Origin of the sequence: Acinetobacter tibetensis, assembly GCF_023824315.1 — a bacterium.
GTDB classification, from domain to species: domain Bacteria; phylum Pseudomonadota; class Gammaproteobacteria; order Pseudomonadales; family Moraxellaceae; genus Acinetobacter; species Acinetobacter tibetensis.
Genome location: NZ_CP098732.1, coordinates 2,074,150 through 2,189,492 on the forward strand (window position 1 = coordinate 2,074,150; position 115,343 = coordinate 2,189,492).

Genomic DNA, 115,343 nt, shown 5'->3' on the forward strand with positions numbered 1-115,343 from the left:
TAAACTCAGATTAAGCGCATAGCGTGCTAAACTATTGAGTGGTTTTTGCAGGAACTCATTTATGCACTTTGTTCATCTTGGTATTCATACCGAATATTCTATTACTGAATCTATCGTTCGGATACCTGATCTAATTAAAGCTGCCGTAAATGATGAAATGCCCGCTTTGGCATTGACGGATTTGTCTAACCTGCACGCTGCTGTGAAATTCTACGGCTCTTGCCTATCCAAAGGGATCAAACCGATTTTAGGTTCAGTGATTCGCCTGAATGATGCTGAACATCGTGTGACCTTATTGGCTATGACCAATCAAGGTTGGCGTGGGCTTACTGAAATTGTTTCCCGTGGTTTTATTGAAGGTCAGCAACTCGATATTCCCTGCGTACAAAAAGACTGGGTTCTAGAACAACATCAAGACATTATTGCCTTATTGGGTATGCACAGTGATGTCGGCAAAATGCTGTGTTCGTCAAACCCACAAAAAGCAGAACCCTTACTCGAACAATGGATCGAAAAATTTGGCAATCGTGTTTATTTAGCACTCACCCGAACTGATCGCCCCTTTGAAGACGATTACATTTTAGAAGCCGTTAAACTGGCTAAAAAATATAATATTGGCGTAGTGGCACATAATGATGTGCACTTTATTACCCGTGAAGACTTTGACGCACATGAAGCCCGTGTCTGTATTGCCGATGGTTATGTCCTAGGCGACAATCGTCGCCCAAAACATTATAGCTCTGAGCAATATTTTAAAACCGAAGCTGAAATGACCGAGCTGTTTTCTGACTTGCCGACTGCAATTGAAAATAGCTTCCACATTGCTCGACGCTGTAATGTCACCCTACAATTGGGCAAGTACTTCCTACCTGATTATCCAATTCCTGAAGGTCATACCATTGACACCTTCTTTGAACATTTGTCCAAAGAAGGTTTAGAAGAACGTCTGAATCATTTGTATCCTGTAGCACAACGCGGTGATGATTGGGCTGAAATCCGTAAACCTTATGATGACCGTATTACTTACGAAATTAATATTATTAACTCAATGGGGTTTCCTGGCTACTTCCTGATTGTCATGGACTTCATTCAATGGTCAAAAAATAACGGCGTACCTGTCGGTCCTGGTCGTGGTTCGGGTGCCGGCTCTTTAGTCGCGTATAGTTTAAAAATTACCGACCTTGACCCACTCCGTTATGACCTGCTCTTTGAACGTTTCTTAAACCCAGAACGTGTTTCCATGCCCGACTTTGACGTCGACTTCTGTATTGCAGGGCGTGATAAAGTCATTGACTACGTGGCACGAAACTATGGTCGTGATGCAGTGTCTCAGATTGCGACCTTCGGAACCATGGCGGCAAAAGGTGCCATTCGTGACGTTGCGCGTGTCTTAGGTAAATCTTATGGTTTAGCGGATCGTATTTCTAAAATGATTCCAACCAAACCTTTAGGTTTGACTTTAGAAGAATCGATTGAAGCTGAACCGCAACTAAAAGATATTGTCACTAACCCTTCAAATCCAGACAATGACGATGCCTCAGAAATCTGGGAAATGGCCCTCAAATTAGAAGGGATTACGCGTAATACAGGTAAACATGCGGGCGGCGTGGTCATTGCACCGACTAAAATTACCGACTTCTCTGCGGTACTCTGTGATGCAGACGGCACAGGTCGTGTTTCACAATACGATAAAGACGACGTAGAAGCAGCGGGACTGGTCAAGTTTGACTTTTTGGGACTACGTAACTTAACCGTTATTGAAGATGCAGTGCAAAATATTAACAAGCACTATCCTTCGACCATCCCACTGGATATTGCCAATATTCCTTTAGACGACAAAGATGCTTACTTGGTCTTTGCCGATGCCAACACCACAGCGGTATTCCAGTTTGAATCCGTCGGTATGAAAAAAATGCTCAAAGAAGCTCGTCCGAGCAAATTTGAGGAAATTATTGCCTTCGTATCTTTGTACCGTCCGGGTCCTATGGATCTGATTCCTGACTTTATTCATCGTATGCACGGCGGAGAGTTTGAATACTTACATCCTTTACTTGAAGGTGTACTTGAACCGACTTACGGGATTATGGTCTATCAAGAGCAGGTGATGCAGGCTGCGCAATACTGTGCGGGCTATACCCTTGGTGGCGCGGACTTACTCCGCCGAGCCATGGGTAAAAAGAAACCCGAAGAAATGGTGAAACAGCGCCAGATCTTTATTGAAGGTGCTGCACAAAAAGACATTGATGAAGCCACAGCCAACCATATCTTCGACTACATGGAAAAGTTCGCAGGTTATGGTTTTAACAAATCCCACGCCGCTGCCTATGCTTTGGTTGCCTATCAAACAGCTTGGTTAAAAGCACATTACCCTGCCGAATTCTTGTCTGCGGTACTGTCTTCGGAAATGCAGAATACTGACAACGTCGTGTTCTTGATTGATGACTGTCGTAATAATGGTTTAGACGTTTTACCGCCCTCTGTGAATATGTCGCTGTATCATTTCCATGCTACTGATGAGCAAACCATTGTTTATGGTTTAGGTGCGATTAAAGGTGTCGGTGAACAGGCGATGCAGTCAGTCATTGACTCCCGCCTACAGAATGGTCCTTATAAAGACCTGTTTGATTTCTGCCATCGTATTGATTTAAAGAGAATCAATAAACGCACCCTTGAAGCGCTGATTCGTGCAGGTGCTTTGGACTGTCTAGGTATTGAACGTTCAAGCTTAATGGCACAATTACCTGAGGCTGTACAAGCCGCAGAACAAGCACGTAGCAACCGTGAAACAGGCATTATGGATTTATTTGGCGAAGTTGAAGAAGTTCAACGTAAGCCTGCAAAACCAGTTAAACCATGGTCAGATGAAGTCCGCTTAAAAGGTGAAAAAGACACCCTAGGTTTATATTTAACAGGGCACCCAATTGATGTCTATCGTACTGAATTAAAATCTTTTGTTCCTGCAAAAATTAATGAATTGACACCCACACGTCGTGGTGTAACCACGGTATTTGCAGGCTTAGTGGTCGATGTTGCTAACTTCCCGAACCGTGTCATGATTACCTTAGATGATGGCACATCACGCATTGAGGTTTCTGCCAATCACGAACGTTTCCAACGCTTTAAAGACATTATTGTCAATGAACGTGTGGTGGTGATTGAAGGCGAAATTTATGAACGTGAAGGATATGATCGTCCAATGGGACGTTTAACCAAAGCCTTTAGCCTGAATGAAATCCGTCAAAAGCGTGCCAATAGCATTCAAGTTAAGTTACACGCTGATCATCTAAGTAAAACTTTAACTCAAGATTTACAAAAAATCTTGTTGCCCTATTGCAATGTCGATTTGTGCAATCATATTCCTATGTTATTGCAACTCGATTATGCCTATGCTTCTGCGGAATTACATTTGGGCATGCAATGGAAAGTTGCTCCTTTAGATGAACTTTTAAGTAAATTGCGCGATTATTTTGGTAAAGAAGCCATCTATGTTGAATATCAGGTGAAATCTAAAGCTGCCAAAGCCGTCAATTACGAGCAAGCCAAACCAGTACAAGTCCCTCCTCCACCCGCCGATTTAAGCATGGATGAGGCAATGGATTTATATCAAGCTGATGTTAATCAATATTCATAACGATTAACCGAATTCAGCAAGTAAACAAGATTGGAAATGCAATGAATCAATTTGACAATACTGCGGTTGCAGCACATCTTTCCCATGTCCGTATTGTCATGGTGAATACGACCTTGCCTGCCAATATTGGCAGCGCACTGCGAGCCATGAAAACGATGGGGCTTAGCCAATTGGTCTTGGTTGCTCCAAAAACCTATCCTCATCCAGACATTGAAGCACTGGCTGCTGGTGCGGTAGATCTGATTCCGCAAATTAAAATTGTAGACACCCTAGAACAAGCCATTCAAGACTGTCACATTGTCTTTGGGACCAGTGCACGTAGCCGTACTATTCCTTGGCCATTGCTAGATGCGCGCCCTGCGGCAGAAATATCACTTCAAGCCGTGGTCACACAACAGCAAAATGTTGCCGTAGTCTTTGGACGTGAAGACCGAGGCTTAACCAATGAAGAACTGGCATTGGCTAACTATCATGTCACTATTCCAGTCAATATCGATTATGGCGTATTGAATGTGGCTCAAGCCATTCAAATCATTTGTTATGAAATGCGGATGGCGGCATTGGCACGGATTGAACAAACCGAAGACCCAGAAGCCACCATGCCCGTCACAGAGACTACGCAAATGCATTGGGATGAACCGTTAGTAACGCATGACCAAATGCAGCAGTTCTACCCACATTTAGAGAAAATGCTTGAAGATATTGAGTTTTTAGATCCAAATAATCCAAGATTACTGCCTTTACGCTTGCGTCGACTATTTGGGCGTATACAATTAGATAAAATGGAATATCATTTACTTCGCGGTATTTTTAGTCGCGTACAAGCCTTAAATAAAGGAACTTGGAAACCATCTACACCTAAGACCAAAGACAAAGAGGATCCGTCTAATGCTTAAACAGCTAAAAGAGGATATACAAGCTGTCTTCGCGCGCGATCCAGCAGCGCGAAACACTTTAGAAGTTTTAACCACTTATCCTGGCATTCATGCCTTAATCATGCACCGTATGGCACATGAATTGTGGAAAAAAGACTGTAAAGGCTCAGCTCGACTACTGTCTTCATTTAGCCGTTTTACGACAGGTATTGAAATTCACCCAGGTGCAAAAATTGGCCGCCGTTTTTTTATCGATCATGGCATGGGTGTGGTTATTGGTGAAACTGCCGAGATTGGCGATGACGTTACGCTCTATCATGGTGTCACATTGGGTGGTACTACTTGGAATAAAGGCAAACGCCACCCTACGCTTGAAGATGGGGTAATTATTGGCGCGGGTGCCAAAATCTTAGGGCCGTTTACCGTAGGTAAAGGTGCCAAAGTTGGGTCAAATGCGGTGGTCACCAAAGCCGTACCTGCTGGTACAACTGCTGTCGGAAATCCTGCACGCTACATCAGTAAATATCTTCCAAAAGATCAAGATGAAGCACGTCGCCGTGATTATGCCGAAAGTATTGGATTCCAAGCCTATGCTGCAACGCAAGACCAATCAGACCCAATGCTTGAAGGTATGCGTATTTTATTAGACCGTATTCAAAATAATGAAAAACGTATGAACACGCTTTGCCAACGTTTATCTCTGCTTGATCCAACGTTTAAAAAGCAGCAATTGAATGAACAACCCTACAGTGAAGAAGAGTTAAAAATTATTGAAGATGTGCGCCGCGAATGTGAAGCACAAAGTAGTCAATCTAAGCCATAACCACATAATTAAAAACCAACTGTAACACGCCCTATATTGCATGTTCGCCAGAGTTTTCTTAGACTGACGAACATGCAAATTTTTTATTACTTTTAAAAGAAAGAATGGATGAATACTATGACGTTAAAGCCTCTGGCAATCGCATTAATTGCCGCATCATTTCTAACGGCGTGTAGCATAACCCCAACCAAAGATAAGAACTCTAAAGAACCGATTATTTTCACAGAACCTGATACAACTCCCCCATTTTATGCCCTGAACCCATTTGACTATGCCGCACCGCCTCCATTTGAATTGGCATTGAAGCAAGCTGCTGCCCAGCCAGTAACAAAAATGGTGGTAACAAATTCAGCCAATCCAAATGAAAAAATTACGCTAGAAACAAATCGTTTGATCATTCCTACGATTAATAACAATCAACGCACGATGAAATATGCCGTTTTGGCAGGTGAAAATGAAATTGATATCACGGATATTGATGACTTTTTACAGTTAGTGGAAGGCAAAGCACGCCACTACCCACCACGTTTTACAGAACGCAAAGAACGTAAAGGTTTCGAAGCAAAATTAAAACAAGTCACGCAAGAATTGGATACGCTTGCTGTCCGCGATGATGCCTCTTTCGACATTTTAGTGCGTGCATTCAAAGCCAGTGTTATGGCACGTAATCTTGACTTAGGCTCTGTGTATACCACTAAATCTTTAACTTATGCACAGCGCATCTTAAAGATTAATCAAGATGATGCTGAAGCCAACTTTTGGTTTGGATTTGGTTTATCTGAAGGCGGTGGTCAACGCGAAGCTATTCCATATTTAGACAAAGCCATGAAAGCAGGTGTTCAGGAAGCTTATTTGTCCGCTGCCAATAACTACATTGCACTGGAACAAAAGAAAAGTGCCATCCAAATTCTAAAAAACTACAAACTCAAATATCCGCAAGAAGCCGCTGTTGCTGATCGTTTAATTAGCGAAATTGAAACACAAGGGCGTTGGAATGTTTGGCAAGTATTAAATACTCCCCCGAAAGCATCTTAATCTCATTCACTGCATCAAATAGACCGTCCAGTACGGTCTATTTTTTTTCTGTGCATTGAAAAAGCTGACAATTATCGTATGATTTAAAAAAATAAACAAAATGAAAGTTAAGATCTGCCTATGCCAAAGAACTTTAGCCATATTGCCCTGCTTTCTGTACTGGTCGCCACTCTACTTTCGGGTTGCCAAGTTGTTACTGTCAAAAATCAAGCTGTAAAAGTCACCATCACCAATGAACGTGAAAGTATTCTGACACGTGATAAGCTGAGTGAAGCGAGTCTAAATGTTTTATCCATGACAGGGCGTGAGGCTAAAGTCTGTACAGCACATCCCACTCAATGCGTTCAGGAATTACAGCAAATTCCACAAATTCCGGATGAACAATTATATTCCGCAGCCAGTGAACTGTATCTGGCACGGGCACTGGCGTTAGAAGGTTCTTCAGACTGTAAAATTGGATTACTGACCAGCCATAAATCTGAAGAAAAACAGAAAATCCAGCAAGAAATTTATAATCAGTGCTTAGACCAAGAATTAGGCATGTTGGATAAAAGTATTCGCTATAGCTATGCCTACATGTTCAAAACCCAACGTGGCCCTGAAGATCGAATTTTTGATAACCGACAAGTACAAATACGAGATTTCTATAACTTAGCAATTGCAAAACTTTCTAATGCTTATAGTCTTCGTTACCCTGAAAAAGAAGTTCCGCGTCAAATTAAAGTTGGTCAGAGTATTTATGATATTGATTTTAGTAATTATCCCTTACTGAAAGATCAGAAAATTGAACAACTCATGTCGAGTTATAATCTAAATTTTTCAGGTCTGCGCTCGATTAACCGTCGTGATGGTTTTGGTTCTGAATTTGTGGTTGTACTCCCAAATGCCAATCAACAGCAAAAAGAGTCCAATCAATACATTCTTGACCCTTTACATTTTTCTTATGAAAGTGGAATCAATCCAAATATTCATAAAGCGCGCTACTTGGCAGCAACATTTACCGCCGAACCTAAAGCAGCCACCTCAGTCAATGATATTTTAACCAAACCTGAATTTGTGATTCGTGCCTATGACCCGTATCAATATGAATCTATTCAGCTTGCAGGACGTAAATATCCTTTAGCCGCTAACTTCTCGACCCCATACGGTTTATGGTTAGCCCAAAATAACTTGGGTAAAGCGGCTTATCTAACCCTAATTGATCGTGAAAACCGTTTAACCATGCCACATTTATATATGTTGGAACCTTACAATCCAAATAAAAAAGTGATTGTCTTGGTTCATGGTTTAGCCAGCAGTCCAGAAGCTTGGATTCGTCTAACCAATGACATTATGGGAGATAAGGTTTTAAGAGAAAATTACCAAGTCTGGCAAGTGTTCTATTCGACTAATATGCCGATTATAGAAAGTCGCTTTCAGATTTACGCACTCCTTAAACAGAGTTTTGCACAAGTCAATGCAAATGCTTCCGCAAAAAATGATGCCGTACTCATTGGACATAGTATGGGAGGAATTATTACCCGTCTGTTGGTCAGTGATGCTGATGTCACCCAAAAAGCACTGTCGATGATGAGCAACCGACAACTCAGTAAATATAAAAAAGTCCCGATTGTTGCACAGCGCATGCAAATACAAGATATTCCTAATTTTGGCCGTGCTATCTTTATTTCTGCGCCACACCACGGCACAGCTTATGCCGACCTGTGGTTTACTCGCGCTGCACGTAAAATTATTAAACTTCCAGGTGCATTTTTAACTGCGGTGGGTGACACCTTACAAAGCCAAGATTTAGATTTCTCAGATTTAGCCAAACAAATTGACCAAGGGCTCATTCAGAATGGTCCAAGTGACTTAAGTCATAAATCCAAGTTTATGAGCATCACTTCGGATATTCGACCGCGTAAAGGATTGTTATTTCATTCAATTATGGGGAATGACACCAAAAGTGATGATCCAAACCTCATTACTGATGGCATCGTGCCTTATAAAAGTGCTCACCTAGAGGGCGCTGTCTCTGAAAAAATTATTCGAGGTGGTCATTCAATTCAAGAAACGCCTGAAGCCGTGTTAGAGTTAAGACGTATTCTTCGGTTGCATCTCGTCCAACTTGGACTCTATAAACCATAACGACATACAAGCTAGAATCCATGCTTTTTCACCACTCATGGATTCTAGATACAAATTAAAAATGGATGCATAGTCATTTTTTTAAATGGTTTTCAGTGTATTTTTTTATTATACCAATCAATAATGTGGCCTAATACTCGCTTATATGAATCATTTAAATATGAACAACATTTTCTATAAGCGATTCAAAAACCACATGATTATGTGAGCCTAAGGTCCACTGTTGACTTCATTCAAAAATAAGTTCATAAGAATCTTTAGCACCTGCTAAGGGTTCTTATTATTAATTAAAAATAGTAAACAAGGATGAAAAAAAAATGTTTGGAAAAATGATGCATCAATCTTTACTGATTAGTAACCTCATTGAACATGCAGCAAAATATCATGCAGATACTTCTATTATTTCACGTGAAGTAAATGGTCAAATTACAACAACAAACTGGTTACAAGTTCAAAAAAATACAAAACGATTAGCAAATGCTTTAACAACTTTTGGTCTTGAAATGGGAGACCGTCTTGCAACTATCGCGTGGAATAACCATCGTCACTTAGAATCTTGGTATGCCATTTCAGGGAGTGGTTATGTTTGCCATACCATTAACCCGCGTTTGTTTCCAGAGCAATTGGTTTTCATTATAAATGATGCTCAAGATAAAGCGATTTTCTTTGATTCGACATTTTTACCTTTAATTGCAGCAATCCAAGATAAAGTGCCAACGGTTGAACATTTTATCTGCTACGGCTCGCGCGATGAAAAAGTTTTAACTGCTCTTCCAAATGTCCTTTTCTATGACGAACTGATTCAACATCAATCTGTCGAATTTAACTGGCCACAATTTAGCGAAGAAACTCCAAGTTCTTTATGCTACACCTCAGGTACAACGGGCAACCCTAAAGGCGTATTGTATAGCCATCGTTCTACGCTATTGCACACTATGTCTATTAGCTTACCAGACTCACTTAACTTGTCTGCAAAAGATATTGTGATGCCTGTAGTCCCTATGTTCCATGTCAATGCATGGGGCGTACCTTATGCAGCTGCAATGGTTGGCTGTACAATTGTACTTCCGGGGCCGAATCTAGATGGTGATAGCCTTGTTAGCTTAATTGATGATTATAAAGTCACCGTGGCTTTAGGTGTACCTACCATCTGGCAAGGTCTACTTGCTGCTGCGAAAAAACGCGGCACCAAGTTAGAAAGCATGGCGCGTAATGTCGTGGGGGGTGCAGCATGCCCTCCTTCAATTATCCGTGATTTCAAAAACGACTATGCTTGTGACACTATTCATGCTTGGGGAATGTCAGAAACGAGCCCATTGGGTACAGCGAACCAACCAAAAGCAAAGCATTTAGCCTTAAGTGAAGAAGAATTCGAAAAATTACGTTTAACTCAAGGTCGCCCACCATTCGGTGTCGAATTACGTATAGTTGATGGTGACAACCTAACGGCTTTGCCAAATGATGGTCGCACACAAGGTAATTTACAAATTCGTGGTCCATGGATTGTTGAAAACTACTTTAACCAAGAGAAAAGTGCGACAACGGCTGATGGCTGGTTCGATACGGGTGACATTGCAACGATTAATGCGGATGGTTATATGAGTATTTGTGACCGTGCAAAAGATTTAATCAAATCAGGTGGCGAATGGATTTCTTCAGTTGAAATTGAAAATATTGCGGTTGGTCATCCTGAAATTCGTATGGCGGCAGCGATTGCAGCCCGTCATCCAAAATGGGATGAACGTCCAATCCTGATTGCAGTGAAACAAGAAAACTCGAACCTAACTGAAGAAGAAGCACTTGCTTACTTTGAAAACAAGATTGCTCATTGGCAAATTCCTGATGCTGTAATTTTTGTTGATGCACTTCCAATAAATGGTACAGGTAAAATTGTAAAAGCTACATTACGTACACAATTTGGTGATGTTCTACTTAAAGATGAAGTGGTTTAACACTTCACACTTTTAAGGTGTCCAAATCAGGATATTGAGATGAGAAATACATGGATATGCCAGTAGATAAAGCCTGTAAAGAGATCTATGAAGGTATTTTGTCTTCTTAATTTATGATTATTCTAGGTGCGCAAGCACATATTCTTGCAAAACTTTCATGTGTTTTACCTGATGTATATCGCGGTCAAAATGATAAGACGTTAGATAAAATTATCGAAAGATTCGCATCTTAATTGAACTTAGAAGGTTTAGTCTCTAACTCAACCTTCTCTTCTAAACTAAAAAACCGGACTTTATATGTTCGGTTTTTTAGTTGATTCACCTTGAGATTACATTTCAGCCATCACACCAATAACGCCGTTAATAATCATATCCACCGCAATGGTTCCAATCAGTAATGCTGACAACCGCCCAACAATATCGACATAACGGTCTATATATTTGGCATGCTTATAGCGCAAATGATCATGGGCAAATTTCATTAAGATCATCAACACACAGGTCAGCGTTAAAGTTAAGAAAATAATCATGGCTGCGCCTCCAATTGGCAGCGACATGCCCGTCACCACAGCAGCACTAATGGTTCCTGGCCCAATCATAAAAGGCATGGCAATGGTTCCTGCCAAATGCTCAGGTGCACCACGCATTTCACCAATGGTATCCGCTCCCTGAAACACGTAGCGATAGCCAATCACCAAGAAGATCAGACCACCAAAAATTTGAAAGGCTTCAAAGCGCACATTTAAATATTTACTAAAAATAGCTTCTCCACCCCATGCAAACAGCATAAATACTACAAAGGCAATCAGACACCCCTGAATCAAAGCCTTATTAAACACTTTCGCTTCGGAGTTCCGAATCATGCCAATCATGTAAATACTCATTAAAAATGGATTCAGCAATGAGAAAAACAAAGCAAATGCATGTAAATATGAGGTCAACATGGTTTCTCCTAATTACTCTTGAGGGTCTGGAAATAAAGGACAATCTCCCAGACTGATTCGATTGATCTGTAAGAAGGTCATGGGGACAGAACAATCCAGCACAAAATTAATCTTTTGGTATAGCCAACAAAGACGTTGCACAAATAAATTTCAAAACGGTCATAGAACCGCTTACCCAGTTGCCGCACTCACAATATGTTGGGACGGATACCATCCATTCTGTCATTGTAAAATGACTAAAGCTGCAATGTCTGTGTTAGATCGGCAAGGACACATAGATGAGAAGTTAAGCTTACGAAGGGTCATTGCTGCGATTATGCCGTTCATTATCACAGGTAACATTAATGCCACCTCCAATGATGACTGAAAAAATTGCGGCTCAAATTCGTAGTTGGCAGGCTTTAGTACGATCCATTGCACCCGATTCCCAAGCACTTGGAACTGCATCGTCTAATTCACTGAATATCAACCAAACCTCATTATTGAGAACCATTAATGTGGTCTTATTATTCCCTTATATTTATTAGGTATTATAATTAGATATATTTTGAATATGTTTTCATTATTTCACTTGTTCACTACTTCTGCATTATCTTATGACGGGTATTATGCTGTACTGATAGTAAAAAATCGGGGTAAATCAACAAAAAAACTCTAGTCTATTGATTTATAGAAGAAATAAATTTTACCTAAATCACTGAAATTCATAAAAAATAAATCAACCATCACTCAAATTTATACATATTATATCGACATTTATAATAAAAATTACTGAGTCAATACTTATTTCGTCTAAAATGGCAACCGATTGGAAATGTGTGGTTGAACTAAAAGGTACATTTTTTCTTAGTTATAAGGATTCATGTATTTCACTCCCTCTCTTCTGAACTTTTAGTTTGCCACCATTTCCGTCAACCTCTTTTTTATTTTTTCGTTTTTACTCTCTATTCGCTCTAAAGCGATGCCAACACCTGCTCCCAAGGTCTAAATCGCATGAAAACTTTTTTAAAATACCTCGCGGTATTTGTCGTACTACTTTTGCTTGCAGTATTGATTTTTTTATTCCGACCAACTGTGTCTAAAAAAATTCAAACCTCAAATAATGAACCTGTGGTTGATGCTGTTTTGGTTGGTGGCGGAATTATGAGCACCACCTTAGGTACTTATCTGACCGAACTTGAACCAAACTGGCAAATTCGCATGTACGAACGACTTGATCAAGTTGCCCAAGAAAGCTCGAATGGCTTTAATAATGCGGGGACTGGTCACTCTGGCTTTATGGAAATGAACTATACGTCAGAAAAAGACGGCAAGATGGACATTACCAAAGCTGTAAAAGTTGCTGAACAGTTTGAAGTCGCAAAACAATTCTGGTCATATCAAGTCAAGCAAGGTGTTTTAGGCAAACCAACTAGCTTTATTAATCCTGTTCCTCATATTGCATTTGTATGGGGTGACAACGTCAATTTCCTAGAAAAACGTTATGCTGCTATGGTTAAAAACCCAATGTTCTACGGCATGAAGTTCTCTGAGAACCCTGCCGAAATTAAACAATGGGCACCTTTGGTGATGAATGGTCGTGATGCAACACAAAAAGTAGCTGCAACACGCATGGATGTGGGTTCGGATGTGAACTATGGTTCAATCACCACACAATTGGTCGATCACCTTAAAAAGCAACCTAACTTCCAACTACAAACATCTACTGAAGTGACTGGCATTAGCCAAAATGATGACAAAACTTGGACTGTATCTTTCAAGAATTTGAAAACAGGTGCAACCAATCATGTCAAAACTCGTTTTGTGTTTATTGGCGCAGGTGGTGCAGCAGTTAAACTCTTGCAAATGACAGGGCTTCCTGAAGCAAAACAATACGCTGGCTTCCCTGTAGGTGGCGTGTTCTTAATGACAGACAATCCTAAAGTCACCGCAGGTCATACCGCCAAGGTCTATGGTCGTGCCGAATTAGGTGCTCCACCGATGTCTGTTCCACATATTGATACCCGTTATATTGATGGTAAAAAATATGTGCTCTTTGGGCCATTTGCGACCTATTCGAATAAATTCTTAAAGCAAGGTTCTCAGCTTGATTTATTAAAATCGACCACGAAAAACAATGTATTACCAATGACTGCTGTAGGCATGGAAAACCTTGATTTGGTCAAATACTTAGTCAGTCAGGTCATGATGTCTGATGAAGATCGTTTTAATGAGTTGAAAAAATACTATCCTGATGCAAAACCAGAAGACTGGCATTTGAATCAAGGTGGTCAACGTGTTCAAATCATTAAGAAAGAATCAGGGAAACCTGCAAGTCTGCAATTTGGTACAGAAATTTTTGCGTCGAAAGATGGTGCTGTAACCGCATTGCTGGGTGCCTCACCAGGTGCATCAACTTCACCTTATATTATGTTGAGTTTGCTTGAAAAAGCGTTCCCACAACAAGTGCAAGGCGAATGGAACCCGAAATTACATGAGATTGTAAAATCGTACCAACAAGAACTCAGTACCAATCCTGTCCTTCTTGACCAAGTTCGCCAGTACACCAGCACGACCCTAGGTTTGAAATACACACCTATGGCAAAAGCTGCGAATGACGAAACCGCTGCTGTAGCAAAAGCACAATAAGCCTTTCTAAAATACAAAAGGATGGACTTCGGTTCATCCTTTTGGCCTTATCATCATTACAAATTTGATTTATGCCTTTTTTACGCTCCGATGCATTTGCTGCATTTCGTTCGCGCGATTTTTCCTTGCTCAGTATCAATCAATTCTGTCTGGTTCTTGCCATTGTCATGCAAGAAATTGCCATCAGTTATGCACTCTATCAAATTACACAAGACCCTCTAAGTTTAGGTTTAATCGCTGTTGTAGAACTAATTCCATTTATTGGTTTTTCTTTTATTGGTGGTCATTGGGCAGACCGCTATAACCGTCAGAAAATTTTACAATCCAGTTTTTGTTGGAGTTGTACGATCCCACTACTGTTTAGTGTTCTTTTTAATGGTTATGAAAAGCAACAAATTACGCAAGATTTTCTTTTGTGGAGCATCTATTTGTTAATTTTTTGCTTAGGGGTTATACGTGGAATTTACAGCCCCGCCTTTAATTCATTACGGCCTTTTTTAATTTCAACTGATGCACAGGCAAACGCTGCTACTTGGACAAGCAGTATATGGCAGTTCGGGGCAATCATAGCACCACTGTGTGCGGGACTTTTACTGAGTCAGTTTGGACTAAAGCTCACACTTATGGTCGTGTTTGTCTTTTGCTGTTTAGGAAGTGTAAGCCTTTTACAACTGTCAAAACGTACCTTCCCAACGACATTTGAAACAAAAATTCATCGTAGTTTAAAAGAAGCATTTCACTTTATGCTGCAACAACGCGTGTTATTTTGGAGTATATTGCTTGATCTCATTACGGCATTATTTTGCAGCATTGTTGTGTTACTGCCAATTATTACTCAAGACATCCTACAGCTTGGTGCTGAGGGTTTAAGCTTATTAAGAGCGGCACCTGCTCTAGGCATCTGCATCATGATGTTCGTCCTGCTGCATTTTTCTCCCACACAAAATGCTTTACGCAATATGTTGCTCATCTGTACAGGGATAGCAATGTTGACACTGTTATTTGCTCTCTCAAAATTACTCTGGCTTTCCTTCATTTTATTGGTGCTGATTGGTGCTTTAGACAGTATTGGTATGGTTATACGCCAACATTTATTACAATTGCTTCCACCGAAACAACTCTTTGGACGCGTTGCCGCCCTAAATGGCATATTGGTGACCTCTGGAAATCAATTGGGAGCATTACAAAGTAGCCTTACAACTCGATATTTATCGGTTACTCCTACCCTATTTATTGGTGGAAGTATTTGTTTAAGCTTCTGTTTAATCAGCTTCTTTTTCACCAGACATTTACTAAAAACACCATTAAGTCATGAGAAACATACAATACTTACAACAGAAAAATAGAAGCTTACAGAGAATATGCCTATGCTTATTTTATGCGTAATGAGTTAAGATAAGGATTGATTTTTATGGCAAAAACAACCGAATTGACCCATCGACTTTATACGCTCATTTACTTTTTAATCATCTTTCTTATATTGGCGTATTGCGTACTCAATGCAATTTATACGGTCATCATTGGCGGAACTACTTTTTATTTATTTGCCAGTTTTATTTTAACGCTTCAATGTATTTTTGCTTTACGCACTTCTCTCGACAGCCGTATCTATGCCAGTTTAGGGCTTGTACTACTGATTATTGGGCTATTGTATACACATGGGCTGGACTTTCTGAACCATTTAAAAGCGATTGTGCTGATTCCTGCTTTAATTTTAACTGCCTTTGGACTAGATAATTTATATAGAAATTCGAACAGACTTGCATGTCTTAAAATCGGACTGATCATCAGTTTACTGCTCGTAGCTTATAGCCAATATTATGATTTAGTAGAACTGCAAAATTATTATGACTCTTTACATAACGGTGAGACTTGGCAACAATTTGGTGCGTTATAACCCCAAAAAAGATTCACAATTTTAAGATTTTACTGCTGCTAATTCATATCACGCTTTATAGTCCCAATAAAAAACCGCCTGAAAGGCGGTTTTTACTAGTCTAACATTGCAGACCAGAGTGAATAGAATGCCTGAATATCGGATTCAAGAAATTCATCATTTTCAGCATCATAAACAAAAGATTTTTCTTCTAATAAGTATTCGCCATCTTGTTCACTAAGATATTTTTTTAAGAAAGTTTTAAAGTTATTTGCTTGATCAGGGAAAACTTGTTCTCCTTCAAAAAAGATCATAACAACCTCGAACTGCCTAAATCAGCTCAAATTTTAACACATATGTTGATTTTTATCAACATATGATAATTTAAAGATAAATACATCACTGTTTTATAAAGAAAAACGAACTGAAAAATAAAGTTTATTAATTATAACTTTACCCTCAAAAATGTGTCTCATTTAAACTTAAACCATATTAATAAGATTAATGTATCATTATATTAATTTAATGTGATTTACTTTGCATTTATTTCATATGCTTCTAAAATAAAGAAAGGAATAAGAAAAAGAGGCTCAAAGCTCATGAATTTCGATGTGTTCTTTTCTGACAAAGATCGCCATGAAGCGATAGATACTGCAAAGCAAATGGTATTTTTGCCAGAGAACTGTTATTTCCTAGAAAACCTAAGCCCAACAATAAACTTTTATCAAAATAATGATCATGAAATTTTTGCGAAAGTTGTTGTTTCATATCAAAATTGTGTAACCGAACTGGTCACCGATAAACCCTTTACCCTCAAATTTCACGATAATGGAGTGCATCAATTTTGGGAATATGTAGATAATGGCCCTAAAGACAAGTGGCTGATGTGATGCAATATTTTCAGTACCGAACCCCACAATCAGTGGAATGAAAAGGAAACGCTCATGTAGGGTTTCCTTTTTTAATGTCATTTCTGACGTTATTAAACACTGTACTGCCTGATGGTATTCTTCTGAAAGATGACACACCAACCCAAGCATATGATTTATATCAAACTCACCATAAATACTGGGTGTAAGGCTTAAATCAACAACAGTATCTATCTTCCCTCATCTTGAGAAGAGACTATATAGCTAATACAGACTATTGAGATAATTATAGGATAAAACGGGATAACTTAGGATTTGGTGGGATAGCTTTTGCAATGATGTTGCAACAGATGAAACTACAAGGCGGGCATAAAATCCGCCTTTTTTTATTTTAGTTTGAAAACAAATCATCGTTTCTATCTTCATTGTTTTTAAGCTTTTCTTCAGTGCTTAAAATCATGCGGATTGATCTTAGCGTTAATACGTAAAGCTTAAGTTGATGTATAGGTAGGATCAAGAGCATCCACGACACGTAAATATGGTCTGCTAGACAGCAATATATTGTTAGAGTGATAGTGCTTACCGCAAATTTCACCCCATCCATTCCTTGATTAAAGCCTGCGGTATTGGCTAATAAGTTCAAGTTAAAATCTAAACTGCCAGCCATTTACATTACTCCAGTTAATAAAAAACCGCAGTTAGAAGGCGTTATCCTGAACACAGGTTTTCAAAAAGTTTTGCTACACCTAGGGCATCATGGCATAAATTTTATGCTAAGTTTAAATACTGTAAATTACCATTCCAACAAGAATGACTGTATCCATAAAAATGTTATTTAAATCAGTTAAAAATCGTAGGGAGTATAAAAATGTCTACTTCTGGTAGTCTTGTTCTTGTTATTGGTGCATTGTTGAGTGCTTTTGCAGCGATTGCCCATCTAGTATGTATATTTATAGGAGCTCCAGCATATCGCTTTCTAGGTGCTGGTGAGCGTATGGCACGTGGGGCTGAGGCAGGAAAGCTTAAACCGACAATAATTACAGCCATGATTGCAATCATACTTTTGATTTGGTCAATTTACGCCCTTTCGGGAGCTGGAATTATTGAGTCCCTTCCCTTTACAAAATGGGTTCTGGTTGCAATATCTGCTGTGTTTTTAGGACGTGCGCTTGCATTTCCTATACTCAAACCAATTTTCCCTGAAAATACTATGACTTTTTGGTTGGTTTCCTCAGGAATCTGTTTATTTGTAGGTTCACTATATCTGTATGGTGTCATCCTACAGTGGTATATGTTATGAAAATATGAACCAAGTAAAAAACCTCCTTATAGGGGGTTTTATTATTTAAGCAGCTTGGTCTCAAATACTTTTATATTTATAGGAATTATTTCAAGTGCTTACATGAATTCTAAAAATAAAAAACCACTCACAATTAGTACATGTAAGTGGCTATCTTATTTGGTGGGCCCACCCAGACTCGAACTGGGGACCAACGGATTATGAGTCCGCTGCTCTAACCGACTGAGCTATAGGCCCTATACTATTGCAAAACTATTATATTCAACAGTTTGGCTGTGCAGCAATACTATCTAACATTTCCTTATTGAGCAAGTATTTTTTGCTTGTAGACGCATAGTAGACGCTAGAAAATATTGTGCTATATTGCTAAATATTGCAATTGATAGCGATTCTAGCGATGTCATCTCAAAGAGTAAAGCTAACAAAGACATTTATTGATCAACTCGAAATGACGCCTGCTATCTATAGAGACAGTGACTTGATCGGCTTTGCTATTCGGGTCAATACTACTTGTAAAACCTATATCGTTGAGAAAAAAGTCCTTGGCAAGACTGTGCGGTCTACAATTGGTCTACATGGAAACTTAACCCTCTCCCAAGCACGCGATATTGCCAGTGACAAACTTGCACAGATGTCTCAAGGCATCAATCCAAATGACGTTAAAAGAAACGCGATTGCTAAAGAAAAAGTAAAATCAGATTTATCTAAGACTAAGCCAACATTAAAACAGGCATTTGATCATTACCTATTCCATAAAAGCCTTAAGCCTAGAACAATTAAAGACTACACGCTGGTGGTTGATGACTACCTAAAAGATTGGAATAACATAACACTGGATAAAATTTCCAGATCAATGATTCAAGCCAAGCATTCTGAGTTGTCACAACGAAGTATGGCTCAAGCAAATATGGCGATGCGTGTTTTCCGAGCCATCTATAATTATTCGGTTGAGCATTATCTGGATGAAAATGGTAGATCTATTCTGGATACTCATAATCCAACCAAAACTCTCGATGCTAAAAAAGCATGGAATAAAATGAGCAGACGCAAAAGCTATATTAATGAGGAGCAACTACCTCACTGGATTAAAGCAGTATTTGAATATAAAGACCGTGGTCAACAGCGAGAAACCAATCGAGATTTTCTACTTACCTTGATTCTTACAGGATTTAGACGTGAAGAATGTGAATCTTTGCCTTGGACCCGTATTGACTTAAAGCATGGTCGAATTACCTCAATAGATTCACAGAATGGTGCGCCACACAGCCTGCCTATGGGTGACTTTCTATTTACCCTCATGAAAAAACGTTATGCTCAAGCAACAAATGAGTGGGTATTCCCTTCTGCCAAATCTACTTCTGGTCATATTGTGAATATTTCCAAAGTACGCCAAAAAATCAATAAATCCTGTGGCATTGAGTTTAGCTTCCATGATCTGCGTAGAACCTTTGGCACTATTGCAGAAAACCTTGATTACGGGCAGTACACAATTAAGTGCCTACTGAATCCAAAAGATGATGATCGAGACGTAACTGTAGGTGATCAGGTCCGCGAAAGGAAATTGAGAGAAGTAATGAATGCTATTGAAGACATTGTTTTAGGGGCTTATAAAACAAGCTTAGAAGAAGCTATTGATTAGAATTTGATACTTGATTTGATATTTCCAATATTTTTTCAAAGTCATCGTAACAAGATATCCAATTTTTCTTTTTTAAATAAAAACATATAAATCTGATTAAATTTTTTTACTTTTACTTTGTTACACAAAGCTGTCTGTAATGCTTTGTTCAGTCATATATTCCTCAGATAAACTAACCTACACCTACAATCTATCGCTCAACCAATTGATCTTCTTATCATCAAACTTTGATGAATCGAGTAAATATCTTGCTCTGGGTTGATCCCAATACTCAATGGTATGCGCAAACAAGAACGAAATCCAACTTACTCAGACAGCTATTCAGTACTGTTTAATGATGAATACTTGTGCAACTAAGCTGAAGTTCAATTAAAAGATGGGCGTCGTAGAATGGAGAAATTTATAGGGATTATTGATAATGTTCTACATGTTTTAGCAATTAATGGTTGTGGGCGAATTCTTATTGCTCTGGAGGATATAGAAAGACTCTTTTCCTGTGCTCAAAATAGTTCCATCTTGCAGACATCATCACAATATACATCTCATGGATTAATGCTCGTTCACACGAATATCCATGTAAAAAAAACCATCAAATGATGGTTTTTTTAGAAATCAACAAAAGTGGTTTACGACAGCCACATTCGGAGAGTTATTTATAATTTCTTCCAAGTCATGATTGTCGTGGTGTTATCAGACTTTGACTTACCAAAAACCTTCATTTGCTCACCAGTATTACTTAGATCTGCATTAATAATATAAACAAGGCCATTTTGTGGGTTAACCCATACCCCATTATTAAACTTATTTTTTGATGTTGCCTGCATATTCGTGAGGATTTCTAAACCAAACAAATATTTATTTTTTAATGCCCCTGTACACTTCGTACAGACATCTGCCGCTAGTGTACCCGGTAATGCATACGACTTAGTGATAGCTGCACTATATTGTTGAGTCTTAGAATTCTTACGAATTGCAATTTCTGTAATGTAATTTCCAGATTTATCATCAATTACCTTCCATGAGCCTAATAGTTGATCAACAGGCATTGCTGCTAAAAATTGAGTTGAACCTAACAATAAAGTCGAAGCAAATAAAATTTTAAATTTCATAAAATTGTCATATATTAAAAAGCCTCGGGATTATAGCAAAGCACATCTCCGATAGAATTATTAATTTAAATCATATGCATAGTTTGCTGAAATCGTATCCAGCTTCCTTTTTTAAATCCTTATAGTTTACTTGAGCTTGGCATAGCGTGTATTCATCTAGTCATTTCTAAGCTGCCTACATGGCAGTGAACATATTATAGTGATGTTTATTGTTTAAAATTAAATTTCTAAGCTGCCTACATGGCAGTGAACATGCCATAGATAAAAAGATCGAACTGGAGACATTTCTAAGCTGCCTACATGGCAGTGAACTTGGTATGTTGGATGTTCATTAATAGCAAGTATTTCTAAGCTGCCTGCATGGCAGTGAACGGGGTTATCCGCTTGGCTGGGGTCCATTGATTTTTCTAAGCTGCCTGCATGGCAGTGAACAAATTAATAGTAAAACACTCACTTTACAGTCTTTTCTAAGCTGCCTGCATGGCAGTGAACTCCAAATTCAAATTGGTATTTTCTATGTGACTTTTCTAAGCTGCCTGCATGGCAGTGAACAAGAAATGATTCGATATTTTTTAAGTCTGGATTTTCTAAGCTGCCTGCATGGCAGTGAACGTACATCAAATCAATGGCTTCTTTGTTATGGATTTCTAAGCTGCCTGCATGGCAGTGAACTATCAGATAGATACTGATGTACTGCTGTTTGATTTCTAAGCTGCCTACATGGCAGTGAACTGGGATTGGAGAATAATTATGCGGTTTTGAGTTTTCTAAGCTGCCTACATGGCAGTGAACGTACGTTTAAACCAGGAATTACCAATGATCGTTTTCTAAGCTGCCTACATGGCAGTGAACGCGCTGATTATCGAAGATGATTTAATTAAGTGTTTCTAAGCTGCCTACATGGCAGTGAACCGAAAGCGGTCTTCACCGCCACAAAATGGGCATTTTCTAAGCTGCCTACATGGCAGTGAACAGATTGATATTGCTCGAGGTGTGACGATTAATTTTCTAAGCTGCCTACATGGCAGTGAACCGCTCGATGACGAACACTCGTGCTCAGCAGATTTTCTAAGCTGCCTACATGGCAGTGAACTACAACTTAATAAAGAACCTACCAAAGCAATATTTCTAAGCTGCCTACATGGCAGTGAACTTGCTTTAACAACACACCATCGTTTTCTGTCATTTCTAAGCTGCCTACATGGCAGTGAACAAAAAGTAGGCATGAAAGCCGAACAGCGTGATTTTCTAAGCTGCCTACATGGCAGTGAACCTTGAAATATAAATTAATCTGCTGAAGTGTAATTTCTAAGCTGCCTACATGGCAGTGAACTGATAGTAAGCCAAATAGCCTTTACTATTCATTTTCTAAGCTGCCTACATGGCAGTGAACATGAGGCTATAACGAGATCTGAAGCTGTTTTATTTCTAAGCTGCCTACATGGCAGTGAACTTTAATCCAGACCATGCAACAATCTCCCCATCTTTCTAAGCTGCCTACATGGCAGTGAACGTGCAATTAAAGACTTATCACCATAACCTTTATTTCTAAGCTGCCTACATGGCAGTGAACAATAACGTAGACCGACCATTTAAATATCTAGTTTTCTAAGCTGCCTACATGGCAGTGAACTTGTTGATGTGTTCTTTAGTTCGGATTTAAAATTTCTAAGCTGCCTACATGGCAGTGAACAAAAACACCCTCCGCATATTCAGAATAGCTTTTTTCTAAGCTGCCTACATGGCAGTGAACAAAAACACCCTCCGCATATTCAGAATAGCTTTTTTCTAAGCTGCCTACATGGCAGTGAACTCTGTTGCTGCGGGCTCAACAAACTCATTCACTTTCTAAGCTGCCTACATGGCAGTGAACATCGACCTTATAATTATTTTGCGAATGATAATTTTCTAAGCTGCCTACATGGCAGTGAACTATTATACATTATACGAAATATCGTATATTAATTTCTAAGCTGCCTACATGGCAGTGAACGAAATAAGTTTGATATGTTCGGTACTTCTACTTTTCTAAGCTGCCTACATGGCAGTGAACCGTTGAGAATAGATTGCTGACATTCTGGTTTTTTTCTAAGCTGCCTACATGGCAGTGAACGTGTGATTTCGCTTGAGCAATTACATCAGCAATTTCTAAGCTGCCTACATGGCAGTGAACGTGTGTATGTACATTGGCTGAGTGATAGAGATTTTCTAAGCTGCCTACATGGCAGTGAACAGTGAGTAAAATTTGAAAGCGTTATTTGCCTTTTTCTAAGCTGCCTACATGGCAGTGAACGGTGCGCTAAAAAACTAATCCGCTTCTTTGGATTTCTAAGCTGCCTACATGGCAGTGAACCAGTTGAGCCGACTTGTCCGTATTCTTCCAACTTTCTAAGCTGCCTACATGGCAGTGAACCACCAACTCGCTATTGTTTGGTCAGCGTGGTATTTCTAAGCTGCCTACATGGCAGTGAACTTATTCATTGTCCTTAAAGCCTATCCGCAATTTTTCTAAGCTGCCTACATGGCAGTGAACCAGCACTTCAAGTATCTGCATAAGCAGAATATTTTCTAAGCTGCCTACATGGCAGTGAACGTAATAACATTAGAGAGTAAACCCGTGAGGTACTTTCTAAGCTGCCTACATGGCAGTGAACAAACCCCATCCTAAAGCTACAGAAGCGGAAAATTTCTAAGCTGCCTACATGGCAGTGAACGTCGTTCTAACGCAGAGATTGTAAAGCTTTATTTTCTAAGCTGCCTACATGGCAGTGAACTTGAGAAATGATTGCTAAGTGGTTGTCTGTTGTTTCTAAGCTGCCTACATGGCAGTGAACCACCTACATAAATCTGGTAATCTTGTACCCAATTTCTAAGCTGCCTACATGGCAGTGAACTTGGCGAGCATGGAACAAGTTGCAGTTTAGTCTTTCTAAGCTGCCTACATGGCAGTGAACTGATTGCTGTTCAGTCTATGTTTTTCCTAAATTTTCTAAGCTGCCTACATGGCAGTGAACGGACACATAACAAAGCTTTTAACTCTTATTAATTTCTAAGCTGCCTACATGGCAGTGAACAAAACCTACTGTTACGTAGCGTGAGCAGTCTTTTTCTAAGCTGCCTACATGGCAGTGAACAAATCAATCAAATATGTGAGTATTGTGATGATTTTCTAAGCTGCCTACATGGCAGTGAACTTAAATATCGGGCTTCGTCTAGATGAAGCTTTTTTCTAAGCTGCCTACATGGCAGTGAACAATACCGACAAAGTAGAGGAAGCTTAAATATCTTTCTAAGCTGCCTACATGGCAGTGAACATTAAAAGCCACCATTTCGGTGGTTTTTTTATTTTCTAAGCTGCCTACATGGCAGTGAACAGTAATTTTATAGCAAAAAATAAAGTTATAACAGTGAGTTAATACTAAAAATCCATAAAAGACCCAAGTTTTAACTCACGTTTATAACCTATTGATTTTATTAAGCTGTTAAAGAATGAAAAAATATTGGGTTAAAATTCAGGTACGGAACTCTGTGAACTTAAACCATAGGTACTAAAAACCTGACTTTCAGATTGTTCAGCATTTTTCTTTTCTATAAAAAGTTTAAACATTTGATCTGAAGTTAAACTTTTCATTTGGACAAATGGCAGATCCGTTGTTGTAACAACATTGCTATAACGAGCCAAAGCTTCATCAAAACCAATATCACCGCGTTTTACGCGATGGCGCGCCAAACGTTCGGCATTGGTTTTCACTTGCTTACGTTTATAGATGGCATAACTTTTTATATTCTCTGGGACTTCTCGAATAGAAGTGATGTGAACATAATCAGTGAATCGATCTAACCATTTTTTAAGATCAAGTTTTTTCAAATCAGCTTCATTTTGAGCAAAAAGTCGAAGCTTTGTACCTAAAAACCCAATACTTTTTTCCTGATTAAAACGATATTGGGGAAAAGATACGCCAATATTTACCTTATCATTTATGTCTTTTACTTCAGCAAAAGCAATGTGCAATTGTGTATAAAGTTTCGACCATAATTGATAAGTCACCAATTCAGGATTTTCGATTAAGGTCACCTCAATATAATATTTCATCGATCACCTCATCGAATATCTATAACATAAGCAAGACCTTTTTTACCTAAGTAAAAAGATGATACGCCTGCATTCTCAATTTTTTCTTCCAAATCTTTAGCCTGATCTTTAGAAAGATGAAGCGTAATTTCCAAACGACCACTCGCTTTTGTTAAGAAGTTTTTAACTTTACCTTCACCTGCTAAAAAATCATTCTTGATATATGGATTTCCCCAAATGATTTTTTTATTTCCAGTTGTATAACGATCCATAAAGTCTTTCTTCGTAAATCCTCTTTTTGAAATACCACTTAACCCACCAGATTTTGTCAAAATTTCTGAAAGATCATAATGCTGAGCAAGCCTAGAGATTTGTATATATAAAGCCGAAGTATAAAAACTAACTGGTGTGAACAAACCTTTTGCTGTCAATTTGAAATCAACATCAGGAAAGTTTTGTACAATATACTCATATGCTTTTTGTAATTCATCTACAAGTTCAATTGGCTTTAAGGCATTCAGTTCCTCTAACTGGTTAATGACAATCAAAGGATCTAATACCTCATCAAATGATGGGAATCGATAGTTTTCATCTAATATAAATTGGACAACAGTATCAATATCCTGAAAAAGTATTCCCCAAAGCCTAGATGAAAATTCAGACGTAAAAGCTTTATCCTGAGCTTTGATCATTCCTGTAAATGCATTTTGATCTGTACTTCCCGATATATTTCGCAAAAATATTATTTCCTGATCAAGTACAGCAATATCTTTAATATCGCTCTCATTCAAGGTTTCTTCAATTTCTTTAAAATAATAATCTTTACGACTTCTTGCATCATATAATTTTCGCTGATCACCAATCAAACGATTTAATATCCCCATTACAGTATTTTTAGTAATAGCCCTTGCCTTATAATTATTCGCTTTTTTATCACCCAAAGCAGTCATTGAACCGATAAAATTTCTTTTAACGGTATTATCTTCACCATCCAAAAATGAATTTCGCCATGAAGACTCATATTCAATAATGATTTGCATAAATCACCCCATTATTGTGCTTCGAAGTAAACGGCATAATCCATTTGCGGTTCTAAATTTGCTTGTTCAGGCGAACGCTTAATACGCATCATTTTATTACTGTCATTATAATCAACTTCTACTGATTCAACGTACATATAGCCTTTTGCCTGCTTAATACTCAATTCACGTAATAAATTTAATGTTTCATTTACCAGAATATCTATTGCAGTGTTATCTAATAAAATTCCCACTTCCCCTTCTTCAAAAATTGTACCTTTACGGACATAATTCGGATGGAAAACTGCTTTAGGTTGACGACTTGCGTCCAATTGTTGAATAAATTCTTGTACGGTTTCGGCAATTTTTTCACCTTCACCTTCTTTAATAATCATGGATGCACGATCAAATTTTTTATCCAGTGAAATAAATTCTAATTGTTCAATACTAATTGAACCATAAGCCACATATTCAGTATCGCCAAAGGTAGTTTTTGAATAGAAAGAGTTGCTTGCAACATCTTTCCCTTTATCATCTTTACCTTTTTCTTTAGAACCTGAACGCCCCATTTGTTCAAAGTTACCATTACCCAACTGATCAATAAAATCTGTAATCAACAATGGGCTTGTACGTTTACATTGACTTGATGGCACAACATAACCACGAATTAAACCTGTGATTGATGCTAGTACATCAATCAAGTTTTTATCTTTGGCATAATGTAAATCATATGCTTGGTCACGGAACAAATGATGACGAATACAGTTTTGACTGATATATAAAGGCGTTTTCGAAAAGTCGATATCTGATGCTTCTTTCTTATATTTATAACCTGTTTCTTTAATTCTACCTGTTAAATTAGAATAACCACGTAATTTAGGTAAACTATGATTATCTACAGTCGTACCATCATCACCTGTTAATGTCGTTGGACCATTCCAATTCACAACGCCATAACCATATGCTGTAATTTTAAAATCTACGCTTTTAATTCCTGTAACTTTTGACATTTTTTCACCCTCTTTTTAGTTTGTAGTTAAAACTTGAATTTTATTTAATGAAATTGCACCAATTGGTTGTTTATCGCAAACTGCATAATAAATTGCCTCTGTATGTCTTACCCCCGTCCCTCCAACCTTATTTAAATCATCTTCGATGTAACTTAAATAAAGTGGATATTCTGCATCTCGTGCATAATTTTCTAAAACTATACATCTTGTAGTTTGTTTCTTTTCGGGAATACCTTGCACAGGATGTGTAACATCGATATTTCCATGCTTTTGTGCAATAAAAGTGATTAACCCTAAATCTCGAATTATGCTTAGTGATTCTGTCAAATTATCAAACTCAGTTGTATCATCCAAAGGTGGTTGATAAGCGTAAGAGTTCTCAAAAATTGGATTTTTATAATCATTTACATTCAGCACAGCCAATTGTACAAAACGACTATCACCCCGTAATGAGTTTTTACTGATTTTAGACTTACGCTCTGTTATTGATTTTTTGACTACTTTTACAGGTTCAGTCACTTTATTATTCAATTGCAGAATACTGCTCTTTATTGCTTTGTCTAGATCTTGCAAAAGTAATTGCTGACTTTTTTCATTCTCAGGAGATAAATAAAAATCTTTATAGAGTTTATACAACTTGGGTAAAGTAAAAGTTTGATCTGCAAGCTGATGGTGTAAAAACTCATACCAAACTTTAGCAGATTGCAAACCATGCAATGAGTTTAAAAATTTTGCAGATGAACCTTTAGATTTTCCTTGTTTAATATCATCGGTAATTGCAATAGTTAGAATATTTACAGCATTATTTTCCCCAAAACGATCTAAACGTCCTAGACGTTGCAAAATATTTTCAGCATGCGTCATTTCACTTAACATTGCATTACAACTAATATTTAAAGATGCCTGAACAATAGGGCCACTTCTCAAAACATCATATTGTGCTGTTCCATTTTTTTTGAATGATTCATACACTTCCCCAAACCATTTTTTCTTATCACTACGCTTAAATTTTGAATGGAATAGAATGCTATTTTCGTGTTGCTGATGATAAATAAAACTTTGTTGTGCTGTTAATGCAGTATTACTAATAACAAAAGTTTTTGTATCATATTTTTTAAAAAATGGACTGTTGAGCTTATCGGCATCGTCATAATCAATAAAATTAACTTGGTAATGACTCTGATTAAATGATGGCATTTCAATAACATCATCGCTTCCAATACCAAGAATTTCTTTTAAATATAAATAATGTGGTGTTGCTGAAACCAATAACGTATTTTTTTCATACGCTTTACGCATATTTTTATTGGCAATTAATTCTGCAAACAATAAATTGAAAATTTCCATACCAATATATTCATGGTATTCATCAAAGACCACATGAGCATTCATAAAGGGTAATAAGCTGTTTACTTTGGAATGGGTTGTAATTGATCCTAAAATCTGGTCAATCGTTGTAACCACCACATCACCCGAAAAATATTCATTTTCAGGTGTTAGGTTTTCCCATGAATTGGTATATTTAAACTCACCTGTAAATATTTCAATTTTTGCATCGGGTAAATAATCAGTTGTCAGTTCCTCAAAAATACCTTGGCAAACTTGTATACGTGGGCAAACCCAAATTATTTTTTGTGCATTTTTTAACTTCGCCCACTCTAGTGCAATTTTGGTTTTACCACATCCTGCTGCACCTGAAAGCACAGAAATATCTCGAACATCCGCAAGTTTTTGTGCAATTTCGTTTTGTTTTTGACTTCGCTCACTATTTGGAAATTTCTGTGCTACCCCCTCTAAAGAAGACATTAATGTTGAAATTTCTTCTTGAGTATCTTCAATAAAATCATCCAAGCACTGTTGTGCTAAATTTTCAATTAACTCATCTGCTGACCATGAAGATACTAAACGATCTGCACTAATAACACAGGCACGCAGTAAATTATGCTGTGCATTATATGAAATTTTCTGTCTTGTCTTTGCTAAAGTATCTGTGATCAAGTAGCGTTTAAATTCAGGGAATTCAGCACTTTTAAAATCATATTGAAAACTTTCAATCAGATCATTAAAAGACTCAACAGACCAAAGTAAGTGTTTTTCAATCTGTGTAAATTCACTTGAATAATGGCTTGCAGATTGTTGTATTTTTTTGAGCATTAAAACTGCATTTTTAACCAAATTTTCAAATGCATCATCATTCAGATTTTTTGTTAAGTACTCATATACCTTAATAACACCTGTAAAATCATCTTTCTGACGGTAGGGCTTGGCATGATGCCAATAAATGACATGTTGCAAGCTTTCTTTTTGAGGATTATTTAAACCTACGCATTGCTTCTCTAATAAGTTAAACAGTAAGAGAGAAATTTCATTATGTCTCGGATGTTTATCAAATGTGAATTTAACATCAATATGCTGCCCATCCTCATCAGGATCTTTCTGTTTTTGCTTTTTCACCCAATCTTGAAAATGTGGATCTAGCTTCCCCAAATCATGTAAACACCCTGCCAAATAAGCAACTTTCGATAAATTTTGATGTTCCTCATTATCTAATATACGTTCAAAAAGTTTCTGTGCAATATATCCAATTGCAAAAGAATGTTCTGCTAAAGGCTGTAATTTTGTATTCGCATAAAATTGATCTTGTTTAGCTTTCATTGTTGTCACATCCATAAATACTTCTTTTTGAGTGCTATTCACAGGCACAATGCCCTGCGCATTAAATTTATTCCGATTCCCCACAATCCACAGCAATTCACTTCGACGTCTGCCCCGAATCCAGTGACAGCTTACCGCAGTGCTTTTCGTGACAGCTTTACGTAATAATTTTTTAACGGCAATTAGACCATCTTCGGTAATGACCGTTTGCCATGTGTTATCGCCAATACGGTCAGCAAAAGCATCCAATACACGGCGCGTCCGAACTAAAGCTTTCTTTTCACACTGGCTAACGAAAGTCACGATCATGCTTCATCTCCACTTTTAGAAGACAAAGCCGCTTCCTTCACTTGATCAAACATCCAATCCAAACATTTATGCTCCGTAAATTTCTGAAGTATCTGTTGACGAAACTCTTGCTCAGTCATTTTTTCTTTTGCACAAATAAAGGCATAAGGAAGTACTACAGCATCCTTAATTAAATCCGCCACATCAAAGACCAAAGCCCCGCGGCGGGTTTTGCCATGCATCACAGCAAAACCATGTGGAATGCCTAAAACCCAAAGTGTCGTCGCTGCCAATCCATAGGCTAAATAATTGCCGTGGTTGAGAAAATCATTGGCTAAATCACCCTGTTCACGATTGCGCTCAAAACTCATTTTGTTGCGTGTGGCTGCAACTTTATAAAGTTGTTTGGTCATGGCCGCTTCATGCAAAAGCAAATCACCGACTTTTGTGGTGTTAGGAATCTTCTTTTCAAAACCATCCAGTGCAGTTTGAATATCCCGATCATCCAAATAAAAACTCTGTTCTTTTAAATCCCGGTCTTTATCCCAAACTTTCCGTATAAAATCGATACGCGCATGTTGAAATTGTTTTGCCACAGCTAGACGCTTTTCATCTTCGAACCAAAATTGCATCCAGCCCTGCATATATTCTGTTGGTCGGTATTCACTTTGCGGTGTCATCCACTCAATTTCACTACCCATAAAAAGTGGCGTTCCACCTCCCCCACAAAAACCAACCAATACCCCTGCACTGGCGAGCATTCGCATCGCTGCCTGAGTGATCGACGTACCTGTACCGAGTAAAATCACTGTGGTATTGGCAATTGGGATATTCCAGTATTGGTTTTCATTTTTGGCTTCGGTGAGGTAAAGCACTCGACCATCTTTTTGCATGACACGAGCATGTTCAAGGTAATAGACATTTGCACGTTTTGAATGAAGAATTGCTTTTAAGTCAGATGGATTCAGTTGTTCCATTTTTATAAAACTATAAATGTAATAATTAAAATGAGTATAAAAAAATTATTAGAAAAATATATAAAGCTTGAATTTAAAACGACATACTTTGACGTTTATTTCACCCTTAAGTTTAAACAGAATTCTTATTTTTCAACTTAAAGCATTGGTCGTAAAGCTCATGCTTTGTATATAAAAATTAAACTCAATAGATCAACAAAAAATACAGTAAATTGTCTCATTCATTATGATTTAACTGATTTATTTTTTCGAAAATCTAAATAGAATTCGATTAAAGACCAAATCACGACCAATAAAAAAAACAAAAAGACCAACAGAAAAGCGGAAAAATACATCATATTGTTCAATCCTAAACTTGCTTTAGTAAAACGACAGATATCCAATGAAGTTCCATTTCATCTAAGACAAAAGTCTAATATGGTTTAAGTGCAATGAATAGTGATTTTTCCAATAAATTAAGACTTTTTTTCAATGAGTTGATCAATAAAACGAATAAATATGACAATTTGTTGGTATAACCGAGACGCTACAACAAAACAAAAAACCAAATATACACTTGTATTTTATATATGCAATTACATCATTCCAGCTATTGACCTTATTTTGAAATAAGCAGACATTAGCAAGCTTGATTAACCCCATAACATTAAGATCCGCTATGTTAAAAAAAATGATTGGCGAATCCGCATTTAAACTTGCGGGCTGGCAATATCACGTAGAACCCAATACCCTCGAAAACAAACAAGTAATTGTGGGTTTTGAGCACACCTCAATGATGGATGCTGTTTTATCTCTCGCCTTGTTCCAAATTTACGATATTAAAATTCATACCCTCATCAAAAAAGAATTGTTTAAGGGCCCGTTGAAACCATTGCTAGAAGCTATTGGCGGAATTCCAGTTGACCGTAAATCTAATCAAGATATTGTGGGACAAATGGTCGACCTTTTTGCCTCTCACGAAAAATTTAATTTGGTCATTGCACCTGAGGCAACTCGTGCAAAAGATGGTGAAGTCCGCAAACCTATCCGTACAGGATTTTGGCATATTGCCAAAGCTGCCAATGTGCCTATTGTTTTGATGTATGCCAACTCACAAACCAAGCAAGGTGGTATTTTTGGCAAAATTTATCCCACTGAACTTCATCACGACCTAGCACTTATGCAAAAGTTGTATAAAGAAAATGTGGGATTGGACATTATTATTCCTGAACCCAAATAGCACCGTTCAATTGTTTAAAAACTCAAACTTAAGCCCTTTCTCTAAAAAAAGGGCTTATGGTAGAATCTGCTCAATTTGATTTGGCATAAGGCCAATCTACAAGGAGCATATTTCGCATGGCGGGTCATTCCAAGTGGGCTAATACTAAGCATCGTAAAGCAAAACAAGATGCGAGCCGCGCTAAAGTATTCACAAAATTCATTCGTGAAATCGTTACAGCCGCACGTTTAGGCGGTGGTGATGTTGCATCTAACCCACGTTTACGTGCTGTCGTTGAGAAAGCATTAGTCGCAAATATGACACGTGATACGATCAACCGTGCAATCCAGCGCGGTGTTGGCGGTGAAGAAAATGCTGATTTAAAAGAGGTCACTTACGAAGGTTATGGCGTGGGTGGTGTTGCGGTAATCGTAGAAACAATGACTGACAACTTAAACCGTACTGTGCCAGATGTTCGTCACTGTTTTTCTAAAACCGATGGTAACCTAGGTACCAATGGTTCAGTGGCATTCTTGTTTACTAAGCGTGGCGAAATTACTTTTGAAGATGTTTCTTTAGAAGACAAAATTATGGACGTCGCTTTAGAAGCAGGTGCGGAAGATATTGAAGTGACTGAAGACGAAATTCTGGTCATTACTACACCAGAATCGTTTGGTGATGTACAGGATGCGTTGACTGCTGCGGGCTTAAAATCTGACAATGCTGAAGTCGTGATGAACCCTTCAACGAAAGCATTGATTTCTGATATCGATCAAGCGAAAAAAATCGTGAAAATGATTGATATGTTTGAAGATTTAGATGATGTGCAAAACGTTTATACCAACGTTGAATTTACAGAAGAAGTTTTAGCTCAGCTAGATGAGTAATCTTTCAAAAAATAAAAAAACGCGCCTATGAGCGCGTTTTTTTATTGATGAATACATACGGTATTGCTTATATCAGCGATTAAACTGATATTAAAAGTTTTGAATGTTTAAACCTTATTCAATAAACCGCGACAGTTAAATACATTATATTCCTTAATGACGAAACTGGAATGTAATGCAACCACATGCTCAATCTTACCAATCCGATTCAGGAGAATCTGACTGTAATTTTCCATATCACGTGCAATCACTTCCACAATAAAATCTGCCGACTGCCCTGTGACCAAAAAAGCATTAATGACTTCTGGAATACTTTCTAATTCTTCTAAAAATTTGGAAAAAGTATCGCTATCATGCTTACTTAAAGAAACTTGCAGTAATACATGTAAGCTAAAGCCGAGTTTTTGATAATTAATGTCGCGGCGTACATTGGTCATGACATTGGTATCAATTAAATGTTTAATACGACGATGAACCGAGCTGACCGAAAGATTAATTCGCTCTGACAGTTCATTCAGATTCACATCTTCATGGGTTAATATTTCCAGAATTTGTTTGTCAAAGCGGTCTAATTCCATCACTGGCTCCAAAAATGAAATAATAAGGTGTAAATAAAAACCACGTATGAGTTATTTGAATTATGCAAGATACGTGCTCAACATCCGAGAACGATTATTTCGTTTATTCCACTAAAAATAAAGTCGCGTATGCTACTTATTTTTACCAATTCATAGATTTACAGAAATTCAATGCAATAAATACCCTTGAATATAAATTAAATGTCATTCTTAGGTAATATTTAACTATCTTTTTACTTGAGTGGTTCTTAAAAGATTACATGCCGCGCCAGTCTACACGTGCATTGCGTTCGGTATAATAAATACGCTGTACATATTGTCCCAAAGGTAAATCTAAAAGTTGATGCTTAAATGCATAAAACTCTTCAGAACTGCCCGAAATGTAGTCTTCTTCACGCTCCCAAGGGGTTCCAGCTATTTCTAATAAAGGTGCAAGCATGGAACAGACTGAAATATCGGCAAGTCCCAAACGCTCACCCACAAAATAACGCCCATCATTTTCTAATAATTTCTGATTCAATACAGTAATCAGTTGTTCCATCTGATGCTTAGAATATTCAACTTTTTCAGTATCAAGCTGATAACTCTTAGACACCAGTGTTTTTAATATCGGTTTAGAAAATTTCTCAAATTGGCGTAGATAGCCTTTTTCACCAATCATAATGTCTAAAGTTTCATCACTTTCCGATAAACTTTGCGCTAAACCCCAACGGCGTACATGTAAGCCAAGCTCTGATGCCAAAGCATTAATTTCTAATGCAACTTCTCTTAAATGTGAATCTGCACGTAATAAAGCATGTTCTGGATAAGTCTGATCTAAATACAATGCAATTTGGGTTGAATCTGCAACCCAATACTCATTGTCTCGTAAAATTGGCAGTTTATTCTGCCCTGTTTTGAGTTGTGCAAAAGCACGATGTACACCTGGTATTAAATTCTGTGCAACAAAATCGAGTTGTTTATAATCGAGTAACCAGCGAGCTTTCTCACAATAATGAGATAAAGGAAACTGGTATAAAATTCGCATAAACACTCCAAAAGATGAGAGGAACATTGATTTATTCAGAAAACCAACGCTTTCAGTCTGTTACTTTAGTCAGTCAAAGCCAGAAACACAATGTCCTTTTTATCCCAAAATAAATACGTCTTAACCTTATATGGTTATACAATTTTCTGTCTTGAATATCTTTAAACAAGATAACCTTCCATTTTTGGAACAACCTAAAAACCTTAAAATTATAATTATTAATTAAAATCAATCATTTAACTTATCTAAATTTATTCAAACTTTACCACTTTAAGTTTTAAACATTGTTTTTCATAAGTACATAGAAATCAGTCAGTTAATTTTTTATAACAGACAGACTAACGTTTTGACATTGTTTCAAAGGTGTCATCATGGCTTATATCAATTCCAAAAACATACAGATCATCGAAAATGATCAGGATGCAATAAATGCCGCTTACCAAGTTGCGGACTTTGCCCTTGAAGGTCGCAATGCTCGCGATCAAAACCGAGCATTACCTTTTGCAGAAGTTGAACAATTTAGCCAAAAAGGCTTAGGCGGTTTAAGAATTCCCAAACAATATGGCGGTGCTTATGTGTCCAATAAAACACTGGCACGTGTATTCCGTATTTTAAATAAAGCCGATTCTAGTGTAGGACAAATCCCACAGAATCAAATTAGCTTGCTCTATCTCATTGACTTGATGGGCACTGAAGCGCAAAAACAGTTCATTTTTCAAGAAATTCTAGCAGGTAAACGCCTTGCCAATGGTGGACCAGAACGCCATACCAAAGATGCGAAAACACTCAATACCACATTAAGTTTGGAGAATAGTCACTACTATCTTCAAGGTGAAAAATTCTATTCAACAGGCAGCAGCTTCGCGCATTGGTTAGCCATTAAGGCCATTCACCCAGAAGGTCATGTAGTACTCGTCATCGTAAATCGTGAAGCGCAAGGCATTGAAGTCATTGATGATTGGGATGGTTTTGGACAACGTACAACATCGAGTGGCTCAGTCCGTCTGAACCATGTGGAAATTGATCCTTTCCTGATCTTTGATGAACGTCTCTTAACAGCAGCACCAACCTATCGCGGGGCTTATTCGCAACTTTTACAAGTTGCCATTGATGTGGGCATTGCAGAAGCCGCTTTTGAAGATACGCTGGCAACCGTCAAAAAAGCGCGTCCCATTGTCGATGCCCAAGTGGAAAAAGCCAGCTTTGAGCATTACACCTTACAAGAAGTAGGCAAACTGCAAATTCAACTTGAAGCCGCTATTTTACTGCTCGATGAAGCCGCAGAGTATTTAGATGAGTTAGATCAGCTTGAGGGTGTAACCGATGAGCAAGCAGCACGTGCCTCTATTCTCGTCGCTGAAGCCAAAATTTATGCCAATGATGCGGCACTGAATATTTCCGAAAAGCTGCTCGAACTCGGGGGCAGTCGTGCGAGTTTAAGTCAATTCAATTTAGATCAGCACTGGCGTAATGCACGTGTGCACACCCTACATGACCCAGTGCGCTGGAAACTGCATGCGCTTGGCGATTATTACCTGAATCATCAATTACCTGCCCGCCATGCATGGATTTAAGGAGAGCAACATGACGTCATATCAAAGTATTTCCCCTGCACAGGCAGCGCAACTTGCACCTGCACATATTATTCAATCCGATGCCGAAGCCTTAGAAATTGCGCATACCTTGGCAGAACAATTCAAGCACAATGCAATTCTGCGCGATGCTGAACGTATTTTGCCGTTTGAAGAAATTGAAGCTTATAGCCAGTCTGGACTTTGGGCCATTACGGTGCCTAAACAATATGGTGGTGCTGACGTTTCAAGCTATACCGTGGCACAGATTATTGCCCTCATGAGTGGTGTGGATGGTTCAATCGGTCAGATTCCGCAAAACCATTTCTATGCCTTGGAAGTTTTACGTAATACAGGGTCAGAACAACAAAAACAAAAGCTTTATCGGGAAGTATTGCAAGGTGCACGCTTTGGTAATGCCCTTGCAGAGTTTAAAACCAAGAATGCCGCACAAAAACAAACCGCAATTTCTCCGACAGCGAATGGTTTTATCGTCAATGGTGAAAAATTCTATTGCACGGGTAGTTTATTTGCACATCGTATTCCAACTTTAGTCAAAGATGCCCATGACCGTGAGTTTTTGGCCTTTATTCCGCGTAACAGTGAAGGCTTAGAGCTGATTGATGATTGGTCGGGATTTGGACAACGCACCACAGGCAGTGGAACGGTCAAATTCCATCAAGTCTTTGTCGCAACGGAAGATGTGATTCCTTTCGATCAAGCCTTTCAACAGCCTACTTTGGTTGGACCTTTTGCCCAAATTATGCATGCGGCAATTGAAACCGGCATCGCCCGTGCTGCCTTTGAAGAAACGTTGATTCGCGTTCGTCAAGCCCGTCCTTGGATTGATTCAGGTGTAGATGCTGCAACCCAAGACCCACTCACCTTATTAGAATTAGGTCGTGTCGTGGCAGATGTTCGCGCTAGCGAAGTGTTATTAAAACAAGCCGCTCGCTCTATCGATGCCGCCAAACCGCAACCCACTGAAGACAACATTACTCAAGCGTCTTTAGACGTTGCCAAAGTACGTGCCCATAGCAGTGAAATCGCACTTAAAGCATCGTCCAAACTGATTGAATTGGCAGGTAGCCGTGGTAGCCAGCGTGTAGATGGTTTAGACCGATTCTGGCGTAATGCCCGCGTACATACCTTACATGATGCGGCACGCTGGAAGTATTACTTCATTGCCAATTTCACCCTCAATGGCATTCGCCCTCCTCGTCGGGGGACTTTGTAATGACACAACAAACGCCGAAAAAGATTATTTTAAATGCTTTTGATATGAATTCGGTTGGACATATCAATCATGGTTTATGGACACATCCGCGAGATCAATCGCACCGTTTTAATGAACTCAGTTATTGGACTGAATTGGCACAAACACTAGAAAAAGGCTTATTTGACGGTCTATTTATTGCCGACATTACGGGTGTTTATGATGTCTATCAGAATGGTATTGATTTAACCCTGAAAGAATCGATTCAATTACCGAGTCATGATCCAAGTACCTTGGTTTCAGCTATGGCTGCTGCAACGCAACATTTGGGCTTTGGTGTTACGGTTAATTTAAGCTATGAAAATCCCTATCAATTTGCCCGTCGTTTTGCCAGTTTAGATCATTTAACCCAAGGTCGTGTCGGTTGGAATATTGTGACGGGTTATTTAGATAGCGCAGAACGATTGGTGGGACAAAAAGGCCTAAAAGAACACGACCTGCGTTATGCCCAAGCCGAAGAATTTCTTGAGCTTTGCTATAAGTTTTGGGAAGGCTCTTGGGAAAATGACGCGGTACTGAAAAATAAAGCACAGCGTATTTTTACCGATCCCGCTAAAGTACATGCCATTCAGCATCAGGGACAGTTTTATCAAAGTCAGGGGGTGTTTCAAGTCTCTCCCTCACCACAACGCACCCCTGTTTTATATCAGGCTGGGGCTTCTCCGCGTGGTTTAGCATTTGCGACTCAACATGCAGAAGGTATTTTTATTGGTGGAGATCGACCAGAGAAGATTAAGCAACAGGTCGATAAAATTCGTGCCCTCGCAGTTGCTCAAGGTCGAGATGCCAATACGGTAAAAATCTTTGTCGGGATTACGGTTGTGACCGCCGAAACGGATGCACTGGCACAGGAAAAATTAGCAGAATATATCCGCTACGCCAGTCCAGAAGCAGGTTTGGCACATTACTCCAGTTCAGTGGGCATCGATTTATCCAAATTTGCAGATGATGAGGCCATTCCCTATCAAAAAACCAATAGCATAGCCTCGGTCAATCAAAAGTTTAAAGAGCAAACCATTACACGCAATGACTTAAAAGCACAGCATGTCTTGGGTGGACGTTACCCTCTCATTATTGGAAGTGGCGCGGCTGTGGCGGAACAACTGATTCAGTGGATCGATGAAACAGGCATTGATGGTTTTAATCTGACCCGCACGGTTGCCCCAGAATCACATCAAGACTTTATTCGTTATGTCATTCCTGAATTACAACAACGTGGGCGCTACAAAACAAGCTACAGCGAAGGCAGTTTAAGACACAAACTGTTTCAACAAGGCGACCATCTTGCCGACCATCATCCTGTACAGCAGTTCCGATGTTTAAGCTCAAATTCGACTCCAGACTTAACCACACATTCAGAAAAACAGACAGCTTAACTGCTGTAAATTTAAAAATACGAGAGATAACATGGCTTTAACTGCAAAAAATAAATTCACCTTTTTAGGGGTACTTGTCGCTGCACTGGTGATCGGACTTGTGGCATGGAGTTACCATAAAAAGAGCAGCAATACCGAGTTAGTGATTGGTATTAGCCCACCCTTTGCTAACCCATTAAAGGTTGCCGTCGAAGAGGCGAAACAACAAGGGATCAATGTCAAACTGGTGGAATTTTCCGACTGGAATACCCCGAATATTACTTTGAATCATGGCGATATTGATGCCAATTATTTCCAGCATCAACCCTTCTTGGACAATGCCATCAAAGAAACTCAATTCAAACTGAAAGCATTGGATAAAGGCGTCACAACGCATGTCGGCCTATACTCCAAGAAATACCATTCACTGGATGAACTACCAGATCAAGCCCGTGTGGTCATTCCAAATGATCCTGTGAATCAAGGTCGTGCATTGTTGCTTTTACAACAAGCCAAACTGATTACTTTAAAAAATCCAGAGAATCATTTATCTAACTTACAAGACATTGCTGCCAATCCTAAAAAGCTGCAATTTATTGAAGTTGAAGGTCCGCAAACGCCACGTGCAGTGGATGATGCTGACTTAGTTTTCAGCTACCCACATTATTTACGTCTTGCCAAAACCATTGACCCGAATGATGCGCTGATTTTAGATGACAATACCAATACCCGTTATTCCATTTTATTTGTGGTGCGTGATGACTACCAACAGCAACACCCAGAGAAAGCAGCACAATTAGAAAAATTTATCAAAATTTATCAAACTTCTGCCAAGGTTAAACAAACGTTGAATGATGAAATTGGCTCAAAACTTTGGTTCCCAGGCTGGAAGTGAGATTGAGCAATGACAAATTCAGTTTTTACCCGCAAAAATCGTAAGGCCTGGCTGATTGGACTGGCAGTCGTGATTTTGATTTCTGCTGTAGCGGTTTACCGTTACGGCAAAAGCCAAGCCGAACAAGACGTTTTAACCATTGGCATTAGCCCACCCTATGCCGAACTGCTACAAAGTGTTGCAGATGAAGTGAAAAAACAAGGTATTCAGGTCAAACTGGTCGAATTTTCTGACTGGCATGCACCAAATGTCGCAGTACAAAACGGCGATATTGATGCCAACTTTTTCCAGCAAAGCGTCTTTTTACGCAATGCAATTCGTGAAACTCAATATGACTTACATGCCTTTGCCACGGGTACAGGTAGCCATGTTGGACTATATTCAAAGAAATATAAGTCTTTACAGCAACTTCCAAACAAAGCCCGTGTGGTCATTCCGAATGATCCTGTGAACTCTGCCCGCGCGCTGATTCTGCTGCACCGCGCAGGTTTAATTCAATTGAAAGATATCAATAACGAACTTTCGACTGTGCAGGACATCGTTCAAAATCCAAAACAACTGCAATTTATTGAAGTTGAAGGACCACAAACTGCACATGCATATAACGATGCCGACCTCATCTTTGGTTTTCCGCATTACTTAAAAATGGCGAAAGTAACCGATCCGCATAGCGCTCTGTTTCTCGATCCTATCGATAAAAAATATGCAATTTTGTTCGTCACGCGTAAAGACTATAGCGATCACAATCAAAAATTAGCCACGTTCGTTAAAGCTTTCCAAAACTCTAAAAAAGTTCAAGAGATTTTAGACCGAGATTTTGGCAGCAAAATGTGGTTTGAAGGCTGGAAATAAGGAGAAAGACAATGGTGAGTTTTGGTTCTCATGTGGATTTTTCCCTTCCACACATCAAAATCCGTAATTTGAACAAATATTATGCAGTACAAAATCAGCAAGTCCATGCACTAAAAAATATCGATTTGGATATTCCTGAAGGTAAGATTTTCGGCATTATTGGTAAAAGTGGTGCGGGAAAATCATCCCTATTGCGTACACTCAATGGCCTAGAAAAAATCAGTGAAGGTAGCATTCACATCCACCAACAGAATTTGGCGGAACTCGATCATGCAGAACTCATCCAATTACGTCAACGCATTGGTATGATCTTTCAGCACTTCAATTTAATGTCTGCCAAAACCGTCTGGGACAATGTCGCGCTACCGCTTAAAATTGCCCATTACAGCGCTGCTGAAATTGAGCAACGCGTCAGCGAAGTGCTAGAACTGGTTGGCTTAAGCAATAAAGCGCAACACTATCCTGCCCAACTCTCAGGTGGGCAAAAACAACGGGTCGGCATTGCCCGGGCGTTGGTACATCATCCTGAAATATTGTTATGTGATGAAGCGACCTCTGCACTTGATCCAGAAAGTACCTCAGTGGTGTTGTCACTGCTCAAGGAAATCAATCAAACCCTCGGTATTACCATTGTCTTGATTACTCATGAAATGCAAGTGATCCGTGAAATTTGCGATCAAGTGGTGGTGATTGAACACGGTCAAATCGTGGAGTCTGGACAAGTCTGGTCGGTATTTTCCAATCCTCAGCAGCAAATTACCCAAGAGTTGCTCAATTTAGAACAATTGGATTTGCCATTTCAGTTACACGAGCAACCTATAGCAGAATCAAGTCATGTGATTTTGCGATTAAGCTATGCCTCGCCTCTACAACATTCACCCGATCTAAATTCGATATTCTCGGCAATCAATCGCCCTGTTCATCTGTATCAAAGTCATATTGATTCGATTCAGGAACATTTGATTGGAAAATTTGTGGTGACTGTGCCACACCATGATCTGGATATCCATCAGCTTAAACAACAACTGCAACACCAGTTTGCCAAAATTGAGGTATTGGGCTATGCACGACCAACTCATTGAACTTTTGCTCACAGGAACTGTTGATACGCTGATTATGGTCGGTGTATCCGCGATTTTAGCTTTCCTGATTGGCTTACCTATGGCAGTCATACTGGTGAATACCAGTGAACACGGCATTTATCCCTCAAAACCGATTAACCAAGCTTTGGGTTGGGTGGTGAATATTACCCGTTCGGTGCCTTTCCTCATTTTAATGGTAGCCTTGATTCCTTTAACGCGCTTGATTGTCGGCACCAGTTATGGCGTTTGGGCTGCCGTTGTGCCTCTGACCTTAGCTGCAACACCGTTTTTTGCACGCATTGCAGAAGTGAGCTTACGTGAGGTCGATCAGGGCTTAATTGAAGCCGCGCAAGCAATTGGTTGTAACCGTAAACAAATCATTTGGCATGTATTACTGCCTGAAGCTTTACCTGGAATTGTGGCAGGCTTTACCGTAACAATTGTCACCATGATTAATTCTTCAGCGATTGCAGGTGCCATTGGCGCAGGTGGATTAGGTGATATTGCCTATCGTTATGGTTATCAACGCTTTGATATGCAGATGATGCTTGCGGTCATTGTAGTTTTAGTGGTTCTGGTTATGTTGGTACAAGCAACAGGAGATGCTCTTGCACAACAACTAGACAAGCGAAAAGTTTAACAATCATGCACTTGAAGGTGCCGAAAAGAAAGATACGAGCCATGACCTGACTTTGTCATGGCTTTCATGTAAAATCAGCGCCAATTTTTAAATAATACGTTGTGAGTCATTTCATGGGTTTTAATTGCGGTATTGTCGGCTTGCCGAACGTTGGTAAATCTACCCTTTTCAATGCGTTAACTAAAGCAGCAATTGCGGCAGAAAACTTTCCGTTCTGTACCATTGAACCAAACACAGGGATTGTTCCTGTTCCAGATTTACGTTTAGACAAATTAACTGCAATCGTAAAACCACAACGTGTGATTCCAACCACAATGGAATTTGTAGATATCGCAGGTTTGGTTGCAGGCGCATCTAAAGGTGAAGGTCTTGGTAACCAATTCCTTGCCAACATTCGTGAAACTGATGCCATTGCACACGTTGTTCGTTGTTTTGAAGATGAAAACGTCATTCACGTGAATGGTAAAATTGACCCCTTAGATGATATTGCTACCATCAATACTGAACTTGCACTTGCTGACTTAGAAACTGTAACCAAAGCCGTTACACGTTTAGCAAAATCAGCGAAAAGTGGCGACAAAGAAGCCATTGCAACGAAAGCAGTTCTAGACAAAATTCTACCTTTATTAGATGAAGGTAAACCAGCTCGTGCTGCTACGCTTGATGACGATGAGCGCAAATTGGTGCGTGGTTTTGGTTTAATGACTTTAAAACCAACCATGTACATTGCCAACGTGGCTGAAGATGGTTTCGAAAACAACCCACATTTAGAAGCAGTGCAAAAACTTGCTGCTGAAGAAAATGCAATTGTGGTTCCACTGTGCAACCAAATCGAAGCTGAAATTTCATTACTTGAAGATGAAGACCGTGCTGAATTCCTTGAAGCGATGGGTATGGAAGAACCTGGTCTTAACGTGGTGATCCGCGCAGGTTATGCATTACTTGGCTTACAAACTTACTTCACAGCAGGCGTACAAGAAGTTCGTGCTTGGACTGTAAAAGTTGGTGCAACTGCACCACAAGCTGCGGGTGTGATTCACACTGACTTTGAAAAAGGCTTTATCCGTGCTGAATGTATTGCTTATGATGACTTCATTCAATACAACGGCGAAGCGGGTGCCAAAGAAGCAGGCAAATGGCGTTTAGAAGGTAAAACTTACGTGGTACAAGACGGCGACGTTTTACACTTCCGTTTCAACGTCTAATTAACTTAGATGTTTTAAAAAGCCAGTGATTACACTGGCTTTTTTATTGCTGATATTCAACAAGAACGCCTTCATTAGTGTATTTTTTGCACCATCTACATAAGGGCATTATGTTCTTTTAATCTTATGCTTTTACCCACCTCTTGATCCATCCTCCATTAGAACAGAATCAAACTGGACATAGATAATGCGGCCACTACATGATAAATATAATGATAATTATTATCATTATATTTACATTAAATCCAACATCACCTACACTCCTATTCATAACTAAAAACTTAGATTGAAAGGATGATGCTATGGCTTATACCCTTCCCCATTTACCTTATGCCTATGATGCACTCGAACCGCATATTGATGCGAAAACCATGCAGATTCATCATCGTAAACATCATCAAACCTACATCAACAATATTAATGCAGGCATTGAAGGGACACCGTGGGAAAACTTAACTGTGGAGCAATTAGTCACTCAGGTAAATGATGTTCCAACACAACTCAAAAACAATGTCATCAACAACGCAGGTGGACATGCCAACCACAGCTTATTCTGGACTGTTATGAGTCCTCAAGGCGGTGGACAACCTATAGGTAAAATTGCAGTAGCGATAGAGGCTGAGCTGGGTGGATTTGACAGCTTTAAAGAGGCTTTTACCAAAGCGGCACTCACCCGCTTTGGTAGTGGATGGGCATGGCTAACAGTTACCCCAAATCAAAAATTATTGGTAGAGAGCAGCGCCAATCAGGACTCGCCACTCATGCAGGGTCACACGCCCGTTTTAGCACTCGATGTGTGGGAACATGCTTATTATCTTCAATATCAAAACCGTCGTCCTGAGTACATTGCCGCATTTTTTAATGTCGTCGATTGGCAGGAAGTCAACCGTCGTTATGAACAGGCCATTCAGTAATATGTACGCAGCCACTGACCTACCTATGTCATCATTTCATCAACTACGCTTTATATTGGGCGTTCTTATTTTGCTAAGTGGTGCATTACTTTGCATTTATAAAGTGGCTACATCCCTATATGTATTTTAACTTTTGAGAAACTGTATCCAATGCTCCATATCGCAGAGCATTGGATTAAAATATATAAAGATTTAAATAATATTAAGATGTCGTAGCATTCACAGTTTTTGCATCCATTGCAGCTCTTTGTTTTCTGGCTTGTTCAAGAATGTGTTGTTGCAATTCTTTTCTAAAGCCCATCATAAATATCGCTTCGGCTAACACAAATAAAGGGCCAATGATCAAACCGACTAAATCATCGACAAAGGCAGGTTTTTTCTTTTCATAAAAATGCCCAACAAACTGAAATACCCAGCCCACCACAAAAATACCAATGCTCAGCATTAACCACACCGCAAAACCTAAACCAGCAATCTTTAATGCCAAAGGATAGACCGCAGAAAATAGCAATAACATAATACAGCCAAACCAGAGATCTAATTTCAAATAATACCCACAACACACTATAATCAAGACCAATGCTAAGGTGATTTCAAATCCTGAAAAGTGAAACCCTGCCCGTGCAGTCAAACACATAATGGAGAACACAATCAGCGGAATCCCCACAAAATGCGTTAAAATATTTTTATGATCAAGATGATAAGCCGCGTACTGGCTTAAAAGTTGTTCTAATTTACTCATCGGAATCGTCCTTGTAAGATGCATCAACTCACTATATAAAAAAATCATTTTTATAGTTGTCATCTAGCCGACAATTCAAAATATAAGGATGTCTATGACACTGCAAATGGATGATCTTCAACATCTTGCCAATAATCGTTGGTATTCTGAGCTACCAGTTCCTTTTCAGCAGTTTATTCAGGAACATGCGCTTATACAGCACTATCAGAAAGAACAAGCTATTTTTTATTCTGGAGATGCTTTTGATGGAATCTATGCGGTGCTCGATGGTGCAGTACGCTTAGGTTATGTCGATATTGAAGGTACAGAATCTATTGCTGCAATTGCAGAACCCATCATGTGGTTCGGTGAAATCTCTTTAATTGATCAGCAACCGCGCTCCCACGATGCCATTGCGATTCAAAAAACACGAATCCTGCATATTCCTAGTGCGGCTATCCACACTTTACTTACTACACAGCCTCAGTTCTGGTTTCATATTGCTCAACTCACCAGCCAGAAATTACGTATTGCCTTTTTAGAGCTGATTTCAATTCAAACTCAGACCATCAGACAACGGCTTGCTCTACGATTAATGCTGATTTTACAAGGCTATGGCAATCATGTCCTGATTGAAAAAAATGTCATTCAACTCAGTCAAGAGCAACTTGCACAGATGCTAACTTGCTCACGGCAAACGGTGAATCAGGAATTGCAGGCTTTAGAAAAACTTGGTGTGTTAAATCTGGCATTTAAAAAAATTGAAATTTTAGATCAGGAACAGTTACATCGCTTGGCACATACTCGACAGAGTTGAATTCATCAACATCAACGGTCATTTTATGGTGCAAAAGTTTTCACCATAAATGTGCATTAAATATTAAAGGCACCAAAAAGCAACATTAATTTAAGAGGTTAATTGACAGACATTGACCTCATCAAAGCCATTGGTGCAAGGTGCAACTTCTTGTGCAACAGAAAAATGTAAAGCAGCGTGTACTTTCGGCTGTTCAATCTGAGCATTCACAGTTGAACTGAATACCCAGAAAAGACTTAAAGCAAGCATAGATGTTTTCAACATAGAACGATAACCTCACGACAATAAATGTGACTTTTCACGTAAATTATACACTTTTTATCACATCAGGATAATGCATTAAATTAATCAAGACAGTGTTATTTTCTATTATCGTCGTGGCTGTTTTCGCATCTGCATTGTAATTTTATAAACCACAATGCAGCTTTAAACATGCAAATTTTATGAACTAAATGCCTTTTTCTTCGGGTCTGTATTGCCTAATTCTGGATGCTCTAGTGCATCTTTACATTGTGCTTTGTCTCGTTCGTAATCCGCTTTTTTCTGCGATACTGTCGCTGAGTTTTCCATGGTTTCACGCGCCCAAACATCTAAACTGGTCAATGCTTTTCGACACAACGCATATTTGCCTTCAGTGACCGAGTCCGTCATTTTGACGTTTATACGCCATTCTGTACTCAGTTTACGCGCAGGTTTACGTACCTTTTCTTCAATTAAATTCCGTTGCTTACGATATACATAAGGATCTGCCTCGTTCATGAATCGCCATGCTTCATGTGCATAAGTGGTCGCATCATTGGTCAATTTAGGCGCAGCTTTAATTTCTGCTTTCTTTTCAGCATGATCTGAAGATTGACCACAACCTTGTAAAAACAAAGCACTACTTATTACAGAAACAACAAGCACAGGCGCTCTAAGTATTCGCATTTAGGGAATCACCGCAACAATCGAGTAAGCACTATGCTAGTAAATTCGGCTACAATACACAATCTTATTTGACCTATCGTTTAACTCTAACAAGGTGTGTCGTGTCACAACACAAATTAACACCCACGCAAACAGCGGGCTTTTGGCAAGGTGCCAAAGATAGCCAAGCAATTATCTTTACTTATTTACCTGTATCTTTTGCATTTGGGGTTTCAGCAACACAGTTTGGCTTTAGTGCTTGGGAAGCCTTATTTCTCTCTTGTACCATGTACGCGGGTGCCAGCCAATTTCTGGTGGTTGCACTTTTAGGCAGTGGGACGTCTATTTGGATGACTGCACTGACGGTCATTGCCTTGGATATTCGTCATTTACTGTATGGTCCAGCCTTACAAAATCTAATTCAAGACCGATTAAACCTAAAAAAAACCGCGATTTGGGCGTGGGGACTGACTGATGAAGTCTTTGCTTCAGGCATGATCAAACTCTCTCAAAGACGCCAAGAATGGTCTGAATCATGGATGTTAGGACTCAGTTTATTTAGCTGGTTGTCTTGGGCGACAGGCTCCTTTTTGGGTGGGCTATTTGCCGATCAGGTAACTCATTTACCCCAGTTTTTACAGGCGGCACTGGATTTCTTGTTACCTGCGTTATTCCTCAGTTTCTTGCTGGCTGCCTTTGAGAAGAAACATATTTTTGTGGTGAGCGTGACCATTTTAGTGTCTGCGATTGCCTGTTATTTCATTGATCTCTCTGCGGCAATTTTCATTGGTATTTCATCAGGTATATTTGCAGGTTTATTTAAGCACTACATCCTCAAACAACATGATGCCGAGCACACAGGAGCATCACATGAATCTTGAAATCATATTGGTCGGTATTGTGGTCGGTATTGCCAATTTTGTCTCACGTTTTGGTCCATTTTTTGTCATTCAGAAATTTCAGCAAAATTCACAAAAGCGTGGTGCATTGTGGTTAAAAATCGCCTTGGGCTCGATTGGGATTTCTGCTATTAGCTCCATGTTGGTCGTTGCGACTCTTCCTCCACTGTTAGAAACACCCAATAAAAGTTTGGCAATGCTCATTGGGTTCTTGGTACTTACAGGTTTATATTTTAAGTTTAAGAAAATTGTACCCGCAACGTTAACTGCTGCTTTGACCTATGGTCTGGTTTATACCTACATCCCTTTTCATTTTTAATTTATTTTGAACGAATGATTCACAACACAATTAATCACTTGAGAGCAATTTTCAGGTGATTAACTAAAAATAGGAAATAAACTTACTTTACGAAAGTTAATGCGTTTTCATTAAAACCATAAATGATCCTGTCAGAATAAATTGCTCAAAAAATTGTTCGACAATCTTATTATTTTATGTGAAAGCGACCTGAACACGGCCCTGAGTTCTGCTATGCTAAAACCCCATTTACGCAAGGATGAATCACATGAGCGTGACTATTGGTACTCCCCTTCAATCTTCTGCATTTAAAGTTCTACTATTAGGGTCTGGTGAACTCGGAAAAGAAGTGGTGATTTCACTGCAACGTTTAGGTGTCGAAGTACACGCTGCTGACCGATACGACCATGCTCCTGCCATGCAAGTTGCGCATTATCAATACACCTTGAATATGGCAAATCCTGAAGAATTAAAACAACTGATTGCCCAAGTAAAGCCTCATCTTATTGTTCCTGAAATTGAAGCGATTGCTACTGAAGTTCTGGTTGAAATTGAAGAAAGCCAAACCGCAACCATCATTCCTTCTGCAAAAGCCGTGAACCTCACCATGAACCGTGAAGGTATCCGTCGTTTGGCCGCAGAAGAACTCGGCTTACCCACCTCTGCTTACCGTTTTGCCGATTCTCTTGAATCTTTCCGTGCTGCTTGCGATGACATTGGTTATCCAAACTTTGTGAAACCTGTAATGTCCTCTTCGGGCAAAGGTCAATCACGCGTAAAAAGCTTTGCTGAAGTGGATGCTGCTTGGGAATATGCGCAAACAGGTGGTCGCGTCAATCAAGGTAAAGTGATTGTTGAATCTCAAATTGATTTTGATTTTGAAATTACCTTACTCACTGTTCGTGCCAAAAATGCTGAAACAGGTGAAATTGAAACCCAATACTGCGACCCAATTGGTCATCGTCAAGATTCTGGTGATTATGTAGAAAGCTGGCAGCCACAACCCATGACAGCCGTGGCTTTGGAAGAAGCTAAACGAATTTCTCACAAAGTCACTACAGCCTTAGGAGGTTGCGGTATTTTTGGTGTGGAATTGTTTGTCAAAGGTGACAAAGTGTGGTTTAGTGAGGTTTCACCTCGTCCACACGATACAGGCCTTGTGACTTTAGCTTCCCAGTATCAAAGCGAATTCGAATTGCATGCGCGCGCCATTTTAGGCTTGCCTGTCAATACCACTCGCCACAGTGTTGCTGCAAGTGCTGTCATTTATGCAGGTGTAGATGATACCAATCTTTCCTTCTCTGGCTTAAATCTTGCTTTGGCAAATCCAAATACTGATTTACGTCTGTTCGGAAAACCTGAAGGTTTTAAACGCCGCCGTATGGGTGTTGCTACTGCACGCGCGGAAACCACCGATCAAGCACGTGAACTGGCACAACACGCTGCGGATCAAGTCATTGTGAATCAGAACTAACTTATACATATTACGGACCACTGTTCATGATCAATACTTCACCATTGTTGAATTACGTCAAAAGTAACCATGATATTCAAGCGATTAACCAATGGCGTACCGATGTAGAAAAGCAATTACAGGAAAGTTTTGAACATGGACAGCCCATTCGTGAAATCATTTTAGCGCGCTCTAATCTGATTGATGAAGCACTGCAATTTCTCTGGCAACATGCTGAATTAGATCAAACCAATCTCGGTCTGTTTGCGGTCGGGGGCTACGGTCGCCATGAAATGCTGCCATATTCAGATGTCGACATTATGATTTTGTCGGAAGATGAAATTACCGCAGATCAAGAGAAACTGATTTCCACTTTTATTTCTTCACTTTGGGATGTAGGGAATTTTAAACCTGGCATCAGTGTGCGCAGCATTCGCCAATGTGTCGAAGAAGCCACCAATGATCTCACAGTTGCCACCACCCTAATTGAAGCGCGTCTAATTATCGGCTATGAACATCTCGCACGTTGGCCTCGTCGTATCGTTTCACAAACTTGGACCGATAAAACTTTCTATGATGCGAAAATGGAAGAGCAACACCGCCGTTACGCACAGCACAACAATACTGAAAGTAATTTAGAACCCGACATTAAAAACGCTCCGGGCGGTATCCGGGATATTAACCAAATTGGCTGGATTGCTAAACGCCATTTCCGAGTCAACCGTATTTATGACTTGGTCCATTTGGGCTTTATTTCTGAGTTTGAACTCGGTGTCTTGGAAGAAGCCGAAAGTTTCTTATGGGAAATTCGCCATCATTTACACCGCCTAACCAAACGTGACGAGAACCGTTTATTATTTGACTATCAGCGTGACATTGCTGGTATGTTTGGTTATGTACGTGAAGAAGATAAGTCACCCAACTACCCAATTGAACAATTCATGAAACGGTACTACCGTACTGCGCAACAGGTGTCTACCCTGAATGAAATGTTGTTGGCGTATTTTAGTGAATCCGTCATTACCCCTCGACTGCCACAATATGAACGTCAAATTGTAGAAATTAATGATAATTTTAAACTGGTCGATGGTAAGTTAGCAGTTCAACACCATAAAATTTTTGCTGAAAAGCCTAGCGCAATTTTAGAATTATTCTATTTACTCGCGAACCGTCCAGAAATTGAAGGTATTCGTGCGCGTACATTACGTCTACTCATACTAGCAGCGAAACGCATTGATCAGGCTTATCGGGATAATCCTGAACACCAAGCCTTGTTCATGGCAATTATTCGTTCGCCTTACCGCTTATATGACACCATGGTCGCGATGAAACGTTATGGCGTTTTAGGCAATTATATTCCTGCTTTCGGACAAATTATGGGACTCATGCAATATGATTTGTTCCATATTTATACGGTCGATGCACACACTCTCTTGTTATTGCGTAACTTAAATCGCTTTAAAGAACCTGAATTTGCCAAAGATTTCCCTGTCGTCAGTTCAGTATTCCAACGTTTAGCGCGACGTGACATCGTATTCTTAGCTGCCCTATTCCATGACATAGCCAAAGGACGTGGCGGTGACCACAGTGAACTCGGTGCAGAAGATGCGATTGAATTCTGTCGGGTACACGGATTTACTGAGCGCGAATGCAAACTGGTGGCGTGGCTAATTCACAATCATCTGCTCATGTCACTGACGGCACAGAAAAAAGATATTTCTGACCCAGATGTGGTGAAAGATTTCGCAGAAAAACTGGGGGATATGGAGCATTTAGACTATCTCTATACCCTCACTGTTGCCGATATTAATGCCACCAATCCTAAATTATGGAACTCATGGCGCGCATCACTCATGCGTCAATTGTATACCCATGCTCGCGACATTATTCGTACCGGTCTTGGTCGTCCTGTCGACTATCAAATGCTGATTGAAGACACCAAATTTGCAGCCAGTGAAATGTTAGTGAATGATTTCTCTTTGACTGATGTAGAAAAAGTCTGGCAAGAACTCGGCGATGAATATTTCATTAAAGAATCGGCTGATGAAATTGCTTGGCATACCCGTGCAATATTGGAACATGGTGAAAATCCAGCACCTCTGGTATTAATGCGAGCACATCGTAAATCAGCACAAGATGCGGTGCAGATCTTTATTTATACACGCGATCAACCCAACTTATTCGCAACCACTGTGGCCATTTTAGATCGAATGAATCTGGATGTTCAGGATGCGCGAATTATTACTGCGACTACAGCATTTAGTTTGGATACCTATTTGGTTCTAGACCGTTTCGGCACCTTATTAACCGATCCTGAACGTGAGGCTACGGTTATTCACTCGCTCACCTCAGCACTCAGCCAATCCGATAAATATCCGGGATTAATGCAACGCCGTATTCCACGCCAACTTCGCCATTTTGATATTGAAAATACTGTAGATGTAACCTTGAATGAAGCGTTACAGCAAAATATGGTTGAAATTTCTACACTTGACCATCCAGGATTACTTGCGAAAATTGGTGGTCTGTTTATGATGCAAGGTTTAGACATTCATTCTGCTAAAATTGCCACTTTAGGCGAACGCGCCGAAGATATCTTCTTTGTGACCAAAAAAGATGGCTCACCAATGACGGAAGAAGAAACGGTATTATTTGCCAATCAACTGAAGCTCGCATTGGATGAAGCCTCTAATCAGGTCTGTGGTCAACATTAATTTTTAACGTTCGGGTATCCGTTTCATGAACTCTAGTTTATCCCTATTACATCCTTATCCATTTGAAAAGTTAAATAAGCTTTTTAAGGATGTACAACCCGCAGATTTACCTTTGATTCCCCTGTCAATTGGAGAACCAAAGCATCCTGCACCAGAGTTTGTGAAACAGGCGATTATTGATAATTTCCAACATCTATCGACCTACCCAAACAGTAAAGGTTTACCTGAATTACGCCTCAGCATTGCCAACTGGTTAACGCGACGTTTTCATCTCAATCAAATTAATCCTGAACAGGAAATTTTGCCTGTTTCAGGTACACGTGAAGCGATTTTTTCATTCGTACAAGCGCTGATTAATCGTGACGAAAAACCCTATGTAGTTATGCCAAACCCCTTCTATCAAATTTATGAAGGGGCAACTTTATTGGCAGGTGCAGAGCCTTACTTCATCAATTGTACTGAAGAAAATGGCTATTTAGGTGATTTTGATGCTGTACCTACTGAAGTCTGGGAAAAAACGGCTCTCTTGTTTGTTTGTACACCGGGCAACCCAACAGGCGCGGTACTGTCTAAAGAACAATTTAAAAAGCTAATTGCGCTATCCGATCAATACGGTTTTGTGATTGCATCAGATGAATGCTATTCAGAGCTTTGGTTTGATCAAGCCCCAACAGGACTTTTAGAAGTTTGTGCTGAAATTGGACGCGATGACTACAAAAACTGTGTCGTGTTCCATTCACTGTCAAAACGTTCAAACTTACCGGGTATGCGTTCTGGTTTTGTTGCGGGTGATGCAGCCTTATTAAAACCATATTTGCAATATCGTACTTATCACGGTGCAGCAATGCCTGTTCAACATCAGTTGGCCTCTATTGCAGCATGGGATGATGAAGCACACGTTGAAGAAAATCGCGTGCAGTACCGTACCAAGTTTGATTTATTTCAAAATGAATTGGGACATCTTTTACCCCTTCAGAAACCTGATGCGGGCTTTTATTATTGGCTTAAAGTGGATAATGACGAATCATTTGCCAAAATGTTAATGGAAAAAGCCCATGTAAAAGTCCTCCCAGGTCGCTATTTATCGCGTGATACCGCGACGGGTAACCCTGGTGAAAACCATGTCCGTCTCGCTCTAGTTGCGGACCTTGCACAATGTGAGCAAGTAATCGCGCGGTTAAAAGCCATTTTATAATTAATCTAAAAAAACCAAAGGGCATTCTCAAATGCCCCTTGGCTTAATCACTAAAAATATTTCAAATGAGCATTTATAGCTTACACATAAATCTACGGCTCTTTCTGTACCTGAGTAACAATAGAAAGAACAAGTACTTAAATGTTTTTCATTGGTTAAATTAGTCATATTGACTTGAATATCTAATTGCCCATTTAACAATGAACTCGCAATAGCATCCATCAAAGTATATGAACCAACTTTATGCTCTGGATAATACTGTTCCTCATTGGTGCTATCCACATAACGCCCCCAACACGCAAATGTAGCTCGTTTAACAGGTTTTCATTGCTGAATTGACAACATACTGAAACCTGATTATTCAACGTTGCAGGTATCCGAATCATATTTTTCACACTTAACTCTTGTTCAAAATCATTATGCGTATTGATCTGTAAGACTCAGATTTTCTTGTAATTCCGCTCCTTTATATGTCCGTTTGCACTTGTATATTTGAACTGTCTGTAACTATGCATTTTTTCAGTCAAATCAAAGGATGCCTGCGTGATTAAAGCATTCAGATTCATATTTCATCCCAATCTTGTATTGTTCACCTGCAAAAAGGTTTAGATGCACACTGGTATCCAAAGCAGTTCATTTGATGACTCCACCTTTTCACAAAAGTCTGCCATGTAAAATAATTATTCATCACAAAATAAAATAGATCTGTAGAGGCATTGATTAAAGCATTATCAAAACCATAGCAAATCCTAAAAAACAACAACCTGTAAGCCTATACAATATCTTCGTATTCCTTTTTAAAAACTGATTCCAACTCCTAAAATTAAACAATTTGAGCAGAAATAAATTCCAAAATAGAACGACACTTACCATCCAAAAGCAAATCAAAGAGAGTTGTTTAACACTAAATTGACTGTAGACCAATAAAATCAGACTGCTATAAAACATCAGATTTTTCGGATTAAGCACACTAGATTGCAAACCTTGAGCGAAACACATAGCGCTTGATGTCTTTATTTGGATTTCATCATGATTTGTTAAATGCTTATTTTCATCATCACGATAACGAAAACATTGCAACGCCAAATAAAGTAAATAAGCCACCCCTAAACAGCGTAGGAGTTGTAATAGAATGGGATGAATTTGACCTAAACCCCACAACAATATAAAGATCAACAACAAAATCAGTGCATTTCCAATCGCAATTCCCAATACGGTATAACGTGCTAATTTTGAACCATATTTCATTGAATGCATTAAGATAAGGAAAAAATCAGGTCCCGGAGAAAGTAAAGCAATAAAATGTGTAACTGCAATAAAAAAGAATAATTCCATAACTCAGCTCAGCTAAAAACTGAGATAAGCCTAGAACTTACTTAAATTGAATTCTTGTATAAAATTGCGCGGCGGTGCTGCTTTTGATAGAACTTCGGCGTAGTCCCTGTCAACTGCTTAAACACACGTTGAAAATGACTTTGATCACTAAACCCCAACTGATAACTCATCTCGGCAATATCTTTACCCTGCTTTAAGAGCTTTCTCGCTTGATTAATTTTTAAATTGAGCTGATAGGCATGTGGAGTTAAACCTAAATTCGACTTAAATAAACGAATGATGGCGTAACGACTTAACCCACTTTGCTCAGATAAATCTTGTAAGGAGAGTAATTCTTCACTTGTGCTTATTTCCCAAAGGAGTTGTTGAAACTCCTGTTGTGCATAACTATTTATTGCTAGTAATTCTAGGTGCAAATTCGGAAATAATAACTCAGTCAGCGTTTGAATCAGTAATTGCTCTTTTTGCAAATACGACATTGAGTGCTCGAATAAGTTTCTATTTAAGTGAGAAAAATTTCGGTAAAGTTGCTCAGATTGATAGAGTTTAGGCTGATATTGCGGAACTGCATTACAATGAAAATCCTGTTTAGTTTCATGCAGCAACTGTTGTAACCAGAGCATATCCAGATGCATCATTTGATAACTCCACGCCTGATCGGGTTCAGGATTACAGGAATGCTCAACATGCGCTGGAATAAGAACAAGGGTTCCCGATTCTATGGGCTGTGTCCCCACAAAATGACTATTAAAAATACTTCGACCAACATCTACTGCACCAATAGAAAAGGTCGGATGGCTATGTGCTTTATAACAAGCACGACTGTCACATGCCCTACGTGTTTCCACATAAGGCATATTGGGATTACTCCAAAATTCAACCTGAATTTCAGAAGAACTTTGCTGCGGCATTAATCCATTTAACATTACAATTATTGTTGTAATGCCTTTTCAATCTCTTCTTCTAAGGCTTCAGGTTTAGTTGTTGGGGCAAAACGGTTTAAAACCGTTCCATCTTTACCAATTAAGAATTTAGTAAAATTCCATTTAATACCACTGCCTAAAATACCTTTGCTGTTATTGGTTAAATAACGAAAAATGGCATGGGCTTCTGGTCCTTTTACATCGACCTTGGCAAACATTGGAAAAGTGACCCCGTAATTTTTCTGACAAAAAGCTCCAATTTGGTCGTTTGAACCTGGGTCTTGTCCACCAAATTGATTACATGGAAAGCCAAGCACCTCTAACCCCTGCGGCTTATATTTTTCATATAATTTTTCTAAACCAGCAAACTGCGGTGTGAAACCACACTTACTTGCTGTATTTACAATTAATAAAACTTTACCCTCATAATCGGCAAAAGCTTTATTTTTTCCATCTAGCAACTCAGCTTCAAACTGATAAATGTTGGTCATGGATAGGTTTCCTCGTCATTTTTTTCTTGTGATTGTAGTTCTAATGAAGCCGAATTTACGCAATAGCGCAATCCTGTCGGCTGCGGGCCATCCTCAAAAACATGCCCTAAATGAGCGTCACAATGATGACAAACTATTTCAGTTCTTTCCATACCATGTGAGCTATCTTGTAATTCATCAATTGCTCCTCCAACAATTGGCTTAAAAAAACTTGGCCAGCCACAACCACTGTCATATTTCGTCGTAGACGAAAACAACGGTGTACCACAGCAACGACACACATAAGTTCCTTCTTGCTTGGTATTCCAATATTTCCCCGTAAAAGCAGGTTCTGTTCCTTTTTGTCGAGTTATACGGAATTCTTCTGGTGATAACTCTCTTTGCCATTCTCGGTCTGTTTTACTGAGTTTTCCCATGATTATTTCCCTTTCTATCTTGCTGTTTCAAATAAGATAATCTTATATTTACGTGATTCATCTTAAAATTTCTAGTCTTTACTTAACAATTTACAAAAGACTTATACATCCAGCAAAAGCAAAAAGTAAGCAAATACTCAAAATATAGTAAGCATTTTTATTAATCCAATGCTTTTTTGTGAGCAAAATTGGTGCTATTCTTATGATCATGCTTATTCAGGATTAAAAAATGTCGCAGAAAAAGAGCGTTATTTTTAAACATCTACTGCCTGTGATTAAAGAATATCAACAGGCTGGATTTACGCATGAAAAAATTGTTGCTTTACTCCGAGATGAACATGATCTCGATTTGGTAACAACTGAAACATTTAAAAGTTATTTATATCGTTATGCAAAAGTGACCTCCACTCTTTCCGAGAACATCAAAATGCCGAACACTACCCAAACCCCACGCGAAATAAAAAAATCGTCTAAGCTCGAGCATGTATGCTACGACATTCGTGGACCAGTGTTACGAGCGGCCATCGAGATGGAAGAAGCCGGCCATAAAATTATTAAACTGAATATTGGCAACCCCGCTCCCTTTGGCTTTGAAGCCCCACAAGAAATTATTAATGATGTCGCATTAAACTTACCCAATGCTGTAGGTTATACCGACTCAAAAGGAATTTTCCCTGCACGTAAAGCCATTTGCCAGTATTACCAGCAAAAAGGCATTTTCGATATGCATGTGAATGACGTGTATATCGGCAATGGCGTATCTGAACTCATTGTTATGGCGATGCAAGGTTTATTGGATGATGGCGATGAAATGCTGGTGCCAATGCCAGATTATCCGCTGTGGACTGCAGCAGTAAACTTATCGGGTGGTACTGCAATTCACTATAAATGCGATGAAGAAAATTTCTGGTACCCAGACATCGCGGATATGGAAAGTAAAATCACGCCAAATACCCGTGGTATCGTGATTATTAACCCAAACAACCCGACCGGTGCTGTTTATCCACGCCATGTATTAGAACAAATTGTCGCTTTAGCCAAAAAATATGACCTGATTTTATTTGCAGATGAAATCTACGACAAAATTATTTATGACGGTATCGAACATGTTTCCGTTGCTGCGTTAGCAGGTGATCAACTGTGTATCTCATTCAACGGTTTATCAAAAGCTTATCGTATTGCGGGTTATCGTTCAGGTTGGATGGCCATTACTGGTGATAAATCACGCGCAATGGATTACATTGAAGGGCTAGACATGCTTGCGTCTATGCGTCTGTGTGCCAATCATCAAGCACAATATGCGATTCAAACTGCATTAGGTGGCTACCAGTCAATTAATGATTTAATTCGTCCAGGTGGTCGCTTGTATGAGCAACGTAATATCGCATGGCAAATGCTGAATGAGATTCCGGGTGTGTCGTGTGTCAAACCTGAAGGTGCAATGTATTGCTTCCCTAAACTTGATCCAAACGTGTATCCAATTCAGGATGATGAGAAACTCATGCTCGATTTACTCCGCGCAGAGAAAGTCTTATTGGTTCAAGGTACTGGTTTTAACTGGCCGACACCAGACCATTTCCGTGTCGTGTTCTTGCCTGCAGAAAATGAACTGCGTGAAGCCATTACCCGAGTGGGTCGTTTCTTGGCAAAATTACGTTAATTCTAATATTTGAAAATGCCGCATTTTGATGCGGCATTTTTGTATTTATCTCATACCCATGACTTTTTAATTACAACGTTGAAATAGTGAGCCTAAGGCATTCAATGCTAAACTTGATAACAAGAGATAACGAGCGAATAACATGACTTATCAAGTACATATCATTGATGTAAAAAATCAATTACAAAACTATATTTGGTTACTTGAACATACCGAAACCCATGAAGTAATTGCCGTAGACCCAACCGAAGCACAATTGGTTGAAGATTATTGTCAAGAACATCAATTGCACCTTAATCAAATTTGGCTTACGCATTGGCATAAAGACCATATTGGCGGAGTAGCAGCGCTATTAGTCAATCGCAATATTCCAGTTTATGGCCCTCGTGATGAACTGAGCAAAATTCCGTTTATTACCCATCCACTCACGGATGGTGAGCATTTTAATTTTCATGATATTCGTATAGATGTGATTGCCGTTCCTGGACACACCTTAGGCCATATTGTCTATTTTAGTGATGCGCTTGATCTGGTTTTTTGTGGGGATACTTTATTTGCAATGGGCTGTGGTCGAGTATTTGAAGGGACTTTTGAACAGATGTACCATTCCTTGAATCGCTTAGCGGCATTACCCCCAAGAACCCAAGTATATTGCACCCATGAATACACCCTTTCGAATGCCAAATTTGCGCTACATGTAGAACCTGATAATCTTAAAATTCAGCAACGCTTTGAACAAGTTGAGGCTTTGCGAATGCTGGGTCAACCCACACTCCCTAGCAATATTGCCATTGAACTAGAGACCAATCCTTTTTTAAGGGCACAGAGTGTCGAAGAGTTTCAAAAATTACGTGAATTAAAAGATAACTTTTAATTTTTGCATTTAACAAAAATCCCTAGTTCTGGGGATAGAGCAAGTACCCAAATCACGGTTTAATAAAGACACAAAAGCAATAAAATACAACGATAAAACTGAAAGATTTCGTTTATTTTCAATAATTATAATAACAACTGAAAATAAACATGACTCTCTAATTTTTTGCACCAACCACATGGGCAATGTGGGCAAAAAATTAGGGAGTCTTTCAATTCATCATCCCAATTTTTTTAATTATAGGTATTTGTTTATTTACATCTCAAATAAAAAAAGCCCAGAGAAAGGTCACTCTAGGCATTGGAAACTTGCTGTATCTTGAGTAAACACAAGATCATCTAAAATTCTGAAACTTATACTACATCAGAAGGATTGAACATCCTAGCCATTTTCATGAATATATTTGAAGATTACACTTTATTGCACAATTAAAAATCATGTATAACAAATACATATATAAGCGTTATGACCCAATATTACTAGACAAATGTACTTTAATTTGGATAAAAGTTAACTTGGAATTTTATCCAATGAACGGCATTTTAAACTCAGGTTACCGCGGACAATATCAGACAACATACGCCAATCCGAAATAAAGCTGTAGAGGGGCTGTTTAAAAGATGCTGGCTTATTCTTTTCATACAGAAAATGTCCGGCCCATGCGCATGCATAACCCGGAATTAAACCATACAACACATATTTAGGTTTACGATGGCGAATGGCTTTCGCTATCCAATATGCACCAATAGTAGTGCCTAAAACATGTAGACGCCGACTCGTAATATTACGGTGCTCGGTCAAATAAAAACGATAAAATTCATTATAATTTCGAATGGGTAATTGTGGCGCTTGAACATGCTCCAAATTTTCAGTGGTTTGAACAGTTGCATTCATATTTAAATCATCCTGATTGTTTTAAAGTATAACTTTTGATTTTGCACCCATATCATTGTGCTTTGTTTTAAATGGGTCAATTACATTTTTGCTTACGTTCAAGCTTTTAAATTGGCAAAAGTAATGTTTATCCTTACAATTCAATAATCAATCTGAAACTTCAGATTAGGTCTCGCATTGCAAAAGAAACCACCTATGAGTTTGCTAGAAGCATTTCATCAGCACTCAAAATTTAGAATGCATTAACTGCCGATAATTTCACTCATCAGCGCGTACAGCATAGAATTTTTCAGCTAGAATTTAATATTAAAGCGTCACATCAGTTTTTAGCACAAGCTGAACAAAACCTCCCCTTTTTTGAACCATAATCTAAGGCAAATTTATGATTGAAGTTGAATTAAAATTTCAAATTCCTACAGCAAAAAGAACAACGCTCCTTAAAGCCTTAGACCCAAAAAAATCAAATCTGATTCAACTGCAAGCAAAATACTTCGACACGCCAGATAAACGACTTTCACAACATGGCGTTGCCCTACGCTTGCGCCTTGAGGGTGAGCATTGGGTTCAAACCTTAAAAGCGGCTGGAAAAAGCCATTTGCACCGTTTCGAGCATAATCATGATTTTGGTATTTCTGAACATGCTCCTGCTTTAGATTTAACGATTTATGAACATGAACCTGAAGCAAGAGCCATTTTGCAACACGCTTTGGGTGATGAGCTTGCTTCATTAAAATTACAGTTTGAATCTGATATTCAGCGTACTTATCGTGTGATTCACTTCGAAGATGCTGAAATTGAAGTCAGCCTCGATATTGGTCGCTTAGCCACTGAAACTGAAGAAAGAGAAGTCCATGAAGTTGAATTTGAACTCAAACAAGGTTCTATTCAGTCTTTACTTGCCTTTAGTTTTGAATGGGTAAAAAAATATCAACTTTGGTTAGATGTACGCAGTAAAGCCGAAATGGGACATCTACTCTCTATTCAGCAACACGTTAGCCCTGCCCAACAGAGCAAAACTTTTCAATTAGTCAAAAAAGACAGTGCTGACAGTAATGTCCGCTCGCTCATCGCGCAACAGTTACAGCACCTACTTCCAAATATTGCAGCCATCTCCGCAGGCGTTGCCGAAAAAGAGCATCTTGAACAAGCTTATTTGGCTTTGGATCATCTCTATTTAACTTCTGCCTTATTTAAAACGTGGAGCAAGGACGTTTCGGATAAGTGGGCATATCAGTTGGCAGCGTTTAAACATCATTTTGAAAATTTACAACAGCTTGAGCACATGCAAAGTACTTTGGGTGCATTACTTCAAAACCCAACAACTGTCGCAAGCCTAACCCAAGATATTTTATATGCACAAGAAAAGCTGAATAATTTGGTGCGCTCAACACTCAATGTCCATCACTTTTTAGAGCTTTTAATGTTTAGCTTACAAAGCAGCACTACTACGCAAGAGCTGGACTTAAAAGCTTATGCACAAAACACCTTACAACAGCAATATAAACAGATCCACGAGCAGCTTTTAGAAACTGAAGTCACAAAATTTGAAAGCCTTGAGCAACTTTCACAACGTATTCGCGAACTCAAGTTTAGCTTCCCCATACTCACCTCAATTTACGATGTGAAAAATCTGCAAAAATATAGCAAGGCATTAAATGAAGCGCATCAAGCTGCCGAAGAATACTTAACGCTCAGTTCATCTGCCGCCTATATTCAGCAAACTGAATTAGAAGCAAGTGACTGGTTTGTTTTGGGTTGGTTGACTGCAAAACAAGAAGTGTATGCTCAAGCACTTTTAGATGCGACTGAACAATTTATGGTGAGTCGTAAGTTCCTTAAATTCTAAACTGCTTGATACCTCAATACACCTACATCCACAAATTCAGTTTGTGGATGTACTTGATTGCTACATCTAGAAATAGACAAATTACATTTTTACTGGACTTCTTCAGTCACTTTAGCCAAGATATAAATTTAGCGCGATTAAAATAATTTTAAAAACTCCAGTGCGAGGGCTAGAACATGTCAGAAATTGAACTCAAATTTCAAATTCCAGAAGCTTTTCAGGACATGATTTATCAAGATTTCTGCGCCTCCAAAGTCTATAAGCAGCGTTTGCTCGCCCATTATTACGACACCGAAGATTTTCAATTGGCACAGCAATCTATTGCTCTCCGATTACGTTTAGAGCAAAGTCACTGGATTCAGACCCTAAAATATAAAACTGCACGCCAGATTGAACGTTTTGAGTTTGAATCTGACTTGGGCAAAAAAAAGCAGCCCAAACTTAATTTAGACGTGTATCAAGACCACTTAGATGAACTTCCCACCTTATTAACCACTCCTGATGCTGCTCAAAAATTTCAAATTAAATTTTCTACCGATGTAAAGCGCATCTCCAAAATACTATTGTTTAATCAATCTGAAATTGAAGTTTGTCTGGACATCGGTCATTTGGTTTTCCAAAATGAAAAATTAAGAATATTTGAAATTGAATTTGAACTGGTACAAGGCTCCATTCATGACTTAATTCGCTGCATAGAACCATGGATGAATAAATACCAGCTTTGGTTAGATACTCGCAGTAAATCTCAGCGGGGCGATTTGCATCTACAACAACAGGATATGTTATTACCACAGTATGCTGAACCGATTCTTTTAGATCAGGAAATGACAACCAATAGTGCTGTACAGATCATTTTAGATAACACCTTTAAACATTTTTTGCCCAATGCCACTGCCCTCGCTAGCGGCTCATATAATAGCGAACATGTACATCAAGCACGTGTCGCAATACGGCGTATGCGGAGTGCTTTAAAAAGTTATGCCCACTTGGTGCATAATATCCCGCCACACTGGGCAGCTCAGCTCCGTATTATCTTTCAATCTTTAGGTCATGCACGAGATACCGATGCCATTCGTGAAACCCTATTACCGCAATTGCAACAAGCAGGTTGCTCACATTTAGATATTCCAAATGCTGAGAATTATCACAATCAAATCATGTGGATTTTTCAATCCGTAGAAACCAATCAATTAATATTAGAATTGATGGACTACATGACTTCTGAACCGAACCTTAAAAATAAAAAGGAAAAACCATTTATAAAATATGCTGAGAAAATCTTAAAGAAAACCCATCAGCAGATTGCGCATGATATTGGTCATTTTTCTCAGCTAGAAGATGAAGAAAAACACATGCTGCGTAAACGCTTTAAACATTTACGTTACAACATTGAATTTGTGCGTAGCTTATACCGTAAAAAAGCCGTGAAACACTATTTAACAGCCATTAAACCCATTCAAGAGCTTTTAGGGCAATATAATGACCTCTTGGTTGCCGAGCAATTTTTTCATGAATTACCCGAAAATGAAGAGGTAACATGTGCCATACACTGGCTTAAACAACAGGAAAAACAACAACTCAAACACGTCGATAAACAACTGAAAGCATTTAGGAAAATTAAACCGTTTTGGGCATAAAACTGACTTAGCGATATTTCCCAAAAACCTTCCACACCTCATTGTCTGCCAGCGGGTCGCTATAACTATCGCTGCGTTGCTTACGTGGCTTATCCCGTGCATCGACCAGTTTAAAGTGTTCTTCGGTGCTTAACACAATACCATTCACATAAAATCGGGTTCGGGTATATTCACTTTGCCCATGCTGAAACACATAGGTTCTAAGATCAATAAACTCACGGTGTGCGACCAATGCTGCCTGTTCATCGCTATTCAGCCAAGCTTGCATTACAGCTACTTGCTCGGCAGAAAATTCACCGCATTTATCTAATAAACTAGCAATTCCCCTAAAAGTTTTGGATTCTTTAGCCCGAGTTTTATTAATTCGAATTCGATCTACATGGAAATAAAACAACGGTAAATTAAGATGACTGGGTAAATGAATGGCATCGACCACTTCATCGCTTAAAAAAGGTTGGCTCAACAGTTGCGCCCGCTCAATTAAGTCTTGCCATTGTTGATAATAGTGTGCGACATCCTCTGCCGAACCATAATAAATGGGTAATCCTTCTACATTTGCCAAAGTTTGTGGCGGCCAAATTTGTTGGCGCAACAGTGAAATATCATGTTTAAGATTTTGAATTGCAATAGCATCTGACATAACGCGTTCCATTTTTATAATGCTTAGGCTATTTTTAGATTAAGTCAAAGGTTTTGTTTCTGCAAGGCTTTGCCTATAATGCAGAATGAAATTTTAGCTAGGAACAGTCATGGTTCAAAAGATTGACGCTACCGATGTCACCGAAGAAGAAGCTTTGAATGCTGCTTTTTTTGAACGTGCAGATGAATTTATTAAACATGCCAATGAATTTTGTCGCCCAGCCAAAGGACAGCAAGTCAAACCCAATGAAATTCGTGGTCAAGTGAGTGCTTCTATGCTGTTTGCAACAGCACGTTTCAATACTTGGGTCGCAGCGAATAATTTTAAAGATGGCAATGAAATGCGTGACGCCAAAGAACAAGTGATGTCTTATGTCATGCAACAATTCCAAATGATGTTAGAAGATAACTATGACGAATACTGTGAACAGTTCGAGAACTATTTACGTTTCCGCCATAACGAGGAATTCCATGCCAACAAGCATGATCATGACCATTAATTAATGGCAAAATAAAAAAGCCCTCAGCTTAGACTCAGGGCTTTTTTATTGCTTAAACTTTACGATCCCAAACGATCTTTTTTATTACGTTATCGACAATGGTGACGGTGTAATAGGTATTCCCCACCAAATACACATAGTCTGATGCAGTAAGCTGCTTCCTGTCTTCTTTCCACTCGTAATTCCGCACCGAGATTGGCGATTGCTGCATATTTTGCACCAACTGAATATAGCTATCGCCAAGCGATACCAATTGCCCATTTTCAGCACGAATGACACGCGTTTCAGTCGCTGCTGTAGCGTAAGAAGTACCGATTGCAAATACAAAAAGCAGATAACCAGAAATTTTTAGAATTTTCTTCATATAGATAGACTCAATCAAAATGATGTTTTCGTTATTAAGAAGTAATATAAAATTTTGTTTATTTTTTACCATCCGTTTAATTTAACTGCAAGTTATAAAATAAAAAGCCACAAAATTGTGACTTTTTATTAAAACATTCAAGATGCTTAGAACTCAGAAAAACTAAGGCTTAGCCTGCCCATATTGGTCTGCCATGACTTCAACCAATTGATCGAGATGAATGTATTTTTTGATGGCTTGGTCCACATCTGCTTTGGTCAAGTTGGCAATCGCTTGATCACGTTTTTTACGGAACAATAAATCGCGGTTTCGTTCTAATTGCGAAGTCAGCATTTGATGAATATTGCGCTCATCTTCCAAAGCTGTCACTCGGTTTTTTAGAATATCGGCTTTAGCCGCTTCTAACTCTTGTTCTGTGACACCATGATCTAGCAATTCTTGTAAAACTTTATGTACTGATTGAGACACTTGCTCAGCTTTACCTGCGGTGTAATTGGCACTAATACTCAGCGCACCAGAGTTCACCCAATCATCTAACTGAATTTCACTGCCAAAGCCATACACCAAAGCATTTTTCTCACGCAATTCCTGAGCTAAACGTGAAGACAGTTGAGAATCTCCAAGAATGTAACTAAACACCAACATGGCTGGTGCATCTGGATGATCCTCACCTAGTGGGAAAGTCAGTAAGCTTTGATAACTGCCAAATTCACGTTGCTCGGACAGCACATGCTGCTTCTGTGCTTTATACGGCGTATATTCAGATGTCAGTTGCGCATAAGCTTGAGTACCGTTCCAGTTCCCAAACTGTTGTTTTACCGTACGTAACATTTTCTTGGCATCAAACTCCCCTGTAATGGCGATTTGTGCATGATTCATGGCAAAGAACTGCTGATACAGTTGCTTCACCTGCGCATTACTAGAGGCTTGAAATTGTTTTTTGGCATATTCAGGTTCGAAGTGATAACGCAAATCTCCTTGCGGATAAACTTCAATTAAACGTGCAATGGTTAGAGCTGCAACGGTTTCAGGCTCCGTGTAGGGACGGTTTAAACTAGAGAGCGTTTGAGATTTAATTAAATCAAACTGTGACTGTTCGAACTTCGGATTTTTCATGACTTCGACAATGTAATTAAAGAAGTCTTCAAATTTTTCTTTTTTCGCCACAATTTGAATGGTCATACCGTTGCCATTAGACGATGCTGTTGCAGAACCACCAGCATCAATCGATTTATCGGCAATATCTTGTAAGCTATATTTATCCGAAGCACGGAGCAATAAATAAGAGGTGAAATCAATAATTTCACTTTTGTTCATTAAAGCTTGGGCTGTACCAAACTCAACATTAATGGTGGCATAGGTTTTATTGTCACGGGTCGTAACAGGATAAAGCGCGTATTTCATCCCATTTTTGAATTCACCACGTTGAATATTCCTCTCGTTCTTTTCCAAATATTGCTGAGAGCTTGCAACATATTGCGCCACTTCTTGTTGATACACACTCACATCTTTTAGCGGCTCTGGTGCTTGAACCTGTTGGTCTAAAGTTTTACTTGGTGCTTTTGCCTGCTGCTGTTGCATGGCTTTTTTCTGATCTTCTGGAGTAGGCTCAATATCCCCAGAAATACGGTGCTCTTTGACTAAAAATTGTTTTAAGGTCTGATTCACCTCATTCAGACTCAAGTTTTGAATATTATTTAAATCCAAATAATATTGATCCCAACGTCCCTGACTCGCTACAAAATAATCCGCCAGACGTGAACCCAATGCCGCAGAGTTACTTTGAATACTGTCGGCCTGATTTTGAATGAGACTTTTCACGCGCTTTAATTCAGTTTCATTAAAAGCTTGGTTTTTTTCAACTCCTTGATCGAGCGCTTGATCGACTTGTTCGGCATTATGATTCGGTGCATACATTGCCCCCATAAAGACCAAATTAAAATCACGATCTAACCATGTGGTTGCCTGCACCATAGTACTGGTACCTGTTTCCACCATACTTTGATATAAATGCCCGCTCGGCTGCATGGTATACAACAGTGGAGACAAAGCTAAAGCGGGTTTGATCTGTTCATTTTTACCGTTTAAGTAAATATTGAACTTGGCTAAATCACTGCCCTTCGCTACTTTAAATTCACGCTGTTTAATTTTACTTGCATCAAGCTGTGGCACTTGAACCTGAGCAGGAATCTGACGTGCAGGAATTGAACTAAACTGTTGATCAATTTGCTTAAGGACTTGCGCCTTATCAAATTTACCTGCAATCACCATGGCAGCATTATTGGGTGCATACCACGTGCGATAGAACTGGTTCAGTTCATTCATTTTGATGGACTGCAATTCTTTTAAATCGCCAATTGGTAAACGTCCTAAATACTGGTTTCCATAAGCCGATTTCCACATCTGATCCATCAACACTGCAAAAGGTTGATCCAGACGTACTTCTCGCTCACGTTTCACAATAGAGATTTCTGAAGGGACAAATTTCTCTTGCAGCACCAATTTATCCATACGCTCTGCTTCTAAATGCAAGATTTCATTCAAAGCGGTTTGTTCTGGGCGGACAACATTTATATAGCGGGTCGAATAATAGTCGGTACTGGCATTGGTCATTAAAGTGTATTGATCCAATCTGCGCTGGAATTCTTCACCTTTGACATTTTGCGTCCCTTTAAAGGCAAGGTGTTCTAACAAATGTGCTAGCCCCCCTTTACCTTGCGGGTCATTCAATGAGCCTGTCAGATATATGGTACTCATATAGACTTTATTTTCTTTATCGTTCGGTGCCAAAATCACCCGAAAACCGTTATCTAATTTATATTCTTCAATTTGATGATCTGATTTGACCAAAACTGGCTGTGCCCAAGCAGCCGAACTTAAACCAACAAAAAACAGAGAGAAAGTAAGTTTTTTCAACCGCATTAACATGTTAATTCCAATATATTCAGTCATATAAATATTTTATAGGCTGACTATCTTACGGAATCGAAAATGGTATTTATAGTGAAGTTTTGCAAAGCAACCCTCAGTTTTGAGTGTTGCTTTGTTCAAATATGATTAATCTAAGAACAACTCTGCCTGCATATAGAGTTTGCCATAACCTGAAATTTCAATGCGTTCCTGATCAACAATTTTGCAATACAATTCGCCACCTCGCGCAGAGGCTTGATATGCAATCAACTCTGTTTTGTTTAATCGTTCTGCCCACAATGGCGCTATGGCAGTGTGAATAGAACCTGTGACAGGGTCTTCATTGATGCCTATTGCAGGGGCAAAATAACGTGACACACAATCATACTCTGCATTTGAAGCAGTAATCGCAACATCTACACTTGAACCATGTGCGGTAATAGCGGTACGTAAAGAACCCAATTGCTTTAACAATTCTAAGTTGGGTTGCTCATCCAAAACATCTTGTACGTTTTCATACTCTACAATGTAAGCTTGTTGATTCAGATAAACATTTTTAAATGGCTTGCTAAGTGCCTGTGTTAAAAGTTCAGGATAATCTTCTACTTTTTCTGCACGGCGGATTGGAAAATTCATACAAATTTTGCCATCTTCCGCCTGACTCACAACAAAAACACCCAATTTTTTCACATGAAAATGAATGGTTTTGGCTGGAGTAAAATCTTTAAATAGTACAAAGCTACTGGCTAAAGTTGCATGCCCACAAAAATCAACTTCTGCTGTAGGTGTAAACCAACGAATTTCAAAATGCTCGGCATCAATCTTTTTTACAAATGCAGTTTCAGACAGGTTATTTTCCAAAGCAATATTTTGCATCAGTGCTTCATCTAACCATTGTTCAGTCACAATTACTGCCGCAGGATTCCCCTTAAATAATGCATTGCTAAAAGCATCGACTTGATACATTTTCATGATTTATCTCCATTGTTTCATTATGATTATGCCGTTACAGTCAAACAATAACAGATACAAATTTATTTGATTTATGGATACAGTTGTTGCATGACACAAAAAAAGAAAGCCAATATCCAAAATACTGACTTTCCTGTTTATGATGTAACAGCGAAATTAATTCTCGGTTAAATCAACATTTTCTTGTTTAAAAATAGTTTGATCGGTTTGCCCCAAGACTTGACTGGTGACCATTCCAGCAGTCATTGAACCATTCACATTCAATGCCGTACGTCCCATATCAATCAAAGGTTCAATCGAAATCAGTAGCGCCACTAAAGTCACGGGTAAGCCCAACATCGGCAACACAATTAAGGCAGCAAAAGTCGCACCACCACCCACACCTGCAACACCAACAGAACTCAAGGTCACGACACAGACTAAAGTTAGAATCCAGATTGGATCTAATGGGTTAATCCCAACGGTTGGTGCCACCATCACCGCCAACATGGCAGGATATAAACCCGCACAACCATTTTGACCAATAGTTGTCCCAAAAGAGGCTGAGAAACTGGCAATCGACTCAGGCACACCCAGACGGCGCGTTTGTGCCTCAATATTTAGTGGAATACTGGCTGCACTAGAACGACTGGTAAATGCAAAAGTTAGTACAGGCCAAACCTTTTTAAAGAATTGAACGGGATTGACACCTGTAAACAACAAAATGAGTGCATGCACAGCAAACATAATGCCCAGACCTATATAAGATGCGACAAGGAATCCACCCAAATTTAGAATGTCTGCCAATTTTGAATTCGCCACAATATTGGTCATTAAGGCAAATACACCATAAGGCGTAAGGGTCATAATTAAGCGGACTAATTTCATCACCCATGCTTGCATAATTTCAATCGCAGCAAGCAGTTTTTGCCCTTTCTCTGCATCTGACTTAATTAAGTTTAAGCCAGCCATACCAAGGAATACGGCAAAAATCACCACACTAATAATTGAAGTCGGGTGAGCGCCAGTGAGTTCAGCAAAAGGATTGGTCGGAATAAAAGATAGAAACAGATCTGGAACTTGTAAACCTGTCACTTGCCCCACATAGTCAGTCTGAATGGCATTCAGACGTTCAGTTTCTTGTGCCCCCTGAACCAAACCTGCCGCGGTGAGTCCAAAAGCACTGGTCACCACCACACCGACAAAAGCGGCAATCGCTGTTGTGACCAATAAGGTACCGATACTAATAAAACTGATTTTGCCAAGTGACCCTGCATCATGCAGCTTAATCACCGCACCTAAAATGGAAACGAAGACCAGAGGCATGACCACCATTTGCAGCAGTTTGACGTAGCCTTTACCGACCAAGTTAAACCATTGCACCGACTCTTGCAGCACCGTTGAACCTGTGCCATACACCACATGCAAGAGCAAACCGAACACCACCCCCAAGCAGAGACCAGCAAGCACCTTTTTGGCAAGGCTCCAATTGGTATGACGTGTCCGACTTAATAAGAACAGCAATGCCACAAAGAGGATGACATTGATGATTAAGGGCATATTCATGTTTTTTCCCTAAATAATGTAACCCCTATTATAAATCAAAATTCAATTCGACTTTTGGCTTTACCTGTACAGACTCACCAAGTGTTCAAATTTAGACTACTCCTGCAACAATCAGAGTTATGATATGTCCGAGAAAATAATCTTATTGAATCTAAATATGGCTGAGCTGTTAAATCCACACATTCAATCCGTCGAACTGGCAAAGGCGTATCGTTTACTCAATCATGGCCCAACCGTATTGGTGTCTGCACAACATGAGCAAGAAGCAAATGTCATGACTGCTGCTTGGGCATGTGCTCTAGAGTTGGTTCCAGCCAAAGTCTCTGTAGTACTGGATAAAAGCACCAAAACCCGAAAATTAATTGAAGGTTCAGGTTATTTTGCACTACAAGTTCCCACCTTAAAGCAAATTGAGTTGGTACAAGCCTTAGGTTCAATCAGCCAGTTTGATGATCCAGCTAAACTTGAGCATTGTCATACTCCACTCTTTCACTTTGACGGTTTTGACTTACCTGTGGTGGAAGGCTGTGCTGCTTGGCTCATTTGTGAGTTAATTCCTGAACCACACAATCAGCAAGCACATGATTTATTTATTGGTAAAGTCATTGCAGCCTATGCAGATGATCGCGTGTTCCGCGATGGACATTGGTATTACCATGAAACTGACCCATCTTGGAAAAGCGTACATCATGTTGCGGGTGGTCATTACTACACCATTGGGGATGCTGTTGATGCCAACAAAAGTGAAGGCTTTAATCTTCCCGAACCTTGAATGATGCTCGACTAAAGGTGAAACGTCAGCGATTGTTTTTCTAGATTTTTCACCTTATAGTTCAAGTATATTTTTTAAACAATTAGTCAAATTATATGAACAGGACGTTCTCAAATACCATCAAACTCAGCGCATTTCTTTGTTTGAGTATGTGCTTGGGCATCGGCATTTTGCGCTTTTCCTATACCGCTTTACTGCCTTCAACACGCGAAGCCTATGAATGGAGTCATAACTTTGCCAGTATTTTAGGCAGTGCCAACCTTTTGGGCTATTTAGTCGGTGCCTACTGGGCAATGAAAATCCCACAAAACCCCAAAATGCCCATCTATATCATTAGCGCTGCTGTTGTGGGTTCAATCAGTCTGTTTGCTTGCGCCTTTTCCAGTTTTTCAGAAATTTGGTATTTAATATGGCGCTTTATTTCAGGCATCAGTGGCGGCTTACTGATGATTCTGTCTCCAAGTGTGGTCGCACAATGTAGCGATTTACAGCATCGCTTTAAAATCAACTTTATTGGTTTTAGTGGTATCGGTTTAGGCGTTTTATGTGCCACGTTATTTATGCCTTATCTCGACCGAATTGCCATTTCAAGTGCGTGGCTAATCTTGTGTGCTTTCGCTTTTAGCATGAGTGCGTTGCTCTGGTTTCTGGTACGTCCATTTCAAGCTCAACTACAAACTATTCCAGCAACACAGGCCCAATCAGATCAAGTCGGTTTCATTTACTACAGCTTGTTGATTGCATATGCCTGTAGTGCGTTTGCCTATATTCCCCATTCTTTATTCTGGATTGACTACTTGAGCCATGTATTGGTTTTGAATTTGTTCTGGATGAATTTCAATTGGATTCTATATGGTCTGGGTAGTGCTTTAGGGGCGTATAGTGCATACGCCTTGGCGCGTAGACTTGGGAATTTTGCCGCACTGAAAGTGTTATATAGCATCTACATCTTTGCTGTTTTAATTGCAGTACTGAGTTTTTCGCCTATTTTTACCTTTATATCTTCATTCCTCACAGGTTTACTTAACCCTGCCGTGGTTTTCCTAACCTCCTATACCATTTTGCAATTGTACGGTCTGGCATATAAAAAATTGTGGAGTATGGCAACGCTCAGTTTTGCCACCATTCAACTGCTCGGTGGGATTAGTTTTAGCACTTTGCAGCATTTTGGTGTGTCTTATCATCAACAATTTAGCATTGCCTCTGCGGTACTATTGCTCGGCACTTTGCAACTGTTTTGGTTTACTCGCCCGCATGCAAAAACCAGCCAAAACAGTAAACAAATAACAGATTAGGTGGGCAGATATTTTATTCTAGACCTTCAAAATTGGTCGTATTGAGAAGAATTGGATATTCTCAAGAAATTGGATAATCATCAAAAATAGGGCAATGTTGTTTTTTTCAACATGCCCTAAAACCTGTTCTTGTCTTTCATGTAATCCGATCTGAACAATCATCTTGCTGACCTGACACACGAAGAATATGCCTTTATAAACCCTGCTTATGGCTTAAAAATGGATAAGGATTCACCGCCCCTTGCCCAGTAAAATAAATACCATAATGTAAATGTGGTGGTGTGTTTTTCGCATTGCCCGTATTTCCCACATAACCCAGTACTGAGCCTTGCTCCACCCAATCACCCTCTTCTAAATGTGGAACATAAGACTCTAAATGCGCATAATAATGTCGACTTAAATCCGGACCAATCACCCACACAACTTTGCCACCTAAGCTATCTAAACCCACCTTAGCAACGATTCCTTGCGTTGTACTCAGTACTTCAGTGCCTCGTTTCGCAAAGATATCGATGCCTTCATGTTTACGATTCTGACCTCTTGCAGCACCCCATGTATCATTTATTTGCTTCGAGGTAATGTCTTTAACAGGCATAGGTAATTGTGTCGAGAGATTTTGACGAGCCAATTGAAACTGCAAGACAGGATATTTCCAACCTGTAGACTCACCTGAAACAGGCGGTTGACATGCCAGCAACATGCAACTAAGAGGTAATAATACAGCTATAATTTTAATGCTTCGGTATTGAGGTTTCATTCTAATAATGTGAGCTTTTTAAATTGACTCAATTCTAACGATGAGCCCTACAATTCCCAATAGTGTTTTGGTATCTTGCAAAATCCCCCACCACTTCAAAACAGAAAACAAAGCAATTTCTTCATTAGATGAAACTGCAACCTCAATTTATGCAATATAATTTTTAAGCAAAAAAAAGCCTACAAATGAGTCATGTAGGCTTTTAAAAATTTAAAACAAGTCAGGGAACTATCAGCTTTAAATCTTGTGCTAATACTGCCAAAACTGAGAACTATTTACAATACTTTGGTTAAAGATATATTTAAAATATTTGTTAAAAGATCCTTTTTTTTAAACAATTTTCATGTAGAGCCAATTTATATACATCCACTCCCACATCAACTGGTTAGACTATCTTTTTCCTTGCTCAGATATTTATTATATTCTTTCAAATACTGCTCAGCCAATTGAGTTTTTTGCTGTTCAGCTAAAATTTTTCCTGCTTGTTGAAAAAAGCCATGTTCCTCTTCTTTTAAATGATGGTGGACTTTTTCAGATAATTTTTTTGCAATTACCAACCAACTTGGATGGCTAAACTCAGTTTCGCTCAATTGCTCTAACAACTCATCCATCTCGTGATGTTCTGCTAATGCATGACGGGTGATATTAAGACCTGAATCGGTCATCATCAGTGGAATATAAAGATATCTATCTTCTGCGACTGAATGTGCAAATAATTCATTTTTTAATTCATTGAATAATTCATGTCTTTCTTCAGTGTCTCCCGAAGTCTGAATTAATTGTTCAGATAACATTCTTTGCTTGTCGTGACTTTGTCTTAATGCTTCAAAAATTGTTGTATTTGTCATTGGGGTTAATCCTCAAAACTCATTTTATGGATATGCACCTACTATGAACATTTCACAAAATATGCTCTGTTCACAAACTGTTTTATTTTTAAGCGTAATGCATTACCATTTTTTTCAAATTGTGTTTTTACTGCCATTCATTGTTAATGGAAAAGAATCCAATAATCCTAGCTGCAACCACAGCTCAATCTGCTAAATGTTAAGACTTTGTTGCAGACAAAAAATTTAAAAAGAATAAGCCACTCACCCTGTATTTAAAGCGATTGCATAAGAAGATTTCGCACCCTTCTCAAAGAAGAGCTGCATGATCAATCTCTAAAACTACAGCGTATAAAATGCTAGTTGTACAAACTAAATCAAAAAACTTCCCCATAACTTTAGAGCTACAGCCTTAGCTGAATAAAATAATCTTCACTACCCAATAGAATAGATATTATCCAATTTTAAAGCGCATAACATTCAGATTTTTTTAATAAAAAAATGACAATTGACTCAGTAATTTACTTTTTTCTGATTAGCTCACACATTTATCATCGCTACATATTCAGGTACGTAATGTCATCACCGAACACTTTCAAATCTTCATCATTTTTTTAAAAACCATCATTAAGTTTTCTAAAAAAGAAGCGATAAATAAAAACCACAGATATTTTTATTATCCTATATATTGAATAAATCTAGATCATTTTCCATCATCTGGCTAAAAATCTAAGAATTAAAAATAACAACTTTAAGCAAGGAGGCAATCAATGCATAACTTCAAAAGACCTATGCGCTTAGGTCTAATTTTTCACATCATATTGCTCACAGGCGTTACTACTGCCCTTCATGCGAATACTTCACCTGTTGGGCTGAATACCCCTAAAGAACTTATTTACCCCAATATAGATCCCAGTTTAAGTGAAAGTCTTTATCCAAATGAGGCAGCCACGGCCAAGCAAATTGCAGACATCATTGAACTGTCAATCCGAAAACAATATGCCGCAGATATCGCACTACGTGATGCACACCCTAAAGCGCATGGTTGCGTACGTGCAGAATTCAAAATAAATGAAACATTGCCTCAAAACCTGATTCAAGGTGCTTTTATTCCAGGCAAAACCTATCAAGCATGGATTCGTTTTTCCAATGGATCGAGTAATGCTAAACAAGCAGATATTAAAAAAGATGCACGTGGCATGGCAATCAAACTTTTAGCAGTGTCAGGGAAAAATCTTTCAGATGAGGCCACTTCCACACAAGATTTCATCATGATCAATCACCCTGTCTTTTTTGCCAATGATCCCGCTCGTTATCTGTCATTCATGCAAGATATCAATAGTGATAAATTTCTAAAAAAACTGCATATCCCTTTTGCATTAGGGGCTAAAGGGACTTGGATTGCCTTAAACACTAGAAATAAAATTTCAAATCCATTGCAAACTAGATACTGGTCTATGGTGCCCTATCAATTGGGATTAGGTACCAATCGTCAAGCGGTAAAATATTCTGCACGAGCGTGTTCGACCGTTGTCAGCCCTATTCCAGCTAAACCTCAGCAGAACTTCTTAAGAGATGCGCTCCGTACGAGTTTGCAAGAAATTGATGCATGCATGGAGTTTTTAGTCCAACCTCGAACATCCAGCTCAATGTCCGTTGAAGACTCTATGACTGAATGGAAAGAAGACCAAGCCCCTTTTTACAAGGTGGCAACGATTCGTATTCCTCAGCAAGTATTTGATACCCCAGAGCAAAATAAATTTTGTGAAAACCTCTCCTTTACGCCATGGCATGCTTTAGCCGAACACAAACCACTTGGCGCTATAAACCGAATGCGCAAAGTCATCTATGACCAGATTAGTCGCGTCCGACATGAAATGAATTCGACTGAAAGATTCGAACCCTGATAGTAATGAAAATAAATGAAGGAGCCCTATGCTTTAACTCAATGGTCAGTGAATATCTGTGTCTAAAGAAGATGTCCGTATGGGCACGGAACTTCTTCCACAACATATTCAGTTACCGCATCAGAAACTGTATTAAGGATGTATGCAACTAAGCATCCACCGCATGTTGATCAGTGCAACGCAATCACCTACCCAGCACACATTGCCATTGCAATGATGGAAGAAATCATCAACCCGGTCTTTGATGTGTATTGCACTGTGTTTTCCGCGATTACTGGCTGTATAGGTAGCAAGTGGTTTGACTTTTGCAGATGTCTGTCTCCCTATCCGTTCATATTTGAAAGGAGATAAATCTCACTCATTGAATACTCTTGAGAGCGATATTTCAGCATGCGATGAGTTTATTCAAGCTCAGACATAAACATCGTGCTGAATTAGATCCATACCTTAATCTACTGAAGAGCGCATGAAATCAGATATTCAATGAATACTTGCAGGGTTTAAAGCAAAGAGAGTTACACATCATATGTAAAGAATAAAATTGAGGAGCACAAGCCGAAATCTGATATAGTAGCCCCAATATCGTGGGCTTTTTCTTTACCCTTCCCGACCTACTCCCACTTATACGGGTAACCAAACGGGTAATTCAAACAAGTCCACACAAATTTTTTAAATTTTCTAGTAGGTTAAAGTGAAAATAGTCATTCTTAACAAGCCTTATGATGTGCTCTCGCAGTTTCGTAAAGACGAAGCACACATGACGATGTCCGATTTTATAGACGATTCGACTTTGCGTTTAGCTGGTCGTCTTGATATGGACTCTGAAGGCTTAGTTTTTTTAACTGACCACGGTGGTTTAAATCAATACATTACCAACCCTGCAAACAAAAAGTACAAAACTTATTTAGTACAGCTTGATGGCGATGTAACCGAAGAAGCATTAGAGCAACTTCGCAAAGGTGTTGAATTAAAAGATGGCATGACCTTACCTGCCAAAGCATCTAAGGTTGAACAACCTGAGTGGTTATGGGATCGTGATCCTCCTGTACGTTTCCGTGCATCTGTTCCTACATCTTGGGCCGAAATTTCAATTTGCGAAGGTCGTAACCGTCAAGTCCGTCGTATGACTGCTGCTGTAGGTTTTCCAACTTTACGTTTAATTCGTACTAAAATTGGTGCAATTGATTTGGTTCAAATGGGTTTACAACCAGGTGAAACTAAAGAAATTGAGCCACTTTTATACCCTGACTTTCAAAATATTCCTGCTGAAGAACCTTACCGTTCACGCTCTTATGTGAAAAAACCGGGCGGTACTGGTGGTAAACCTATGGTTCGTAAGAACAAAGATGGTTCAGTGAAAAAGACTTCAGGTACTAAACGTATCTGGCAAATGGATGAAAGTGAGAAACCAAAGCGTAAAACCAATGGTACAACACGCCCAAATACCAAAGCACCACGTGGTCGTGGACGTAGCGGTCGTTAAAAATTGATTGTTTTAAAGCCCACATCAGTGGGCTTTATTTAATAAATTAGTCTCGCTTATAAACGAGACATACTTCTTCACGATCTAATTCTTCTAATTCAGTTTGCATATATATTTCATAGTTATATTTTTCATATACTGCATATAAATTCTCAAAATTAATCGCAATTTCAGCAAGCATAGTTTGTTGCGTATTATTAATATCTAAATCAAGTTCATATAGATTTAATTTGACTTCCACAGTTTCTTTTTCAGCAATTTGATCTACATAAAATATGGCTTTTTTCATATTGTTTCGAATATAAAGTGCATTAGCTACTCCACCTAAATTTGTCAGATTAAACTTCACTTCAACTAGGAAATCACTGCCATCAGAATGAGAAAAATATGTGAATCCACTATCTCTAATCACAAATATTGGCTTAACCGCTTTGTTGAGGGCATCAAACTGCTGCTTTTGAATAGTGGCTAATTCTTTTTGCTGCTTTACGCTTTCCTGCATCTCATTAATTTGGAGCTGAAGCGCACGCTCTTGTTGTTCTAAGGCTTTCGTATTTTGATCTAACTGCTTACCTTGCTGTATATAACCTAAAATCAACCAAAAGAAAGCAATGGGTGCAAATATTCCTGCAAGAAAATCACCCAATTCATTTAATGATGTAGGCAAAGTATAGCCGTTGCTTCGGCTAAATAGATAAATTCCCAATAACCAAATAAAGCTAACCAAAACTCCGAAGATCAAACTTTTCTTATTCATTTTTCTTAAATCTCACAAAATATTCTGATACACGACAATGTCGTCTACTGCTGTTCGAGGCAGGAAGCATACAATATTTATTGTTTCAGCGAAGTTTCGATCAAAAATGTCATTTGACGAGTTCAGTAGATGACGATGGTTTTGGCTACTTTTGCCTAAACAAAAGTAGCTCGTACCGAAGGTTAAGCACAAAATGTAATATCTAATGATTAGCTACAATCTGCTAAATAATAAAGCAAAGGTTAAATTTCTAAGGTTTAAAATATAAACAAAAAAAAGCCGATGCATTTGCATCGGCTTTTTTCACATCATCGGCTAAAAACCGATTTTGCTAAACTTAAACAGTTTCAAGCGCAGCATTCAACGTTGCACTTGGACGCATTACAGCAGTTACTTTCGCTGTATCTACAGCATAGTAACCACCGATGTCCGCAGCTTTACCTTGAACAGCAGAAAGCTCCGCAATGATTTTGTCTTCATTTTCAGCAAGTACTTTTGCCAGTGGCGCAAACTTCGCTTTCAACTCAGCATCTTCATCCTGAGCAGCCAAAGCTTCAGCCCAGAACTTCGCTAAATAGAAATGGCTACCACGGTTGTCCAACTCACCTGTACGGCGTGATGGAGACTTATCATTGTCCAATAACTGACCAGTTGCTTGATCTAAAGTCTTCGCAAGAAGTTTAGCCTGAGCGTTATTTTCTTTAATGCCCAACTCTTCAAGCGAGACTGCAAGCGCCAAGAACTCACCTAAAGAATCCCAACGTAAGTGGTTTTCTTCTACGAGTTGTTGTACGTGTTTAGGCGCTGAACCACCCGCACCAGTTTCGTACATACCACCGCCCGCCATTAACGGAACGATAGACAACATTTTCGCTGAAGTACCCAATTCCATAATTGGAAACAAGTCAGTCAAGTAGTCACGTAAGATATTACCTGTTACAGAAATCGTATCTAGGCCACGCGCTACACGTTCAAGTGTATAACGCATTGCACGTACTTGAGACATGATCTGAATGTCTAAACCAGCAGTGTCATAATCTTTCAAGTACTTTTGTACTTTCTTGATGAGTTCATTTTCATGTGGACGGTACGGGTCAAGCCAGAAAATTGCAGGCATGCCTGAGTTACGTGCACGATTTACTGCAAGTTTTACCCAGTCACGAATCGGTGCGTCTTTCACCTGACACATACGCCAGATATCGCCTTCTTCCACGTTCTGTGACATCAACACTTCGCCAGTTTCTAGGTCAGTGATGTTTGCAACACCCGCTTCAGAAATTTCGAAAGTTTTGTCATGTGAACCGTATTCTTCAGCTTTTTGCGCCATTAAGCCTACGTTTGGCACAGTACCCATAGTTTTCGGGTCAAAGTTACCATTCCACTTACAGAAATTAATCATTTCTTGGTAGATACGCGCAAAAGTTGACTCAGGCATTACTGCTTTACAGTCATAAGGTTTGCCGTCAGCGCCCCACATTTTACCGCCACCACGGATCATTGCAGGCATTGAAGCATCTACAATTACGTCGTTTGGAGAGTGGAAGTTTGTAATGCCTTTCGCAGAATCAACCATTGCAAGCGCAGGACGGTGTTCTTGACAAGCATGTAAGTCTTCGATGATTTCTTCACGTAAAGACGTCGGTAAAGTTGCGATCTTCTCGTAAAGACCAGCCATACCATTGTTTACGTTAATACCGAGCTCATCGAACAATTTGCCATGCTTTTCGAATGCATCTTTATAATAAATCTTAACGCAGTGACCAAATACGATTGGGTGCGATACTTTCATCATGGTTGCTTTAACATGCAATGAGAACAAAATACCTGCTTCACGACAGTCTTCGAGTTGTTTCTCGTAGAAGTCACACAGTGCTTTTTTGCTCATGAACATTGAGTCAATGATTTCGCCATCTAAAAGCGCAACTTTTGGCTTAAGTACAATGGTTTCACCAGACTTAGTGATCAATTCCATTTTCACGTTACGCGCGCGATCAAGCGTCATCGATTTTTCACCATGGTAGAAGTCGCCTTCTTCCATGTGCGAAACGTGAGTTTGTGACCATTGCTTCCACTCGCTCATAGAGTGCGGGTGTTTTTTAGCATAATTCTTTACTGCAGCAGGTGCACGGCGGTCAGAGTTACCTTCACGTAAGACAGGGTTTACAGCTGAACCTAAGCACTTACCATAACGTGCTTTAATCGCTTTCTCTTCTTCTGTTGTTGGGTTCTCAGGATAGTCAGGAATCGCATAGCCTTTTGATTGAAGCTCTTTGATACATGCTATTAACTGAGCAACAGATGCACTGATATTTGGAAGTTTGATGATGTTTGTGTCAGGATCTTGTGTAAGACGACCTAGTTCTGCAAGATTGTCTGGCACTTTTTGCTCTTCTTTTAGGCATTCAGAGAATTCTGCAAGAACACGTGCGGCAACAGAGATATCCGTTTTAACGATCTCTACACCAGCAGATTTAGTAAAGGTCTCAATGATCGGCAGTAGCGAATAAGTCGCCAACAATGGCGCCTCATCAGTCAGTGTGTAAATGATGTTTGACTTTCCACCAGCCATATATAGCCCCTTGTGTTAAATTGAGTATTGAGAACTAGACTTTTGACCCAGTCCTACGAACCGATTGCTTGATTAAACCCTGAGAGTATCGGCCTTCAACGCTTATCAGTCAACGATATATCTTGTGATAACGACATTTCGTCAGAAAATACCCAACAGTTTATGTGGTTTTTTTAAACGTTTTTTAAAGTCAATCATTTACATATAGAACAAAATATCCCCTGCACTATTTATTTTTATCGTTATTCTTTCAAATCGCTAATGTTCATATGTAATCCAATATATGGCGATGCGATAACCAATTCATCTTAAATTACGATCTATTTCCTCCTGAGTCTTGAATATTTGTTGAACTTTCAAATTTCTCATTTTTATGAAAACCACTTGATCAGGCTCTATGATAATGCTAATTATGATTCAAATTTAATAAAAAATTAAGCAATAACGTATCAAAAAAGGATGAAACATGGACACTGTAAAAGGACATACATTATTTAACAATGATCAGGTGATGCAAGACATTGGTGCCCGCTTGGTCGACTATAAAGACTGTTATGCCAAAGTGCAGCTCTTGGTTGAAAAACGGCATACTCAAGGGCATGGTACTTGTCATGGCGGAATTATCTTCACTTTAGCAGATGGTGCTTTTGCCGTAGCTTGCAATACAGGTGATTACCCTGCCGTGGGACAGCACTGTAATATCAGCTACATTAAACCTGGACAGATAGGCGATGTACTCACTGCAACTGCGGAGTTACGCTCCCAAGCAGGTCGTTCCGAATTTTACGACATTCAGGTGGTGAACCAAAAGCAAGAAACAATTGCAGAGTTTAGAGGTGTATCACGGATGTTGGTTCCAACTAAAAGAGAACAACCATAACGCTGAGTTGGCTCTGCGTATCCATTGTTCATTAATGTTCTGTCGCTTCTGGTGAAGGTTACATAATGAAATGTTGATCTCTGATTGATTGTTTAAAATCAATCTTTTTTAAGCTTTAGGAACAATCAGATGGTTAAATATTTCTTGCCACTTGTTGGACTTGGCCTCTCTTCTTTCTGCTTTGCACAAAATCCCTTAAGTGTTCATGTACTCAATTTGGACAATGGTTTACCGTCCGCAAATGTAAAAGTTATGCTAGAAACGCAACAAAACAATCAATGGGTCGAGATCAATTCAGGTACAACCAATGAACAAGGTCGAATCACTGAGCTTTATCCCAAAGACACAGCTTTACAGAAAGGCATCTATAAAGTTACCTTCAAAACAGGTGACTGGTTCCGTCAAAAGAATCAACGTTCATTCTTTCTAGAGGTTCCAGTGGTATTTGTGATTGATGGCTCACTTGAGCATTACCATATTCCACTGCTGATTAGCCCTTATGGTTATTCTACTTACCGTGGGAATTGATGCTTCAAAACTGGTTTTGAATTCAATATAAAAAAACGATGCTGTAAAGCATCGTTTTTTTAACTCTATTTAAGCCCGACAGCTTAAGCTTTTAACCAAGCATCTGCCTTCGCCTGATCTTCCACTTTTAATTCCACAGTGGTTAAGCCAATTTCACCAGCTTGAACTTCAAATTGCATCAGCTCATCACGACGGAAGGCAAAGATAGTGAACGTCTCTTTACATTTTGCATATTGCGCCAAAAGCTTTTCACTGGCTTTTAAGCCATCAATCGCAAGGATCACGTCGTTAGCTGAAAGACCTGCTTGCGCAGCAGCACCATCACGGCGAATTTGCTGAATCAGCACACCTTCTGGCTTGTCTACAACTTTCATGCCGAACGGCAATGATTTGTCATTTTTTAAACTATAGCTTAAGCCAAATTCTGGGAATAATTGATCAAGCGGTAATTCATCGACTGTATTGATTAAATGGTTAATTTGTTCAATCCAATTGTCACCTGTCAACTCATTACACAGTTCAACAATCGTGCGTTCGTGTACCTGTATACCCTTTTGCGCATTTTCATACAATTTGCGCATTAAAGCATCTAAGCTTGAACCTCGTAAACGCAGACCTAAATCTAGACACAATGCGACTAAACAACCTTTATTGTAATAGCTGGTGCCTGCATTGTTCGAGTTTTCATCTTGGCGATAGAACTTGACCCACGCATCAAAACTGGATTCAGCTACGCTTTGCACGTTACGACCAGGGTTCTGTAAATAACGATCAATCTGGGTTTTGAGCAGTTTTAAATAAGATTCTTGTGATACCACGCCACTGCGTAGCAAAATCAAATCATCATAATATGAAGTAAAGCCTTCAAACACCCAAAGCAAGGTGGTGTAACTTTCTTTATTTAAATCGTAATTGACCAAATTTTCAGGACGAATAAACTTCACCAACCACGAATGGAAATATTCATGACTGCACAAGCCTAAAAAGCGCTGATAATCTTCCGACGGTTCTACAGGTTCATCAACTTTCGGCAAATCACTACGCGGTGTAATTAAACTGGTGCTGTTTGGATGTTCTAATCCACCATAGCTATTGCCTGTTGCCATGGTCATAAAGGTATAGTTGGCAAACGGTGCCGAACCAAACATTTTAATTTCAGTCGCACAGATTTTTTCGATGTCTTGCTGCATACGCTCGGCATTCATGGCATGTTGCCCTGAAACCACAAATTCATGCGCGATGCCTTCAGCATTGAAACTAAAACGAGTTTGCTCTGCCAACTCAAACGGTGCATCAATCAGTTCTGCATAGTTTTTGGCTTTTAAGGTATAACGACCTTTGACCAAACTTTTAGATACCAAGCCTGTTGCCAATTGGAAATGTTTTAATTCATCAGGCAAGAACAGTTCAACTTCAATTTCTTTTTCTTCCTGACCATCCAAACCTAAACAAGCACATGCAGGATTGACATATAAACGGTTCTGATCGACATAAGCACCACGTACGGACAAATCATAGGCATAGACATCATATTCAACCGTAATAAATTCATGATCCGTGTTGAACAAACGCCATTTATTCTTTTCAAATTTCTGAATTTTTAGAATGCGCCCCGATTCATCATACGCGCGCACAGATTCAATGTGTTTAGAAAACTCACGAATCAAGTAACTACCAGGAATCCATGTTGGGAGAGAAAGGACTTGAGTTGGGTTTGCCAAAAAACGCAGTGTGACATGTACAAGATGCTGACGATAATCGTCAAATTCGATTTGATAATGCAACATAATAGGCAGTTCAAAATAAAATAATTAATCTTAGCAGCTAGCTTAGCATTTTTTTCTAAACCGATGCAGAACTGTGTTATTTGTCTGCAACTCGGACTAGCTATCAAGTTAAAAAAGGCATAGCATTCCACTAGTTTTGTCAGTTTCTTGCTGATGGATTAGCTTGATAGGAATACCTTTGAAACGTTTCACTTACCTCCTCGCTTTATTTGCTTTGCTCTGCACTTCTTTTGCAAACGCAACACTCCTTAACTTAGTTCCCGAAAGTGTTCAAGCCGAATCATGGACGATTTTAGACACCCAATCTGGACAAGTGATTGCTGAACATAATAGCCATGCGCAGCGTGCACCTGCTTCATTAACAAAAATGATGGTCGGTTATATTGTGCTGAAAGAAATTCAAGCAGGACATTTGCGTAAAGATGAGGTACTCACAGCCACACCTGTAGTGAAAACAGTCATGTGGGATGAATCTCAAATGTACCTAAAGGAAGGCGAAAAAATTTCGGTAGATCAACTTCTGGCAGGCTTAGTTGTGATGTCGGCAAATGATGCGGCCGTGACACTTGCCGAGCGTATTTCAGGCAGTATCCCAAAGTTTGTCGAACGTATGAATCAGGAAGCAAAAGCGCTCGGTATGAAAGACACGCACTTTCAAAACCCAGCAGGCATTACCATGCCAGAGCACTATTCATCTGCAAATGATTTAGCGCAATTAGGACAAGCGATCAGTAAGCAAACGCCAGACTATTTTTATTATTCCAAGCAACAAAGTTTTAGCTATAACCAACGCTTCCACCACGCCACCAATTTAGTCCTGAAAATGGACCCTACCGTTGATGGTTTAAAAACAGGCTATACCAAAGCAGCGGGTTATAACCTTGCCCTCACGGCAAATCGTCCAACCATGAACCCTGATGCACCAAATCGTCGTTTAGTCGTTGTGGTCATGGGAACCAAGAGTGCTGCAAAACGTGCAGAAGTTGCTTATGACTTGATGAATTTGGCTTACACCTACACACGCAACGAAGTTGCAATTAAGGACAAGCAACTGATTGCTGAGCTACCTGTGGTGAAATCCACACTGAAAATGTTTAAAGTTCAAACGCAAGCACCTGAACTGATTACAACGTCGTTGTATGATCAACCTTATGCGATTGACTTAAGCACCTACGATAAGGCCAATCAGCGTATTATGCTCAATACAGGTGATGGCAGCTTACATCCAATTAACCCTTTGGCAGAAACAAAAACACATTTAAATATTGAAATGAATGAGCATGCTTTGACTGCTCCGTTGGCGAAAGTCATGCAGTTGGCAACCGTACATGTTTATCAGAACAACCAACTGATTCGTACGATTGCAATTGAAGATGATGTTCAAATTGAAGAGGCCAATGTATTTGAGCGCTTCTTTATCTGGTTAAAAAATATCCTCCCATTTTTTGGTTCAGATGATTTTAAAGTGAAAATTTATCCACTCCATTAAAATTAAATGCTTTAGTTTGGTTTATGTAAGTTGTTGTAACTTGTAAAACAATTCCAACACACCGAATAAAAGAAGATGGCATGTTAAGCCATCTTCTTTTTTTAATAATAAAATAGGTCGGTCAAAATGAACGAACTACATAAAATTGTGATTGTCGGTGGTGGCGCTGGAGGGTTAGAGCTGGCTACTTTATTGGGAGAACATTTTGGTAAACAGGCTAAAGCCAAAATTATTTTGGTTGACCAAAACCTAACGCATATTTGGAAACCGTTATTACATGAGATTGCAGTCGGTACACTGAATGCCCACAGCGAAGAACTGAATTATTATGCTCATGCAGCGCAACATGATTACGAATTTGTCTTAGGTCGCTTTACTGAATTAGATCGAGCCAATAAAAGTCTTTTATTAGAACATCCACTTTCTGGTGCGAACGAAGATCAGCATCACTATTCCCTTCACTATGACACGCTTATTTTTGCTATTGGCTCTACATCGAACGACTTCAACACAGAAGGCGTACGTGAACATTGCCATTTTCTAGACAGTCGTGCACAAGCCGAGCAATTTCAGCAACAACTTTTGCACTTATATGTGGCCGCACAAACCCAGTCTTCGCCCACGGATTTGAATATTGCCATTATTGGCGCGGGTGCAACTGGAGTAGAATTGGCGGCAGAACTGGTACAGAGCACACAAAGCTTTCATCAATATGGGCTCAATAAAATCGATCCTAAACGAGTAAAAATCTCACTCATTGAAGCTGCTGACCGAATTTTACCCGCACTGTCAGAGAAAATATCGCAACATACTTTACGTGAACTTCATCATGCCAATATTCAAGTTTTGACCCATAAGCGGGTCAGCAAAATTGATAAAAAACACATTTATTTCGCTCATGGTGCCAGTATTCCCGCAGATCTAAAAGTTTGGTGTGCAGGGATTCAAGCCCCTAAAGTATTTCAACAATTGACGGAATTTGAAAAAGATCATTTAAATCGTTTAAAAGTCTACGCGACCCTACAAACCCAAACAGACCCGAATATTTTTGCTTTTGGTGATTGTGCACATTGTCAGCCCATTGCCGATGAACCTGTACTTGGACCCCGCGCACAAGTCGCGAGTCAACAAGCGCATTTCTTGGTGAGTGCAATGTCTGCACGAATTAAAAACAAAGCACAGCCGATGTTTAAATTTGCAGATAAGGGCTCCCTAGTGTCATTAAGTCATCATAAAGCTGTAGGAGAATTACTCGGGCAAGTGAATGTGCAAGGTTGGGTGGCGAAATCACTCTACATCTCGTTATATCGTATGCATCAAGCAACCTTACATGGATATACCCGCACAGCTTATTTTATGGCAAAAGATGCAATGAACAAAAAACTGGCACCTAATATTAAATTGCATTGAATTTTTTCAAACTGCCCTTATTAACTTTAAAATGTCGTAAAAAAGTACAAATTGCAGAATTTTTGATGAAATACAGTCAACAAATTCTGCTTTTCACTTTATGATGTACCCTTAAAAATTGAATGGATCAATAACATGACTGCTATTGCAAATAACCACGTGGTTTCTTTCCACTACACATTGACTAACGCAGAGGGTGAAACTCTCGACCAATCTCAAGGTGAACCACTTGCATATTTGCACGGTGCGGGCAACATTATCCCTGGTTTAGAAAAAGCGCTTGAAGGCAAAACAGTAGGCGAAAAATTTACTGTTAACGTTCCTGCTGCTGAAGGCTATGGCGAATACAACCCAGACCTAGTACAAGAAGTTCCAGCGCAAATGTTCCAAGGCGTTGACAACATTCAAGCGGGCATGCAATTCCAAGCGCAAACTGATGACGGCGTTCAAATCGTTACTGTTAAAGCAGTTGAAGGCGACAACGTAATCGTTGATGCAAACTTCCCACTTGCTGGTCAAGACTTAACTTTCGCAGTTGAAATCGTAGAAATCCGTGAAGCTTCTCAAGAAGAATTAGATCACGGTCACGTACACGGTGCGGGTGGTCATCACCACTAAGATCGACCGATCAAAAAAGGGCAAATTTAACTTTGCCCTTTTTTACACCTAGTGTTTTATTTTTATACATCTCATCCTACTGAATTTTAGCAAATCGTTTTAGAATCAAGTGAAGTAGTTTATTCAAGCACTAAGCTCATGCAATTGATTTGGTTCCGACAAGACTTACGTATACAAGACCACGCTGCACTTTGGTATGCCACACAAGCCGATTCCTGTTTGGCTGTGGTTATCTTATCTCCTGAACAATGGGCGATTCACCATGATGCACCTGTTAAAATAGATTTTTACTTACGTCAATTACATTCCTTAAAAGAACAACTCCATCAACTCAATATTCCTCTTATCATTCACCAAGTGCCTTTGTGGAAAGATATTCCTCAAGCACTACTGGATTTGAGTACTACATATGCAGTAGAAACAATTCATGCCAATATTGAGTTTGGTGTGAATGAGTTAAAGCGTGATAGTGAAGTTCAGAATTTACTTCAACAACATAAAAAATCATTAGAGCTTTATCAAGATCGTACGCTTTTCCCGATTGGCTCAATTCGAAATAAATCCCAACACCCCTATCAAGTCTTTGGTGCATTTAAAAAATATTGTTATGAACAATTCAGTTTGAGTCTGCCGCAATGTTACCCGACACCCATCGCTCAAGCACCTGTTAATCTCATGGTAGATAACAAGGTTCCTAAACTCGCTGAATTATGGAGCAATACACTTGATGCTGATTTTGAAACTCAATGGCCTGTCGGTGAAAACTATGCCTTACAACGCTTAGATGATTTCATTAAAAACAAAGTTAGCTACTATCATAATGAAAGGGACTTTCCTCATTCACAGGGTACTAGTCAAATATCGGCTTATTTAAACATTGGTATGCTTTCCATTCGCCAATGTATTCAAGCCCTATTCAGAGCGCAACAAGGACACTTCCTCCCTGAAAATTTAGGACAGCAAACTTGGTTAGATGAACTGCTTTGGCGTGAGTTTTATCAACACATCTTGTATGACTTTCCGCAGGTATCTAAGCACCTACCTTTCAAAGCAAGTACCCAATATATTCAATGGCGTGATGCACCTGAAGACTTAGCGGCATGGCAACAAGGACGGACTGGCATCCCGATTGTTGATGCAGGAATGCGACAACTGCTTGCCACGGGCTGGATGCACAATCGTGTCCGTATGATCACTGCAATGTTCTTATGTAAAAACTTACTGATTGACTGGCGGCTTGGCGAACAATGGTTTATGCAACATTTAATTGATGGTGACTTAGCTGCAAATAATGGCGGTTGGCAATGGTGCGCATCCACAGGTACAGATGCTGTACCCTATTTTCGGATCTTCAACCCAATTAGCCAATCACAAAAATTTGATGCCAATGGCGACTATATTCGCAAATGGCTACCCGAGTTAGCCCATCTCGATGCCAAGAGTATTCATGAACCATTTGCCAAAAATGCAAACTTAAAACTAAACTATCCCCACCCGATTGTAGATTTAAAATCCAGTCGTCAGCGGGCAATTGATGCCTTTAAAGGTATCTAATCCATTTAGCTGATAAAGTACACTAAAGTTTCTTTATCAGCATTTTCAAACTGTTGCTCATTGTAGGCAGAAGAATATGGAAGTGCTCTAATAATAAACAATTTATACGTGATTTTTCATGTTATACTTCACTTAATAATCTACCCAGCTAAATTCTTTTCGAATCGGGTCTTTCTATAACCAGATTCTTGCTGACTTAATTCCTAGATTAAATAACTTGATATCTCCTCGGACTAAAACGTTGTCCTGATCAAGTTTGCTTTACTTACATTGAGCAAATCTATCTCACAAGTATGATCTTGCCCAAAGATTTTGATTGGCGATATTTCGCCACTCCAAAAAGTCAGATCTTCACATGAAGAATGCTGTTTTGTTGACTTGCGCTATGCTTACATACAACAACATGAAGTGTGGTTAGCTTTGATGAATTTGAGTCAGTTATGAGCCATTCATCAGATCTTATTTGACTGAATCATAAGTCTAATATGCACTTAACTATGCATATACAACTTCGTCAATCGGTACATCTGTATATAAAGTATCTAGCGAACAAGGCAATAAAGGGTAGATGAATCTCTTTTTTTTCCTTCAATGAGGTGCTTATGCGTACATTTCTAGTGGTTTTACTCACATCATATTACTTGGTTGGCTGCCAAGGAGCTGTGACACCTCCTCCACCGTCTACACAACCACTTATTCAAGATACGCCAAGTGGCTGGGTTGGCTAAATTAAAAAGCCCCTTTGTTTTAAGGGGCTTATTTTTAAGTAGTGCTTGATAAAACATTCATAAAGAACCACTCAAGCGTGATCTTCAGATTTTTAAGCTGCTTGTTCATCACGCTTAAAGACCAACTCACCTTGCATTGAACTGACTGCATCAAAATAATAACCATCGGTATTGAAAGATTTTAAATCTTCTACGCAATTCAATTGATTCTGAATGATATAACGCGCCATTAAGCCACGTGCTTTCTTCGCATAAAAACTAATGACTTTGTATTTGCCATTTTTCTGATCTAAGAATACAGGCTTGATAATTTCAGCCTTCACTTTACTTTCTTTCACAGATTTATAGTATTCATCCGAAGCCAAATTCACCAACAAATCTGAATTTGCCTCTTCTAAATCTGCATTCACCAATTGCGTAATCTTGTCACCCCAAAACTCATATAAATTATGACCACGCGCATTGGCTAATTTGGTGCCCATTTCTAATCGATACGGCATCATCAAGTCCAAAGGACGCAATAAACCATAAAGACCAGACAACATACGTAAATGTGTTTGTGCAAATTCCAAGTCTTGCAAAGTTAAATCGTAAGCATCTAAACCCGTATAAACATCGCCTTTAAAAGCAAAAATGGCCTGACGAGCATTGGAAAAATTAAACTCAGGTTGCCAGTCACGGAACCGAGCTACATTTAATTGGGCAATTTTTTCACTGACACTCATTAAACTGGCGATTTCTGAAGCAGATAGTTTACGACTTACGTCTATAAGTTGTTGTGAATGCTCTAACAGTCTTGGTAAAGTGTATTGGTCAGTTGGAAGTGCAGATTCATAATCTAAAGTCTTAGCAGGAGAAATTAAGGCAAGCATATACAATTTGATTAAAAAATAATTAAACAAACTATAACAGTAGACTTATTTTTTTTCCAATCTGTGTTTTTACTGATCATAATCGGTAAAATAGCGGATTCTCCTGCTATTAATCCATTTATCTTATGTCCGAGCAAATTTTCATTCCCGGTCCAGTGGGTCAAATTGAAGTTTTCGTTGATTATCCACAAGGCGAAGTGAAAGGATTCGCGGTAATTTGCCACCCTCATCCATTGCAAGGCGGCACGCCACAACATAAAGTTCCAGCACTTTTGGCTCAAATTTTAGCTGAAAATGGCTGTGTGGTTTATCGTCCAAGCTTCCGTGGCTCAGGTCAGAGTGAAGGTGTTCATGATGAAGGGCATGGTGAAACTGACGATGTATTAAAAGTTATTCATCATGCGCGTTTACAGCATATTGGCTTGCCTTTTTATGCGGGCGGCTTTAGCTTTGGTGCACATGTCATGGCAAAATGCTACGATGCTTTACCAAGTGAACTCAGATCTATTCAAACTATTTTGTGTGGTTTGCCGACTGCGACTGTTGCAGGTGTTCGTCACTATCAAACGCCTGATCTTAAAGGTGATATTCTATTTATTCACGGTGAAGCCGATGATGTAACTTTACTCTCAGACATGATTGCTTGGGCAAAGCCACAGCGTCATTTGGTCACAGTTTTACCAGGTGCGAATCACTTCTTTACTGGGTATTTAAAACAGTTACGTATTGCAATTTCACGTTTCCTGCTGGTTTAATCTGCAAATATCAAGAAAGAAATCATGATCATTCAAGATGGTTTCTTTCTTGAACCTATACTCTCGCTGAATATTACTCGTTATATTTGATCTACTAGCTTAAAATCTTGAATCGGTCTAGCGGATGCTATTTCGTCTTTTCACAATTCATTCCTATCCTTATTGCAACACTTTTATTTGGCTAAGATACCAATTTATCTGCCTGAATTTCTTGATTAATGCATAATTAAACACTCTTGGATTATCGACATTCATGCAACATGGAGTATTGCTTTACAAGTTTATTTTCTGATATATTTTTGGCATTTTATGCACATCATTATTTAAATAATTAATTGTACAATCAATACTTTAGCTCGCCATAGCTTTCCACTTTTAAATTTCAAAACTGCGGTCAACAATTCTATGAAAACATTTTTTGGGGCAATTTTACTTGCTTTAGCCACTACATCAAGCTTTGCACAGGATATTACTGGTACGTGGCACTTTATTGATGACAAAACAGGTGAGCCTAAAGCTCTGGTAAAAATTGAAAAACAATCAAATAACACGTACGCAGGTACTGTTCTCAAACTGACCCCACGTCCTGGTTATACGCCAAAAGAATTTTGTACTCATTGCCCTGCACCGTATACCAACAAACCAATTATCGGCATGAAAGTCATTACAGGCTTAAAGACGAATGATCATATAAATTATAGTAATGGTAAAATTATTGACCCTGTTTCTGGAAAGATCTATAGCTTAAAAGGTAAGGTTAGTGCGAATAGTAAAAAGCTCTTTTTACGTGGCTATTTCGGTGTTTCTGCTGTAGGTCGTAGTCAGACTTGGTTACGTGTGGAATAAGATCTGTTTTGCATACTATCGCATTTGGTATTCTTTAAATCAAAGGTACCATAAATGATCTGAGTGCTAAGTCATACGTAATTTAGCACTTTAAAGTCATTTGAATACAACGTGCTGCTAAAATTTTTCGATCCAATTATAATCTTTATCCACATGCCCATCACTTAGCCGTAATTCAACATAAGGGCATTTAGCATGTTCTAACTTATCTGATAATATTGTTACGTCTACTACTTCTAATTCTCTTTTATAAAATGCATCTGTCTGTGGCTTAGTCAAGCCATAACGAAGTAGCCCGCAAGAAATTGGCTGTAAATCATCTCGTTTAAACATTTCAACTTGTAATGTATTTTCTATATCACCAACATGATATTCAGTTAACGATGCAACTGCAACATAATGTTCAGAACATAAAATTTGAGGGCTAAATACTTTTTTATTCAGAAAATTAATTTTTTTATTTTCAAATATAAAAATATTATAAGATTCATTTATCCATTCACATTTTTCAATTAATTTTTCTGGTGCTTCAAATTTTTCAAGAGATACGAAACTGCCAAATTTTCTATTTAAAGAAGATGAATCCAATTCAAACACTGAATTCAGTTCTTGCTCATACTGCTTAGGTTCATATGTACATCCATCATAGCCACCATTTGCCAAAAGAGTTTGCTGATATAAAATATGTTGATCTGCTTTACGAATAAGTTGAATAACCGTATGCAACGAATCAATATTCTTAGAGCGATAGATTACCGTTCCTTCCTGTTGAGTCGGATATCCTACAGCGATATTTCCTGAATTTAAATATCGTGTCCAAGAATATCCATTATCAATATAACGTGGAGGAAAATACAAAGCATGTTGGTTATTCTGTTTTAACTTACATTCAGCCTTTTTATTATTAGATTCTGGAACATCAATCGTTTTGTTAAAATCTAATTCAATCGTCTCATTGATTAAACTTGATAAATCCACAGTATCATTAGCTACTTTCTGCCCATTCAACCATCTGTATGAATTGTTTTGCTGTACCTGAGTTAAAGTTGGTATTACATATCCACTATTCTTAGGGCGAAATAAATAATGTTTTAGACCTTCTTCTTTAAAGCCTGTTTGATATTTAGACACGTAGGATTCATTTTGATAAAGTTTAAAACTTAAAAACACAATAAACCCAATTCCCAGAACTAAGCCTATTTTATCCCAGAAAGGAGATATTTTAGTTAATGCTAGCGCCAAGATTAAAAAGAATCCTGAATATAACCATATCACAGCACCTATATTAACTTTAGTAATTGCTGTAGAAAATCCAATACACATAAGAACACATGTAACAATACCATACATCCATGCTTTGGATTCAAATGTTTCCAGCATCTCACTTTCTTTAAAATAGCATCTCACTGCTAATAAAAAAGTTAAATTTGCCCATACAGGAAACACTTTAGGAATAGGGACAATCAAAAAATGATATAAAATTGATGTCACCATGACGCCAAAACCAACCATACCATCAACAGCAGGCACGCACCACGATAAAAAAAATAAAAATATCGCAATAAATATAGCTATTTTAGAAGACATTTTTTTATTTTTGTGGAAATAATGGTTTTAAATATTAACCATTCCTCCACTCAAATTCACTAAAACTTTGATCTTTTTTTAATGTATTTTCAACTGTTTGTGCTAATTGATTCAATAAGCTTTGTTCTGTAATCCGATCTAGCCAATCCTGATCCTCGGTTGGATATGAAGTAATTTCACAAACAAGATGCCCTTCTTGATCTGAACTTTGACAGGTAATGGATAAAGGTAAAGCATGATTATCGACACTTACAGCAACATGATCACCACTTTGTGGCAAGGTATGAAATCCATATTGATTCAGCTTACCTACCAACAAATCTGCCACATATTCTTGGGTAATATGACATTGGTTCCCTGATTCCACCATATGTTGATGCTGCTCGCAATTGGCAGTGAATTGTAATTTTCGCATAGCTCTACCTAAAGGCTTTTTTGTTTTATGGGTTTAGCATAAGCAATAAAAACAAAACAGCCAAGCTTTTGCTTGGCTGTTAAATCATAAATAACGGACTTGTTGAGTCAAAATGCTTATTCAGTGACCTGAATTGCTAAACCGGCTTGATTGCTAAGTTCAGTAAATGTCGGGAAACTGGTTGCAACTGTTTCTGTACCCAGAATTTTAATCTCACCTGAACTACGTAAGCCAGCCATACTAAAGCTCATCGCAATACGGTGGTCATGATGGGATTCAATCTCACCGCCAGTGAAAATTGCAGACCAATCTCCAGATTGACCTTTACCTTCAATGATGATGCCATCTTCTGTCGGTGTACAGTCAATGCCCATAGTTTTTAAACCATCTGCCATGACTTGAATACGATCAGACTCTTTAACACGTAATTCTGCTGCACCTGTAAGTACAGTTTGCCCTTCGGCACAAGCCGCAGCAATAAACAACGCTGGGAACTCGTCAATCGCTAGTGGTACTTGGTCTTCAGGCATATGAATACCTTTTAAAGTACGACTGCCACGAATACGAATATCTGCAATGGGTTCGCCACCTGCAATACGTTCATTTTCGACAGTAAGGTCAGCACCCATTTGTTTCAAAATTTCAATCACGCCTGTACGCGTTGGGTTAATGCCTACAGCTTCTAGTGTCACATCTGAACCTTCAGTAATTGCAGCACCGACCATAAAGAATGCAGCAGAAGAAATATCTGAAGGTACCTGAATGTCCGTACCGACCAACTTACCGCCACCTTGCAGTGAAATATGATTACCTTCCGTTTTTACTTCATAACCAAAAGCACGCAACATACGCTCAGTATGGTCACGTGTTGGCTCTGGCTCAGTCACAGAAGTTTCACCTACTGCCCACAAACCTGCCAATAGAATACCTGATTTCACCTGAGCAGAAGCCATTGGTAAGTCATAGTGAATGCCTTTTAATGGCTGGCTACCTGTAATCGAAACTGGCGGTGTACCACGTTCACCTGTCGTTTGAATTTGTGCACCCATTTCACGTAACGGTTTCGCAATACGTTCCATTGGACGTTTTGACAACGAAGCATCGCCCGTCATCACAGAGTCAAATTTTTGTGCAGACAGCATTCCCGACAAAAGACGCATCGAAGTACCAGAGTTGCCCATATACAATGCGCCCGCAGGTGCTTTTAGACCATGCATGCCAACGCCATGAATGGTCACTTCACCATTTTTAGGACCTTCAATACTCACGCCCATATCACGGAAGGCTTGTAACGTTGCTAAAGCATCTTCACCTTCAAGAAAACCTGTTACATGGGTCGTGCCTTCTGCAATCGCACCAAACATGATAGAGCGGTGAGACACAGACTTGTCTCCAGGCACGGTAAATTTACCTTGGAACGTCTTAGGGCCTGGCAAAATGGTAAATTGTTGTGTCACCTTATTTTTCTCCATCAGGGGTTTCTTGGCTAACATGTGATTGAAATGTTGTCGTGCAGCTTGAGCATTGCCAAGCAAGCCCATTAAGGCTGGCGAATCTTCATCTTCAATCAGGTTTCTGAGTACAGCAAGTTGTTGTTCAAATCCATCTACAGCATTTAAAATGGCTTTTTTATTGGCAAAGAAAATGTCATGCCACATTTGCGGATCACTGGCCGCAATACGTGAGAAATCACGAAAACCGCCCGCAGCATAACGGAAAATATCCAAATTATCTGCGCGATTGGCCAATTGTTCGACCAAGTTAAATGCCATCAAATGCGGTAAATGACTGGTATGCGCCAACACTTCATCGTGTTTTTCCACATCCATGCAAATGACTTCAGCTTTTGCCGCTTGCCAAAGGGTAATCAGTTTTTCAACCGCCCAAGGTGCACTGCTTGGAAGTGGTGTCAGAATGACTTTATGATGCGCAAATAAATCGACTTTACCTGCATGAACACCTGTATGTTCCGCACCCGCAATGGGATGGCCTGGTACAAAACCAGCAGGCAGCGTTTCACCATAAACGGCTTTGGCTGCATCAACAACATTCCCTTTGGTGCTGCCCACATCGGTAATGATGCAGTTTTCAGACAAATAAGGCTTGATGGTGGCTAAAACTTTTTCTGTCGCTCGTACAGGCAAGGCAAGTACCACCAAATCGGCACCTTGAACAGCATCAACTGGATTAGTAAAACCTTCTGCAATTAAGCCCAAAGCTTTTGCATCGTCCAAGGTCTTACTTGAACGTGTTGATGCGACAATTTGTTTCGCCAGTTTTTCAGCAACTATTACACGAGCCAGACTTGAACCAATCAGGCCAAGTCCAATAAATGCAACTTTTTCAAATAATGGCTGTGTCATCTTTTATGCTTTCGCCTCTAAACCCCACACTTTGGCAAGTGCATTTCAACGATATCTATATGCTTAAGTTTGTTTAACTTAAAGGTTTTTGTAAGCAGTCTCGACATTATTGATCTAATCAAAATTAAGCTTCAATCATGCGAGACAGCAAACCATCTTTTATAGCGAATTTTAGAGCACAGCAATTGGATAAGAACCCAATACACGCACTTCTTTGACTAAAGGACGAATTTCTTCAATTGCTGCTTTCACATTTTCTTGTTCAATATGACCTTCAAGATCAATAAAGAACACATAAGCCCATTTTTCTGGTAAAGCTGGACGCGTTTCAATACTGGTCAAACTAATTTGGTGTTTTGCAAAAGGTGCTAAGATTTCAAGTAATGCACCCGCGCGGTCATGTGCTGAAATCAACAAAGAGGTTTTGTCATTACCACTTTGTGGCACTTTTTCACGACCAATGACCAAGAAACGTGTGGTGTTTTCTGGATTATCTTCAATATTACTGTGCAGAATTTCTAGCTCATAAATACTTGCAGCAACATCCGATGCAATCGCAGCCGAATGCCATTCATTACGAATACGGCGCGCCGCTTCTGCATTTGAATTGAGCGCAACACGTTCTACACCAGGGTAATGTGCATCCAACCATTTACGGCATTGTGCCAAGGTTTGTTGATGCGCATAAATCTGTTTAATACTGTCTTTACGCGTATTTTCGGAAATTAAGAATTGATGATGAATACGCAATTCCACTTCACCAATCACATTTAATGTCGATGATTTAAAACAGTCTAAAGTATGGTTCACGACCCCTTCAGATGAGTTTTCGACTGGTACTAAACCGTAGTGTGCACTGCCCGCTTCAACTTCACGGAATACTTCATCAATCGTTGGTAAAGGACGAACCACCGCATCCTGACCAAAATGCTTAAGCACAGCCGAATGCGTAAAGGTACCGACTGGACCTAAAAACGCAATACTTTGTGGAGCTTCTAATGCTAAGCATGCTGACATAATTTCACGGAATAAACGTGCCATTGTTACATCGGACAAAGGACCTTCATTACGCTCCATGACATTACGCAGAACTTGTGCTTCACGTTCAGGACGGTAAAACATTGGATTCTCTTCAGATGCAAACTTTGCTTTTGCTACTGCTTCGGCCAAGCGCGCGCGACGATTAATCAGTTGTTGAATCTGTTGATCGACAGAATCAATATCTTCGCGAATCTTGGTCAAGTCCAGAGAAGTCGTAGTGTTTTGATCGTCGTTGATCATTGTTATTTCGCCCTTCGAAAACGTGAATGCCGACAGTATATCAAGACTTCAATTAAATGGTAGGCAATAAAATCTGGATTCATCCTGATTTCAACACTATAGCCAGTAATATTTGCCAAAATCCAACTAAAGTTTTGAATTATCGAGTAGATATAACGTCTGGCTTAGCAATCTTGGGAATAAGATGATTTGAATACATAGACTGAATGATTGAAACCCTCCATGAAATGTCCTGATAAATACAACTCAACCTTAAAAATTGCTGAATCACGTTATTTTTATTATTTTTTATTTAAAACATAGCACTAGAAAATTTCTTTAAGAATATGACATGATCAAGGCATATTACTTTAGATCACAATTTAACCACAATTTAATATGACGTATTTCACAATTTGTCTGTTATTTTAGATTTAAAAATGCTATTCGGAGAATAAAAATGCCAAAAAGAATTGCAGTTTTAGTCACGCATGACTTCGAAGACATGGAATATGTCGAACCCGTTGAAGCCTTTCGTGCTGCGAGCCATAGTGTAATTAATATTGAAAACAAAGCTGGCAATATTGTTTATGGGAAAAAACGTCGATATTCCGTCACTATTGATTTAAGCATTGATGATGTTACAGTCCATGAATTTGATGCCTTGCTTATTCCTGGTGGTTATTCACCAGATCACTTAAGAGCAGATGAGCGCTATGTCGATTTTGTCCGTCGCTTTGCGAATGCACAAAAACCGATTATGAGTATCTGTCATGGTCCACAATTACTGATTAATGCAGGCGTTGTAAAAGGTCGGCGTATGACCACCATGAAATCTGTTGTTGTCGATTTGCTTAATGCGGGCGCAGTGTTTTATGACGAAGCCGTGGTGAATGACAATAATTTGTATATTTCTTCGCGCTCTCCAGAAGATCTACCCGCATTTATTCGCGAAAGTTTGACTGTGCTCAAGCTTTAAGTCAAAAAAAGAGCCTTTCGGCTCTTTTTTATTATTAGCGTCCTATCATTCCACGCGCGACAATTTCTTTCATAATTTCGTTGGTTCCACCATAAATCCGCTGAATTCGAGCATCGACAAAGAAACGGGAAATTGGATATTCCGTCATATAACCATAGCCACCAAACAATTGTAGTAATTGATCTGCAACTTTCATTTGCATGTCGGTTGAAAAACTTTTTAGTGCTGCGGCTGTTTCTACATCAAGTTTACCTTGCATATAGAGCTCTACATTTTGATTATAAAAAGCTGTTGTCGCCAGCTCATCAATTTTTGCCTGTGCCAGTACAAACCGCGTGTTTTGAAATTGACCAATCTTTTGTCCAAAAGCCTGACGTTCTTGTACATATTGTGTGGTCACATCGAGTGCCCCACGAATCGCCCCTAAAGCTGTCGCGGCAATCGCTGTTCTTTCACGTGGCAACTCTTGCATCAGATAGTTAAATCCATGCCCTGCTTGGCCCAATAACTGATCCTTAGGCACTTGCACATTATCAAAAAATAATTCTGAAGTATCCTGAGAATGTAAACCGATCTTGTCTAAATTGGTTCCTTTCTTAAATCCATCTAAATGAGTATCTAATAAAAGTAAAGACACCCCTTTAGCTCGTGCTTGCGGATCGGTTTTCACTGCAAGGACCACGAGGTCAGCATGTTGTCCATTTGAAATAAAGGTTTTAGAACCATTTAGCACATAATGATTGTCTTGCAAAATTGCAGTGCTACGAATTGCCTGCAAATCTGATCCAGCGCCTGGCTCAGTCATCCCAATCGCACCCACGACTTCGCCGGCAACCATTTTCGGCAACCAATATTGTTTCTGTTGTTCTGTTCCAATATGCAAAACATAAGGCGCAGCAATTTCAGAATGACATGAAATCGCGGTAGAAAGTGCGCCATATCCTGCACGAGCAGACTCTTCCACCAACATTAAAGAATAATGGGTAGGCACACCATAGCCACCATATTGCTCAGGCACATCTACACATAAAAAACCATTTTCACCCAATTTATTCCATACCGAACGCGGCATAATGCCTTCGCGCTCCCATTGGTCATAATCTGGGGCAATATGCTCTTGCATAAAGCGCTTAAAATTATCTTTAAATAGTTCTAAATCTGCATCGTAGGCTAACATTATTCTTCCTGAGTTATTTTTAATCTTCATGAGACATGCTAGGCAATTTTACTGCATCTGTCATGTGCAGCTTTTGTCTTATTTATGGCTACTTTAGGTCAATGCAAAAACAAAAAAGGAAGCCGCAGCTTCCTTTTTTAAACAAATCGCATTAAGCGTGAGATGGATTACTTTCTTCTAGCATAAGCTTATCCACTTCCTCAGGATTCGCTAAAGCATAATCTAGTTTTTTCTTGTCGAGCTGACCGACCCATTTCGCAACCACGATAGTTGCCAACGAGTTACCCACCAAGTTAGTTAAAGCACGAGCTTCTGACATGAAACGGTCAATACCTAAAATCAGTGCTAAACCAGCAACTGGAATATGACCTACCGCAGACAACGTTGCTGCCATTACAATAAAGCCTGAACCCGTTACACCTGCAGCGCCTTTAGAAGAAATCAACAACACCAATAACAAAGTAATTTGATGTGAAATATCTAATTGAGTATTGGTCGCTTGAGCAATAAATACCGCAGCCATCGTCAAGTAAATTGAAGTACCGTCCAAGTTAAATGAATAACCTGTTGGAATCACGAGACCCACTACAGATTTTTCACAACCTGCAATTTCAAGTTTCTTCAACATACGTGGCAAAACAGATTCTGAAGATGATGTTCCTAAAACAATCAATAATTCTTCGCGAATCATACGAATCATTTTTAAGATACTGAAACCACAAAAACGGCTGATGGAACCCAGTACAATAAAAATGAACAATAAACAGGTAAGGTAGAAGCAGATAATTAACTGAGCCAATTGCGCTAAGCTGCCAATACCATATTTACCAATGGTAAATGCCATTGCACCAAAAGCACCAATAGGCGCAAGCTTCATAATCATATTTACAATATTGAAGAAGACATGCGAAATTTGGTCAATTAGCTTAAGAACTGGCTTACCAGAATCACCTAATTTATGTAGTGCGAATCCAAATAAAATAGCAAATAACAATACTTGAAGAATTTCACCTTCAGCAAAGGCACCTACCACAGTATGTGGGATGATATTCATTAAGAAATCGACAGTGCTTTGTGACTGACCTGATTCTACATATTTAGAAATACCCGATACATCTAAAGATGCAGGGTCAATGTTCATGCCTACACCAGGTTTGGCAATGTTAATCACCAACAAACCAATCAATAAGGCAATTGTAGAAACGATTTCAAAATAAAGGAGAGCAATACCACCCGTTTTACCCACCGATTTCATGCTTTCCATGCCAGCAATACCGCTAACAACTGTACAGAAAATCACTGGGGCGATGATCATTTTAATCAATCGGATAAATGCATCACCTAAAGGTTTCAGCTGTTCGCCTAAACCTGGGACATATTGTTCAGCACCATTTACAATCTGGGTTCCACTTGGAGAGAAATGACCAACCAGAATACCTGCAATGATGGCAACAATCACTTGAAAATACAGTGATTTATAGATGGGTTTTTTAGCCATAGCGTTACTTCTAAACATATTTCTAGAACTAGAAACATCCAATATTTGTCTATTCCTAAGAATACACAGCCCTTAAAAATTCCTTTTATAATCACTACAAAAGGCTATAGGTATTAAGTTAGTCTTAATACCTTCTCATTAAACTAAATAATAATATCCGCGATTCCATCGCAGTTAGACTATTGAAAATGAGTATTTTCAATATGATAGAATAAACAACTAATAAGAAAAACTTAACAGTCATCCTTATTCGATGGAATTCTACCGAACTTTTGAACAGTAAATCTACATATATTTTTAAATTCGATTAAATTGTGTTCGTTTTTTATTAGACATTGGTCGTATACCTAACCCGTCATTTTTCTTTCTTTTACATCAAAATCTTTCTATTATCCATTTAAGCATTCTCCCTCGAAACACGAAATTACACAGTGATCTAAGCAAATGACAACCAAAAGAAATTTATACAAAGATTTTGAGCATCCATTTGCCCAATTTGTCCGTATTGTCGGTAAAGGCAAGAATGGTGCACGATCACTCACTTATGATGAAGCCTATCAAGCATTCAAAATGATTTTGAACGATGAAGTCTTGGATGTGCAATTGGGTGCTTTTTTAATGCTGTTGCGTGTTAAAGAAGAATCTGTAGATGAATTGGCTGGTTTTGTACAAGCAACACGTGACTCACTAAATTTTAAAGCCCTTGACGTAGATTTAGATTGGTCTTCGTATGCAGGGAAACGTAAACATTATCCTTGGTTCTTATTGGCAGCATTAACATTAGCTCATCACGGCTATAAAATTGTCATGCATGGTGCTGCGGGACATACCTTAAATCGTGTTTATACCGAACAAGTGCTTGAATATTTAGATTTCCCTATCTGCCAAAATCAAGATGAGGTTGAGCAGCAACTACAACAACGTAATTTTGCCTATTTACCCTTGGAGGTTATTTCACCCATCCTGAGTGAACTGATTGCATTACGCAATGTCATGGGATTACGCTCACCAATTCATACCCTAGCAAGACTGATTAATCCGTTTAACGCTAAAGCCACTTTACAAGCCATCTTTCATCCTGCCTATCGTAGCTCTCATCAACAGGCTGCCTTTAAACTCGGTTATCAAAACAGTGCTGTCATTAAAGGTGAAGGTGGTGAGTTCGAACGTAATCCTGATGCCAAAACCTTAATTTGTGGCATTAAAAATGGGGAACTCTATGAACACGAGCTTCCTAAACTGACAGACAACCGAAGTCCTGTCGAAGAAGAACTCGATTTGGCTATATTTAAATCTGTTTGGCAAGGTCAGCAACAGCATGAATATGGTGAAACTGCGGTCATAGAAACTATGGGCATTGCTTTGTATACCATGGAAGTATGCGAAAGTTACCCTGACGCGATGCTGAAAGCGAAACAACTTTGGTTAAATCGTTTTTAATTCTGCCATTCCAATGTAATGACAAAAATATGACAATTAACAAAAAGGACTCCAATTGAGAGTCCTTTTTCACATCTTGGCTATTTGCAAAACTGTTTTGACTTAAACAAAACGAATTGGCTTAAATTCAGGTTCATTCTTGTGATGATCATCATCGCACTCTTCACCTTCTTCTTTCGTACCACGATCAATATAACCACTGCGCTCTGTTTCTGGTAAATGCTTCATTTCCCACGTATACACGGCTTGCATACAAATTTCACGTTGCTCTTTGGTTAATGCAACACCATTTGGCCATTTACCAATTTCAATTGCAGTCTTTAAACGACCAACAATATCAGGATCGAGTACAGCCAGCATTTGTTCAATATTCATATTTAATCCTGTTGTTGCAATGAATCAAAATCACGATTCCAACCTAGTTTGGTACGACAAGCCATATAAAAGTCATACCCAGGCGGATGCAAGAGGTTTAATTTAAATGGATGTTTGCGGATATGCAAACTATCTCCCACATTGAGTGAAACACTATGTTGCCCGTCGGCACTGACCATTGGCAATACACGATTTTCACGAATGAGTATTTTAATTTCACTATGTCCGCCCACAACAATCGGACGTGATGACAAGGTATGTGGGTGCATTGGGACTAAGGAAATCGCATCCATACTTGGATGCACAATAGGTCCGCCACCCGATAATGCATAGGCGGTTGAACCCGTTGGTGTAGAAACAATCAGCCCATCACTGTGCTGACGGTACACATATTGCCCATCGATGTTTAATTCAAAGTCAATCATGTGTACAGATTTACCCGAATGCAGCACAACATCATTTAGGGCAATTGCATCATGAATCGTTTCACCCTTGGAGCGAACTTCCATTTCCAACAAAAAACGACGGTCTTGCTGAAACTCACCTTGTAAGACTCGATCTAACTTATAGATAACTTCAGTTGGTTTAATGTCGGTAAGAAAACCCAAACGTCCACGGTTTACCCCCATAACAGGCGTATTATATTTCACCAAAGAACGTGCAGCATGTAACAAGGAACCATCACCCCCAACCACAATAACCAAATCTACAACCTCACCTAATAAGGCTCGACTGACCGTTTGTGTATTTTTATAAGGGACAAGCTCGGCGGTTTCTGCATCAAAAACAGGATGTAAACCCAAGCTCATAAGATGATCGTGAATGAGGCTTAAAGTTTCAACAACAGAAGATTTGTCTGGTCGACCAATTAATCCAATATTCCGAAAAGACTTGTGTGAAAGTTGCACCTATGTGATCGCTCCGTTAGGATTCTGGCTTATCATATCATTAAACCCGAATGAAATAAAAAACCTTATAAATAGCCTGATTAGCTCAAACATTTATATGGCTTTTCGCATCTGTGACAGATTTATTATTGCAAATTGGGAAAAAGCTTCGCATGATTAGCAAAATTTATCAGGATCTTATCACCTTTTATGAAGTTTGAACGTGGCATAGGATTATTCGCACTTATTTTCTCCATATTGGTCATTGGTATTTTTCTAGCATTTAGTTTTTACCTGATTCGTCTAGATAATATTGTGAGAGAAAAGTTTGAAGGTAAGCGTTGGGATATTCCTGCGAAGGTTTTTGCTCGTCCGCTAGAAATTTACACCAATGCCCCTATTAGCCAAAAAGATTTCGATCAAGAATTGAAACTATTGGGCTATAAAAATGCGGATAGTTATGCCAAATCGGGCAATTATGTCAGCACTGGGGATACTTTATATGTGCACACCCGCGGCTTTGACTTCGGTGATAGCATTGAACCTGAACAAGTCTTAAAAGTCAGCTTTGCAAATGACCAGATTAGTGAAGTGAGTGCAACCAAACCATCTTCTACAGGGATTGCGCGTTTAGAGCCTTTATTAATTGGCGGTATTTATCCACAGCACAATGAAGATCGCGTCCTGATTAAATTATCCAATGTGCCAAAACCTTTAATTGAAGCCTTAATTGCGACTGAAGACCGTAACTTCTATAAGCATCATGGTATTTCTGTTCGAGGGACTGCACGTGCTTTGGTCAGTAATGTGACTGGAGGAAAACGCCAAGGTGGTTCGACGCTCACACAACAGTTGGTTAAAAACTTTTATTTAAGCCCAGAACGTACCTTAAAGCGTAAAGTCAACGAAGCCTTAATGGCGCTCTTGGTTGAACTACATTACAACAAAGATGAAATCCTTGAGGCATATTTAAATGAAGTGAATTTGGGACAAAATGGTAACTATTCTATTAATGGTTATGGTTTGGCATCACAGTTCTATTTCGGTTTACCCTTACGTGAACTCAATATCTCGCAACAAGCCTATTTGGTTGGTTTAGTCCAAGGTCCTTCTTTATTCAATCCTTGGCGTAACCCTGAAGGTGCTAAAAAGCGTCGGGATATCGTGTTAAATAATATGTTGGTGATGGGATATTTATCACAAGAACAATATGAACGTGAAATTGCTCGCCCATTAAATGTTTTAGCAAAACCAACGTTAGGACCTGCCCGCTTCCCAGATTTTCTAGATATTGTGCGTCGTCAATTACGGACTGAATATCAAGAGTCTGATTTAACCAACCAAGGTTTAAAAATCTTCACTACACTTGATCCGATTGCACAAACCAATATCCAAACTGCATTTAAGAATTCTGTTGCACGTTTAAGCAATAATAATCCAAAACGCTTAAAAGACTTACAAGGTGCAGTATTAGTTTCTCATCCTGAAAATGGTGAACTGGTTGCTGCGGTAGGTTCAACCCAAGATTTTACTGGTTTTAACCGCGCACTTGATGCAAAACGCCAAGTCGGTTCATTACTCAAACCTGTGATTTATCTCAATGCAATTGAGTCTGGACGTTACAACTGGGCCAGTCCAATTGAAGATAGCTACATTAGCATTCCAAGTGAAGGTAAATCATGGACACCTAAAAACTATAGTGGTGGTGAACATGGTGTAGTCCCAATGGTACAAGCCTTGTCCAATTCTTATAACTTATCTGCAGTTCGTCTTGGACAAGAATTTGGGATTGCGAGCTTTACTAATCATTTGAAAAAATTTGGTGTGACTTCTAACATTCCAACCTACCCTTCTATCTTTTTGGGTGCGGTAGATATGTCTCCGATGGAAGTCATGAGCATCTATGGAAACTTTGCTACAGGCGGTTTCAAATACCCGATTAAATCAATCCGCTCAGTGGTCGATTCTAATGGTCGTGTTTTAGAGCGTTATAGTTTAACTGTGCAACAAACCATAGATCCTGCGGCAGCCTATATTGTGAATTATGGCCTACAACAGGTGATGAATTCAGGTACAGGTCGTTCTGCTTACAGCAGCTTGCCAAGCTCATTAAAGCTTGCTGGTAAATCTGGCACCACCAATGATACCCGTGACTCATGGTTTGCAGGCTATTCAGGCAATTATCTCAGTGTGGTTTGGCTTGGTTTAGATGACAATAAAGTCACAGGACTGACTGGTTCTTCAGGTGCTTTACCTGTTTGGACCAATGTCATGAGTCAATTACGTCAAAAACCAGTCAATTTACGTCAAACCGACGATGTGCAATGGCAATGGATCGATAGTGGCTCAGGCAACTTATCGGCTCAGGGTTGTGAAGGTGCATTGTATATACCGTTATTAAGGAGTGCTGTACCACGTCGTGCTACAGCATGCGGCTTTCCTCATTACCAAGTGGAACCAGTTTACACACCTGATACGGAAATGAACCAGAACCAACCAGCACAACCCGATAGTATGGACAACTATATCCGCGAGAGTGAAAGTGACATGCAAAATGACTTGGATCAAAATTCAGGTCGTGTCATTTCGAGCGGAACTTATGCCAACTAAGGAATTTTAATTGCATATGCTGAGATCCATTCTCCTTTCTGCTGCTGTTGTGGCTTTAGTAGGCTGCCAAAGCCTACCAAAGCCAGAAAGTGCTAAACCTGCTGTTACCACCGAAAAGCCCAAAGCTGCTCAACCAAAATCTTCTGGTGTGGTCATTACACCGTATGATCAACCCGAGATTAAACGGCAAAAAGTGCAAGTCGTGGTGCCTGAACAAAAATCTCAGCAGAAATTTGAAGATGGACGCTCACTTCCAGCCTTTAAACAATTAATGCAACAAACACAGCAAGCTTATAAACAAGGGCGTTGGAATGATGCTGAAGCGGCTGCCTTACGTGCACAACGTCTAGCACCGCAGTCAGCGGAAACTTTCTTGTTTCTGGCTTTAGTTGCCAATCAAAAAAATCAGCCTGCCAACGCAGAAGCTTTAGCTCGTCGTGGTTTAAGCTATGCGCAAACCCAAGCCATGAAAAAGCAACTTTGGGGAGCCGTAGCCAAAGCGGGGCAAAAGCAAAATAACAGTAAAACCGTACAGCAAGCACAACAGGCATTAAAGACACTTTAATGCCTGCTTGTTCTACATTTTATGAATAAGTTACCAACGTTTTTTAAAGATATCGAATCCCTGCAATACCGTAAGCATGATGTGACTGTGCTTGTTGTAACAGTTCAGCATGCATCCCCCCTAAAGCAAACACGGGAATATCCACTTGCTGAGCATATTCTTGAAACTGTTGCCATCCTAATGGTTCTACATCAGGATGGGTCGCTGTTGCCAAAACTGGACTCAAAATGATGGCATCACAACCAATATTTTGTGCATGTTGCATGGCCACAACATCATGACATGCCGCAATAAAACGGAAACCGACAGGTAATTCTCCACGCTTAAATGCCATCAACTGATGTTGTTTAAGATGAATTGCAGCTACTTTTCTCTGCATTGGCAGCGTCAATTGTTGCCATGCGTGCAGATTGACAATTAAATGTTCGGCTTGTTGTTCAGATAATTGTTCTAAATCTTCCAAATCTGCTGCTGTATGTTCAACACGCCAATACAATAATTGCTGTGGTTTAAGTTGTTCCAAATCAGTCAAATGTTCAGAAATTTTAATTTGGTTTGGCCAGTATAATCGCTGCAAAATACTAAAATTGGCTTTCGGAAAATTTAAACTCAGCAATTCTGTACGGCTATACCATGTCCATGGCTGTTGGATTTCATTTAATAATGCTTCGGGCACCATGGCATGAAATAAATGCAAATTCACCACCACATCATCATATTCATGGCAAATCACATCAAATGCATGCCAGTCATTCAGTCCAACCCCAACTTCCTCAAAGACTTCACGGCGACAAGCGTCTAATGGCGTTTCATTCGCTTCGACTTTCCCTCCAGGAAATTCATGCTTATTTCCTTGATGTTGTTCAGCACTGCGCCATCCAACCAAGACTTTATTTTGATGCAGTAATAAGGCAATTGCGACATGAATATTCGGCTTGGACATAACAAGTTCCATCACAGTAAAGTAGCTTCAGTGTAAGTAAATTTAGTTTTTTTATAAATTGCTAAAATTCTCGTTGACAGATCTATTCGATAATGATTATCATTTAAATCACTCAAGAATACACCACGGAGCAAACAAAAATGAACGCACCTTTTAGCTTATTTACACGTCACACTGAATCTGCACATGCACTACCAATGCTACATTCCAACAACCTTTTTGCCCTTGGACGTGAAATTCGCATCATGCATGCAGGTGAAGAATATCGTCTACGTTTAACTCGGAATAATCGTCTTATTCTCACGAAATAAAAACAAAATAAATTGATAATAATAAACGTGGGAACTAGCAGTATGTCAGCGCGTACTGCTTTTTTATTTACAGGCTAAATAGAACAATATCTCAAATTTCAGGTGTTTCAAATTTTCTAAAATACAACTCTACTTTTAAACCGCCATAAGATGAGACCGAAAAATCTATGCTCGCATGATGCAGTTGCACAATTTTTTTACAGATCGAGAGTCCTAGCCCCGAACCTGTCGTTTTACTGCCCAAAGCCCGATAAAAACGCTCACCTAGACGCGAGATCGTATCGCTGTCCACGCCTTCACCTTCATTTTCAATACAGAGACACACCTGTTGTTGCTTGACCATGACTTGAATATAAACACATTTATGGGGTTGGCTATAACGTATGGCATTATCCAAAAGATTACGTAAGCAAACCGTCATTAACTCAGGATTTACCTCAATCCAACAGGGCTCCAAATTAGACACCACTTGGATCTGCTTCTGCTGCCTAAATATTTCCAAACTGTTCCAGACGTCCATCACCAGTTGGCTTAAATTAAGCGATGATAGCGGAAAATCTGCCGTTTCTGTCGGATCTAAACGCGCGAGAAGCAAGAGGTTTTCTAGGACTTGGGTACCACGACTGACATCTTGCTGAATTTGTTGTAATTCCTGCATAAATTGAGGCTGATCTTGATATTTTCGTTGGAGTACTTGTAAGCGTAACTGAATTGCAGAAAGCGGTGAACGTAATTCATGCGAAGCATCTGCGGTAAAGCGCTGCTCTGCTTGTAATGATTGATCTAAACGTTGTAATAACTGATTCAATTGCAAAATAATCGGCTGAAGCTCATCAATGATGGGGGCATTCTGCGTAATTGGCGTTAAGTCCTGCGCACTTTTATCCGCTATTTTTTTAGATAACATTTGCATGACTTTAAACTGACGTGCAATCGCGAAATGTGCAAACAACCATTGCAACAACCACAAGACCATTAACAAAACCGCATATACAGCAAAACTACTCAAGACATTTTCAAAACGAACTTGCATGGGTTGATAAATCACCACCTGCATCTGGGTATCCCGATCAAAGGATTGGTAGCTTCGCCACAGCGCATGTTGAAACCAAACGTAATCAAAATGCTCATGCTGCATATTTGAAAAATTCACCATAGATGCCAATTCAAATGAATCCGATTGAAGCACGACCGTTTGCTGATGGATCAACTGATATTGCAGATCAAATTCATCACTCAACTGTGCGATATGCGGTCCTTCATTTTGATTGGGCTGAACAAGAAGCAAAGCATCGGCAATTTCATCCATAATTTCGTCTTGCATACTCATGCTTTGATACATTGAGATACTCACCAACAAAGCAAAAGCGACTACACCTGCTGCGACTGAACTCAGCACAGAGGTCTTTACCAGTCTCTTTTGCAGCGAAATATGTTGGGCAGCCATTTAACCATCCTGATTCATTCGATAGCCTAGTCCTCGAACTGTTTTTATCAAACTAGAGCCAATTTTCTTACGTAATTGATAAATAAATACTTCTATGGCATTACTTTCAATTTCTTCGCCCCACGCATATAGCGACTCTTCGAGTTGTTCTCGGGTCACAATATGTTCAGGTTTTTGCATTAATTTATATAAAATCTGAAATTCTTTCGCGGTAAGATGAATCACCTGCCCATTTTGCTGAACAACCTTGGCTTGTGGATCAAGTTGTAAATTGGCAAAAGATAAATACTGACCTGTAGATGATTGCTGCAAACGTAATTGTGCACGGACTCGCGCTGATAATTCTTCCAAACTAAACGGTTTGACCAAATAGTCATTGGCCCCTAAATCTAAGCCTTCAACACGGTCATGAATGCTGTCTCTTGCCGTAATAAAAATGACTGGAATATCTTGCTGGCGTTTTCTGATGGTTTTAAGAATGTCATCTCCCGTGGCTTGCGGTAAACCTCGATCCAACAAAACACAGTCATATTGATGCTGTTGTATGGCATGAATAGCGTAGTCTCCACGGTCAACCCAATCCACACTATAACCATCCATTTCTAACCAAGTTTTAATACTCTCGGCTTGGGAATGATCATCTTCAGCTAATAATATACGCATCATGTACTCACATTAGGTACTCAATCTCAGCATGCCTTGATCTGGTTTAAAATGCAAAAGCCACATGTTTTGCATGTGGCTTCAGTTCAATGGATGTCTGATTAAAAAGTTAAAGTATCAACATCAATTTCAACACGTTTGGTTGGGAGATAATCAATATCCACTTCACCTGTTAGTGTAACTGGTGTTTTTGCCGATACGGGCTGACCACGCCATAATTCATCATCAATATCGACCGTAATACTGCCCGTCTGGTCTTGGAACTGATATTTCTCATCACCCAAAGCCTTGATAACATAGCCTTTCAGTTTTACGGGCGTGTCATCTTTTAATGTTAATGCCTGCTTGACGGTAATTTGTGTTGGAGCAATCGCCTGCTGATTCACTACTGCTGGATTGGCAAGCGCAAAACTACTCACTGTAACTACCAAAGCTGCACTTACTGCTATTTTAGAAATTACATTCATTACTTCACCCTCACATATTCATGTCTTGATTTGGTTAATGCAATTAAAACAAAATAACATGAGTTGAATCTTAAGATGGGCTCAATGCAGCATATTTCAACACAATGAGCAAAACCTAGACCGAACAATCAAGTACGGTGATTCATTTGAATCAAATGAATCACCAACAAGTCCTAATTCAATGGCACGACTCTTAACACTTCTTCTAAAGTGGTCATGCCCGCAATCACTTTACGTGCACCCGCAATACGTAAAGGTTCAATGCCTTCTTTTTTCGCCTGTTGACGCAACTCATTTAAATTTGCATTTGCACCAATCAATTGCTTGGTGGTTAAACTAAGCGGCATAAATTCGTAAATACCGACACGACCTTTATATCCTGTATGACGACATGCTTCACAACCGACAGCGCTATAAACTTTTTCGGGCATTTCCATAATGTAATCAAACGTTAAATGTTCCCATTCATTTTCATTGATATGACTTTCTTTTTTACAATGTGGACAAAGTTGACGTACCAAGCGCTGTGCTAACACACCAAGAATTGTTGCAGCAGTCAAAAACGGTTGCACACCTAAATCATGTAAACGGGTCAAGCTCGATGGCGCATCATTGGTATGTAGTGTTGAAAGCACCAAGTGACCCGTTAATGCCGCCTGAATTGCCATATTGGCTGTATCGTGGTCACGGATTTCCCCCACCATAATAATATCGGGGTCTTGACGCATGAGTGCGCGCACGCCATCAGCAAAACCCAGCTCAATGGCAGTGTTCACCTGCATTTGGTTAAAACTCGGTTCCAGCATTTCAATCGGATCTTCAATGGTACATACATTCACTTGATCCGTTGCTAACTTCTTCATGGAAGAATATAAAGTCGTGGTTTTGCCCGAACCTGTTGGTCCTGTCACCAAAATAATGCCATGACTATGTGAGGTTAAACTTTGCCAATCGCTTAACAAGCCGCCTTCAAAACCTAATTGCTCAAAACTACGCACCAAAACTTCAGGATCAAAAATACGCATCACCAACTTTTCACCAAACGCTGTAGGTAAAGTGGATAAACGTAATTCAGTTTCTTGTCCTTTAGGTGTACGGGTTTTTAAACGTCCATCTTGTGGTTTACGCTTTTCCGCGACATTCATTCGACCCAAAATCTTAATTCGAGAAATCACCGCCGTCAGGGTATTGGCAGGCATGTTGTAAATGGTATGTAACACTCCATCAATACGAAAACGGACTTTACCCGTATCTTTACGCGGTTCCATGTGAATATCACTGGCACTTTGTTCAAATGCAAACTGCAAAATCCAATCGACCAATTTCACAATATGCTGATCATTCGCATCTGGATTTTGCGTGTCGCCTAATTGTAATAAAGCTTCCACACCCTTATTTTCACGATCATGAGTACCAGACTTCTGCGAGTTCGATACCGCACGACTCACTTGATAATATTCAACCAAATAACGCTGTAACTGATCTGGACTGAGCAACACCCGTCGAATCTTTTTAGGCAATAAACTGCGCTCTAGATTACCAACCCATTCCGTTTTATACGGCTGATCCGTCGCAATTAAAATTTCATCCGCTTTCACTTCTACTGCAAGAATTCTGTTACGAACAGCAAACTCTTGCGACATTACATTGGTCAGCGCACCCACATCTGCTTTGAGTGGATCAATCACATATAAAGGGAGATTAGACTTATCTGCCAACCATTGCATTAAACGATTCAAGGATAAAGTCGCTTGAGGGTGAAGCTGATCTCTTAAATTAAAATTTGCAATCCATTGTAAAGGATGCCATTTAAGTTGCTCACGCTGACGGTGTGTAGTTTGTACTAATATTTTTTCACGCTCATCAATGCGGCCATCTTTAAATAATTGCTCTAAACACCAAGTCGTATCAATTTCAAAATTAAAATTCATTATTCTAAGCCTCAATTTCTAGCGACACTATAACAGACTTTATTTCTAGGATGTTTATCGACTTAAATCATTAAAACTACTGATTAATATATTGATATCTCCAGATTGATTTTTTTTAATCTCGGTGAGTTAGTTCATAATTTCTGTCTGAATTATGGTATAAAGAATAAAATATCCTCAGTTAGGGGAAAAGTATAAAAAATCCATTATTCACATAAATATAGATCAACAATAACAAGGTTTAAATTACTCATGTCTAATCTCCTCTTCAATCTGGCCTTAGAACAGGCATCCTTTCAAGAACTGTTAACAATGATGGCAGTTGCTTTGGGCTGCGGCTTAGTTATTGGATTAGAGCGAGAAAGAAGCAAACAACGTGAAAACCCAAACAGTTTTGCAGGTGTACGTTCTTTTGCCATCTGTGCCTTGATGGGCGCACTGTGTTTTTCCTTGGGCCCGATCATTGGTATTGTGGGTGCCATGATTATTGGGGCAATAACGGTATTTTCACTTCGCAACCAAATAGATGACCCAGGTGTAACAACTGAATTAGCCTTTGTGATGACTTATTTTATCGGGGCACTTTGTATATGGCATGCACCTTTCGCAGCAGGATTATCGGTCATACTCACCATCATTTTAATGCTAAAACACCCAATTCATGGCTTTGCTAGTCAATGGATAACAGAGCGCGAATTTCGAGATGGTCTATTCTTACTGGCTCTGATTTTGGTTGCATTGCCGCTAACGCCCAACACGCCACTTTGGGGTCCAGTATTAAACCCTCACATTATTCTTAAACTACTGGCTTTAATTCTTGCTGTTCAAGCACTTGCTCATATTGCAAAACGCTTACTCTCTGCCCAGAATGCACTCATTTTGTCTGCATTAGCCTCTGGTTTTGTATCAAGTACAGCCACTATTGCCAGCTTAGGTATGGAAGTGCGTGCAGGACGTGCGGAAGCAGTGCCCAATGCAGGTGCTGCATTACTATCTTGCGTAGCTACCCTTTTACAACTCCTCCTCATCGTCGCAGGGATTAATTTAAGTTGGTTCAAGCTCATTATTCTGCCGGCATTCGTAGCCATGAGTATTCTGATACTGTGGGGACTGTGGCTCATGCGTAAAACTAAACCCACTACTCCAACAGAACATCCGGATGGGCGCATGTTTAGCCTGAAAGAAGCTGCAATTATTGCAGCAACACTCACAATTATTCAGGCAGTCGTTTATGGGTTAAGTTTACTTTTAGGCGATGCAGGCTTAATTATAGGGACGCTTTTAGCATCTTTATTTGAAATCCATGCAGCAATGGCTGCAATTGTTGTACAAGGGGATCCCTCCAATCATACGCTTGTCTATGCCCTCATTTTAGGAATGGTAGCCCATGCAATCGCCAAATCTATTAATGCAAGCCTCACAGGAGGACGTAAATATGCCCTAGCCTTTGCACCTGCTCAAATTTTACATATGCTGGTTTTTATTTTGATTTTATGGTGGATGATTTCTTAAATAATTCTATGTATATTATTCACCCTATTCCATTAAAAGCAGGATTTAAACTCACATTTGGCAAAATCCTTTATTTTATAAAAATATTAATAATCAATATGTTACACATTAATTATTTTAAATGAGACTTAAATCGCATTTTAAATCGATTCATTTTTGTATTATGGTGTGATACAACCAATTATTAATTAAGAATCACTTAAAATAATAGCTGAACTTATTTCCTTATTTTCTGTTGTCAAAGGTTCGTGCAATGAACGACATTGGTTTTAAAAGCTTTCATGATGCAGGACAGGCTGTTCTTAATTTTTTATATCAACGCTTTGGTTTTGGTCTTTGGATGATTACCCGTGTTGAAGGTGACGACTGGATTATCTTACAAACAGAAGATCATGCTTATGATATACATGCAGGGCAAGTCTTTAATTGGGCCGATTCATTTTGTTCTCAGATGGTCTTGAGCAATGGTCCTAAAATTGCCCCGCTATCCGATGATATCCCCGCTTATCACCAAGCACCCATTGCACAGCAACTCAAAATTAAAGCCTATATCGGTCAACCCCTAACCAAAGAAGATGGCAGCCTATTTGGAACTTTATGCGCGATTGATCCAGAACCAAAATCTGAGAGCCTTAAAGAAGAACAAAATTTAATTGAGTTACTGGGAGATTTACTCAGTCAAATCTTACAAACTGAACTGAGAGAAATTGAGCAGACGCGTAAAAATGAACGTTTACAAGCCGAAGCACTCCGTGATCCAC

General features: G+C 39.2%; 100 protein-coding genes, 1 tRNA gene, 1 pseudogene and 1 CRISPR repeat array (1 of these 103 running past the window's edge). Of the genes and pseudogenes, 56 read left to right on the forward strand and 46 right to left on the reverse strand.

The genetic code is table 11. The annotated features are described in order from the left end of the window. Positions 1-61: 61 nt before the first annotated feature. The 6 genes from dnaE (at position 62) to M5E07_RS10260 (ending at position 10,443) form a co-directional block, all read left to right on the forward strand. Positions 62-3,631, forward strand: a complete 3,570-nt coding sequence (gene dnaE, locus M5E07_RS10235; RefSeq protein WP_252218984.1) for a DNA polymerase III subunit alpha — start codon at positions 62-64, stop codon at positions 3,629-3,631. A 41-nt stretch (positions 3,632-3,672) separates the two neighbouring features. After that, complete coding sequence (locus M5E07_RS10240; protein WP_252218987.1) at positions 3,673-4,527, forward strand: RNA methyltransferase; 855 nt, start codon at positions 3,673-3,675, stop codon at positions 4,525-4,527. After that, the gene (gene cysE / locus M5E07_RS10245; RefSeq protein WP_252218990.1) at positions 4,520-5,329 is read left to right on the forward strand and encodes a serine O-acetyltransferase; all 810 of its coding nucleotides are present in this window, start codon (positions 4,520-4,522) and stop codon (positions 5,327-5,329) included. Before M5E07_RS10240 ends, cysE begins: the two co-directional genes overlap by 8 nt. Before the next feature lie 117 nt (positions 5,330-5,446). Continuing rightward, on the forward strand, positions 5,447-6,364 hold the full coding sequence (locus tag M5E07_RS10250) for an ABUW_2363 family tetratricopeptide repeat lipoprotein (protein ID WP_116758858.1): 918 nt from the start codon (positions 5,447-5,449) through the stop codon (positions 6,362-6,364). A 120-nt stretch (positions 6,365-6,484) separates the two neighbouring features. Next, a complete protein-coding gene (locus M5E07_RS10255; protein WP_252218994.1) occupies positions 6,485-8,491 on the forward strand; it encodes an esterase/lipase family protein in 2,007 nt (668 codons plus the stop codon). Between the two features lie 317 nt (positions 8,492-8,808). After that, the gene (locus M5E07_RS10260) at positions 8,809-10,443 is read left to right on the forward strand and encodes a long-chain fatty acid--CoA ligase (protein ID WP_252218997.1); all 1,635 of its coding nucleotides are present in this window, start codon (positions 8,809-8,811) and stop codon (positions 10,441-10,443) included. A 329-nt stretch (positions 10,444-10,772) separates the two neighbouring features. On the opposite strand, the gene M5E07_RS10265 is transcribed toward M5E07_RS10260, so the two are convergent. Both M5E07_RS10265 and M5E07_RS16405 read right to left on the reverse strand, forming a co-directional pair. Next, positions 10,773-11,387, reverse strand: coding sequence for a MarC family protein (locus M5E07_RS10265; RefSeq protein ID WP_252219000.1), 615 nt, complete (start codon positions 11,385-11,387; stop codon positions 10,773-10,775). Positions 11,388-11,399: 12 nt separating this feature from the next. Continuing rightward, positions 11,400-11,563, reverse strand: a pseudogene (locus M5E07_RS16405) (hypothetical protein); the annotation flags it as partial. Between the two features lie 71 nt (positions 11,564-11,634). Here M5E07_RS16405 and M5E07_RS16365 point away from each other — a divergent pair. The 5 genes from M5E07_RS16365 to M5E07_RS10285 all read left to right on the forward strand — a co-directional run bounded on the left by M5E07_RS16365 (position 11,635) and on the right by M5E07_RS10285 (position 15,912). Next, positions 11,635-11,754 carry a hypothetical protein gene (locus tag M5E07_RS16365; protein WP_350464062.1) on the forward strand — a complete coding sequence of 40 codons (120 nt, stop codon included), beginning with the start codon at positions 11,635-11,637 and terminating at the stop codon, positions 11,752-11,754. Beyond that, positions 11,732-11,914 carry a hypothetical protein gene (locus M5E07_RS10270; protein WP_252219003.1) on the forward strand — a complete coding sequence of 61 codons (183 nt, stop codon included), beginning with the start codon at positions 11,732-11,734 and terminating at the stop codon, positions 11,912-11,914. Before M5E07_RS16365 ends, M5E07_RS10270 begins: the two co-directional genes overlap by 23 nt. Before the next feature lie 466 nt (positions 11,915-12,380). Then, positions 12,381-14,015: a malate dehydrogenase (quinone) gene (gene mqo, locus M5E07_RS10275; protein WP_252219006.1), complete on the forward strand. Its 1,635-nt coding sequence runs from the start codon at positions 12,381-12,383 to the stop codon at positions 14,013-14,015. Positions 14,016-14,086: 71 nt separating this feature from the next. After that, a complete protein-coding gene (locus M5E07_RS10280; protein WP_252219009.1) occupies positions 14,087-15,361 on the forward strand; it encodes an MFS transporter in 1,275 nt (424 codons plus the stop codon). A 65-nt stretch (positions 15,362-15,426) separates the two neighbouring features. Continuing rightward, entirely contained in the window at positions 15,427-15,912 is a 486-nt protein-coding gene (locus M5E07_RS10285; protein ID WP_252219012.1) for a hypothetical protein, read from the forward strand. A gap of 95 nt (positions 15,913-16,007) precedes the next feature. Here the strand turns inward: M5E07_RS10285 and M5E07_RS10290 are convergent, their stop codons facing one another. After that, the gene (locus M5E07_RS10290; protein ID WP_116758850.1) at positions 16,008-16,205 is read right to left on the reverse strand and encodes a hypothetical protein; all 198 of its coding nucleotides are present in this window, start codon (positions 16,203-16,205) and stop codon (positions 16,008-16,010) included. A gap of 285 nt (positions 16,206-16,490) precedes the next feature. On the opposite strand from M5E07_RS10290, the gene M5E07_RS10295 reads away from it, so the two are divergent. Further along, complete coding sequence (locus tag M5E07_RS10295; RefSeq protein ID WP_252219014.1) at positions 16,491-16,781, forward strand: hypothetical protein; 291 nt, start codon at positions 16,491-16,493, stop codon at positions 16,779-16,781. Positions 16,782-17,151: 370 nt separating this feature from the next. Here the strand turns inward: M5E07_RS10295 and M5E07_RS10300 are convergent, their stop codons facing one another. After that, entirely contained in the window at positions 17,152-17,427 is a 276-nt protein-coding gene (locus M5E07_RS10300; RefSeq protein WP_252219016.1) for a hypothetical protein, read from the reverse strand. A 201-nt stretch (positions 17,428-17,628) separates the two neighbouring features. On the opposite strand from M5E07_RS10300, the gene M5E07_RS10305 reads away from it, so the two are divergent. Next, entirely contained in the window at positions 17,629-18,060 is a 432-nt protein-coding gene (locus M5E07_RS10305; RefSeq protein ID WP_252219018.1) for a hypothetical protein, read from the forward strand. 160 nt (positions 18,061-18,220) lie between these two features. Here M5E07_RS10305 and M5E07_RS10310 read toward each other — a convergent pair. Further along, positions 18,221-18,297 (reverse strand) — tRNA-Ile (locus tag M5E07_RS10310). Positions 18,298-18,457: 160 nt separating this feature from the next. Here M5E07_RS10310 and M5E07_RS10315 point away from each other — a divergent pair. Further along, on the forward strand, positions 18,458-19,699 hold the full coding sequence (locus M5E07_RS10315; protein ID WP_252219020.1) for a tyrosine-type recombinase/integrase: 1,242 nt from the start codon (positions 18,458-18,460) through the stop codon (positions 19,697-19,699). 653 nt (positions 19,700-20,352) lie between these two features. Here M5E07_RS10315 and M5E07_RS10325 read toward each other — a convergent pair. From M5E07_RS10325 to cas1f, 6 genes are all read right to left on the reverse strand, one after another. Continuing rightward, positions 20,353-20,808: a DUF2147 domain-containing protein gene (locus M5E07_RS10325; RefSeq protein WP_252219023.1), complete on the reverse strand. Its 456-nt coding sequence runs from the start codon at positions 20,806-20,808 to the stop codon at positions 20,353-20,355. Between the two features lie 163 nt (positions 20,809-20,971). Beyond that, positions 20,972-24,182: direct repeats of the CRISPR family, unit length 28 nt; unit sequence TTTCTAAGCTGCCTACATGGCAGTGAAC. 131 nt (positions 24,183-24,313) lie between these two features. Beyond that, entirely contained in the window at positions 24,314-24,901 is a 588-nt protein-coding gene (cas6f, locus tag M5E07_RS10330) for a type I-F CRISPR-associated endoribonuclease Cas6/Csy4 (RefSeq protein WP_252219026.1), read from the reverse strand. A gap of 8 nt (positions 24,902-24,909) precedes the next feature. Further along, positions 24,910-25,920 (reverse strand): type I-Fv CRISPR-associated protein Cas5fv, encoded by a 1,011-nt coding sequence (cas5fv, locus tag M5E07_RS10335; protein ID WP_252219028.1) that lies wholly within the window; start codon positions 25,918-25,920, stop codon positions 24,910-24,912. 11 nt (positions 25,921-25,931) lie between these two features. Next, a complete protein-coding gene (cas7fv, locus tag M5E07_RS10340; RefSeq protein WP_252219030.1) occupies positions 25,932-26,909 on the reverse strand; it encodes a type I-Fv CRISPR-associated protein Cas7fv in 978 nt (325 codons plus the stop codon). 15 nt (positions 26,910-26,924) lie between these two features. Next, positions 26,925-29,873 carry a CRISPR-associated endonuclease Cas3'' gene (locus M5E07_RS10345; RefSeq protein ID WP_252219032.1) on the reverse strand — a complete coding sequence of 983 codons (2,949 nt, stop codon included), beginning with the start codon at positions 29,871-29,873 and terminating at the stop codon, positions 26,925-26,927. Next, positions 29,870-30,829, reverse strand: coding sequence for a type I-F CRISPR-associated endonuclease Cas1f (gene cas1f / locus M5E07_RS10350; protein WP_252219034.1), 960 nt, complete (start codon positions 30,827-30,829; stop codon positions 29,870-29,872). Before cas1f ends, M5E07_RS10345 begins: the two co-directional genes overlap by 4 nt. A gap of 658 nt (positions 30,830-31,487) precedes the next feature. On the opposite strand from cas1f, the gene M5E07_RS10355 reads away from it, so the two are divergent. Further along, positions 31,488-32,048: a 1-acyl-sn-glycerol-3-phosphate acyltransferase gene (locus tag M5E07_RS10355; protein ID WP_252219036.1), complete on the forward strand. Its 561-nt coding sequence runs from the start codon at positions 31,488-31,490 to the stop codon at positions 32,046-32,048. A 116-nt stretch (positions 32,049-32,164) separates the two neighbouring features. After that, positions 32,165-32,914, forward strand: a complete 750-nt coding sequence (locus M5E07_RS10360) for a YebC/PmpR family DNA-binding transcriptional regulator (RefSeq protein WP_016167535.1) — start codon at positions 32,165-32,167, stop codon at positions 32,912-32,914. A gap of 107 nt (positions 32,915-33,021) precedes the next feature. Here M5E07_RS10360 and M5E07_RS10365 read toward each other — a convergent pair whose 3' ends face one another. After that, positions 33,022-33,492: an Lrp/AsnC family transcriptional regulator gene (locus M5E07_RS10365; protein ID WP_116762633.1), complete on the reverse strand. Its 471-nt coding sequence runs from the start codon at positions 33,490-33,492 to the stop codon at positions 33,022-33,024. A gap of 256 nt (positions 33,493-33,748) precedes the next feature. Continuing rightward, on the reverse strand, positions 33,749-34,519 hold the full coding sequence (locus tag M5E07_RS10370) for a glutathione S-transferase family protein (protein WP_252219039.1): 771 nt from the start codon (positions 34,517-34,519) through the stop codon (positions 33,749-33,751). Between the two features lie 371 nt (positions 34,520-34,890). Here M5E07_RS10370 and M5E07_RS10375 point away from each other — a divergent pair, with 371 nt between their 5' ends. The 9 genes from M5E07_RS10375 to M5E07_RS10415 all read left to right on the forward strand — a co-directional run bounded on the left by M5E07_RS10375 (position 34,891) and on the right by M5E07_RS10415 (position 44,309). Next, positions 34,891-36,093: an SfnB family sulfur acquisition oxidoreductase gene (locus M5E07_RS10375; RefSeq protein WP_252219042.1), complete on the forward strand. Its 1,203-nt coding sequence runs from the start codon at positions 34,891-34,893 to the stop codon at positions 36,091-36,093. Positions 36,094-36,103: 10 nt separating this feature from the next. After that, a complete protein-coding gene (locus M5E07_RS10380; RefSeq protein ID WP_252219045.1) occupies positions 36,104-37,327 on the forward strand; it encodes an SfnB family sulfur acquisition oxidoreductase in 1,224 nt (407 codons plus the stop codon). After that, the gene (locus M5E07_RS10385; protein WP_252219048.1) at positions 37,327-38,742 is read left to right on the forward strand and encodes an LLM class flavin-dependent oxidoreductase; all 1,416 of its coding nucleotides are present in this window, start codon (positions 37,327-37,329) and stop codon (positions 38,740-38,742) included. Before M5E07_RS10380 ends, M5E07_RS10385 begins: the two co-directional genes overlap by 1 nt. A 31-nt stretch (positions 38,743-38,773) precedes the next feature. Next, entirely contained in the window at positions 38,774-39,616 is an 843-nt protein-coding gene (locus tag M5E07_RS10390) for a MetQ/NlpA family ABC transporter substrate-binding protein (RefSeq protein WP_252219051.1), read from the forward strand. Between the two features lie 9 nt (positions 39,617-39,625). Further along, complete coding sequence (locus M5E07_RS10395) at positions 39,626-40,468, forward strand: MetQ/NlpA family ABC transporter substrate-binding protein (protein WP_252219055.1); 843 nt, start codon at positions 39,626-39,628, stop codon at positions 40,466-40,468. Positions 40,469-40,479: 11 nt separating this feature from the next. Next, positions 40,480-41,550, forward strand: a complete 1,071-nt coding sequence (locus M5E07_RS10400; protein ID WP_252219058.1) for a methionine ABC transporter ATP-binding protein — start codon at positions 40,480-40,482, stop codon at positions 41,548-41,550. Further along, positions 41,531-42,190, forward strand: a complete 660-nt coding sequence (locus M5E07_RS10405; RefSeq protein WP_252219060.1) for a methionine ABC transporter permease — start codon at positions 41,531-41,533, stop codon at positions 42,188-42,190. The genes M5E07_RS10400 and M5E07_RS10405 overlap by 20 nt, the downstream gene beginning before the upstream one ends. Before the next feature lie 113 nt (positions 42,191-42,303). Further along, entirely contained in the window at positions 42,304-43,395 is a 1,092-nt protein-coding gene (ychF, locus tag M5E07_RS10410) for a redox-regulated ATPase YchF (RefSeq protein ID WP_252219063.1), read from the forward strand. 302 nt (positions 43,396-43,697) lie between these two features. Further along, positions 43,698-44,309 carry a superoxide dismutase gene (locus M5E07_RS10415; RefSeq protein WP_252219066.1) on the forward strand — a complete coding sequence of 204 codons (612 nt, stop codon included), beginning with the start codon at positions 43,698-43,700 and terminating at the stop codon, positions 44,307-44,309. A gap of 202 nt (positions 44,310-44,511) precedes the next feature. Here the strand turns inward: M5E07_RS10415 and M5E07_RS10420 are convergent, their stop codons facing one another. Beyond that, positions 44,512-45,051, reverse strand: coding sequence for an Mpo1 family 2-hydroxy fatty acid dioxygenase (locus M5E07_RS10420; RefSeq protein ID WP_252219068.1), 540 nt, complete (start codon positions 45,049-45,051; stop codon positions 44,512-44,514). A gap of 94 nt (positions 45,052-45,145) precedes the next feature. Between M5E07_RS10420 and M5E07_RS10425 the strand changes: the two genes are divergently transcribed. Next, complete coding sequence (locus tag M5E07_RS10425) at positions 45,146-45,847, forward strand: Crp/Fnr family transcriptional regulator (RefSeq protein ID WP_252219070.1); 702 nt, start codon at positions 45,146-45,148, stop codon at positions 45,845-45,847. Between the two features lie 90 nt (positions 45,848-45,937). Here the strand turns inward: M5E07_RS10425 and M5E07_RS10430 are convergent, their stop codons facing one another. Beyond that, positions 45,938-46,111, reverse strand: coding sequence for a hypothetical protein (locus M5E07_RS10430; RefSeq protein ID WP_252219072.1), 174 nt, complete (start codon positions 46,109-46,111; stop codon positions 45,938-45,940). A 177-nt stretch (positions 46,112-46,288) separates the two neighbouring features. Beyond that, complete coding sequence (locus tag M5E07_RS10435; protein WP_116762608.1) at positions 46,289-46,774, reverse strand: hypothetical protein; 486 nt, start codon at positions 46,772-46,774, stop codon at positions 46,289-46,291. A 101-nt stretch (positions 46,775-46,875) separates the two neighbouring features. On the opposite strand from M5E07_RS10435, the gene M5E07_RS10440 reads away from it, so the two are divergent. From M5E07_RS10440 to dapC, 5 genes are all read left to right on the forward strand, one after another. Further along, positions 46,876-47,634 carry an AzlC family ABC transporter permease gene (locus tag M5E07_RS10440; protein WP_252219074.1) on the forward strand — a complete coding sequence of 253 codons (759 nt, stop codon included), beginning with the start codon at positions 46,876-46,878 and terminating at the stop codon, positions 47,632-47,634. After that, complete coding sequence (gene ygaH, locus M5E07_RS10445; RefSeq protein ID WP_252219076.1) at positions 47,624-47,971, forward strand: L-valine transporter subunit YgaH; 348 nt, start codon at positions 47,624-47,626, stop codon at positions 47,969-47,971. Before M5E07_RS10440 ends, ygaH begins: the two co-directional genes overlap by 11 nt. Before the next feature lie 238 nt (positions 47,972-48,209). Next, on the forward strand, positions 48,210-49,424 hold the full coding sequence (gene purT, locus M5E07_RS10450; protein WP_252219078.1) for a formate-dependent phosphoribosylglycinamide formyltransferase: 1,215 nt from the start codon (positions 48,210-48,212) through the stop codon (positions 49,422-49,424). A 26-nt stretch (positions 49,425-49,450) separates the two neighbouring features. Further along, positions 49,451-52,117 (forward strand): [protein-PII] uridylyltransferase, encoded by a 2,667-nt coding sequence (glnD, locus tag M5E07_RS10455; RefSeq protein WP_116762600.1) that lies wholly within the window; start codon positions 49,451-49,453, stop codon positions 52,115-52,117. Between the two features lie 25 nt (positions 52,118-52,142). Further along, complete coding sequence (gene dapC / locus M5E07_RS10460) at positions 52,143-53,312, forward strand: succinyldiaminopimelate transaminase (RefSeq protein ID WP_252219081.1); 1,170 nt, start codon at positions 52,143-52,145, stop codon at positions 53,310-53,312. 27 nt (positions 53,313-53,339) lie between these two features. On the opposite strand, the gene M5E07_RS10465 is transcribed toward dapC, so the two are convergent. The 5 genes from M5E07_RS10465 to msrB form a co-directional block, all read right to left on the reverse strand. Further along, positions 53,340-53,594, reverse strand: coding sequence for a TonB-dependent receptor (locus M5E07_RS10465; protein ID WP_252219083.1), 255 nt, complete (start codon positions 53,592-53,594; stop codon positions 53,340-53,342). A gap of 438 nt (positions 53,595-54,032) precedes the next feature. Further along, complete coding sequence (locus tag M5E07_RS10470) at positions 54,033-54,647, reverse strand: LysE family translocator (protein WP_252219085.1); 615 nt, start codon at positions 54,645-54,647, stop codon at positions 54,033-54,035. A 41-nt stretch (positions 54,648-54,688) separates the two neighbouring features. Beyond that, positions 54,689-55,573: a helix-turn-helix domain-containing protein gene (locus M5E07_RS10475; protein ID WP_252219087.1), complete on the reverse strand. Its 885-nt coding sequence runs from the start codon at positions 55,571-55,573 to the stop codon at positions 54,689-54,691. 5 nt (positions 55,574-55,578) lie between these two features. Next, positions 55,579-56,061: a glutathione peroxidase gene (locus tag M5E07_RS10480; RefSeq protein WP_116762591.1), complete on the reverse strand. Its 483-nt coding sequence runs from the start codon at positions 56,059-56,061 to the stop codon at positions 55,579-55,581. Continuing rightward, positions 56,058-56,477 (reverse strand): peptide-methionine (R)-S-oxide reductase MsrB, encoded by a 420-nt coding sequence (gene msrB / locus M5E07_RS10485; protein WP_252219089.1) that lies wholly within the window; start codon positions 56,475-56,477, stop codon positions 56,058-56,060. The genes M5E07_RS10480 and msrB overlap by 4 nt, the downstream gene beginning before the upstream one ends. 229 nt (positions 56,478-56,706) lie before the next feature. Here msrB and M5E07_RS10490 point away from each other — a divergent pair, with 229 nt between their 5' ends. Both M5E07_RS10490 and gloB read left to right on the forward strand, forming a co-directional pair. Further along, entirely contained in the window at positions 56,707-58,137 is a 1,431-nt protein-coding gene (locus tag M5E07_RS10490; protein ID WP_131325706.1) for a pyridoxal phosphate-dependent aminotransferase, read from the forward strand. A gap of 142 nt (positions 58,138-58,279) precedes the next feature. Continuing rightward, positions 58,280-59,011: a hydroxyacylglutathione hydrolase gene (gene gloB / locus M5E07_RS10495; protein WP_252219091.1), complete on the forward strand. Its 732-nt coding sequence runs from the start codon at positions 58,280-58,282 to the stop codon at positions 59,009-59,011. A 510-nt stretch (positions 59,012-59,521) separates the two neighbouring features. Here gloB and M5E07_RS10500 read toward each other — a convergent pair. Further along, positions 59,522-59,905 carry an Mpo1-like protein gene (locus M5E07_RS10500; protein WP_252219094.1) on the reverse strand — a complete coding sequence of 128 codons (384 nt, stop codon included), beginning with the start codon at positions 59,903-59,905 and terminating at the stop codon, positions 59,522-59,524. Between the two features lie 382 nt (positions 59,906-60,287). On the opposite strand from M5E07_RS10500, the gene M5E07_RS10505 reads away from it, so the two are divergent. Together M5E07_RS10505 and M5E07_RS10510 are read left to right on the forward strand one after the other, a co-directional pair. Further along, positions 60,288-61,751: a CYTH domain-containing protein gene (locus tag M5E07_RS10505; RefSeq protein ID WP_252219097.1), complete on the forward strand. Its 1,464-nt coding sequence runs from the start codon at positions 60,288-60,290 to the stop codon at positions 61,749-61,751. A 176-nt stretch (positions 61,752-61,927) separates the two neighbouring features. Next, complete coding sequence (locus tag M5E07_RS10510) at positions 61,928-63,388, forward strand: CYTH and CHAD domain-containing protein (protein WP_252219099.1); 1,461 nt, start codon at positions 61,928-61,930, stop codon at positions 63,386-63,388. Between the two features lie 7 nt (positions 63,389-63,395). On the opposite strand, the gene M5E07_RS10515 is transcribed toward M5E07_RS10510, so the two are convergent. Beyond that, complete coding sequence (locus M5E07_RS10515) at positions 63,396-64,028, reverse strand: hypothetical protein (protein ID WP_116762578.1); 633 nt, start codon at positions 64,026-64,028, stop codon at positions 63,396-63,398. 109 nt (positions 64,029-64,137) lie between these two features. On the opposite strand from M5E07_RS10515, the gene M5E07_RS10520 reads away from it, so the two are divergent. After that, positions 64,138-64,527 (forward strand): DUF3144 domain-containing protein, encoded by a 390-nt coding sequence (locus M5E07_RS10520; RefSeq protein ID WP_116762576.1) that lies wholly within the window; start codon positions 64,138-64,140, stop codon positions 64,525-64,527. A 52-nt stretch (positions 64,528-64,579) separates the two neighbouring features. Here M5E07_RS10520 and M5E07_RS10525 read toward each other — a convergent pair whose 3' ends face one another. The 4 genes from M5E07_RS10525 to M5E07_RS10540 all read right to left on the reverse strand — a co-directional run bounded on the left by M5E07_RS10525 (position 64,580) and on the right by M5E07_RS10540 (position 70,318). Further along, positions 64,580-64,891, reverse strand: a complete 312-nt coding sequence (locus tag M5E07_RS10525) for a hypothetical protein (RefSeq protein WP_252219101.1) — start codon at positions 64,889-64,891, stop codon at positions 64,580-64,582. A gap of 162 nt (positions 64,892-65,053) precedes the next feature. Further along, positions 65,054-67,819 (reverse strand): M16 family metallopeptidase, encoded by a 2,766-nt coding sequence (locus M5E07_RS10530; protein WP_252219103.1) that lies wholly within the window; start codon positions 67,817-67,819, stop codon positions 65,054-65,056. Positions 67,820-67,948: 129 nt separating this feature from the next. Beyond that, complete coding sequence (locus tag M5E07_RS10535) at positions 67,949-68,773, reverse strand: PhzF family phenazine biosynthesis protein (protein ID WP_252219105.1); 825 nt, start codon at positions 68,771-68,773, stop codon at positions 67,949-67,951. A 156-nt stretch (positions 68,774-68,929) separates the two neighbouring features. Next, a complete protein-coding gene (locus tag M5E07_RS10540) occupies positions 68,930-70,318 on the reverse strand; it encodes an L-cystine transporter (protein WP_252219107.1) in 1,389 nt (462 codons plus the stop codon). Positions 70,319-70,475: 157 nt separating this feature from the next. Here M5E07_RS10540 and M5E07_RS10545 point away from each other — a divergent pair, with 157 nt between their 5' ends. Then, positions 70,476-71,090, forward strand: coding sequence for a flavin reductase family protein (locus tag M5E07_RS10545; protein ID WP_252219109.1), 615 nt, complete (start codon positions 70,476-70,478; stop codon positions 71,088-71,090). Between the two features lie 95 nt (positions 71,091-71,185). Next, positions 71,186-72,385 carry a YbfB/YjiJ family MFS transporter gene (locus M5E07_RS10550; protein ID WP_252219111.1) on the forward strand — a complete coding sequence of 400 codons (1,200 nt, stop codon included), beginning with the start codon at positions 71,186-71,188 and terminating at the stop codon, positions 72,383-72,385. Positions 72,386-72,578: 193 nt separating this feature from the next. Here M5E07_RS10550 and M5E07_RS10555 read toward each other — a convergent pair whose 3' ends face one another. After that, entirely contained in the window at positions 72,579-73,142 is a 564-nt protein-coding gene (locus tag M5E07_RS10555) for a M23 family metallopeptidase (protein ID WP_252219113.1), read from the reverse strand. Between the two features lie 377 nt (positions 73,143-73,519). Beyond that, complete coding sequence (locus M5E07_RS10560) at positions 73,520-73,990, reverse strand: hemerythrin domain-containing protein (RefSeq protein ID WP_116762561.1); 471 nt, start codon at positions 73,988-73,990, stop codon at positions 73,520-73,522. A 749-nt stretch (positions 73,991-74,739) separates the two neighbouring features. Here M5E07_RS10560 and M5E07_RS10565 point away from each other — a divergent pair. Together M5E07_RS10565 and M5E07_RS10570 are read left to right on the forward strand one after the other, a co-directional pair. Beyond that, positions 74,740-75,876 (forward strand): catalase family protein, encoded by a 1,137-nt coding sequence (locus tag M5E07_RS10565; protein WP_252219115.1) that lies wholly within the window; start codon positions 74,740-74,742, stop codon positions 75,874-75,876. Between the two features lie 691 nt (positions 75,877-76,567). Continuing rightward, positions 76,568-77,359, forward strand: coding sequence for a pseudouridine synthase (locus M5E07_RS10570; protein ID WP_116762557.1), 792 nt, complete (start codon positions 76,568-76,570; stop codon positions 77,357-77,359). A 46-nt stretch (positions 77,360-77,405) separates the two neighbouring features. On the opposite strand, the gene M5E07_RS10575 is transcribed toward M5E07_RS10570, so the two are convergent. Together M5E07_RS10575 and M5E07_RS10580 are read right to left on the reverse strand one after the other, a co-directional pair. Continuing rightward, positions 77,406-78,116 carry a hypothetical protein gene (locus M5E07_RS10575; RefSeq protein WP_252219116.1) on the reverse strand — a complete coding sequence of 237 codons (711 nt, stop codon included), beginning with the start codon at positions 78,114-78,116 and terminating at the stop codon, positions 77,406-77,408. Positions 78,117-78,453: 337 nt separating this feature from the next. Beyond that, entirely contained in the window at positions 78,454-80,685 is a 2,232-nt protein-coding gene (locus M5E07_RS10580; protein WP_252219118.1) for an NADP-dependent isocitrate dehydrogenase, read from the reverse strand. Positions 80,686-81,151: 466 nt separating this feature from the next. Between M5E07_RS10580 and paaI the strand changes: the two genes are divergently transcribed. Together paaI and uraH are read left to right on the forward strand one after the other, a co-directional pair. Further along, positions 81,152-81,565: a hydroxyphenylacetyl-CoA thioesterase PaaI gene (gene paaI / locus M5E07_RS10585; protein WP_252219120.1), complete on the forward strand. Its 414-nt coding sequence runs from the start codon at positions 81,152-81,154 to the stop codon at positions 81,563-81,565. Positions 81,566-81,694: 129 nt separating this feature from the next. Continuing rightward, on the forward strand, positions 81,695-82,093 hold the full coding sequence (uraH, locus tag M5E07_RS10590) for a hydroxyisourate hydrolase (RefSeq protein ID WP_252219122.1): 399 nt from the start codon (positions 81,695-81,697) through the stop codon (positions 82,091-82,093). A gap of 83 nt (positions 82,094-82,176) precedes the next feature. Here the strand turns inward: uraH and M5E07_RS10595 are convergent, their stop codons facing one another. Then, positions 82,177-83,880 (reverse strand): M61 family metallopeptidase, encoded by a 1,704-nt coding sequence (locus M5E07_RS10595; RefSeq protein ID WP_252219124.1) that lies wholly within the window; start codon positions 83,878-83,880, stop codon positions 82,177-82,179. 178 nt (positions 83,881-84,058) lie between these two features. Between M5E07_RS10595 and M5E07_RS10600 the strand changes: the two genes are divergently transcribed. From M5E07_RS10600 to M5E07_RS16330, 5 genes are all read left to right on the forward strand, one after another. Next, positions 84,059-85,369: a D-alanyl-D-alanine carboxypeptidase PBP6B gene (locus M5E07_RS10600; protein WP_252219126.1), complete on the forward strand. Its 1,311-nt coding sequence runs from the start codon at positions 84,059-84,061 to the stop codon at positions 85,367-85,369. Between the two features lie 126 nt (positions 85,370-85,495). Next, positions 85,496-86,779: an NAD(P)/FAD-dependent oxidoreductase gene (locus tag M5E07_RS10605; RefSeq protein WP_252219127.1), complete on the forward strand. Its 1,284-nt coding sequence runs from the start codon at positions 85,496-85,498 to the stop codon at positions 86,777-86,779. Between the two features lie 135 nt (positions 86,780-86,914). Continuing rightward, the gene (gene slyD / locus M5E07_RS10610) at positions 86,915-87,397 is read left to right on the forward strand and encodes a peptidylprolyl isomerase (protein ID WP_116761623.1); all 483 of its coding nucleotides are present in this window, start codon (positions 86,915-86,917) and stop codon (positions 87,395-87,397) included. A gap of 138 nt (positions 87,398-87,535) precedes the next feature. Next, positions 87,536-88,951, forward strand: coding sequence for a cryptochrome/photolyase family protein (locus M5E07_RS10615; RefSeq protein ID WP_252219130.1), 1,416 nt, complete (start codon positions 87,536-87,538; stop codon positions 88,949-88,951). A gap of 602 nt (positions 88,952-89,553) precedes the next feature. Beyond that, positions 89,554-89,679, forward strand: coding sequence for a hypothetical protein (locus M5E07_RS16330; RefSeq protein WP_264757391.1), 126 nt, complete (start codon positions 89,554-89,556; stop codon positions 89,677-89,679). A gap of 92 nt (positions 89,680-89,771) precedes the next feature. Here M5E07_RS16330 and yaaA read toward each other — a convergent pair whose 3' ends face one another. Continuing rightward, positions 89,772-90,551, reverse strand: a complete 780-nt coding sequence (gene yaaA, locus M5E07_RS10620) for a peroxide stress protein YaaA (RefSeq protein ID WP_252219133.1) — start codon at positions 90,549-90,551, stop codon at positions 89,772-89,774. 125 nt (positions 90,552-90,676) lie between these two features. Here yaaA and M5E07_RS10625 point away from each other — a divergent pair, with 125 nt between their 5' ends. Continuing rightward, positions 90,677-91,306 carry an alpha/beta hydrolase gene (locus tag M5E07_RS10625; RefSeq protein WP_116761629.1) on the forward strand — a complete coding sequence of 210 codons (630 nt, stop codon included), beginning with the start codon at positions 90,677-90,679 and terminating at the stop codon, positions 91,304-91,306. A 405-nt stretch (positions 91,307-91,711) separates the two neighbouring features. Beyond that, entirely contained in the window at positions 91,712-92,152 is a 441-nt protein-coding gene (locus M5E07_RS10630; protein ID WP_116761631.1) for a DUF2147 domain-containing protein, read from the forward strand. 117 nt (positions 92,153-92,269) lie between these two features. Here M5E07_RS10630 and M5E07_RS10635 read toward each other — a convergent pair whose 3' ends face one another. The 4 genes from M5E07_RS10635 to pheA form a co-directional block, all read right to left on the reverse strand. Further along, the gene (locus M5E07_RS10635; protein WP_252219135.1) at positions 92,270-93,739 is read right to left on the reverse strand and encodes a hypothetical protein; all 1,470 of its coding nucleotides are present in this window, start codon (positions 93,737-93,739) and stop codon (positions 92,270-92,272) included. Between the two features lie 34 nt (positions 93,740-93,773). Then, positions 93,774-94,154, reverse strand: a complete 381-nt coding sequence (locus M5E07_RS10640) for a hypothetical protein (protein ID WP_252219137.1) — start codon at positions 94,152-94,154, stop codon at positions 93,774-93,776. A gap of 116 nt (positions 94,155-94,270) precedes the next feature. After that, positions 94,271-96,517, reverse strand: coding sequence for a bifunctional prephenate dehydrogenase/3-phosphoshikimate 1-carboxyvinyltransferase (locus M5E07_RS10645; protein WP_252219139.1), 2,247 nt, complete (start codon positions 96,515-96,517; stop codon positions 94,271-94,273). Positions 96,518-96,688: 171 nt separating this feature from the next. After that, positions 96,689-97,798, reverse strand: coding sequence for a prephenate dehydratase (gene pheA / locus M5E07_RS10650; RefSeq protein WP_016167477.1), 1,110 nt, complete (start codon positions 97,796-97,798; stop codon positions 96,689-96,691). A gap of 439 nt (positions 97,799-98,237) precedes the next feature. On the opposite strand from pheA, the gene M5E07_RS10655 reads away from it, so the two are divergent. Further along, positions 98,238-98,756 carry a type 1 glutamine amidotransferase domain-containing protein gene (locus tag M5E07_RS10655; protein WP_116761639.1) on the forward strand — a complete coding sequence of 173 codons (519 nt, stop codon included), beginning with the start codon at positions 98,238-98,240 and terminating at the stop codon, positions 98,754-98,756. Between the two features lie 34 nt (positions 98,757-98,790). Here the strand turns inward: M5E07_RS10655 and M5E07_RS10660 are convergent, their stop codons facing one another. Beyond that, entirely contained in the window at positions 98,791-99,933 is a 1,143-nt protein-coding gene (locus M5E07_RS10660) for an acyl-CoA dehydrogenase family protein (RefSeq protein WP_252219141.1), read from the reverse strand. A 151-nt stretch (positions 99,934-100,084) separates the two neighbouring features. After that, positions 100,085-101,431 (reverse strand): dicarboxylate/amino acid:cation symporter, encoded by a 1,347-nt coding sequence (locus M5E07_RS10665; RefSeq protein WP_116761643.1) that lies wholly within the window; start codon positions 101,429-101,431, stop codon positions 100,085-100,087. Positions 101,432-101,875: 444 nt separating this feature from the next. Here M5E07_RS10665 and M5E07_RS10670 point away from each other — a divergent pair, with 444 nt between their 5' ends. Continuing rightward, positions 101,876-102,871 (forward strand): glycosyl transferase family protein, encoded by a 996-nt coding sequence (locus M5E07_RS10670; RefSeq protein ID WP_252219143.1) that lies wholly within the window; start codon positions 101,876-101,878, stop codon positions 102,869-102,871. Positions 102,872-102,973: 102 nt separating this feature from the next. On the opposite strand, the gene M5E07_RS10675 is transcribed toward M5E07_RS10670, so the two are convergent. Then, on the reverse strand, positions 102,974-103,246 hold the full coding sequence (locus tag M5E07_RS10675; protein ID WP_252219145.1) for a YeaC family protein: 273 nt from the start codon (positions 103,244-103,246) through the stop codon (positions 102,974-102,976). 2 nt (positions 103,247-103,248) lie between these two features. Further along, complete coding sequence (locus M5E07_RS10680; RefSeq protein WP_116761649.1) at positions 103,249-104,154, reverse strand: NAD(+) kinase; 906 nt, start codon at positions 104,152-104,154, stop codon at positions 103,249-103,251. Positions 104,155-104,343: 189 nt separating this feature from the next. On the opposite strand from M5E07_RS10680, the gene mrcB reads away from it, so the two are divergent. Further along, entirely contained in the window at positions 104,344-106,743 is a 2,400-nt protein-coding gene (gene mrcB / locus M5E07_RS10685) for a penicillin-binding protein 1B (protein WP_116761651.1), read from the forward strand. A gap of 16 nt (positions 106,744-106,759) precedes the next feature. Beyond that, positions 106,760-107,308: a tetratricopeptide repeat protein gene (locus M5E07_RS10690; RefSeq protein WP_116761653.1), complete on the forward strand. Its 549-nt coding sequence runs from the start codon at positions 106,760-106,762 to the stop codon at positions 107,306-107,308. A gap of 43 nt (positions 107,309-107,351) precedes the next feature. On the opposite strand, the gene M5E07_RS10695 is transcribed toward M5E07_RS10690, so the two are convergent. Continuing rightward, complete coding sequence (locus tag M5E07_RS10695) at positions 107,352-108,251, reverse strand: thiamine phosphate synthase (protein WP_252219148.1); 900 nt, start codon at positions 108,249-108,251, stop codon at positions 107,352-107,354. Positions 108,252-108,391: 140 nt separating this feature from the next. On the opposite strand from M5E07_RS10695, the gene hemP reads away from it, so the two are divergent. After that, positions 108,392-108,562 (forward strand): hemin uptake protein HemP, encoded by a 171-nt coding sequence (hemP, locus tag M5E07_RS10700; RefSeq protein WP_044739433.1) that lies wholly within the window; start codon positions 108,392-108,394, stop codon positions 108,560-108,562. A gap of 91 nt (positions 108,563-108,653) precedes the next feature. On the opposite strand, the gene M5E07_RS10705 is transcribed toward hemP, so the two are convergent. The 4 genes from M5E07_RS10705 to tfpB form a co-directional block, all read right to left on the reverse strand. After that, complete coding sequence (locus tag M5E07_RS10705; protein ID WP_252219150.1) at positions 108,654-110,009, reverse strand: sensor histidine kinase; 1,356 nt, start codon at positions 110,007-110,009, stop codon at positions 108,654-108,656. Beyond that, positions 110,010-110,672 carry a response regulator transcription factor gene (locus M5E07_RS10710; RefSeq protein ID WP_252223787.1) on the reverse strand — a complete coding sequence of 221 codons (663 nt, stop codon included), beginning with the start codon at positions 110,670-110,672 and terminating at the stop codon, positions 110,010-110,012. It abuts the gene before it with no gap. A 101-nt stretch (positions 110,673-110,773) separates the two neighbouring features. After that, the gene (locus M5E07_RS10715; RefSeq protein WP_252219152.1) at positions 110,774-111,139 is read right to left on the reverse strand and encodes a NirD/YgiW/YdeI family stress tolerance protein; all 366 of its coding nucleotides are present in this window, start codon (positions 111,137-111,139) and stop codon (positions 110,774-110,776) included. A gap of 173 nt (positions 111,140-111,312) precedes the next feature. Beyond that, positions 111,313-113,070, reverse strand: coding sequence for a type IV pilus assembly ATPase TfpB (tfpB, locus tag M5E07_RS10720; protein ID WP_252219154.1), 1,758 nt, complete (start codon positions 113,068-113,070; stop codon positions 111,313-111,315). 252 nt (positions 113,071-113,322) lie between these two features. Here tfpB and M5E07_RS10725 point away from each other — a divergent pair, with 252 nt between their 5' ends. Together M5E07_RS10725 and M5E07_RS10730 are read left to right on the forward strand one after the other, a co-directional pair. Next, a complete protein-coding gene (locus M5E07_RS10725; RefSeq protein WP_252219156.1) occupies positions 113,323-114,582 on the forward strand; it encodes an MgtC/SapB family protein in 1,260 nt (419 codons plus the stop codon). Positions 114,583-114,835: 253 nt separating this feature from the next. Further along, on the forward strand, positions 114,836-115,343 hold the 5' portion of the coding sequence (locus M5E07_RS10730) for a sensor domain-containing diguanylate cyclase (protein ID WP_252219158.1). The gene runs 443 nt beyond the window's last position; the window shows 508 of its 951 coding nt (coding positions 1-508); its start codon is at positions 114,836-114,838; its stop codon lies beyond the right edge, outside the window.

Coding starts and splice junctions, on each gene's coding strand:
- cas1f (WP_252219034.1), bottom strand. CDS start 30,829: ATGGAACAACTGAATCCATCTGACTTAAAAGCAATTCTTCATTCAAAA.
- M5E07_RS10530 (WP_252219103.1), bottom strand. CDS start 67,819: ATGTTAATGCGGTTGAAAAAACTTACTTTCTCTCTGTTTTTTGTTGGT.
- M5E07_RS10370 (WP_252219039.1), bottom strand. CDS start 34,519: ATGCGAATTTTATACCAGTTTCCTTTATCTCATTATTGTGAGAAAGCT.
- M5E07_RS10715 (WP_252219152.1), bottom strand. CDS start 111,139: ATGAATGTAATTTCTAAAATAGCAGTAAGTGCAGCTTTGGTAGTTACA.
- purT (WP_252219078.1), top strand. CDS start 48,210: ATGAATCACATGAGCGTGACTATTGGTACTCCCCTTCAATCTTCTGCA.
- M5E07_RS10365 (WP_116762633.1), bottom strand. CDS start 33,492: ATGGAATTAGACCGCTTTGACAAACAAATTCTGGAAATATTAACCCAT.
- ygaH (WP_252219076.1), top strand. CDS start 47,624: ATGAATCTTGAAATCATATTGGTCGGTATTGTGGTCGGTATTGCCAAT.
- M5E07_RS10510 (WP_252219099.1), top strand. CDS start 61,928: ATGTCAGAAATTGAACTCAAATTTCAAATTCCAGAAGCTTTTCAGGAC.
- M5E07_RS10625 (WP_116761629.1), top strand. CDS start 90,677: ATGTCCGAGCAAATTTTCATTCCCGGTCCAGTGGGTCAAATTGAAGTT.
- M5E07_RS10505 (WP_252219097.1), top strand. CDS start 60,288: ATGATTGAAGTTGAATTAAAATTTCAAATTCCTACAGCAAAAAGAACA.
- M5E07_RS10645 (WP_252219139.1), bottom strand. CDS start 96,517: ATGACACAGCCATTATTTGAAAAAGTTGCATTTATTGGACTTGGCCTG.
- M5E07_RS10255 (WP_252218994.1), top strand. CDS start 6,485: ATGCCAAAGAACTTTAGCCATATTGCCCTGCTTTCTGTACTGGTCGCC.
- M5E07_RS10250 (WP_116758858.1), top strand. CDS start 5,447: ATGACGTTAAAGCCTCTGGCAATCGCATTAATTGCCGCATCATTTCTA.
- M5E07_RS10725 (WP_252219156.1), top strand. CDS start 113,323: ATGTCTAATCTCCTCTTCAATCTGGCCTTAGAACAGGCATCCTTTCAA.
- M5E07_RS10655 (WP_116761639.1), top strand. CDS start 98,238: ATGCCAAAAAGAATTGCAGTTTTAGTCACGCATGACTTCGAAGACATG.
- M5E07_RS10535 (WP_252219105.1), bottom strand. CDS start 68,773: ATGAAAATGTATCAAGTCGATGCTTTTAGCAATGCATTATTTAAGGGG.
- M5E07_RS10395 (WP_252219055.1), top strand. CDS start 39,626: ATGACAAATTCAGTTTTTACCCGCAAAAATCGTAAGGCCTGGCTGATT.
- M5E07_RS10405 (WP_252219060.1), top strand. CDS start 41,531: ATGCACGACCAACTCATTGAACTTTTGCTCACAGGAACTGTTGATACG.
- M5E07_RS10475 (WP_252219087.1), bottom strand. CDS start 55,573: ATGTTAAATGGATTAATGCCGCAGCAAAGTTCTTCTGAAATTCAGGTT.
- yaaA (WP_252219133.1), bottom strand. CDS start 90,551: ATGCTTGCCTTAATTTCTCCTGCTAAGACTTTAGATTATGAATCTGCA.
- M5E07_RS10280 (WP_252219009.1), top strand. CDS start 14,087: ATGCCTTTTTTACGCTCCGATGCATTTGCTGCATTTCGTTCGCGCGAT.
- M5E07_RS10265 (WP_252219000.1), bottom strand. CDS start 11,387: ATGTTGACCTCATATTTACATGCATTTGCTTTGTTTTTCTCATTGCTG.
- M5E07_RS10345 (WP_252219032.1), bottom strand. CDS start 29,873: ATGATCGTGACTTTCGTTAGCCAGTGTGAAAAGAAAGCTTTAGTTCGG.
- msrB (WP_252219089.1), bottom strand. CDS start 56,477: ATGGGAAAACTCAGTAAAACAGACCGAGAATGGCAAAGAGAGTTATCA.
- M5E07_RS10540 (WP_252219107.1), bottom strand. CDS start 70,318: ATGAATATGCCCTTAATCATCAATGTCATCCTCTTTGTGGCATTGCTG.
- M5E07_RS10520 (WP_116762576.1), top strand. CDS start 64,138: ATGGTTCAAAAGATTGACGCTACCGATGTCACCGAAGAAGAAGCTTTG.
- M5E07_RS10550 (WP_252219111.1), top strand. CDS start 71,186: ATGAACAGGACGTTCTCAAATACCATCAAACTCAGCGCATTTCTTTGT.
- M5E07_RS10415 (WP_252219066.1), top strand. CDS start 43,698: ATGGCTTATACCCTTCCCCATTTACCTTATGCCTATGATGCACTCGAA.
- M5E07_RS10605 (WP_252219127.1), top strand. CDS start 85,496: ATGAACGAACTACATAAAATTGTGATTGTCGGTGGTGGCGCTGGAGGG.
- M5E07_RS10435 (WP_116762608.1), bottom strand. CDS start 46,774: ATGCGAATACTTAGAGCGCCTGTGCTTGTTGTTTCTGTAATAAGTAGT.
- M5E07_RS10285 (WP_252219012.1), top strand. CDS start 15,427: ATGGCAAAAACAACCGAATTGACCCATCGACTTTATACGCTCATTTAC.
- M5E07_RS10555 (WP_252219113.1), bottom strand. CDS start 73,142: ATGAAACCTCAATACCGAAGCATTAAAATTATAGCTGTATTATTACCT.
- M5E07_RS10580 (WP_252219118.1), bottom strand. CDS start 80,685: ATGGCTGGTGGAAAGTCAAACATCATTTACACACTGACTGATGAGGCG.
- M5E07_RS16365 (WP_350464062.1), top strand. CDS start 11,635: ATGTCTGTGTTAGATCGGCAAGGACACATAGATGAGAAGTTAAGCTTA.
- M5E07_RS10360 (WP_016167535.1), top strand. CDS start 32,165: ATGGCGGGTCATTCCAAGTGGGCTAATACTAAGCATCGTAAAGCAAAA.
- mqo (WP_252219006.1), top strand. CDS start 12,381: ATGAAAACTTTTTTAAAATACCTCGCGGTATTTGTCGTACTACTTTTG.
- M5E07_RS10430 (WP_252219072.1), bottom strand. CDS start 46,111: ATGTTGAAAACATCTATGCTTGCTTTAAGTCTTTTCTGGGTATTCAGT.
- M5E07_RS10660 (WP_252219141.1), bottom strand. CDS start 99,933: ATGTTAGCCTACGATGCAGATTTAGAACTATTTAAAGATAATTTTAAG.
- M5E07_RS10470 (WP_252219085.1), bottom strand. CDS start 54,647: ATGGAATTATTCTTTTTTATTGCAGTTACACATTTTATTGCTTTACTT.
- M5E07_RS10325 (WP_252219023.1), bottom strand. CDS start 20,808: ATGAAATTTAAAATTTTATTTGCTTCGACTTTATTGTTAGGTTCAACT.
- M5E07_RS10305 (WP_252219018.1), top strand. CDS start 17,629: ATGTCTACTTCTGGTAGTCTTGTTCTTGTTATTGGTGCATTGTTGAGT.
- M5E07_RS10355 (WP_252219036.1), top strand. CDS start 31,488: ATGTTAAAAAAAATGATTGGCGAATCCGCATTTAAACTTGCGGGCTGG.
- cas5fv (WP_252219028.1), bottom strand. CDS start 25,920: ATGCAAATCATTATTGAATATGAGTCTTCATGGCGAAATTCATTTTTG.
- M5E07_RS10575 (WP_252219116.1), bottom strand. CDS start 78,116: ATGAATAAGAAAAGTTTGATCTTCGGAGTTTTGGTTAGCTTTATTTGG.
- dapC (WP_252219081.1), top strand. CDS start 52,143: ATGAACTCTAGTTTATCCCTATTACATCCTTATCCATTTGAAAAGTTA.
- M5E07_RS10560 (WP_116762561.1), bottom strand. CDS start 73,990: ATGACAAATACAACAATTTTTGAAGCATTAAGACAAAGTCACGACAAG.
- slyD (WP_116761623.1), top strand. CDS start 86,915: ATGACTGCTATTGCAAATAACCACGTGGTTTCTTTCCACTACACATTG.
- M5E07_RS10690 (WP_116761653.1), top strand. CDS start 106,760: ATGCTGAGATCCATTCTCCTTTCTGCTGCTGTTGTGGCTTTAGTAGGC.
- dnaE (WP_252218984.1), top strand. CDS start 62: ATGCACTTTGTTCATCTTGGTATTCATACCGAATATTCTATTACTGAA.
- M5E07_RS10290 (WP_116758850.1), bottom strand. CDS start 16,205: ATGATCTTTTTTGAAGGAGAACAAGTTTTCCCTGATCAAGCAAATAAC.
- M5E07_RS10675 (WP_252219145.1), bottom strand. CDS start 103,246: ATGAATATTGAACAAATGCTGGCTGTACTCGATCCTGATATTGTTGGT.
- M5E07_RS10565 (WP_252219115.1), top strand. CDS start 74,740: ATGCATAACTTCAAAAGACCTATGCGCTTAGGTCTAATTTTTCACATC.
- M5E07_RS10525 (WP_252219101.1), bottom strand. CDS start 64,891: ATGAAGAAAATTCTAAAAATTTCTGGTTATCTGCTTTTTGTATTTGCA.
- glnD (WP_116762600.1), top strand. CDS start 49,451: ATGATCAATACTTCACCATTGTTGAATTACGTCAAAAGTAACCATGAT.
- paaI (WP_252219120.1), top strand. CDS start 81,152: ATGGACACTGTAAAAGGACATACATTATTTAACAATGATCAGGTGATG.
- M5E07_RS10630 (WP_116761631.1), top strand. CDS start 91,712: ATGAAAACATTTTTTGGGGCAATTTTACTTGCTTTAGCCACTACATCA.
- M5E07_RS10315 (WP_252219020.1), top strand. CDS start 18,458: ATGTCATCTCAAAGAGTAAAGCTAACAAAGACATTTATTGATCAACTC.
- M5E07_RS10615 (WP_252219130.1), top strand. CDS start 87,536: ATGCAATTGATTTGGTTCCGACAAGACTTACGTATACAAGACCACGCT.
- M5E07_RS10295 (WP_252219014.1), top strand. CDS start 16,491: ATGAATTTCGATGTGTTCTTTTCTGACAAAGATCGCCATGAAGCGATA.
- M5E07_RS10270 (WP_252219003.1), top strand. CDS start 11,732: ATGCCACCTCCAATGATGACTGAAAAAATTGCGGCTCAAATTCGTAGT.
- mrcB (WP_116761651.1), top strand. CDS start 104,344: ATGAAGTTTGAACGTGGCATAGGATTATTCGCACTTATTTTCTCCATA.
- cas7fv (WP_252219030.1), bottom strand. CDS start 26,909: ATGTCAAAAGTTACAGGAATTAAAAGCGTAGATTTTAAAATTACAGCA.
- M5E07_RS10595 (WP_252219124.1), bottom strand. CDS start 83,880: ATGTTGCATTATCAAATCGAATTTGACGATTATCGTCAGCATCTTGTA.
- M5E07_RS10240 (WP_252218987.1), top strand. CDS start 3,673: ATGAATCAATTTGACAATACTGCGGTTGCAGCACATCTTTCCCATGTC.
- gloB (WP_252219091.1), top strand. CDS start 58,280: ATGACTTATCAAGTACATATCATTGATGTAAAAAATCAATTACAAAAC.
- M5E07_RS10260 (WP_252218997.1), top strand. CDS start 8,809: ATGTTTGGAAAAATGATGCATCAATCTTTACTGATTAGTAACCTCATT.
- M5E07_RS10545 (WP_252219109.1), top strand. CDS start 70,476: ATGGCTGAGCTGTTAAATCCACACATTCAATCCGTCGAACTGGCAAAG.
- M5E07_RS10385 (WP_252219048.1), top strand. CDS start 37,327: ATGACACAACAAACGCCGAAAAAGATTATTTTAAATGCTTTTGATATG.
- ychF (WP_252219063.1), top strand. CDS start 42,304: ATGGGTTTTAATTGCGGTATTGTCGGCTTGCCGAACGTTGGTAAATCT.
- M5E07_RS10705 (WP_252219150.1), bottom strand. CDS start 110,009: ATGGCTGCCCAACATATTTCGCTGCAAAAGAGACTGGTAAAGACCTCT.
- uraH (WP_252219122.1), top strand. CDS start 81,695: ATGGTTAAATATTTCTTGCCACTTGTTGGACTTGGCCTCTCTTCTTTC.
- M5E07_RS16330 (WP_264757391.1), top strand. CDS start 89,554: ATGCGTACATTTCTAGTGGTTTTACTCACATCATATTACTTGGTTGGC.
- M5E07_RS10420 (WP_252219068.1), bottom strand. CDS start 45,051: ATGAGTAAATTAGAACAACTTTTAAGCCAGTACGCGGCTTATCATCTT.
- M5E07_RS10400 (WP_252219058.1), top strand. CDS start 40,480: ATGGTGAGTTTTGGTTCTCATGTGGATTTTTCCCTTCCACACATCAAA.
- M5E07_RS10480 (WP_116762591.1), bottom strand. CDS start 56,061: ATGACCAACATTTATCAGTTTGAAGCTGAGTTGCTAGATGGAAAAAAT.
- pheA (WP_016167477.1), bottom strand. CDS start 97,798: ATGATCAACGACGATCAAAACACTACGACTTCTCTGGACTTGACCAAG.
- M5E07_RS10635 (WP_252219135.1), bottom strand. CDS start 93,739: ATGTCTTCTAAAATAGCTATATTTATTGCGATATTTTTATTTTTTTTA.
- tfpB (WP_252219154.1), bottom strand. CDS start 113,070: ATGAATTTTAATTTTGAAATTGATACGACTTGGTGTTTAGAGCAATTA.
- M5E07_RS10670 (WP_252219143.1), top strand. CDS start 101,876: ATGACAACCAAAAGAAATTTATACAAAGATTTTGAGCATCCATTTGCC.
- M5E07_RS10390 (WP_252219051.1), top strand. CDS start 38,774: ATGGCTTTAACTGCAAAAAATAAATTCACCTTTTTAGGGGTACTTGTC.
- cas6f (WP_252219026.1), bottom strand. CDS start 24,901: ATGAAATATTATATTGAGGTGACCTTAATCGAAAATCCTGAATTGGTG.
- M5E07_RS10490 (WP_131325706.1), top strand. CDS start 56,707: ATGTCGCAGAAAAAGAGCGTTATTTTTAAACATCTACTGCCTGTGATT.
- M5E07_RS10300 (WP_252219016.1), bottom strand. CDS start 17,427: ATGGCTGGCAGTTTAGATTTTAACTTGAACTTATTAGCCAATACCGCA.
- cysE (WP_252218990.1), top strand. CDS start 4,520: ATGCTTAAACAGCTAAAAGAGGATATACAAGCTGTCTTCGCGCGCGAT.
- M5E07_RS10500 (WP_252219094.1), bottom strand. CDS start 59,905: ATGAATGCAACTGTTCAAACCACTGAAAATTTGGAGCATGTTCAAGCG.
- M5E07_RS10640 (WP_252219137.1), bottom strand. CDS start 94,154: ATGCGAAAATTACAATTCACTGCCAATTGCGAGCAGCATCAACATATG.
- M5E07_RS10665 (WP_116761643.1), bottom strand. CDS start 101,431: ATGGCTAAAAAACCCATCTATAAATCACTGTATTTTCAAGTGATTGTT.
- M5E07_RS10710 (WP_252223787.1), bottom strand. CDS start 110,672: ATGCGTATATTATTAGCTGAAGATGATCATTCCCAAGCCGAGAGTATT.
- M5E07_RS10695 (WP_252219148.1), bottom strand. CDS start 108,251: ATGTCCAAGCCGAATATTCATGTCGCAATTGCCTTATTACTGCATCAA.
- M5E07_RS10425 (WP_252219070.1), top strand. CDS start 45,146: ATGACACTGCAAATGGATGATCTTCAACATCTTGCCAATAATCGTTGG.
- hemP (WP_044739433.1), top strand. CDS start 108,392: ATGAACGCACCTTTTAGCTTATTTACACGTCACACTGAATCTGCACAT.
- M5E07_RS10515 (WP_116762578.1), bottom strand. CDS start 64,028: ATGTCAGATGCTATTGCAATTCAAAATCTTAAACATGATATTTCACTG.
- M5E07_RS10375 (WP_252219042.1), top strand. CDS start 34,891: ATGGCTTATATCAATTCCAAAAACATACAGATCATCGAAAATGATCAG.
- M5E07_RS10380 (WP_252219045.1), top strand. CDS start 36,104: ATGACGTCATATCAAAGTATTTCCCCTGCACAGGCAGCGCAACTTGCA.